Here is a 112,908-nt window from a genome sequence, read left to right on the forward strand (position 1 = left end):
TGGCTGAAAGCCACTTTGGGCGACTTCTGCTAGCTCGAATGCTCTTCATGCGCTCAAAGGACAATTTGCGCGCGCGTTGCATGGAGACCAGAAGTGAGCAAGATCACCCTACGCAAGGCCCGGGACGGCGACATTCCAGCGCTAAAGCAGGTGCTGCAGGAGACGTTCGAAGGCACCTGGATGCCGCATATCAGTGCGGCTTCGGCGCAGCGTTATGTCGAGACGGATATCGGCGGACGCTATGTCGACGAGTACTGGCGCGACCTCGCAATTGCCGAGGTCGACGGCGAGGTCGCCGGGCTCATCCATTGGCGCGACGATTTCATCGAGGCCGTGCATGTGAAGGCTGATCGCCAGGGCCAGGGCGTCGGCCGCGCCTTGCTTTCCCATGCCGAGCAGCAAATAGCGGCCGCCGGTTTCGAGCAGGCGCGACTCGAGACCGACACCTTCAACATGCCGGCGCAACGCGTCTATCGCGCGACCGGCTATGTCGAGAAAGACCGCTATCCCGATGACGAATGGGACAGCGGCTTCACCACCGTGCTGTTCGTCAAGCCACTCGAAGTCGTGACTGGTTAGACCCCGGCCTCCGCCGGGAACGCGCTTGCCACAAACTGCGCCCGGCGGACAAAACTTTGCCCCGCGCCGCCCCTCAATCACCTCGCTCCTGCCTTCAAACTGCCGTCACGTAGCTCGTATAAGGATGGCCTGTGGCGGGTGAAAAGGAAGGAGGCGAACCGATATGCAGCACGAACGCGAAATCGACGCCCTGCTCTCATCCGGCGAGACCGGATCGATCATCGATCGGCTGATGGCGTTGCCGAGACCAACCGACGACGTGAAAACCCAATGGGACCGCGCCGTCAGCAACCGTTTTGAAATCCGTCTGGCGCGACAGATGCGCTCGCAGTTGGACAAGAATGCCGCTTAACCCCGGCGAAGCCTGACCGGCGCTTCGCCGAAAGCCCTCGAAAATGCCCTGGAAAACGCCGCGGCGGACGAGAATCCCGTCCGCCCGGCGATATCCGCCATGGCCACCCGCGTGTCGACCACCAGCCGGCGCGCCGCGCCCAGGCGCAGTCTCAAATAATAGGCGCCCGGCGTCTCGCCGATCGACTTGCGAAAGATGCTTTCCAGGGTGCGCGCCGTCACGCCGGCGCGCTTGGCTATGGCTTCTATGGTCAGCGGCTGGTCGACATGCGCTTCCATCAGCCGGATGGCTTGCGCCAGGCGTGGATCGTAGCCATCGAGCCGGCCAAGCGAAACCAGCGGCTGCGCATCGGTCGCCACGCGCGACTGATCATAGATGAATGCGCTTGCCACATCGAGCGCCACGGCCATGCCGAGCCGGGTGCGGATGAGGTGCAACATCAGGTCCAGGGTCGGCGACGCACCGCCCGTGGTGAAGACCGGCCCGTCGACGATGTATCGATCGGGGCGTACATCGACGCCCGGAAAGGCCGACGAGAAATCCTCCATGTCCTCCCAGTGGGTGGTGGCGCTGCGCCCTTCCAGCAGGCCGGCGCGCGCAACCAGCCAGGTGCCGGCCTCGACGCCGCCGCAGGCTCGGGCCGAGCGCGCCGCGCGGCGCAGCCCGGCGAGCAGCGCCGACGTGGCATAGTTTTGGGTGCCGAAGCCCGCGACCACGATCAGGACATCGGTTGGTTCCGCGGCATCGAATCGGCCGCTGACCGCCACCGGCAGGCCGCATGTCGTGACCGGCGCCTCGCCGGTCACCGAAACCAGCTTGAAGTCGAACAGGGTTTCGCCGGCGATGCGGTTGGCGGCGCGCAGCGGATCGACGGTGCACGCCACGCACATGATGGATGCTCCGGAAAACACCAGCAGCGTCACCTTGAGCGGCGAGTGCTCAACGCGAAAGATTGTCGGCTTTTCGTTTTTAGTCATACCTCCTTCGTAAAGTGCAAAACAGTCCCTCGCAAGTCGCGCAATGCTGTGCTCTGTTTCCGACTGGGAGGAGAGTTCTATGCCGCTCGCGATGAACCGTGAGGTCTTCATTACCTGTGCCGTCACCGGTTCCGGCGGCACGCAGGACCGCTCGTCGCATGTGCCGCGCTCGCCCAAGCAGATCGCCGATTCGGCGATCGATGCCGCCAAGGCCGGCGCCGCCATTGTCCACTGCCATGTCCGCGATCCCGAGACCGGCAAGCCGAGGCGTGACGTCCATCTCTACCGCGAAGTGACCGAGCGCATCCGCGACGCCAATGTCGACGTGGTGCTGAACCTCACCGCCGGCATGGGCGGCGACATGGTGTTCGGTTCGACGGAGGCGCCGCTGCCGCTCAACGAAAAAGGCACCGACATGGGCGGCGCGACCAACCGCATGGAACATGTGCGCCAATGCCTGCCGGAGATCTGCACGCTTGATTGCGGCACGATGAATTTCAACGAGGCCGATTACGTCATGACCAACACGCCCGGCATGCTGCGCGCCATGGGCGGCATGATGACGGCGCTGGGCGTCAAGCCCGAGATCGAGGCCTTCGATACCGGCCATTTATGGTTCGCCAAGCAGTTGGTCGAGGAAAAGGTGCTCAACGCCGACGCGCTGGTGCAGCTCTGCATGGGCGTGCCGTGGGGTGCGCCCGACGATCTCAACACCTTCATGGCGATGGTCAACAATGTGCCGTCGACCTGGAACTGGTCGGCTTTCGCCATCGGCCGCAACCAGATGGCCTACGCAGCCGCGGCGGTGCTGGCCGGCGGCAATGTGCGCGTTGGGCTGGAAGACAATCTGTGGCTCGACAAAGGTGTTTTGGCGGCCAACGCCCAGCTGGTCGAACGCGCCGCAAACATCGTAACCAATCTCGGCGCCCGGATCCTCGGGCCGGACGAAGTGCGCAAGAAGCTCAACCTGACCAAGCGGGCGCCAATCGCAGCCGCGGCGTAAAGCGGAGGCTGACCATGACGATCGTAAAATTCACCGCGATGAAGGACGGCGACAGGCAAGACTACGAGTTCCTGACCGCCCATGAAATCGACTATGCCGCCAAGACCGGCGAGCGCTTGCTCGACGCGCTGGTGCAGCTCGACGAAGGCCTGTCCGGCTACAAGATTACAAGGCTGGGCCACTCCCTGCAGGCCGCGACGCGAGCCTGGCGCGACGGCGCCGATACCGACTGGATCGCCTGCGCGCTGCTGCACGACATCGGCGACATCTATGCACCTTACAATCACGACGAATATGCCGCGTCGATCCTGAAGCCCTTCGTGCGCGAGCAATGCACCTGGGTGGTGGAGAAGCACGGCGACTTCCAGCGGCTCTACTACGCGCATCATCTGGGCGGCAACCGCCACGCCCGCGACCGCTTTGCCGGCCACGCCTATTTCGACGATTGCGACCAGTTCTGCGAACGCTGGGACCAGTCGAGCTTCGACCCCGACTACGAGACGATGCCGGTCGAGTTCTTCCGGCCCTTCGTGCTCGAAGTCTTCGCCCGCAAGGCCTACGATCCGGCGGTGATCCGCGCCGGCGAGCGCGTGGCCCTCATCGATCCCGAAACAGCCAAGACAAGAACCGGAGCCTGACCATGAGCATCATCAACAAGGCGGCCGCCATTGGCGGCGGTGTCATCGGCGCCGGCTGGGTGGCGCGGCTGCTGTTGAACGGCATCGATGTGTCGATCTTCGATCCCGATCCGGAAGCGTCGCGCAAGGTCTCGGAAGTGATGAAGGGCGCGCGCCGCGCCTATAAGCAGATGCTGCCCGGCGGCCTGCCCAAGGAAGGCAAGCTGACCTTCGCCAAGACCATCGCCGAAGCGGTGGCCGATGCCGACTTCATCCAGGAAAGCGTGCCGGAGCGGCTCGACCTCAAGCACAGGGTGCTGGCCGAGATCGACGCGCATGCGCCGGCCAACGCCATCGTCGGTTCGTCGACCTCCGGCATCAAGCCGACCGACATGCAGGTGGCGATGAAGAAGCATCCCGAGCGGCTGGTGGTCGGCCATCCGTTCAACCCGGTTTATCTGTTGCCGCTGGTCGAGATCGTCGGCGGCGAGCAGACTTTTCCCGAGGCCATCGAAGTCGCCAAGGAGCTCTATGCCTCGATCGGCATGAAGCCGGTGGTGGTGCGCAAGGAGATCGAAGCATTCGTCGGCGACCGTCTGCTCGAAGCCGCCTGGCGCGAGGCGCTGTGGCTGGTCAAGGACGGCATCTGCACCGTCGAGGAACTCGACGACATCATGCGCTACTCCTTCGGCCTGCGCTGGGCGCAGATGGGCATGTTCCAGGTCTATCGCGTCGCCGGCGGCGAAGCCGGCATGCGCCATTTCATGGCGCAGTTCGGGCCGTGCCTGAAATGGCCGTGGACCAAGCTGATGGACGTGCCGGAGTTCAACGACGAGCTGGTCGACCTGATCGCAACGCAGTCGGACGAGCAGGCGCATGGCCTGTCGATCCGCGAGCTGGAGCGGATCCGCGACGACAATCTGGTCGCGATCATGGATGCGCTGTCGAAACAGAACAAGGGCAAGGGCTGGGGCGCCGGCGCGCTGCATAAGGACTACACCAAGCAGCTCGCCAAGCTGGCGGCGAAGCCGGCCGCCAAGGCTGCGGACAAGGCAAAAGCTGTCAAGTCGGCGAAGAAAGCGGCCAAGCCGGCAAAGGCCGAGAAGCCGGTCAAGGCAGTCAAGATCGAGAAGCCGAAGAAAAAGAGCGGCAAGAAGAAGGGCTGAGGCCATGGATTTCGGTCTTTCGGAAGAACAAAAGCTCATCGTCGAGACGACGCGCGCCTTCGTCGAGAACGAGCTTTATCCGCATGAGCGCGAGGTGGAGCGCACCGGCGTGCTGCGCCGCGAGCTGATCGAGGAATTGAAAGCCAAAGCGATCGAAGCCGGCCTCTACGCGGCCAACATGCCGGCCGATGTCGGCGGCGCGGGCCTGGATACGGTGACCTGGCTGCTCTACGAAAAGGAACTCGGCCGCGCCAATTACGCGCTGCACTGGACCTGCGTGGCGCGGCCTTCCAACATCCTGCTTGCCGGCACGCCGGAGCAGCGCGAAAAGTATCTTTTCCCCTGCATTCGTGGCGAGAAGTGGGACTGCCTGGCAATGACCGAGCCCGGCGCGGGCTCGGATCTGCGTGGCATGAAGGCAACCGCCGTGCAGGATGGCGACGACTGGGTGCTTAACGGCACCAAGCACTTCATCTCGCATGCCGATCTTGCCGATTTCGCGATTTGTTTCATGGCTTCGGGCGAGGAAGAAACGTCGCGCGGCAAGCGCAAGAAGATCACCGCCTTCTTCGTCGACAAGGGCACCAAGGGTTTTTCGGTGCGCGACGGCTACCGCAACGTCTCGCATCGCGGCTACACCAACGCGATCCTCGAGTTCGACGATTGCCGGCTGCCGGCTTCCCAGGTTCTGGGCGAAGTGCACAAGGGCTTTGAGGTCGCCAACTCCTGGCTGGGCGCCACGCGCCTGCAGGTTGGCGCCACTTGCCTCGGCCGTGCCGAGCGCGCGCTCGGCCACGCCATTGAATATTCAGCGCAGCGCCAGCAGTTCGGCCAGCAGATCGGCAAGTTCCAGGGCGTGTCGTTCAAGCTCGCCGACATGGCGACGGAATTGAAGGCGGCGGACCTGATGGTGTTCGAAGCCGGCTGGAAGTACGATCAGGGCACCGTCACGGATCAGGACATGGCGATGGCCAAGCTGAAGGCCACCGAAATGCTGGCTTTCGTCGCCGACGAAGCGATCCAGATCCATGGCGGCATGGGGCTGATGGACGACCTGCCGCTGGAGCGCATCTGGCGCGACGCCCGCGTCGAGCGCATCTGGGAAGGCACGTCGGAAATTCAGCGCCACATCATTTCGCGGGCGCTGCTGCGCCCGTTCGGGGCCTAATCCATGTCGCCCAAAAGCGCAAAGCGGTTTTGGGGAAACGACATGCATCAAAACAAGAAAAGACGGGACTATGCATAAGCTTGAACGTCTCCTGCGCCCGCAATCGATCGCCGTGTTCGGCGGCGCGCAGGCCGCCGCCGTTGTTGCGCAATCGATCAAGATGGGCTTTGCCGGCGAAATATGGCCGGTGCATCCGACCAAGGAAGAAGTGGCCGGCCGCAAGGCCTACCGATCCGTCGCCGAGCTTCCCGGAGCGCCGGACGCCGCCTTTGTCGGCGTCAACCGCCATCTCACCATCGAGGTGGTCAAGGCGCTGGCCGAGCGCGGCGCCGGCGGCGCCGTCTGCTTTGCCGCCGGCTTCCTGGAGACCGAGGCCTATGACGAGGACGGCGAGCGGCTGCAGGCAGAACTGGTTGCCGCAGCCGGCCAGATGCCGATCATCGGACCGAATTGCTATGGCCTGATCAACTATGCCGACGGCGCGCTGCTATGGCCCGACCAGCATGGCGGCATCCGGCTTGATGAAGGCGGCAAGGGCGTCGCCATCATCACCCAGTCGTCCAACATCGCCATCAACATGACGATGCAGAAGCGCGGCCTGCCGATCGCCTTCCTGATGACGGCCGGCAACCAGGCGCAGACCGGCCTGTCGGAGATGGCGCTTGGCCTGATCGAAGATGACCGCGTCACCTCACTCGGCCTGCACATCGAGGCCTTCGATTCGGTAGCCGGCTTCGAGAAGCTAGCCGCACGAGCACGCGAACTGAAGAAACCGATCATCGCCATGAAGGTCGGCCGCTCGGAACAGGCAAGGCAGGCGACCGTGTCGCACACCGCTTCGCTGGCCGGTTCGGATGCCGCCTCCGGCGCCTTCCTGCGGAGGCTCGGCATTGCGCGCGTCGATTCAATTCCTGCCTTTATCGAAGCGCTGAAGCTGCTGCATGTCACCGGACCGCTGCCCGGTTACCGGCTGTCGTCGATGAGCTGTTCGGGCGGCGAAGCCTCCGTGATGGCCGACAGCGCAGAAGGGCGCTGGGTCAATTTCCCGGAGCTCACCAGCAAGCATCGCGCCCATGTCAAGTCGACGCTTGGGCCGCTTGTCGCGGTCGCCAACCCGCTCGACTACCACACCTTCATCTGGAACAACGAGCCGGCGATGACCGCCACCTTCACCGCCATGGTGTCGGGCGGCTTCGACCTCAACATGCTGGTGCTCGATTTCCCGCGCCCCGACCGCTGCTCGGTCACCGACTGGTGGGCGACGCTGCGCGCCTTCGAGGCGGCGCTGAAGACCAACAAGGCGCATGGCGCGATTGTCTCCTCGCTGCCGGAAAACCTGCCGGAGGAATACACCGCCGAGCTGATGGCGCGCGGCATGGTGCCCTTGTTCGGCATTTCCGAGGCCATGGATGCCGCAGGCGCAGCAGCCTTCATCGGCTGGGCCTGGGCCGAGCCGCAGGCGCAGCCGATCGACACGACGGCTGCCGGCGCGGCCGGAGGCGACCGTACTACCCCTGACGAGGCCGAAGCCAAAGCGCGCCTGATCAAGGCCGGCCTGCCGGTGCCGAAGGCCGAGCGCGCCGCCAATGCGGTCGAGGCGGTGATCTCGTCGATGGCGCTCGGCTTCCCGGTGGCGCTGAAGGCGCTGGGTGTCACCCATAAGTCCGAGGTCGGCGCTGTCAGGCTCAACCTCAAGGACGCGGAATCCGTCAGCACCGCGGCGCATGATCTCCTGCCGCTCGGCACCGGCCTCTATGTCGAGCGCATGGTGCGCGACGGCGTCGCCGAGCTGATCGTCGGCTTCACCCGCGATCCGATGTTCGGCGCGGTGATGACGCTCGGCACCGGCGGCGTGCTGGTCGAATTGCTGCGCGACAGCGTCACGTTGATGCTGCCGGCGACCCGCGACGATATCGAGGCGGCGCTGCGCGGCCTCAAGCTCTATCCCCTCTTGGAAGGTTATCGCGGCCGGCCCAAGGCTGACGTAAAGGCAGCCATCGAGGCGATCGCCGGCATTGCCGACTTCGTGCAGAAGAACGCCGGCGACATCGAGGAACTCGACATCAATCCGCTGATCGTCTGCGCCGAGGGCAAGGGCGCCTGGATCGCGGACGCCCTTTTGGTGCTTGGAGAAAAGAAGAATGGCTGACGTCATCACCACCCGCCGCGAGGGCACGATCCTCGAAGTCACGCTCGACCGGCCGAAGGCCAATGCCATCGACCTGAAAACGTCGCAGCTGATGGGCGAGACCTTCAAGGCGTTTCGCGACGATCCGGAATTGCGCGTCGCCATCGTCAAGACCGCCGGCGACAAGTTCTTCTGCGCCGGCTGGGACCTCAAGGCGGCTGCCGGCGGCGACGCGGTTGACGGCGACTATGGCGTCGGTGGCTTTGCCGGTCTGCAGGAATTGCGCGACCTCAACAAGCCGGTGATCGCCTGCGTCAACGGCATGGCGGTGGGCGGCGGCTTCGAACTGGCGCTGTCTTGCGACCTCATCTTCGCTGCCGATCATTCCTCCTTCGCACTGCCCGAAATCCGCGCCGGCACGCTGGCCGATGCCGCGACGATCAAGCTGCCGAAGCGCATCCCTTATCATGTTGCCATGGACCTTCTGCTCACCGGCCGCTGGATGGATGTCGCCGAGGCGCATCGCTGGGGCCTGGTCAATGAGGTGCTGCCCAAGGAGAAGCTCGAGGATCGCGTCTGGGAGATTGCCCGGCTTTTGGCCAGCGGCCCGCCGCTGGTGTTCGCGGCCATCAAGGAGACGGCGCGGGTTGCGGAATCGCTGACCTTCCAGGACGCGATGAACCGCGTGACGCGGCGGCAGCTGGCGACGGTGGATGCGCTCTACGGATCGGAAGACAATATGGAGGGGTTCCGGGCGTTTGCCGAGAAGCGCGATCCCGTGTGGAAGGGGCGATAACGTCGGAGATGACGGCGCCAGGCCCCCCTCTCTGCCCTGCCGGGCATCTCCCCCTCAAGGGGGGAGATTGGCAGCTTTGGCGCCGGCGCTCCCCTGGCAACGTTGGCGATTGGCGAAAGCATCGGCGACATCTGATCTCCCCCCTTGAGGGGGAGATGTCCGGCAGGACAGAGAGGGGGGCCTGGGCTCGACCTTTCGAGTCGGTGCAGCCAGCATGACCGACTACAAAACCCTGATCGACGCTGAGACCTGGGCCTTCATCGAGAAGACCAATTCCTATTACCCGCCCGACACGATCGACTCCACGATCGAGCAACAGCGCGCGATCTACGACCGGATGTGCCGCGAATTCTTTGCCGGCTATCCGGACGGCGTGGCGGCCGAAACGACGACTATCGCCGGCAGCATCCCAATCCGCATCTATCGCAACGCCACGCCGAACAAAGCCGCGACCGTGCTCTACATCCATGGCGGCGGCTTCATTCTCGGCGGGCTGGACAGCCACGACGATGTCTGCGCCGAGCTTTGCGCCCGCACCGGCTTTGACGTGGTCTCGGTCGATTACCGGCTGGCGCCGGAGCATCTGCATCCGGCGGCCTTCGACGATGCGCTCGCCGCCTTCGAATGGGCGGCCGGGACTTACGACTGCCCGGTCGTGCTGTGCGGCGACAGCGCCGGCGGCAACCTTTGCGCGGCTGTCGCCCACGCCACCCGCGGCCATGCCAAAAAACCGATCGGCCAGGTGCTGATCTATCCCGGCCTTGGCGGCGACCGTTCCAAGGGCTCGTATCTCAGGCACGCTGACGCGCCGATGCTGACAGTGCGCGACCTCGAGTTCTACAAGCATATCCGCACCGGCGGCGTCGACCGTACGGGCGACGTCAAGCTCTACCCACTGGCCGATGCCGATTTCACCAATCTGCCGCCGACAGTGCTGATCACCGCGCAATGCGATCCGCTGTCTTCCGACGGCGAGGCCTATCGCGACCGCGTCCTTGCCGCCGGCGGCCGCGCTTATTGGTTCGAAGAGCCTGGCCTTGTGCACGGCTATCTGAGAGCGCGACACACGGTCGGCCGGGCGCGCGCCAGCTTCAGCCGGATCGTCGAGGCGGTTTCGGTGCTGGGCAAGGGCGACTGGATCTGGTGATTGTTTGCCGGCGGACGTGTCGGCCTGAGTAGCCTCCCGGGAGACGCTTCTCGCGGTTCTTCCCCAGAACTCCGTGATGCGAAAACCCGTGCAGTTCGCCGCCTCTGTGAAACGGCGAACAGTTCCAGCCATCGTTTTGCATGAACCTTTGCGCTCCAGCCCGCGACTGATGGCCAGGCGCCGCAATGGTGCGGCCCCGGAAAGGCAAAAGCCCCATGACCAGAAACCCAGAGGCTCCACGGTCTCCGGGAACAACGGGGGCCCAGCGCGATCATCGCCTTCGGGAGAGGATCGATGCGCTGGGCTTTCCGCTCGTTCCGTTGACCCTGCCCAGGAGCAGGCGTATCGTTAGGCCGAGGAAAGCAGACAATTCGATCGGGGAAGAACGTGCCGGAAAGCCGCGCCCTGCCCTGATTGGCGCGGCGAGCTGGGACGTTCCTTCCGCAGACTTCGGGGGGAGTTCAATGTCTTGCTCGTTCGTGCCCTCGCGCGCACGCCGTTTGCGTCGCGTCATCAAGGCCACCAGCGGAATCCTGGCCCTGGCATTGACCGCCGGCCTGTGGCTCGGCAGCGCCGCCCAGGCGCAGGAGACCCAGATCATCTATCCCGGATCGATGGCGGTGACCGGCTTCCCCGGCACCATCATCCCCGATTTCGAGTCTGCTGATTCCGGAAAGGGGGGCCTGCCTCCCGGGGTCGATCCGGTCGACGAGACATTCATCGACACCTCGCGCGCCACGTTGCGCGTTTTCGACGTTTCGCATCTCGGCGGCCCGGCCTCTGGCCAGCTCGTCTTCACGCCGCCGCCCTTCGAGGTGACGGCCGGCCAGATCGGCGAGGTGTTCGGCCTCACCTATGACGACGGCGTGCGCGACGGCGTGCCGTCGGGCATTCCCAACCTCTACGCGGCGGCGACCTCGCTGCACGGCGTCGAGATCGTCACGCCGGACGCCGACAGCGACGGGCGTCCGGAGCGGCAGCGTCGCGGCACCGCGGGGGCCAGCTTCATGGACGGCCAGTTCGGCACCGAGGATGGCGGCGGTCCGGGCACGATCTGGAAGATCGACGGCATTACGGGCGCGGTCTCCAAATTCGCCGATATCGACACCAACAGCGGACCCGGCATCGGCAACCTCGCCTTCGATCCGATCCACCGCCAGTTCTTCGCTTCCGATCTCGACACCGGCCTGATCCATCGCATCGACGCCACCGGCAAGTTGATCGACACATTCGACCATGGCGTTGCCGGGCGTCCGGCGCATAGCCTGGCCCCGGTCGCCGACGACGGGGCGGTCATGGACATCCAGGGCGCCGCCTTCGACACGGAAGACCCCGAGACCTGGGGCTACACGCAGGATGAACGCCGCGTCTGGGCGGTCTCCTATCACGGCGGCCGGCTCTATTATTCGGTCGGTGAAAAATCCGAGATCTGGTCGGTCGGCATAGCGCGCGACGGCAGTTTCGCCGGCGATCCGCGCTGGGAGCTGACGGTCAAGGCCGACAAGGACTACGCCGTCACCGATATCGCGTTCGACAACAAGGGCTTCATGTATCTCGCCCAGCGCGGCCCGGTCGAAAACCGCTACGATTACAGCCGCTTCGCCGATTCCGGCAAGGGCGAGCTGATCCGCTACTGGCAGGAGGACCCGGACGATCCGGCAACCGAATCGACCTGGGTCGAGGTGCCTCAGGAATACGCGGTCGGCTTCCCGCAGGGCAACCGGCAATCGGCCGGCGGCGTCGACCTGCAATATGGCTATGATTCCGACGGCAATCTCGACACCAGCGTCTGTACCGACACCGTCGTCAACACCGGCGACAAACTGCGCGACAATCCCGAGCTTGCCGAGCGCCTCGCCGCCGGCGGGCCGCTTGCCGTGCACGGCGTGCAGTTGACGCCGAGCGCGCTGGTCAAGCCGGCAAACGTTCCGCCCTTCGGCTCATGGTTCGTCGACTTCGACGGCTATTTCGAGGACCCGGAGGTCGAAGGCCATGTCGGCGACGTAAGGGTCTGGCGCCCCTGCGAAGGCCGCGCCGGCTATTATGAGGAAATCGAGGGCGGCGGTTACCTGCCTCCGTTCTATCCGCCGGACTTCCCACCGCCCGGCAATCTGCCACCCTGCGTGGACGTCGAGGACGTGCACTATTACTGCACGCCGCGCGGACTGCGGGCCGATCTCACTCTCCATGACCATGCCGGCTTTGGCGGCGATTCGATCAAGGCGCAGTCCAGGACGCCCGGCGTCGGGGTGACAACCCCCATGTCGCACGTGCCGGGCAAGCCCTACACGGTCGACATCACCGGCCATAATCCTGGCGACACCGTCAATGTCGGGCTCTGCTTCTACCGCAAGACCGACCAGGACAAGGGTGGCTACTACCCTTGCTGCAAGGTGACACTGCCGCTCAGAACCCCAGCAATCAGCTGCGAACGTTGAGGGAGGGACAGATGAACAATCTCAGCCGTTCCCGCCTCGCTTCGAGCAATCCGAAAACCGTCATGGAGACGATCATGAAACCCCTGTCATATGCCAGGCGCGGTGCGCGCTGGCTGATGGCGGCCGGTATCGCGGTCGCCATGATGCCGGCCTTGCCGGCACTTGCGGAAGACACAGCGCCGGCCAAGATCACCACTATTGCCGGCGCCGAGCCCAGGCTCGACCTGGACAATCCGCGCGTCATCAATCCCGAACCTGGCCGCATCGTGCCCTTCTTCACCAAGACGGGCGGCCAGCGCAGCTGCGACTATGTTTCCTACACGCTGACCTTCGGCCTGCGCGGCAATGAGCAGGCCTTCGGCAATCCGGCCTTCGCCGCTGCGCTCAAGAACGCCAAGATCGAGTTCAAGGACCAGCTTGCGCACGGTCTGAAGATCGTCAGCGTGCATGTGACCGGCGACGGCACCGACGGCTCCGGCGGACCGCTGCCGGCGGCCGTGATCAGCAGCTCGGCCAATCCGGACGACACGGCGACGGTTTCCGATTTCCGGATCTCCGCCTCCGACCTCGACGGTTCCGGCGCACCGAACGAACGCACCATCACCTTCCAGATCCTGGCCAAGATCGACCAGGCGGCGTTTCCCGCGCCAGCCAATGTCGACAACCAGGGCCTGATCAAGGTGACGGCCGGAACCGGCACGGGGACCATCATCCCCTCGCAGGACCCAAGCAAGCCGGATGACGGCAATCTGCTTACCGGTGCGAAGACGACGGTCCATATCGACGTCACCAAATGCGACCGGCCGCCACCACCTCCCGGCAAGGAATGCTTCAAGGTCGAGCGCGGCACGGTCGATTGCGTGCCCGGCGGCGGCGCCTTCATCTACCATATGCCGGTCGGCCCGGAGATGGGCGGCAAATGGGTGCAGGTGTCGACGACGACCCCCGGCATCAGCATCGTTCCCGACATGCAGAAAGTGCCGGTCGGCGGCGGCGTGCTGAACTGGAAGATCATCGGCGCCTCGCCCGGCGAGACCATCCACCTCATCGTCACCGGCATCGAGACCTATGCCGGACCGAAGGAAGGCTGGGGGCTTTGCTGCACGCAGGTCATCGACATCGTCGTCCCGCGTGACCTGAGGTGCCCACCCAAGGACAAGGAACCGGACCTCAAAGTCGAGAAGCATGCCGACGTGCCGCGTTGCACGATGGCCGGCGGCTGCGACTTCACCATCACGGTCAGCAATGTCGGCGACGCGCCCTATAACGGCAAGATCGTGCTCGACGAGGTGACGCTGCCGGCTGGTTCGGTGCTGACCTCGGGGCCGAACGCGCCCTGGGCCTGCGCTCCTGCAACGACGCCGATGACGTGCACCTATCCGGTGACCACGCTCAACCCCGGCGCCTCCGTCAACCTCAAGCTCGGCTTCAAGCCGGCCGGCGGCTGGCAAGGCAGCGTGCTGCGCAACTGCGCGACTTATGATTACGACGCCAGCGGCAAGCCGCTGTTCGGCAGCCAGTACAACGACCGCGGCTGCGCTTCGATCCCGATCTGCCGCCGTGGCGATCGCGACCCGCAGTGCAGCCCGCCGGTCGAAAAGAAGGTCGACCTGATCCTGAAGAAGCGCGCCCGCATTCCGGTCTGCACGGCCGACGGCGTCTGCTATTTCGTGATCGACATCATCAACAACGGCAGCAATACCTATAACGGCCCGTTGACGGTGAGCGACAGCTACCCCGGCGGCGCGCCGACCTCCTCGACCTTCGGGCCGAGCCCGCCCTGGACCTGCGGCCCGAACGGCCCCGGACAGTTCCGCTGCGACAACGCCGGCATCTCACTGCCCGCGGGTGCCACGACATCGATCGTCGTCAAGACGGTGATGCCGGCGAACTACCGGCCGGATACGGTGGAGAACTGCGCCGAGGTGAAGGCCATTCCCGGTGAGGTCGACCTCGACAACAACAAGTCCTGCGCGACCGAACGCATCCGCCATCCGAATGGTGGGCAGCCCGGCCTGCGCATCACCAAGGTGTGCGGCGGAGAACAACTCGTTCGCGCCGGAATGACCGCCTGCCGCATAACGGTCACCAATGCCGGCACCGCTGCTCCCAGCGGACCGGTGCGGGTCAACGATGCCGCAACGCTGGTGTCCGGCGGCGGTCCGGTGCAGGTCCAGACCGTGACCCCGGATGGTGCGGACTGGAGTTGCGGTCCGGTGCCGGCCAACTCGCTGTCCTGCCAGATTCCCGGCGCCGTGATGACGCCCGGAACCAGCCGGCACTTCGACGTGACGGTCAGCGACCGAGGGGCGTTCGAGAACTGCGCGCGCGGCTCTTACGGGCCGGCCCCGGGCGACGACATCGTCTACCCGATCAATCAGGCCTGCGCGAAGGGCGGCGGCGGCTCGAACATCCGTGTCGAGAAGACCGGCGATGCCGAGTGCCAGCCAGGTCAACCCTGCTCGTTCGAGATCACCATCACGAACGATGGCCAAAACCCCTTCTCCGGTCCGGTCCGCATCGGCGATGCGATCGGCGTGGAAGGGCTTGGCCGGCTGGAGGGCGTTCAGATCACCTCGATCGACCCGCCCTTCGGCTGCTCGCCGGAACCGGCAAGCCTGCCGGCCTCCTGCATCGCCAACCTGACGCTGGGGGCCGGCGAAAGCCATAGCCACCACGTCACCGTGATCCTTCCCGAGGATGGGCGTCTCGCCGATCTGCAGGGTTCGGTCAACGGCCAGAATTGCGTTGGCGTGCTCCCACCGGACACGCCGGTGCAGGGCGGCGGCGAGGTGCTGTCGCGTGATCTGACCACCGCCCAGGGCGACCGCGGCAAGGCCTATGCTTGCCACCCCTTCACCATCAGGCATGAGGTGAAGAAACAGTGCTCGAATGGGCTGGTGCTCAACTCGGCCGGCCGCTGCGCCTGCCCGGTCGGCACTACCTTCCGCGACGGCCAATGTTCGGGTGGCGGCACCAAACTGTTGCCGCTGCCGCCACCGCCGCGCTGCGTCCTGCTGCAAGGCCAGATCCGGACCGAGGACGGACGTTGCGTCTGCCCGCGCGGCACCGAGCTGGCGAACGGCAAATGCGTGCAGGGTGACCAGCCGGAAGAGCCGCAGTGCACGCTGCGCCCTGGACAGTACCGCGACCGGGACGGCAATTGCGTCTGCCGCCGCGGCGAGCTGGTGGATGGCATCTGCCAGGTCATCCAGCAGACCTGTTCAGTGCGCGGCGCGGTGCCGACATCGGGCGGCAACGGCTGCTATTGCCCGGACGGCACGCATCTTGACCGCATGGCGAAGGCCTGCGTGCCGGACAGGCAGCCGCCTGGACAGTGCCGTATCCGGGGTCAGTTCCGCGACGGCAACGGCGACTGCGTCTGCCCGAGCGGGATGGAGGTGCGGGACGGCGCCTGCCGGCCGATCCTGAGCAAGCAGTGCCCGATCCGTGGCCAGGTGCGCGATGCCAATGGCAATTGCGCCTGTCCGGACGGCCTGGAGGTACGCGGCAGGGCCTGCCAGCGGCCGAAGCCGACCCAGGAGCAGTGCACGATCCGCGGCCAGACCCACAACAAACGGGGCGACTGCGTCTGCCCGCGTGGAACCGAGGTTCGCGACGGCGCCTGTCGCAAGCCACGGCAGGAATGCGCTCCTGGCTCGCGCTACATAGACGGACAGTGCCAGCCTATGTTCATCAAGCAGCGCTGCCCGGTGGGCACAGTCGGACGGTTCCCGGATTGCACGCCGACACGTCGGCGGCCGGGTATCGAGATCAACCCCGGCATATTGCTCAACCCGAACCTGCTGCGTCAGCTGCCGCAGCGGGAGCCACGCCAGCCACGGCGCCTGCTGCAGGACCCGAACGGCGACAACATCCAGAACTTCAAGCCGTAATTTCTCGGTCGACTGAAGACGACACCCCGCCGGAGCAATCCGGCGGGTTTTCTTTTCCACATCGAAGATGGTCGGTCAGGCAAGGGCACCAAGGCGCCATCGAAAACATGCTTCCCCTTGACTGGATCATGGTCTAGGCAATCGCCCTGACAGGCGCGGCAACACGCGCAGGACCGCTGGGAGATTGCAGCATGAGCAAGAAAACCCTGATCGCGCCGTCAGTGCTGGCATCGGATTTCTCGAAGTTGGGTGACGAAGTCGAAGCCGTTGCGGCCGCAGGCGCCGACTGGATCCATCTCGACGTGATGGACGGCCATTTCGTCCCCAACATCACCTTCGGCCCGCCGGTGATCAAGGCGATCCGCAGCCGCACCAAGGCCTTCTTCGATTGCCATTTGATGATTGCGCCGGCCGACCCCTATCTCGCGGCCTTCGCCGAAGCCGGTTGCGACGGCATGACCGTGCATGCCGAGGCCGGCCCGCATCTCGACCGCTCGCTGCAGACCATCAAGAGCCTCGGCAAGCGGGCTGGTGTCGCGCTTAATCCGGCGACGCCGGAATCGGCGATCGAGTATGTGCTCGACCGGCTCGACCTGATCTTGATCATGACCGTCAATCCGGGCTTCGGCGGGCAGGCCTTCATCCCGGCCATCGTCGACAAGGTGAAGCGCGTGAAAGCGCTGATCGGCGATCGGCCAATCCGCATCGAGATCGACGGCGGCGTTTCGCCGGAGACGGCGCCGCTGGTGACCGCGGCCGGCGCCAGTGTGCTGGTGGCGGGTGCCGCGGTGTTCAAAGGCGATAGTGTCGAAGCCTATCGGGCAAACATCGAAGCGATCCGCTCGGCGGCAGACAGGGCTGTCAGTTAAATGCCCCTGGTTCCACTCTCGCGGGGCGACTGTACGCACCTGTTGTTGAACCATTGTTCAATATATCGACTTGTCGATAAATCTCATCTTTTCCTGACCGCGCTTTACTTCGATCGATAATGGGACCACTCGTCTCGTCTTAAAGTCGAATATCGTCATCTTCCGCTTGAGGCAGAAAAGCCCAACGGTATGATACGTGCGCGGGATATTGCTTCGCGACAGAGCCCTGACGAGGCAAGAGCGGGGACAGGAGCCAGTTTGACATACGGGACCGGCGATCCGGACGAAGGCAAGGGTGCCAAGAGCACGCTGGCCAGCTCAGTGTACCATCAACTCCGCGATGACCTTCTGCGGGGAGCCTTGGAAAGCGAAAGCAAGCTTCGCGTCGAATGGGTCGTCGCCCGTTATGGAGCCGGCGCGTCGCCTGTCCGTGAGGCGCTCAACCGCCTGGCCGCCGAAGGCCTGCTCGGACGCCACGACCAGCGCGGCTTCTTCCTGATGCCGGTGAGCGCGGCCGAGCTCGAAGAGCTGACGCACACGCGCTGCTGGCTGGAGGAACGCGCGCTGCGCGAATCCATCGCCCATCGCACCGCCGAATGGGAAGAGCAGCTGGTGCTCGCCTTGCATCGCCTGGCGCGGGCAGACCGGCGCCTGCCAGACGATCCGGCGACCAACAATCCGGAATGGGAAAAGCTGCACCGCGCCTTCCACCGCGCCTTGATCTCGGCCTGCCGGTCGCATTGGCTGATCGGCTTTTGCGACCAGCTTTCCGACCAGGCCTCGCGATACCGGCTGATCTCGCAGCGCGGCCCCGGAACCGAGCGCGATGACATCGGAGAGCATCGAACGATTGCCGAGCGCACGCTGGACGGCGATGCCGACGGCGCTGTCGGAGCCTTGCTCAATCACTACCGCATGACGGCGGCGCTCTGCATGGAGCGCTTCAACCAGGGCTATGCGCCGTTGGCCGCAGGCAAGGCTCGGCGCGTCCGCAAATAGAGCAATTCCAGGAAAAGCGTGAAGCGGTTTTCCGTCCGGAATAGCGTCAGAAGCGCGAGCTAAAGCGGTTCGCCGTTTCCGTGAAACGGTGAACGCTATAGCTGTCGTCCAACGGCAAATCTGTTATTTGCTCTGGCAAATATGACGAGCCGACCAAGGCTTCGTCGATATGCCAGGAACGACCATGACCAACCACTTGTTCGACACCTTCCGCAACCGCATGCCGGCGCCCGGCCGTTTGTTGATGGAGACGGATGACGGGCATTCGATCTCTTATGGCGACATGCTGGCGAGATCGGCGCAGCTCGCGCATGCGCTGCTGCAGATGGGCGTCCAGCCCGGCGATCGCGTCGCCGTGCAGGTCGAGAAAAGCCCCGAAGCGGTGTTGCTCTATCTCGCCTGCGTGCGCGCCGGCGCCGTCTTCCTGCCGCTCAACACCGCCTACACGCTGGCCGAATTGGCGTATTTCCTCGGTGACGCGAAGCCGCGGCTGGTCGTCTGCGATCCGGCACGGGCAACGGAGATCGAGGCGCTGGCACAAACGACAGGCGCTGCCACCGCAACGCTCGGCAGCAGCGGCCAGGGCTCGCTGATGGAACAAGCGTCGCGCTTGCCGTCGGATTTCCACGATGTCGCACGCGGCCCGGACGACCTCTGCGCCATCCTCTATACCTCCGGCACGACCGGACGTTCCAAGGGGGCGATGCTCAGCCACGAGAACCTCGCTTCCAACGCGCGGGTGCTTGCCGATTGCTGGCGCTTCACCGCCGACGACGTGCTGATCCACGCGCTGCCGGTCTTCCACACGCATGGCCTGTTCGTCGCCACCAACGTCGCCCTCATCGCAGGCGCCAGAATGCTGTTCGAACGCAAGTTCGACCCGGCTCGTCTTGTTTCGCTGCTGCCGCGCGCCACGGTTTTGATGGGCGTGCCGACCTTCTATGTGCGGCTGCTGCAGCAGGATGGCTTGAACGAGCAGGCCGCCAGCTCCATGCGGCTGTTCATTTCAGGCTCGGCCCCGCTGCTGGCCGAGACACACAAGGCCTGGCGCGAGCGCACGGGTCACGCCATCCTCGAGCGCTACGGCATGACCGAAACCAATATGAACACGTCCAACCCTTATGACGGCGAGCGGCGCGCCGGCACGGTCGGCTTTCCGTTGCCGGGTGTCTCGCTGCGCGTCACCGATCCTGAAACAGGCGATCAAGTCCCGCAAGGCGGGATCGGCATGATCGAGGTCAAAGGGCCGAATGTCTTTGCCGGCTATTGGCGCATGCCCGAGAAAACGAAAGCCGAGTTCAGAAAGGACGGCTTCTTCATCACCGGCGACCTCGGCCTGATCGATGCCGACTTCTATGTCCACATCGTCGGGCGCGGCAAGGACCTGATCATCTCGGGCGGCTACAACGTCTATCCGAAGGAGATCGAAAGCGAAATCGACGCGCTGGACGGCGTCGCTGAGAGCGCGGTGATCGGCATAGCGCATCCGGACTTCGGCGAGGGCGTCACCGCGGTCGTGGTGCGCAAGCCGGGATCTGCGATCAGCGCCGCCGACATCGCCCTGGCCATCGCTGAACGGCTGGCGAAGTACAAGCATCCGAAGCAGGTGATCTTCGTCGACGACCTGCCGCGCAACACGATGGGCAAAGTGCAGAAGAATGTTCTGCGCGACGCGTATAAGGGTATTTATGACAAAGCCGGCTAACAACACTGCGTCGTCATCCTAGGGCGAAGCAAGGAGCGAAGCGACGCGGCGCAGACCCTAGGATCCATGCCGTGACGCTAAGGCGTTGCAGCGGTTACAGAATTCTGCACCGTTGCGCTCTACGGCAGCAGTCACGGCATGGATCCTCCGGTCAAGCCCGAGGATGACGAAAGCGCGAGGGGCCTAGGCAGCAAAAACCTTCTCACCCCCGATCCAAACGCCGCTGACGTCCAGCTCGTCCGTCAGCCCAACGATGTCGGCCGCTGTGCCGTTGGCGAAGCGGCCCAGCCGATGCGCCTGGCCGATCGCTTGCGCCGGATAGAGCGAGGCCATGCGCAAAGCTTCGGCGAGTTCCAGGCCGACGACGCGATGGACGAAGCGCACCGCCGAGATCATGTCCAGATCGGCGCCGGCCAGCGTGCCGTCGGCAAGCCTGAGGCTGCCATCCTTGCGATAGACGGTGCGGCCGTTGAGCGTGAAGGACGTCATGTCGGTGCCGATCGTCGCCATGGCGTCGGTGACCAGCACGATCTTGCCCGGGCCTTGCTTGGCGCGCAGCGCCAATATCATGGTGGCCGGGTGGACGTGGATGCCGTCGGCGATGATGCCGGCCGACAGACTGCCGACATCGATTGCCGTGCCGGCAAGGCCAGGCTCGCGATTGCCGATCTGGCTCATGGCGTTGAACAGATGCGTGACCACCGTGGCGCCGGCCACGGCAAACGCGTTGGCCGTCTCGTAGCCGGTGTCGGAATGGCCGAGGCTGACGATGACGCCGGCCTTGGCCAAAGCCGTGACACGGGATACGTCAACCGATTCCGGCGCAATCGTAGTCAGCAACACCGGCAGATCCCGGCGCAGTCCGATAAGCGCCGCCTGATCGGCATCGGTCATCGGCCGAATAAGCGCCGGATCATGCGCACCCTTGCGGGCAATGGAGAGATGCGGCCCCTCCAGATGCAGACCCAGGAAACCCGCCACTTTTTCCCGGGCTGCCTCCGTGCCGGCTGTTATGGCGGCAGTGGTGATCGCCGGCGTATCGGTGATCAGCGTTACCAGCAGCGCCGTGGTGCCGAAGGGCGCGTGGGCGCGGCAGATGGTTTCGATCGAGGCGACATCGGGATGGTCGTTGAGCATGACGCCGCCGCCGCCATTGACCTGGATGTCGACGAAGCCCGGCGCCAGCAGGCCGCCGCCGGTGTCGACGGGCGTCACGCCGGATGGAAGCGCACCGGCGGGCAGGATGGCCTCGACGACATCGCCGTTGACGACGAGGGCGGCATTGTCATGCCAGTCGTCGCCGTCGAAGATACGGGCGCCGGTGAGTGCGAAACGGTCGCTCATACGGTTTCCGTCACCTTGCGCAGGTTGCGCGGGGTGTCCGGATCGAGACCGCGATGACGGGCGAAGGCCTCGACGAAGCCGTAGAAGGACACGATCAGCGGCAGCGGATCGGTCAGCGGATGTCCAGTGGCGACATGCGGCAGAAGCCTGGCCGCCTTTGCCCTGTCCGACGTGATGAAAGCGGCCGCGCCCTTGGCCGCGACGCTGTCGGCGGCCTCGGCAACGGACGGCTCGGATGCATCGCGGGCAGCAAGCGCCAGAACCGGGAAACCCGGCCCGACCAGGGCCAGCGGCCCGTGCATGACCTCGGCGGCGCTGTAGGCCTCGGCATGCATGGCGCAGGTTTCCTTGAATTTCAGCGCCGCCTCGCTGGCGATCGCGAAGGACGGACCACGACCGAGGATGAACAGCGATTGCGGGTTCTCGAGCGCGGCGGCCAGCGCCATCCAGTCGCAGGCGATCGCTTTCTCGAAATGCTCGGGGAGCCGGGCGAGCGCGGCCAGCAACGCCTGATCGCCGGTGCTGTGCGCCATCAGCGCCAGACCGGCGACGGCCGAATTGACGAAGGTCTTGGTGGCCGCGACGCTGCGCTCCGGCCCGGCGAGGATATCGATGGCGTAATCCGAAGCGCGCGCCAGCGGCGAGTCGGCCGTGTTGGTGATGGCAACAGTCAGCGCGCCGCCGGCCCGTGCCGTCTCTGCCATGGCAACGATGTCGGGGCTTTTGCCGGATTGCGAGATCGCAAGGCAGGCGGAGCCACGCAATCTCAGCTTGGCGCCGTAGATCGAGGCGATCGACGGACCGACCGAAGCGACGGCAAGACCTGCCGTCAGCTCGACCGCGTATTTCATGAACGTCGCGGCGTGGTCGGAGGAGCCGCGCGCCACGGTGACGACGAAATGCGGGTCGCGCTCGCGCAGGCCGCGGCCGGCCTCGGCAAGGACGGCTGACGACCCGTCGAGCAGACGGGCGGCGGCCTCGGGGATCTCGTCGATCTCGCGCCGCATATGAGTGGTGTTGGCGTTCATGGCCGGCTCTCCTCTCCCGGCCCGGTCAGCCGGAGTTCCGCGACGAAATCATAGGCGTCGCCCCTGTAGACCGAGCGGGTGAATTCGATCACCTTGCCGCTCGCAAGATAGGAAATGCGCTCGATATGCAGACCGGCAACCCCGGGCGGTACTTCCAGAAGGCGAGCATCGGAGTCGCCGAGATTGGTGGCGGAGATGCGCTGCACGGCGCGGACCGGGCGATTGCCGGTCAACCCCAGCGTCGCATAGAGCGATGAGCCGATCGCCTCGGGATCGGGCAGCACGCTGGCTGAAATTGCCGCGCGCTCGATCGCCAGCGGCGTGTCGTTGGCCACGCGCAGGCGCGAAACGCGGGCCACGAGCTCGGTCGAGGACAGGCCGAGCACCATCATCTCGTCGGGCGATGGCGCAAACAGGCCGCGGTCGAGCCAGACGGAGCGCACGCTCATGCCGCGGCGCGCCATGTCTTCGGTGAAGGAGGTGAGCCGGGACAATGATTGCTCGACGCGCTCCATGCGCGGCGCCACGAAGGTGCCTGAACCATGGCGCTGGACAAGAAGGCCGCCCTTGACGAGATCCTGCACCGCCTTGCGCACAGTGACGCGCGAGATATCGGCCTTGCTGGCGATGTCACGTTCCGACGGCAGCGCGTCGCCGGGGCCGATCAGGCCGCGATTGACCGCTTCCTCGATGCTTTTTCGCAGTTGCAGGTAAAGCGGCGCACCGCTCTGCGAAGATTCCTTCAACATGGCGAAGATCTGGTCGGCGGCGCTCATCGCGGCGCCTCCGGCAACATGGCGAAGACCTGGTCGCCGGCGCTCATCGCGGCGCCTCCGGCAACATGGCGAAGATCTGGTCGCCGGCGCTCATCGGACAGCCTCCGAACCAGGCGCGAAGATGCGCACGGCCATCTGCACGGCGCCGCCGAGCGCATCGTCGAGCGGGGCTTTCAGCAGCGCCTGATAGCGCGCCGACAAGCGTGGCGCGTAGAGCGGCGCCAGGCCGCCGAGCAGGCAGAGCGGGGCATCGTCGGCCAGATCGAGGGCGTCGAGCGAGGCCTCGACGTCGGCGACCGCCTTGTCGAGGATCCAGTTGGCGACGAGGTCGCCCTTTTGCGCATGATCAAAGACTTTTGGCGCGAAGCCGCCGAAGTCGCCGGGCTTGGCGTTGGTGGTGAACTCGACCACGTCCTCCGGATTGTTGCGGAAGACGGCAAGCATGGCATCCGTCAGCGGCGAGCCGGCACGAATGCCATCGTAAGCAAGCAGTGTCTGTTCTAAAAGGTCGCGGCCGATGCGGGCGCCGCTGCCCTGGTCGCCGACCTGGAAGCCCCAGCCGCCAATGGCGCGCGACTTCCCCTCTTTGCGCGCCATATAGGCGGTGCCGGTGCCCAGAATGGCCATGGCGCCATCGCCCGAGCCGACCGCGCCTTCGAGCGCGATCTCGGCATCGGTTTCGACGCGGCTTTTGCTGAACGGCAGGATCGCCTCGAGCTGCTGGCGGTAGGTGCCGACATTGGCGCCGGCGAGGCCGAGAATGGCGGGCGTGCGTGGGATAAGCTCGGAATCCTCGCCGGCGGCGACGAAGGCCTGCCTTGCCGCCTCGACGATGTTGGCGCGGGCGCCGGTGAGATCGGTGCGGATGTTGGCGGCGCCGCTCCTGGCGCGGCCGACGACGGCGCCGTCGACGGTCGCAAGGGCCGCCCTGCAGCTGGTGCCGCCGCCATCGATGCCAAGCACGAAATTCACGCGATTTCTCCTCGCGGCGGATAATACCAATAAAATACCAATAGCCAAGCGTTAATTTCCGTTTCAAAAAGATTGAGGCGTATTTTATTGAAAATCCATGACATTTTGCCGGCAAGGCACCTGCGACACTCGAAAAGTGTTAATGGATGTGGACAAGTGGTATTTTTTTGGTATTGTTCCCGCAATTGGAGGGCAATGGATGGCCGAGACGCGCACAGAAGCGCTTCACCAGAACGCCGAGGGGCTGGATGTCCAGACCCCGGATGCCATCCTTTCATTCCTCGCAAACGCGCAGATCGAGGCCGCCAAGGCCGTGCACGGCGCCATCCCGGCGATTGCCGCGGCCGCCGAACTTATCGCCAGGCAACTGAGGGCCGGCGGCAGGCTGGCTTATGCGGCCGCCGGCAGTTCCGGCTTGATGGCGGTGGCCGATGCGCTGGAGTTGCCCGGCACATTCGGCATCGCGCGTGACCGCATCGCCATCCTGATCGCCGGCGGCGACGAGGCTTTCCGCACTTTGGCCGGCGGGCCGGAGGACGATACCGAAGAAGCTTCCGCTGCTGTTGTCGCGGCTAATATAGGCAAGGGCGACTGCCTGATTGCCATTTCCGCCAGCGGCTCGACCCCTTACGCTGTCCAGGCATTGAACGACGCACGGAGCCGAGGTGCTGCGACCATCGCGGTCGCCAACAACCGCGGCGCGCCGCTGTTCAAGCTGGCCGATGTCGCGATCCTGCTCGAAACCCCGCCGGAATTGATCGCCGGCTCGACGCGCATGGGCGCCGGCACGGCGCAGAAGATCGCGCTCAACATGCTCTCGACGCTTGCCGCCATCCATCTTGGCCATGTCCATGACGGCTACATGGTCAATCTCGCCGCCGACAACATCAAGCTGCGCGACCGCGCCGTGCGCATGGTCGCCGCCATCAGCGGCAAGAGCCGCGAAGACGCCGCCCGCCTGCTCGAAGAGAGTGGCGGCGTTGTCAAAACCGCCATTCTGCTCGCCGCCGGCGCCGCCAACGCCGATACGGCCGAGAAGATACTGGAAGGAACCGGCCAGAAGCTTCGGCCGGCACTTTCCGCGCTGGGGCATGATCCCGAAAAGTGGAACCCGCTTTTCGGAAAAGATCATGCCCGAACAAGGAAGTAGGGCCTGTTTCATCCCGATTTCATCGGGGTGAAACGGGCTTGCGAGGGGAGCAAGGGGCAATAGCTCCTGTTCTCATCAAAACCGAACCTGAAAAAGGTCAACAGGGAGACTGAACATGACGACCAAACTACTGACGGCACTGCTGCTCGGCACAAGCATCCTCGGCACCACGGGAATCGCGCTGGCCGATGACGTTACGCTGAACATCGAGAGCTGGCGCGGCGACGATCTTGCGATCTGGAAGGACAAGCTGATCCCGGCCTTCGAAGCCAAGAACCCCGGCATCAAGGTGGTGTTCGCGCCTTCGGCCCCGACCGAGTATGACGCGGCCCTCGGCGCCAAGCTCGCCGCCGGCTCGGCGGGCGACCTGATCACCTGCCGCCCGTTCGACAAGTCGCTCGAACTGTTCAAGAAGGGCAACCTTGCCGACCTGACCTCGCTGCCCGGCATGGAGAATTTCTCGCCGGTGGCCAAGTCCGCCTGGCAGACCGACGACGGCAAGTCGAGCTTCTGCGTGCCGATGGCCTCGGTCATCCATGGCTTCATCTACAACAAGGACGCCTTCGACAAGCTCGGCATCAAGGTGCCGACGACCCGCGACGAGTTCTTCGCCGCGCTCGACAAGATCAAGGCCGACGGCACCTACATCCCGATGGCGATGGGCACCAAGGACCTCTGGGAAGCCGCGACCATGGGCTACCAGAACATCGGCCCGAACTACTGGAAGGGCGAGGAGGGCCGCGCCGCTCTGATCAAGGGCGACCAGAAGCTGACCGACAAGGACTGGGTCGCTCCCTATGAAGAACTGGCCAAGTGGAAGCCTTACCTCGGCGACGGCTTCGAGGCGCAGACCTATCCGGACAGCCAGAACCTGTTCACGCTCGGCCGCGCCGCCATCTACCCGGCCGGCTCGTGGGAAATCGGCCTGTTCAACACCCAGGCGCAGTTCAAGATGGGCGCCTTCCCGCCGCCGGTCGAGAAGGCCGGCGACACCTGCTACATCTCCGACCATACCGATATCGGCATGGGCCTGAATGCGGCGTCGAAGAATGCCGACGCGGCCAAGACCTTCCTGTCCTGGGTCGCCTCGCCTGACTTCGCCACCATCTATGCCAACGCGCTGCCGGGCTTCTTCAGCCTGAACTCCGCGCCGGTGAAGATGGCGGATCCGCTGGCGCAGGAATTCGTCTCCTGGCGCGGCAAGTGCAAGTCGACGATCCGCTCGACCTACCAGATCCTGTCGCGCGGCACGCCGAACCTGGAAAACGAGACCTGGGTTGAATCGGCCAACGTGATCAACGGCACCGACACCCCCGAAGCTGCCGCCAAGAAGCTGCAGACCGGTCTCGACGGCTGGTACAAGCCGGCGAAGTAAGACCTCGACAACAGGCCGGCCGGGCGCTTGCCCGGCCGGTACACTGCCCGTTTTGAGATAACGATTGTCGGCGCAGCCTCTCGGTCCTACCCTTATTTGGCGGGGAAGACGAAGCCGGACAATCGCAGGCCTTGTCCTCACCTGGCGGGGACAATCAAGCCGTGCATCGAGGCGTCAGCTAGCATCATTTGACCTGGAACCGAGAGACGGCGGGGACCGAACTCATGGCCGCAGAAATACGACCGAAAAGACCGTTTCGCTGGCATATCGGCGTCTTCCTGGCGCCGGCTGTGCTGGTCTACACGGCCATCATGATCCTGCCGCTCGCCGGCACGCTGCAGCTTTCGCTGTTCCGCAATGTGAGTGAATCGCAGGTCTTCGTCGGGCTTGGCAATTTCCGCACGCTGTTCGGCGACCCCAACTGGTCGGTGGGTTTCTGGAACGCGCTGAGGAACAATGTCTGGTTCTTCATCATCCACATGCTGGTGCAGAACCCGATCGGCGTGCTTCTGGCGGCATTGCTCTCGAGCCCGAGGCTGCGGTTCGCAGTGTTCTACCGTACGGCGATCTTCGTGCCGACGATCCTGTCCTTCGTCATTGTAGGCTTCGCCTGGAAGCTGATCCTGTCGCCGCTGTGGGGCGTGGCGCCGCATCTCATGGACTTCGTCGGCTTGAAGAGCCTGTTCACGCCATGGCTCGGCAAGGAACAGTATGCGCTGACCGCGCTCAGTCTGGTCTCGGTATGGCAGTTCGTCGGCATCCCGATGATGCTGATCTATGCCGCATTGCTGTCGATCCCCGAAGAAGTCATAGAGGCCGCCGAATGCGACGGCATCACCGGCATGGCGCAATTCTGGAAGATCAAGCTGCCGCTGATCCTGCCGTCGATCGGCATCATCTCGATCCTGACCTTCGTCGGCAATTTCAACGCCTTCGATCTGATCTACACGGCGCAAGGCGCGCTCGCCGGGCCGAATTATTCGACCGACATCCTCGGCACCTTCCTCTACCGCGCCTTCTTCGGCTTCCAGCTGCAGGTCGGCGATCCCAATATGGGCGCGGCGATCGCCACGATGATGTTCCTGATCATCCTCGGCGGCGTCTGCGTCTACCTGTTCCTCGTGCAGACGCGCCTGCGTCGCTACCAGTTCTGAGGCGCGCCATGAGCACTGCGACCCGCTCCCTTCCCCGCACCATCGGCGCCCACGCGATCCTGTTGACCTACACGGCGATCGCGCTGTTTCCAGTGATCCTGGTGATCATGAACTCTTTCAAATCCCGCGCCGGCATCTTCGGCGCACCGCTGACGCCGCCGACGCCAAAAACCTTCGACCTGATCGGCTACACAACGGTGATCGGCCAGGGCGACTTCATCCATTATTTCCAGAACAGCTTCGTCGTCACCGTCGGATCGCTGTTCTTCGTGCTGCTGTTCGGCGCCATGGCGGCGTTTGCGCTTTCGGAATATCGCTTTCGCGGCAACACGCTGGTGGGGCTTTATCTGGCGCTCGGCATCATGATCCCGATCCGCCTCGCTACTGTCGCCATCCTGCAGCTGATGGTGGCGAGCGGGCTGGTCAACACGCTGACGTCGCTGATCCTGGTCTACACCGCGCAAGGCCTGCCGCTGGCGATCTTCATCCTGTCGGAATTCATGAAGCAGGTGTCCGACGATCTGAAGAATGCCGGCCGCATCGACGGGCTGTCGGAATACACGATCTTCTTCCGGCTGGTGCTGCCGCTGGTGCGGCCCTCGATGGCGACGGTCGCCGTCTTCACCATGATCCCGATCTGGAACGATCTGTGGTTCCCGCTGATCCTGGCGCCGTCGGAACAGACCAAGACGGTGACGCTCGGCGCGCAGCTCTTCCTCGGTCAGTTCGTCACCAACTGGAACGCGATCCTGGCGGCACTTTCACTGGCGATCCTGCCGGTGCTGATCCTCTATGTCATCTTCTCACGGCAGCTGATCCGCGGCATCACGTCGGGAGCCGTCAAGTGAGCGACGGTCGCGATATTTTCGTCGAGGCCATTGTCGAGACGGCAAACCGCCATGGATTCCGGGGCGTTCGCACCACGAATTTCTACCGGGAATGGCCGGAGACGATCTGCGTTTTGAATCTTCAGAAGTCTTCCTGGGGTCCGCAATTCTACATCAACGCCGCTGTCTGGTTTAAGCGGCTTGGGCCGGAGCGCCGACCGAAGGAATACAATTGCCACATACGTTGGCGCGTCAATTCCCAGATGGGCGATGCACAGTCGAAGGCATTCACCCAGGCGCTGGACCTTGAGTACGCGCTGCCCGACGACAAAAGGCAGTCGCTCGTTAGGGATGGCGTCGACACTTACGGCTTCTGTCTCCTGGCGCGGTGCGACAGCGAGCTGACTGCTTTGCAGGTCGCCGATGAATGCGAGCCGCACGTTTTGGTCGCTCTCGCAGCCCGCAGTCAAGAAAAGGCAGATTGAAATGGCTCAACCGCTTCGCGTTGTCGTCGCCGGCCTCGGTAATATGGGCCGCAGCCATGCGCTCGCCTATCACAACAATGCCGGCTTCGAGATCGCGGCGCTGATCAACCGCTCCGACGTGCCACTGCCGGGCGGTCTTGCCGACCATGAGATCCGGCGCTCGTTCGAAGACGCATTGCGCGACGAGAAGCCGGATGTCGCCGCGATCGCCACCTATTCCGACAGCCATGCCGACTATGCGGTGCGGGCGTTCGAGGCCGGCTGCCATGTCTTCGTCGAGAAGCCGCTGGCAACCACGGTGGCGGACGCGCAACGTGTCGTCGACGCCGCCAAGGCCAACGGCAAGAAGCTGGTGATCGGCTATATTTTGCGCCACCACCCGTCCTGGATGCGGTTGATCGCCGAAGCACGCAAGCTAGGCGGGCCCTATGTCTTCCGCATGAACCTCAACCAGCAGTCCTCCGGCCACACCTGGGGGACGCACAAGCAGCTGATGCAGACGACATCGCCGATCGTCGACTGCGGCGTGCATTACCTCGACGTGATGCTGCAGATCACCGATGCCAAGCCGGTCGAAGTGCGGGGCATGGGGGTGCGGCTGACCGACGAGATCGCGCCCACCATGTACAATTACGGCCATCTGCAGGTGCTGTTCGAGGACGGCTCGGTCGGCTGGTACGAGGCCGGCTGGGGGCCGATGATTTCGGAGACTGCCTTCTTCGTGAAGGACGTGATCTCGCCCAAGGGCTGCGTGTCGATCGTGATGAAAGAGGGCGTGAAGTCCGACGACATCGACACCCACACCAAGACCTCGACCATCCGCCTGCACAGTGCGGCCACCGGACCGGACGGCAAATTCGCTGGGACAGACGAGCTGCTGTCGATGGAAGGCGAACCCGGCCATCAGGAACTCTGCGATGCCGAGCAGGCTTTCCTGCTCAAGGCCATCCGCGAGGATATCGACCTCACCCGCCACATGGACGATGCCGTGAAATCGCTCGCCGTCTGCCTTGCCGCAGACGAGAGCGTGCGCAGCGGCAACGCCGTGAAACTCTAGAACAGGAACGACGCCGTGGGCTCGCTGAAGATCGAGAATGTGAAGAAGGCCTTCGGGCCGGTCGAGGTGCTGAAGGGCATCGACCTGGACGTGACCGACGGCGAATTCGTCGTCTTCGTCGGCCCCTCCGGTTGCGGAAAGTCGACGCTGCTCAGGGTCATCGCCGGCCTGGAGGATTCGACCTCCGGCCGCGTGCTGATCGACGGCGCGGACGTCTCGATCACGCCACCCGCCAAGCGCGGTATCGCCATGGTGTTCCAGACCTATGCGCTCTACCCGCATCTGACGGTCAAGAACAACATGGCGCTGGGTCTGAAGCAGGCAAGCACGCCGGCCGCCGAGATCGAGCGCCGCATCGGCATCGCGTCCGCCATGCTGTCGCTGGAGCCATATTTGGAGAGACGTCCGGCCGAACTGTCGGGTGGCCAGCGCCAGCGCGTCGCCATCGGCCGCGCCGTGGTGCGCGAGCCGAAGCTGTTCCTGTTCGACGAGCCGCTGTCGAACCTCGACGCCGCTTTGCGTGTCAACACAAGGCTGGAGATCGCGCAGCTGCACCGCCGGCTCAAGGCAACCATGATCTATGTCACCCACGACCAGGTCGAGGCGATGACGCTGGCCGACAAGATCGTCGTGCTCAATGCCGGTCGGATCGAGCAGATCGGCGGACCGATGGAACTCTACAATTCGCCGGCAAACGAGTTCGTCGCCGGCTTCATCGGCTCTCCGAAGATGAATTTTGTGGACGGCGCCAGGCTTGGCGAGACGGCCAAGACCATCGGCGTGCGGCCGGAGCACCTGACGGTCGATCCGGAATCCGGCGCCTGGAAAGGCACGGTTGTGCATGCCGAGCATCTCGGCGCCGACACCAACCTCTATCTCGACTGCGAGAAGGCCGGGCTGATCACGGTGCGGATTTTCGGGGTATACGATGCCGAGCCCGGCGCGACGCTTTATGCGACGCCGGAACCAGGAAAGACCTATCGGTTTGGAGCGGACGGGAAGGTGTTGAAGTAAGCGCCAACGCTTCCCTTCCCCCCTTGTGGGGGAAGGTGGATTGCCGCGAAGCGGCAAGACGGATGAGGGGTGTTCCAGCGGAGTGAGACGTTGGCGTTCCCTGGAACACCCCTCATCCGTCGCCTTCGGCGACACCTTCTCCCACAAGGGGAGAAGGGGAAACCTGTGGCGCCTACACGTCGGCCTTGAACGTCTGCTTCTGCTGGCCGAGGCCTTCGATGCCCAGTTCGACGACATCGCCGGCCTTCAAAAACACCGGCGGCTTCATGCCAAGGCCAACGCCGGGCGGCGTGCCTGTCGAAATAATGTCGCCCGGATGCAGCGACATGAACTGGCTGAGATAGGAGACCAGATATTTGACGCCGTAGACCATGGTCTTGGTCGAACCGTTCTGCATGGTCTTGCCGTTGACGGTCAGCCACATTTTGAGGTTCTGCGGATCGGCCACTTCGTCCTTGGTCACCAGCCACGGGCCGGTCGGGCCGAAGGTGTCGCAGGACTTGCCCTTGGTCCACTGACCCTGGCGTTCGGCCTGGAAAGCGCGCTCGGAAACGTCGTGCGCGACGCAATAGCCGGCAACATAATCCAGCGCGTCGTCCTCGCTGACATATTTCGCCGTCTTGCCGATGACCACGGCGAGCTCGACCTCCCAGTCGGTCTTTTCAGAGCCGCGCGGGATCAGCACGTCGTCATCCGGCCCGACGATCGCCGAGCTTGCCTTCATGAAGATGATCGGCTCCGGCGGCACGGTGGCGCCGGTCTCGGCGGCGTGGTCGGAATAGTTGAGGCCGATGCAGATGAATTTTCCAGTGCCGGCGACGCAGGCGCCCATGCGCGGCCTGCCCGAAACCGCCGGCAGCGATTTCGGATCGAGTTTGGCGATCATCTCCAGCGAGGCCGGATGAAGCGTCGTGCCGGCGATATCGGCAACATAAGCCGAGAGATCACGGATCGTCCCATCCGCATCGAGCAGGCCGGGTTTTTCGCTGCCTGCTTCGCCATAGCGCAACAATTTCATCTTTTCTCTCCACCTTGCGGCCAGCGGCCGTTTTCAAAAATTCCCGTCAAAACCAGCGGACCGTAGTCGCCGGCCCCACCGGCGGCAAGCGCGCCATCTGTTCGAGCCGGCTAACGCTTCGATCCACCAACGCGGGGACCGGGTCTTGTCTTCCCGTTCAGCCGTCTATCCTGTTCGGTTCTCCGTCAGATCGACCAACCGCCATCAATGTTGTAGGCCTGCCCGGACGTATAGGTGGCGCCGGCCAGATAGACGGCGAGATCGGCGATCTCTTCCGGCGTGCCGAGCCGGCCCATGGGCTGGCGGGCGATAAAGGCCGCGCGGGCCGCTTCATAGTCGCCTTGCGCATGCATGCGATCCTGCAGCGACGGACTTTCGACGGTGCCCGGACAAATGGCGTTGCAGCGAATGCCCTTGGCGACATAGTCGGCGGCGACCGCCTTGGTCAGGCCGATCACCGCCGCCTTGCTCAGGCCGTAAGCGAAGCGGTTCGGCACGCCCTTCTGCGAGCTTGCCAGCGAGGCCATGTTGATGATCGAGCCGTCGCCCCGCTCGAGCATGCCGGGCAGCACTGCGCGGATGGTGCGGATCATGGCGCGGACATTGAGGTTCAAAGCGAAATCGAGGTCCTCGTCCTTCATCTCCAGGATGGAGCCGGAATGGACGAAGCCGGCGCAATTGAACAGCACATCGACGCGACCGATTTCGGTGAAAGCCGTGGCGACGGCAGCATCCTTCAACACGTCGAGCTTGCGGGTCTTGATGCCCGATGTCTTGCCGAGCTCGGCCAGGAGCTGCTCGTTGATGTCGGTGGCATGAACGATAGCGCCTGCCTTGGCGAAGGCCAGCGCGCTCGCCCGTCCGATGCCTTGCGCCGCTGCCGTGATGACGGCCACCTTGCCTGCCAGATCCGCCACGCTTGTCTCCTCGCCTGGAGCGGTTCACCGTTTCGTGGAAACGGAAAACCGCTCTACCTCTTTCTTTTGATGCAATTCCGGACGGAAAACCGCTCACACTTTCCTGGAATTGCTCTTATCCATCCGCTCTATCGGTGGCCGGCAGCAGCGTCGTGTGCCAGACGGCCAGGCCTGCCGATTTCACAGATAAAGATGTTTTTTCTCGTTAAAGAGCAAGCGCGCGAGCGTCAAGCCCGAACGCGATCACCTTCGCGCCAGCAGCTTTAATGCATGCAGCCCGCGCTTTTTTTGGGAGGCGATCAGTCGCCGTAGGGCACCCAGACGTTCTTGACCTCGATGGCGCGACGCAGGATCCCCTCGCCGGCAGCACCGTCCGAGGCCCAGTCTAGGCTGCGACCATTGCCGGTCCAAACGCGCTTCAGGTTGCCGATGGAGTCGGCCTCCGCCTTGGCGCAGGTCTCCGCGTCGGCGAACACCCAGAGCCCGTCGACGTCGTCATGCTTGGCCAGCACCCCGGCAAGTTCCGCTGTTCGGCCGGTGACGATGTTGATGGCGCCCGCCGGAACGTCGGAATATTCGATCACCTGGTAGAGGTCGGTGGCGAGCAGGGGATGACGCTCCGACGGAATGGCCACGACCGTATTGCCCATGGCCAGAGCGGGTGCGACCAGCGAGATGACGTTGAGCAGCGGCTGGTTGTCCGGCGCGACGATGCCGACGACGCCGACCGGCTCGTGCAGCGCAAGCGTGACGGCGCGGGCCGGCGGTTGGTGCACGCGACCCTCGAACTTGTCGGCAAGGCCGGCATAGAGGAAGAGGCGCTCGATCGACAGCTCTACTTCTTCCCGCGCCGCCTTGGCGTTGGCGCCGGTCAGTTCGGTCAGCCGGGCGGCGAACTCACTTGCCCGACCGGAAAGGTTCTCGGCCAGGTAATAGAGCACCTGGCCGCGATTATAGGCCGTCGCCTCCGGCCAGGCCTTGCAGGCGCGCGCGGCGGAAACCGCATCGCGGATGTCCTTGCGGTTGCCGAGGCCGACTTCGCCGGCAAGCTTGCCCTTGGCGGTGACGACGCCAAGCGAATAGTTGCCATCCGGGCGAACCTGTTTGCCGCCGATGAACAGCTTTGCCGTGCGGTCGATGGCCGCGCCGTCGGCCTGCTCGACCGGTTGGGCTGAACCAGCCGCGGCAGGCTTGACGACCGGACCCACGGGAAGCTTCACCGCCAGATATTCGAACATGCCTTCGCGGCCGCCCTCGCGGCCATAACCGCTTTCGCGGTAGCCGCCGAAGCCGCAGGCGGCATCGAACATGTTGGTGCCGTTGATCCACACCACGCCGGCCTTCAGCTGCGGCGCGACATGCAGCGAGAGGTTGACATTCTCGCTCCACACGGAAGCGGCAAGGCCATAGCGCGTGTTGTTGGCGAGCTCGATCGCTTCCTCGGTGTTGCGGAAGGTCATGGTGGCGAGCACCGGCCCGAATACCTCTTCCTGCGCCAGGATATTAGCCGGCGAAACGGATGTGGCGAGCGTCGGCAGATGGTAATAGCCGGAGGACGGCAAAGTGGCGTCCGGTTGCCAGCAGACGGCGCCCTGTTTGGCACCTTCCGCGATCAGGCCCTTGACGCGATCGAGCTGGGTACGGTCGACCAGCGGGCCGATATCGGTGTTCTTGTCGAGCGGGCTGCCGACGCGCAGCCGGCTCATCCTGACCTTGACCTTGGCGATCAGGGCCTCGGCGATGCCTTCCTGGACCAGCAGGCGCGATCCGGCGCAGCAGACCTGGCCCTGGTTGAACCAGATGCCGTCGACCAGACCCTCGACAGCGCTGTCGAGATCGGCATCCTCGAAGACGATGAAGGCCGACTTGCCGCCGAGCTCCAGCGACAGTTTCTTGCCCGATCCGGCGGTGGCCTTGCGGATGATCTTGCCGACTTCCGACGAGCCGGTAAAAGCAATCTTCTGGACGCCCGGATGGTTGACGATTGCGGCACCCGCTTCAGGCCCACCCTGGACGATGTTGACGACACCCTTGGGTACGCCGGCGCGCTCGCAGATTTCAGCAAACAAGATGGCGGTGAGCGGGGTGAATTCGGCCGGCTTCAGCACTACCGTGCAACCGGCGGCCAGAGCCGGTGCGATCTTCCAGGCCAGCATCAGCAGCGGAAAATTCCACGGGATGACCTGGCCGATGACACCGACCGGCTTGTGATCGGGAAAATCCTTATCAAGCGTCTGCGCCCAGCCGGCATGGTGGATGAAATGGCGGATCGCCAAAGGGACGTCGATGTCGCGGCTTTCGCGGATCGGCTTGCCGTTGTCGATCGATTCCAGCACCGCGAACAGGCGCTGATGACGCTGCATGGCACGGCCGATGGCGTAGAGCACTTTTGCGCGCGCATAGCCGGAACTGGCGCTCCACTTCGGCAGCGCCTTGGCGGCGGCGGCGACCGCCGAATCGATGTCGGCGGCGCCCGCGTCGGACACTTTAGCCAGCAGCTTGCCGGAAGACGGTTCGCTGGTCTCGAAAGTCTTGCCGCTTGCCGCTGCCTTCCAGGCGCCATCGATGAACAGCGCCTTGCCGAAATCGCGCGCGGCGAGCCAGGCATCCGCCTCGCCGCGGGCTTCCGGCGCCGGTCCGTATTCCATGGCATGATAGCGTTCGAGGATGTTCATGGGGTACTCGCTTGCAGGAAGATTCTAGCACTGCGGCCGTGGGGCTCGTCCCGAGGATCTGCTGACCAACGAGAATGTGGTTCGATCATAAATGAGAGGCTGGTAGATCCTGGAGACAAGCCCGAGGATGACGGCCGCAGAGCATGACGCGCTTGAGTGGATAAGACAGCGGGGGCGCGAAGGAACTCCACGTTCAAGGTCTCACTCGCCTACGCCATCGCGTGGCGGTGGTTGGCCGAATAGTGACCGGTTAAATGATGCTCGAGCTGGCGCTCGATGTCGGTGAGCAGACTGGAGGCGCCGAAGCGGAACAGGTTTGGTTCCAGCCAGGGCCGGCCAAGCTCTTCCTTCATCAGCACCAGCCAGTCGAGCGAGACTTTTGCCGTCGAAATGCCGCCGGCCGGCTTGAAGCCGATGAGGTAGCCGGTCTCCTCGAAATAGGCGCGGATGGCGCGCACCATTGCGAGGCCGACGGGAAGCGTGGCGTTGACGCTTTCCTTGCCGGTCGAGGTTTTGATGAAATCGGCGCCGGCCATCATCGCCACCATGGAGGCCAGCATGACGTTGCGCAGCGTGGCGAGGTCGCCGGTGCCGAGGATGACCTTGAGATGCGCATCGCCGCAGGCGGCGCGCATGGCGACGATCTCGTTGAACAGCTCGCGCCATTTGGCGCCGTAGACAAGACCGCGCGGAATGACGACGTCGATCTCGTCGGCGCCGTCCTTTACCGAGGCTTCGATCTCCTGCAGGCGGGTCGAGAGCGGCGCAAGTCCATGCGGAAAGGCGGTTGAGACGGCGGCGACATGAATGCCGGTGCCGCGCACCGCATCGACCGCCGTGGCGACGAAGGGATGGTAGACGCAGACGGCCGCCGGGCGGATGGTCTCGCCCGATATACCCAGACCCTCGATAATATCGCGACGCAGGGGGTTGATCGCCTTGGCGCAGAGCCGGCGCACGCGCTCGTCGGTATCGTTGGAGTTGAGCGTGGTGAGGTCCATGCAGGCGATGGCCCGCAGCAGCCAAGCGGCCTGGTTGTCGGCCTTGATCGAGCGCCGCTTGGTCAGCGTCGCGACGCGGCGCTCCAGCGCCGAGCGGTTGACGCTGCGCACCGATTCCAGGAAACCGAGATCGAGCTTCATGCCGGGGTTGCGGGCAATGCCATGCTCGCTCAGCACAGGCGTGTTGGCGGCGGCGCGCGCCGGCAGCGGCATCACCTTGGACGCACCGGCACCTGCGCCGGCCTCGCGGATCGTGCTCATCTCCTGCCCTTTCATTCAGCGACGTGCGCTTTATGTCTTCATGCGTGTCGCGAGGCGACGCGCATAAAGATAGCCCGCCAAGCGACGCTTCACGAGTCTTTCAAAGGGTCTTAGCGGAAAAAGGCCGCCGAAGCAGCAGATTTTTGACCGTATGGTCAAACCATCATGCTGAGTGGGCGCTCCCCGCGTTGGGAATTGGCCGAAACGCCCATCCCTTCGTCATACTCGGGCTTGACCCGAGTATCCATGCCGTGACCTCTGCTGCAGAGTGCAACGGTGCGGAATTCTGTAACCGTCGCAACGCCTTAGCCTAACGGCATGGATTCTAGGGTCTGCGCGCGTCGCTCCGCTCCTTGCTCCGCCCTAGAATGACGAAGCGCGAATGTCGTCGCTAATCTCAGACGCCTACAAGAGAGTTGACGGGCCGCGACCCGCCTCAGCCGACGAAGGCGCGCTCGACGACGAAGCTGGCCGGATGGCTGAGCGAACCCTCCTGGAAGCCGAGGCTCTCGGCGAGCTCCTTGACGTCCTTCAGCATATGCATCGAGCCGCAGATCATGATGCGGTCGGTCTCCGGATTGAGCTTGTCGATGCCGAGGTCGGCGTAGAACTTGCCGGAGCCGATCAGCGCGGTGATGCGGCCCATGCGCGCCGATTCCTCGCGGGTCGTCGAATTGTAGAGCGTGACGCGGCCGCCGGTCAGCTCGCCGATCAGCGGATCGCTCTCGAGCGCCGCCACCAGCTCCTGGCCATAGATGAGCTCGGCATTGTCACGACAGGTGTGGGTGAGGATGACCTGGTCGAACTTCTCATAGGTATCGGGATCGCGCAGCAGGCTGGCAAAGGGCGCGATGCCGGTGCCGGTCGAGATCATGACCACACGCTTGGCCGGCGTCAGCGCGTCGAGCACCAGCGTGCCGGTCGACTTCTGACGCATGATGACCGTGTCGCCGACCTGGATCTTCTGCAGCTCGGAGGTGAGCGGACCGTCCGGCACCTTGATCGAGAAGAATTCGAGTTCTTCGTCCCAGGCGGGACTCGCAACCGAATAGGCGCGAAAAACCGGCTTTTCGGCATTGGGCAGGCCGATCATGACGAACTCGCCGGAGCGGAAGCGCAGCGACTGCGGGCGGGTGATGCGGAACGAGAACAGCCGGTCGGTGTAATGCTTCACCGACACCACGGTCTCGGCATAGACATTGGCCGGGATCGGGAACTGCAGCGGCTTCGAGCCGGCAGCGTTCAATGCGGATATCGTGTTCATCAAACCCAACTTTCCGGCCCAGACGAGACACGCTGGCGCCAAACTCTCTCCTGCGCGCCCGGACGATCAGGTCCCGGCGTGCTCTTCACACACTGCCAAGCAGTAGGCTCTTGTGTCGGAAACTTATTAGTATACAAATGATATTCAGGTCAAGATCACAGCGTAAAACGCCTTTCCAATCCAAGGCATATCCTTAGTCCTGGCATTTCGGGTTTCGGCAATGAATGAGAAATTTTCGGCGTCGGCGGGCAGTGTCGTGGCTGGCATCGATGTGGGCGGAACCTTTACCGACCTGCTCCTGATCGACGGCAGAGCCGGTGGCAAGGTGCATATCGCCAAGACACCGACGACGGTCGAAAATCAGGCTTTCGGCGTGGTCTCGGCGCTTGGCGCGACCGGCTTTCCGATCGACGGCATCGACCTCATCGTGCATGGCACGACGACCACCACCAACGCCGTTCTGGAACGGCGTCTCGCCAGGACCGGCATGATCACCACGCGCGGTTTCCGCGACGTGATCGAGCTTGGACGACGCTCCCGGCCGCAGCCCTATGGCATGACGGGCAGCTTCGTGCCGATCATCCCGCGCGATCTCAGGCTGGAAGTGTCGGAGCGGGTCGAGGCGTCGGGTGCCGTCCGCATTCCGCTCGACGAGGCCGAGATGCGCGATGCGGTGAAGGCGCTGCTTGCCGCCGGCTGCGAGTCGCTGGTCATCCATTTCCTGCACTCCTATGCCAATCCGGCGCATGAGCGGCGCGCGGCCGAGATCGCCGCCGAGCTCTGGCCGAACGGCCACATCACATCAGGACATGCGCTGCTGTCGGAGGCGCGCGAGTTCGAGCGTGGCGTAACAGCCGCGGTCAACGCCTCGGTGCAACCGATCCTCGAGCGCTATGTCGAGCGGCTGCGCAAGGAACTCGCGGCACAAGGCTACGCGCGCGACTTCCTGATCATGAATGGCAATGGCGGCATGATCTCGGCCCCTTTCGTCACGCTGGAATCGGCAAAGACCGTGATGTCAGGCCCGGCCTCCGGCGTGATCGCCGCCGCCTACACCGGAAAGCGCGCCGGCTTCGGCAACCTCGTCACCTACGACATGGGTGGCACCTCGACCGACGTGGCGCTGATCCGCGACGCCGAGCCCGCGGTGTCGAACGAGATCGAGATCGAATATGCGATGCCGATCCACGTGCCGATGGTGGCGGTGCACACCGTCGGCGCCGGCGGCGGCTCGATCGCGCGCGTCGATGCGGCCGGGCTGATCCAGATCGGCCCGGAAAGCGCCGGCGCCAATCCCGGCCCGATCTGCTACGGGCGCGGCGGCACGGAGCCGACCATCACCGACGCCAATCTGGTGCTCGGTCGCCTGGCGCCGAAGAAGTTGCTCGCCGTCGACAATCCCGTCACCGTCGAGCGCGTCACCGGAATCTTCGAGGACAAGATCGGCAAGCGCACCGGCCTCTCGGGTGTCGAAGCGGCGGGCGCCGTGCTCAGGCTTGGCAATATGAAGATGGCCGGCGCCATCCGCATGGTCTCGGTGTCGCGCGGCCACGACCCGCGCGATTTCGCGCTGTTTGCCTTCGGCGGCGCCGGGCCGCTACATGCGACAGCGCTGGCGCGCGAGCTCGGCCTGCCGCGCGTCCTGGTGCCGGCGCGCCCCGGCATCACCAATGCGCTCGGCTGCGTCGTCGCGGATCTGCGGCACGACTTCGTCAACACAATCAACCAGCCGGTGGGTGGGCTCGACGAAAGCCTTATCCACTCGGTTCTGGAACGACACCGAAACGAAGGCGAGGCACTGATCGCCAAGGAAGCGGTGAAGCCGGAGGAAATCCGCGTCACCCATTCCGCCGACATGCAGTTCGTCGGCCAGACGCACATCATCAACGTGCCGCTGCCGTCGTCATCGGTGACGCGGGCGACGCTGCAGCAATTGTTCGAGAAAGCCTATTTCGCGCGCTTCAAGGTCGAGCTGCCGGAGATCCGCGCCAACCTCGTCAACCTCATCACCTCGGTCACCGGGGTGCGGCCGCAGATCGACCTGTCGCGGCTGATCGATCCGGCAGGGCGCGCGGCCACGCTTGATGAAGCGCGGCGCGAGATCCGGCCGGTCTGGTATGCCGGCCGCTGGCACGACACGCCGGTCTACGCACGCGAAAAACTGCCGCTCGACGCGGTCATCGACGGGCCGGCGATCCTGGAGCAGATGGACGCCACCACCGTGCTCGAACCCGGCGACCGCGCGCGTTCGGACGCCGACGGCAACATCATCATCGATATCGGCGAGGCCTGAGATGCAAAAGCTCGACGCCATCACGCTTTCGGTCCTCCAGGCGGCTTTGCAGCAGGTCTGCGACGAGATGGACCTCACATTTTCCCGCGCGGCCTTCTCGCCGGTGATTGCCGAGGCCAACGACCGCTCGGACGGCATCTATTCGGCCGTCGACGGCTCGCTGATCGCGCAGGGCAGCCAGGGCCTGCCGGTGTTCGTCGGCGTCATGCAATATTCGACCAGAACGGTGATCGAGATGATCGCCGACGGCCGCTGCCTCGCTCCGGAACCGGGCGACATCTACATCGTCAACGACCCCTATCTCGGTGGCACGCATCTGATGGATGTGCGCTTCGCCATGCCGGTCTACCGCGGCGGCAAGATCTTCTGCTGGCTGTCCAACACCGGACATTGGCCGGATATCGGCGGCTCGGTGCCGGGGGGGTTTTCCGCCTCAGCCACGGCTGTCGAGCAGGAGGGCCTGCGACTGCCGCCGGTCAAGCTGTTCAAGAAGGGCGTGCTCGATCCGGAGATCTACGCCATCATCTGCTCGAACATCCGTGTCGCCGATCAGCGCATCGGCGACATCCGCGCGCAGGCGGCCGCCTTGCTGATCGGCCAGGACAGGCTCAATCAAATCCTGGATCGTTACGGTGACGAAACTGTCGTCGAGGCCATCGCTGAACTGCGCCGCCGCGCCGCCCACCAGATGCGCGCCTCGATCGCCGCGATAGCGGACGGCATCTACCGCTCGCAGGCCTTCGTCGATTCCGACGGGGTTGTGAACGAGCCGCTGACCATCAATCTCGCCGTCGAAAAGCAAGGCGACACGCTGACCTTCGATTTCACAGGTTCGTCAAAACCTTGCGCCGGGCCGATGAACAGCGTGCTGGCGACGACGCTGTCGTCGGTCTACCTGGCCATGCGCCATATTTTTCCGGAGGTGCCGATCAGCGCCGGCGCCTTCGAGCCGCTGAATGTCAAACGGCCGGAAGGCACGTTCCTCGACGCCAAATACCCGCGTCCGGTCTCGGGCTGCGCGGCGGAAGTCTCGCAGCGTATCGCGGAAGCCGTGTTCGCCGCCATGGTGCAGGCATTGCCCGAGAAGGTGACGGCGGCGCCCGCCGGCTCGAGCGGCAATTTCGCGCTGGGCGGTAACGATCCGGCGCGCGGTCGCGACTATGTCATGTACCAGATTTCGGGTGGCGGCTATGGCGGCAATTCAGGCCATGACGGCCTCAGCAATGGCTGCTCGACCATCGGCATTTCGAAATCGCCGCCGGTCGAGATCATGGAGCAGGCCTTTCCCGTCCTCTACCGGCATTACGCGCTGCGCGAAGGCTCTGGTGGCGCCGGAAAACATCGCGGTGGCTTTGGGCTCGCCTATGAGGTGGAGATATTGCGAGGGGACGCCCGCGCGTCCTTCGTTATGGACCATGGTCGCTTCGGGCCGCAAGGCGCGCTTGGCGGCAAGGATGGCGCGGTCAACACGGTGACCGTGTTCCGCGGCGGCGAGGCCCATGTGCCGCCGCATCTTTCCAAGGAACAGGACATCGCGCTCAAGGCCGGCGACCGCGTGCGCGTCGGCACGCCGGGCGGCGGCGGCTATGGCGACCCGCGCGAACGCGACCCGAGGCAGGTGGCCGAGGATGTCAGGCTTGGCTATTATACGGCCGAGCAGGCCAAGGAGATGTTCGGGGTCGACCCGGCTAACTAATCAGGCAAGCTTCGCCAGCAGCCGCAGGAATGTCGCGGCTTCCTTGGCGGTCAGCGGCGCCAGCGTTTCCTCGGTGATGGCGCGCGCCAGCGGGATCAGTCGCTCGATGGCCTGACGGCCTTCCGGCGTCAGATTGACCAGCAGCCGCCGTTTATCGACTTCGTGCTTGGTGAGATCGACCAGGCCGCGCGCCTTCAGACGATCGATGACGCCCTTCACCGTGGCCGCATCCATGGCGATCAGCGTGCCAAGTTGGTTCTGCGAGGTTTCGCCGATATCGTAGAGCTTGGCCAGGGCAGCAAACTGCGGCGGCGTCAGATCGCCGATGTGGGCGGCGAAGATCGAGACATGGCGCTGATGCGCCTTGCGCAACACGAAGCCGACCTGGTTCTGCAAGCGGTAATCATGATCGTCCGACTCGTCGGCCTCGACGAGCTTGAGCAGGTTGTCCTCGCCGCTCATCGCAAGCCGTCCCATGCCTTGATGTCTCCCGCCGCGAGCCCGCCCATGCGGTCGTGGATCCGCGGACCGCAGCTCATGGCCAGGCAGAACAGGATTTCGTCGGGGCGCGGCCCGTCGCTGATGCCGACCTCCATGGCGTCGAAATGGCTGCGCACATAGGCGGCGTTGGTGTGGCCGAGCGGCACGTCGAGCCGCGAACCGAAGGCGCCGACCTTGGTTGCCGACGGCACGATCGCCTTGGCGTCGCCGAGCCGCTCGCGCATCGCGTAGCCGCCCGGCACATGCCAGAGCGCGCCGTGCTCGAGTTCGCCGGACGAGCCGATGATGGTGCCCTTGCCATAAGCGTCGATCAGTTTGACGTCGCCGCCCAACGCGGCAATGAGCTTATCCGTGAGCAGCAGGCCAAGCGGCTTCAGATCGTCCATGGCGCTCTGCAGCTCTTCCACGTAGCGGCCGGCGAAGGGGTTCTTGACCAGCGCGACGGCGGCGGCGCGGCAACGCGGCGCGGCGGCAACCGGCCCGCCATCATGGAAAATCTCTTCGGTCAAAACAGCGATCTTGCGGATCGGAAACTCAGGCATGGGCAAATTCCTCCTGTATATGCTTGTTGGGCGCGGCAAGCGCTATCGCGCCACTGATGCGGGCTTCGCCCGCCAGAAACAGCGCCGAGGCGGCAATCAGGCCGCGCCGGCGAAAATCTTCGGCGACGACAAGGCCATTGTCCAGCGCCCGGGCCGCCTCGACCCGCGAAAGCGGGCCGACGCTTTGCGTCACCAGCTGCGCGCCGAGATCGCTATCGGGCGCCAAGTCGCGTGCCGAAACGCGCGTGATGGCAGGGTGTCCAGTCAGGTCGACGGCGTTGGCAATCAGCGTTGCCGCCGCGTCGGCCTCGGCGCCGGTGCGCGCAAGGACGGTGACGGCGTCGGCGATGCCCAACGAAAACGACCGGCCGCGCCAGCCGCTGGTGGCAACGCCACGCACGCCGTCCTTGGCGCGTATGGTGACGCGGTCGGCCATGCCATTGCCGGTGCCGGCGATTGCCACGGTCATCGACTGGCTTTCGCCGAGATGCAGGGCGCAGTCGCCGCCATTGTTGACATAGGCGCGATCTAGCCGGCGACCGGCGAGCATTGCGCTAAGAATTTCGTCGGCTACCGAACCGGCGACCGCGGCCATCGGCGTTATGAAGCATTCCGCCAGCGGCATGACGGCTGCTTCCATCCGGCGCGCGGTTGGACCTGCGAAATCGCGTGGCGCCAGGAAGAACGCCGGCAGACGCAATTCGGGAAGCTCTTTGACCAGCTCCATCAGGATGGTCTGAAAGCGGTCAACCGCCTGCGCGTAAGCGGCGCGGCGTTCATCCGCCTCGCCAAAGGCTTCGACGATCAGGTCGATCGGCCCATGGTTGAGATGGAGCCGTCTGCCGTCGGCCAGCCAATGCGCCTGCGGGCCTTGCATCATCCGGCCCCGTTCGCCGCGGCACGCCGCAGCTGCGCCAGCGGTGGCCAGGGATTTTGAACCACAGCCCCTGAGCCACGGCGCGGATTGAGATATTCGCCGCCTTTGGCGACGATGTCGTCGACGCTGCGTATCTCGGCCTCGTAGCCGCCCAACCTGACATAATCGTCGCGGCGCATGGTGAATTCGATCGGCGCCACCAGAGCCGGGGTCGGCACATAGCCGAAAGCGCCTTCCGGCACGCGGGTGACATCGACCATCAGCGTGATGCCACCACCCGGCCAGACATAGACCGGCGCGCCGCCGACCGTCACATAGGTTTTCAGACCCTGTACCGAGCGGGTGAGGTTGACCGGGTTTTCGGTGACCCCGGCGCGCAGCGAGCCGCCGGCGCCACCGATGAACAACACGGTGCACAGCGCCGGCTCGCAATTATCCTCGATCAGGCCGACGGACTTCTGCAGCCGCTCCGGGAACGGCCTTTCGACCGGCTTCAAATCGTCATCAAGTTCGTAGTAGGCGAACTGCTCGCCGGTGGTCGAAACCATCAGCAGCGACAGGCCAGGACGCGCGCCCTTCTTGGCGTTCCAGTCGCCGAGGATCGACAGCGGATCGGAAATCGAGGTGCCGCCCCAGCCGAGGCCGGGCTCCGACACCTTGAAGTAGCGGCCAGGCGTCGAACGGCGGCCGATGATTTTTATGCCCGTATCTTCCCAGCCCAGCACCTTGCCGGCCTGATGCTCGGAGATGACGCCGGTGATGTGGTCGTCGACCACAACCACCTCGTCGACCAGCCCGCGCCATTGCGTGGCGAACATGCCGATGGTGGCCGAGCCGCAGCCGACGCGCATGCGATGCTCGATTTTGCCGTCGATGACCGGCGCCTTGCCGGCCTCGACGATGATTGTCGCGCCACCGTCGATGGTGAGCTCGACCGGCTTGCGGTTGCAGAGGTTGAGCAGCGCATCGCAGGTCGCGCGGCCTTCGGCCTTCGAGCCACCCGTGAGGTGATGAACGCCGCCGAGCGACAGCATTTGCGAGCCGTATTCCCCGGTGGTAACGTGGCCGATCGCCTCGCCGCCGGCGCGCACGATCGCCGTCTCGTCGCCGATATGACGGTCGGTGTCGATCTTCACCTTGACGCCACAGTAAGAGAAGATGCCCTCGGTGACGACGGTGACGAGATCGACGCCTTCGACCTCCTGGCTGACGATGAACGGTGCCGGCTTATAATCCGGATAGGTGGTGCCGGCGCCGATCGCGGTGACGAAGCGGCGGCCGGTGTTGACCAGCTCGCCGTTCCAGGCCTCGCCCTCGGCAACGAACGGCACCACAGCAGCACCAGTCTCAGCTGCATGGTCGAGGATGGTCAGCGGATCCATGCGCACGATGCGGCCGCCGACATTGCCGTAGCGGTCGCAGGCGCCGGTGCGGCCGTCGGCGATGTAGCACATGACCGGGCAGGCATCGCAGCGGATCTTTTCCGCTATCTGCTTTTCGCCGGGATCATGGGTTTCGAAACGTTCGGCAAGCTCGCTCATCGGCGCGCCTCCTTGTCGTGAATCGCCGCCAGGATACGGCTCGGCGTCGCCGGCACCTTGGTGACCAGCACGCCGGTGGCGTGGCGGATGGCGTTGAGGATCGCCGGCGCGGTCGGGATCAGCACATGCTCGCCCAGGCCCTTGGCGCCGAACGGCCCTTCCGGGTCCGGGACCTCGACCAATATGTGCTCGATCGGCGGCACGTCGCCAATGGTCGGGATGAGATAATCGTGCAAATTCTCGGTGCGGCCGGGGATGTATTCCTCCATCAGCGCCATGCCGATGCCTTGCGCGATGCCGCCCTCGATCTGGCCCTCGACCAGCACCGGGTTGATCGCCTTGCCGACATCATGCGCGGCTGTGATTTTCAGCAGCTTCACCGTGCCGAGCTTCAGATCGACCTCCAGCTCGGCAATCTGCGCGCCGTAACCATAGAGGGCATAGGGCTTGCCCTGGCCCTTGGCGTCGAGCGGCAGGGTCGGCGGGTCGTACGTCTCTTCCGCAACAAAGACCAGCCCGTCGGCATCGGCCTTCAACGTCGACAGATCGATGCGCCTTGCCGCGTCGCCTTCGCGGATGGAAAGGCTGGCGCCATCAAGCGCGATCGTCGCTTCGCCCGAAACGTTGGCGAAGCGCAGGATCTTTTCGCGCAAGGCGCGGCCGGCTTTCTCGGCCGCCTTGCCGGTGACAAACGTCTGGCGCGACGCCGATGTTTTGCCGGCGTCCGGCGTGAGGGCGGTGTCGGCGCTCTTCAGCCGGAACCGTTCCAGCGGCAGGCCGAGCGCGTCGGCGCAGATCTGGGTGATGACGGTGTTCGAGCCCTGGCCGATATCGACCGCGCCCTGATGCAGGATGACCTCGCCCGACGCCGAGATGCCGACCCTGATGGTCGAGGGATTGGGCAGCGAGGTGTTGCCGCAGCCATACCAGCAGGAGGCGACGCCGACGCCGCGCTTGCTTGCCGTGCTGGTCGCGTTGAAGGCTTCGGCCTCGGCACAAGCGCGCGCCCAATGCGGTTGCAGCTGCTCCAGGCATTCGCCGATGCCGACGCCCGACTCCAGACGCTGCCCGGTCACCGTCTCGCAGCCATCGCGCAGGCAGTTCTTCAGGCGGAAATCGAGCCGGTCCATGCCGAGCTTGCCGGCAAGCTCGTCATAGAGCGTTTCCTGCATGATGGTGGCCTGTGGCACGCCGAAGCCGCGGAAAGCGCCGGCGATCGGGCCATTGGTGTGGATGGCGTAGCCGGTCGCGCGGTAGTTCGGCGTCGCATAAGGACCGGAGGCATGCACCGGCACGCGGTTGGCCACGGTCGGACCCCAGCTCGCATAGGCGCCGGTGTTGAAATCGCCTTCGAAGACCATGCCGGTGACGCGGCCGTCGGCATCGGCGCCGATGGTCGCCTTCATCTCGGCCGGATGGCGTTTGGTGGTCGACATCATCGATTCATTGCGCGTGTAGGCAAGGGCCGCCGGCCGGCCCGTCTTCATCGCCACCAGCCCAATGAGCGGCTGCAGCGAGACGTCGAGCTTGGAGCCGAAGCCGCCGCCGGTGGCGGTCGGCACGATGCGGACTTTCTCGACGGCAAGGCCGAGCACCTTGGCCGTGTCGTCGCGGTCCATATAGGGCGCCTGGGTGCAGGCGACGACGACCAGCGTATCGCCATCCATGTAAGCGTAGCCGGCTTCCGGCTCGATATAGGCATGCTCGACAAAGGAGGTTTCTATAACGCCGGACGCGGTGGCCGCCGCGCTGGCGAGCGCTGCGTCGGGATCGCCACGTTCGACATAGCCGGAGGTGAGCAGGTTCGCCGGGCGGTGCGGATGGATAAGTGCCGCACCTTCGGCCTTCGCCTCGCGCGGCTGCAGCAGGTGCGGCCGCTCGGTCCAGACGATTGGAAAATCCGTCAGGTCGAGATCGAGGATCGCCTCGCGCTCGCCGGCCACCAGCGCCACGGCCTCGCCACGCAGGCGGGCAAAGCCTTCGGCCAAGGCCGGCTGGTCGGCAAAGGGACCGATGACGCCAAAGCAGTTCTTGCCGGGGATATCGGCGGCGGTGAAGACACCGGTAATGCCGGGATTCGCCCTCGTCCAGGCATCGAGATCGCCGAAACTGAAGCCGGCGTGATAGTGCGGCGAGCGGATCACCAGCACCGACAGCGCATCGGCCGGAAAGGAATCGCCGCCGAATTTCTCGTCGCCGGTGACCTTCGGCACGCCATCGAGCCGGATCGGCGAAGCGCCGACGGCGTGGCCGGATTCGGGCAGGCGAAGGTCGACGCCGTTCATATGCTTCGAGGCGTGCATCACCGCCGAAACGATCTTCCTGTAGCCGGTGCAGCGGCAGAGCACGCCGCCAAGCGCATCCTGTGTCTCGGCTTCGCTGGGCGTCGGGTTGTGCTCCAGAAGCGCGGTGGCCGCCACGAGCAGGCCGGGCGTGCAGATGCCGCATTGGGCAGCGCCATGCTCCAGGAAGGAAGCTTGCAGAGCCGAAAGCCTGCCATTGGAGAGGCCTTCGACCGTGATGACCGAAGCGCCCGACACCGAAGCGGCCGGCACCAGGCACGCGCAGACCGGATCGCCGTCGACCAGCACCGTGCAGGCGCCGCAATCGCCGGCATCGCAACCGACTTTGGTGCCAGTCAGCCGCAACTCGTCGCGTAAAACCTGCGACAGCCGCCTGACCGGCGGCACGCAGACGCTGACGCCGGCGCCATTGACCTCGAAAGCGATGTCGGCGCGTTGCATGCTCATGCAGCCACCTTGCCTTCATTCGGATCAACGATAGCGCGCACGGCGCGGGCGACGATCTCGCGCGCCGCGTCCAGCCGGTATTCGGCGCTGCCGCGCACATCGGCGATCGGCGCCAGTTCCTCGATCGGCGCGGACAGCACCGCATCACCAAGTTCCGCCGATGCAGGCAGCCCACGCAACGCCGCCTCGACACCGGCAAGGCGACGAGCGACGGCGGAGCAGGCGCCGACGGCGATTGCCGCATCGGCGACCGCGCCGTCCTCGATCACGAGCCGCACTGCTGCCATAGCGATGGAGATAACCAGATAGCGCCGCGCGCCGAGCTTGACGAAGGACGACACGCCCGTGGCGGCACGCTTCGGTACGCGGATCGCCGTAACCATCTCATCCGGTTGCAGCGCCGTTCGGCGATTGCCGAGTATGAATTCGCCAAGTGGCAAATGACGGGTCGTCTGCGCGGATCGCAACTCGACTTCGGCGTCGAGCACCAGCAGCGCCGGCACGCCATCGGCGGCAGGCGAAGCGTTGCAGAGATTGCCGGCAACGGAGGCGACATTCTGGATCTGGACCGAGCCGACTTCGCGCGCGGCGGCCTTCAGCGCATCGAATGCCGCCGGCAGCGGCTGGCGGACAATGTCGGTCCAGGTGGTGCGGGCGCCGATGTGCCAATGCTCGTCGGTCTCGGCGATGCCGCGCAACGCGGCCAGACCGTTGATGTCGAGGATATTGTCGCGGAAAGGTTTCACGCCCTGCGCCGGATAGAAATCCGTGCCGCCGGCAAGGATGCGCCAGCGGTCCTCGCCAAGAAGGCCAAGCGCCTCGTCGACATTGGTGGGTTTCGCGTAACGGATCACGCTTTGCCTTCCAAAATTGGGCCTTCCCCGAATTGGCCCGCCCAAAGCGCCGTGCCTTGGGTCTTCCGCCGGCATCGAGACCGGTCAAATTCATTCGTATGCAAATGATATCAGGCCGACCGGAATTGTCAAAGCAAGAGTTGGCGGCGCGGCCTCACTGGAACGGAGCTGAACGCATTTGTTATGCCGCCGGAGGTTGACGCCGCCAGCCATCTGGTCAAGGTTCTGCCGCCGGTCGCGCGAGCGGCATTCTTTGGAGCCCAGACCGAGAGAGGGAGGCCCATGGCCGACGAAGCGCTCATCGTGATCGACCTGCAGAACGATTTCTGCCCCGGCGGCGCATTGGCGGTTGCTGGCGGCGACGAGATCGTGCCGTTGGTCAATGACCTGATCCGCCGCACCGAACATGTGATCCTGACGCAAGATTGGCACCCGGCCGGCCATTCGAGCTTCGCTTCCAGCCATCCCGGCAAGCAGGCGTTCGAGACCATCGAGATGCCGTATGGGCCGCAGACACTGTGGCCCGATCACTGCATCCAGGGCAGCCTTGGCTCCGACTTCCATTCCGGGCTCGCCTGGACCAAGGCCGAACTGGTGATCCGCAAGGGGTTCCGCACCGCGATCGATAGCTACTCGGCCTTCTTCGAGAACGACCATGCGACGCCGACCGGCCTTGGCGGCTATCTCAAGGAACGCGGCATCGACACGATCACGCTGGTCGGGCTCGCCACCGATTTCTGCGTCGCTTTCTCGGCGCTCGATGCCATGAAGCAGGGTTTCAAGACCACAGTGCGGCTCGACGCCTGCCGCGGCATCGATCTCAACGGGTCGGTCGAAGCGATGCTGAAGCGCATGCGCGAAGCCGGCGTGAGCCTCGAAGATCATTCGGCGGACTGATCGGGCTGTGGGGAAGAACCCCCTCACCCGGATTGCCAACCGAATTGCGAAAGGCAATTCGGGGCAATCCGACCTCTCCCCGAGGGGAGAGGAGGCAGCCGGCGCCGGCGCCAATCTCTTCTCCCCTCTGGGGAGAAGGTGGCCGCGAAGCGGCCGGATGAGGGGTTTTTTCTGTTTCGCACCACTTGCCATAGCGCTGCTGCTTCCAGCACAGGCGTTCGCCGCCGAGCTCCACGAACTCCCCGGCGCTGCGATGCCGCTCTGGTGGGCGCTGCCGTTCGCCGGCCTGCTGTTGTCGATCGCGACCGGGCCGCTGCTCTTCCCCCATCTCTGGGAACATCACTATGGCAAGATCGCCGCCGGCTGGGCGGCGCTGGTTGTGGTTCCGCTGGCGGCCGCCTTCGGGCTTCCGGCGGCCAGCGAAGCGGTGCTGCACACACTGCTGACCGAATATATGTCCTTCATCATCCTGCTCTTCGCGCTCTACACGATTTCCGGCGGCATCCTGCTTGCCGGCAACATCCACGGCACGCCGCTCACCAATGCCGGGCTGCTGTTGACCGGCGCGATGCTGGCCTCGGTCATCGGCACGACGGGCGCCTCGATGATCCTGATCAGGCCTATGCTGCGCGCCAACGACAACCGGCCGTTCAACGCCCATGTGGTGATCTTCTTCATCTTCCTGGTGTCCAACATCGGCGGCTCGCTGACGCCGCTCGGCGACCCGCCTTTGTTCGTCGGCTTCCTGCGCGGCGTCGACTTCTTCTGGACGACCGTCCACATCCTGCCCGACACGCTGTTCGTCGGTGGCCTGGTACTGGCGGTCTTCCTGGCGATCGACATTTTTCTGCACCGGCGCGAGAACGGCGCGCCCAAGATCAAGGACCCGACGCCGGATTCGAAAGTGCGCCTCCGCGGCCTGCCCAATTTGCCGCTGCTCGCCGGTGTGATCGGCGCGATCCTGCTTTCGGCAAGCTGGAAGCCGGGCATCAGCATTCCGATCTTCGGCGTCGGCCTCGAACTGCAGAATCTCGTGCGCGACGCGATCATCCTGATCCTCGCCTTCGTCTCGCTCGCCGTATCCCGCAAGGAATACCGCGCCGCGAACGGCTTCAGCTGGGGGCCGATCGCCGAAGTGGCGAAACTCTTTGCCGGCATCTTCATCTGCATCGTGCCGGTGGTCGCCATCCTGCGCGCCGGGCTTGGCGGCGCGTTGGCGCCGCTGGTGTCGCTGGTGACTTCGGCCAATGGCCAGCCGAACGATCTCGCCTATTTCTGGCTGACCGGGGCTTTATCATCCTTCCTCGACAATGCGCCGACCTATCTGGTGTTCTTCGAGCTTGCCGGCGGCGATGCGAAGCATCTGATGATGGAAGCCGCCTCGACGCTCGCCGCGATCTCGGCCGGAGCGGTGTTCATGGGCGCCAACACCTATATCGGCAACGCGCCGAACTTCATGGTCTATGCCATCGCCCGCCATGGCGGCGTGAAGATGCCCGGCTTCTTCGGCTATATGGCGTGGTCGGGTCTGGTGCTGATCCCGACTTTCCTGATCGCCGGGTTTTTGTTTTTCTAGCCGACGCCGACATAGCGCCTAACGGCCGACGGATCGGCGCGTAGCTGCTCGACTTCGACCGTCTCGCGGTTGCGGCCGTTCTCGATGAAGGAGACGCGGTCGGCGACCGAGAGCACGGCGTCGACGCGCTGCTCGACCAGGATCGTCGAGACGCCGAGGTCGCGCAGCTTGGCCACTGTCTCGCGGATCCTGGCGATCATCGACGGCATCAGCCCCTCGGTTGGCTCGTCGAGCAGAAGCACTTGCGGCTCGAGGCAAAGCGCGCGCGCCATCGCCAGCATCTGCTGCTCGCCGCCGGAGAGCGTGCCGGAGCGCTGCTTCAACCGCTCGCGCAGCAACGGGAAGAGGTCGAGCACGTTCTCCCGTGTCTGCCTGCCCTTGCCGCGCGCCATCAGGCCGATCTCGATGTTTTCGGCAACCGTCATCTCGGCGAACAATCGCCTTCCTTGCGGCACATAGGCGATTCCGACCTTCGGCACGTCATGCGCGGCAAGCCCGGTCAGTTCCTTGCCGTCCAGCTTGATCGAACCGGCCGCCGCCGGCACCAGGCCCATGATGGCCTTGAGCGTCGTCGTCTTGCCGGCGCCGTTGCGGCCGAACAGACACAACACCTCGCCTTTGTTCAGCACGAGGTCGAGGCCGTAGAGCACCTGGACCTCGCCATAGAAGCAATCCAGTCCCGCAATCGTCAGCAGCTCAGCCATGGGTCGCTCCGAGATAAGCGTCCTGGACTTGCGTATTGGCGCGGATCTGCTCGGGCGTGCCTTCGGCGAGGATCTTTCCGCCATTGAAGACGGTGATGCGGTCGGCGAGCTGCATGACCACGGGCATGTTGTGCTCGATGAGCAGCACCGTGGCATCCTTGGCGATCTCGTTCACCAGCGCGATGAAATTGTCGATCTCGCTGTCGGCCAGGCCCTGCGTCGGCTCGTCGAGGATCAGCAAACGCGGCTTCAGCGCCAGGCCCATCGCGACTTCGAGCAGCCGCTGATGGCCGTAGGACAATTGCCCGGCAAGCGTGCCGGCGCGGTCGGCAAGGCCGGTGCGTTCCAGCGCTTCCATGACGCCGTTTTTCACCTGCCCTTTCGAGCGGCGGTCGGTCAGCGTGCGCTGCACCGGCAGCGCCACATTGTCGAAGGCCGTGAGGTTGGCGAAGACGCTGGTGATCTGGAAGGTATAGGCGACACCGAGGCGAACCCTTTTGTAGGCCGGCATACCGGTGATGTCGGCGCCGTCGAAGACCACCATGCCGGAGGACGGCTGGATGCGGCCAGAGAGCAGGCTGACGAAGGTCGTCTTGCCGGCGCCGTTGGGTCCGATGATAGCGCGGATCTCGCCCGGCATCAGCGCGAAGTCGACGCCGTCGACAGCGCGCAGGCCGCCGAAGAAGCGGGACAGGCCCTTGGTGGTGAGCAGCGGCATCATGGCAGCCACCCCAGCCAGCGCTGGCGGATGCTGCCCAGGATGCCCTTCGGGAAGAACAGCACCAGAAGGATGAGCGCCACGCCGACGATCAGCAGATAGGCGGAAGTGAAGCCGCTGGTGATGTCGGTGACATAATACATGAACAGCGTGCCTAGGAGCGGCCCAAGCGCTGTCGCGGCGCCACCGAGCAAGACCCAGAGCAAGGGCAGGATCGAATATTGCACCGTCGCGAAGCTCGAGCCGACATAGCCGAACAACAGCGCATAGGCCGCGCCTGAGGCCGCGCAGATGGCGCCCGAGGCAACGACCGCAACGAGCTTGTTGGCTGTTGTGTCGTAGCCCAGCATCTTGGCGCGCTCCTCGTTCTCGCGGATCGCCACCAGAACGCGGCCGAAGCGGGAGCGGACGATGGCCAAGGTGGCAAGCAACGCGACCGAAAACAGCGCCAGCGCGCTCATGTAGCGCACGGTCGGATTGGTGAGGTCGACGGAAGTGCCGCCGATCGAGATCACCCGTGAAGCCTGCTGGATGACCAGGCCCTGGTCGCCGCCGGTCCAGGCGGCGAAATAGAGGATGAGCAGATAGAGGACCTGCGCGAACATCATGGTGACGATCATGAACGCCACGCCGGAGGTGCGCAGCGCCAGCAGGCCAATGACCAGCGCCAGCATCGCGCCGCAGGCGACCCCGGCGACAAAGGCTTCCGGCACGCCCCAGCCGAGATGGTAGACGGTCAAGCCCGCGCCATAGAGGCCGGCGGAAAAGAACATCGCGTGGCCGAGGCTGAGCAGGCCGACATAGCCGAAGAGCAGATTGTAGCCCATGGCGAAGACGGCCAGCGGCATGATGCGGGCGAAGAGGCCCTGATGGTAGTCCGGCAGGGCGAAATTGAGCACGAACAGAAGCGCTATGACGCCGATATGCAGGGCGTAGATTTTTGCCGGCGAAGCATCCTTCATCGCTGGGCCGTCCCGAACAGCCCTTGCGGGCGGAACACCAGCACCATGGCGACAACCAGCGTTGCGATGATCTTGGCCAGCGTCGGCGAGAAGAACATCGAGACGATGCCGTCGGAAAGGCCGATCAGAATGGCGGCGACCACCGTGCCGCGCAGTGAGCCGAGGCCGCCGATGATGACGACGATGAAGGACAGGAGCAGCGGATCCTGCCCCATCAGATAATGCGCCTGACTGATCGGCACGATCAGCACCGCGGCGATCGCCGCCAGCATGGCGCCGACGGCGAAGACGCCGGCATAGACGCGCTCGACCGGAATGCCGAAGGCCTGCGCCGTCTCGCGGTCATACTGGGTGGCGCGCATGATCAGGCCGATCTTCGTGCGGGTCAGCACCAGCCAGGTGATCACGAGCAGAACGAGCGAGGCCGCAACGATCGAGAGCTTGTAGCCGGAATAGCCGAACCACGGCAAAAGGATGCGGTAGCTGAACGGCGGCTCGACGGGTCTCGCCTCCGGGCCGTAGAAAGTCAGCGCCAGCTGCTGGATGATGTAGAGCATGCCGATGGTAGCGACGATGGTGCCTTCGGGATTGTAGTTCAGCCGGCGCAGCACCAGCCGTTCAGCGACGAGCGCGATGGCGCCGACGATCAGCGGCGCCAGCACGAGTGCTGCCAGGAAGCCAAGCGTGGGATGGCCCGGTATCGCGGTCGAGATCGCCCAGGCCAACACCGCGCCCAGCATGAAGAACTCGCCATGCGCGACGTTGACGACGCGCATGACGCCGAACACCAGCGACAGGCCAAGCGCCGTCAGCGCCAGAACGGCTGAGGTGACGAGACCTTCGAGAGCGGCGAGGAGGAGATGGGGGCCGAAGTGCATGAGGCTACCCGGTTAGGGAGACGCGAGGCGCCCCCCTCTGCCCTGCAGGACAGAGAGGGGGGCCTGGGCGCTCACGCTTGCTGGAAAAGCAACGCCTACAGCGCCTGCGTCGTGTAGTCCCCTTCGGCCTCGTAGAGCCCGTCCTCGATCTTGGTCTTGTGCACGACCTTCAGCTTGCCGCCCTCGACCTTGGAGATGTTCTGGATGCCGAAACACTGGTGGATCTTGCCGTTGAAGGTTTTCGCTCCCTGCGGATGCTCCGGCCCTTCGGCGAATTCCTTCAACGCCTCGGTCGCCTCGACCAGCTTGGCGCGGTCCTCGGGTCCCTTGTAGCCGGCGTCTTCCATCGCCTTCTTGACGACGTAGAGCGTTTCCCAGCAGCCGAACATATGCGCGGCGGTGGAGACGTCCTTGGGGTCGCCGACGGCCGCACCATTGTCGTCGATGCCGACGGCGGCGCGATAGGCTTTCTGCGCGGCGGAGTCGTCAGGCTGGGCATAACGCGGCGAGCCTTCCCAGAAATGGCTGCCGTCGAGAAATTCGAGACCGGGGCTGTTGATGTCGACGGCCTCGAGCGAATCGATGAAGCCGAACAGCTGCGGCCGGTTGGAGCCATAGAACTCGCCGAGTTCCTTGACAAAGGTGAGCACCGCCGGGCCGACCATGACGTGATAGATCACCTCGGTCTCGGCCGGGATCTGCGGGAAGTATTTGGTGAAGGAGCTTTCCGTCGGCGGGATGGCGATCTGGGCGATGACGTCGGCGCCTTGCGCCTTCAGCGCCGGCGGCAGGTAGTCGCGATGGTCGTAGCCGAAGGCGAAGTCGGGGAAGATCTGCGTCACCTTCTTGCCGGCATTGGCCGCGATCCACGGCGCCATCGACTGGATCTGGCTCTTCACGTCGGTGATGCCGGGCTGGAAGACGTAGCGGTTGAGCTTGGTGGAGGCGACGTGATGGCCTTCGCTGACGACGAAATAGGGGATCTTGTTTTCACCGGCCGCCGGCGCCGAGCCGATCACCACATGCGAGAACAAAGTGCCGAAGACGATGTCGGTCTTGTGCTGCTTGGCGAATTTGGCGACCACCTCGGCGCCGCGCGCCGGATCGGTGCTGTCATCCTCGATGACCAGCTCGACCTGGCGGCCGCTGATGCCGCCGGCATCGTTGATCGCCTTGATAGCGGCGGCACTCGTCTTTTCGTACCAGCGGCCATAGGCGGCGCCGATGCCGGTGCGGTGCGACTGGAAGCCGATCTTGATCGGCGCCGAGCTCTGCGCCTGGCTGTAGCGCACGAAGCCTGGCGCCAGCGCCAGGCCAGCGCCGGCAGCGATGCCCTTCAGCGCGGTGCGGCGCGAAAGCGTCGTCTTCGAGAGATCGAAAAATCCGTTCTTGTCGGCCATGTCCGTTCCCCTGTTTTTTAAAGTCTTGACCAGCGATAAGGCGGCTAAACCATCCTCTTGCGGAGGACGGGAAAATTGCATGTGTACAAACTAAATCACCAAAGCCCTGGCCTGGCAAGCGAGCTTCCCCAAGGAGCCCAAGGACATCGCCTTGTCTCATCCGGCGGTCGGCGTTGCAAGCAACCACAGGCCGAAGATCGTATAGGCGATCATCAAAAGAGTGAGCGGCAGCTGGCTGAGCGCCGCGCGTGAAGGCTGGCCGTATGATCGCCAGGCAAAACCATGCGCGACAAGCACCGCCAGCACATGGCCGGCGATGATCACGCCAGCCTGCAGATTCCACAGCCACCAGGCCGACTGGGCGCCGGCGACGACGCCCGCTTCGACCATCATGTTTGCGGTGCCGAACACGTTCCAGCCGAGCGCGAACGGGTCGGAGAGCGCGACCAGCGCGTACTGGCCGTCGACCAGCAGCGCGGTTACGTAGTGCGCGATATGGTAGGCGAGCGCGATCGGCACGATCGACCATACGAGCAGGCCTGCTGTGTCCGCGAATGAACGGGCATTGCCGGCAAGACGCCCGCCGAGAAAGACGGCCAGCGCGAACACCGCTGCCAACAAAATGAAGGTCAGCACGAGGCCGAAGCTGCCGATGCCGATCAGCGCGGTGCGACCGGGGAACTCCAGCGGATTGACGCCGAACAGGCCGAGCCAGAAGAAGGTCTTCGACAGGCCGTCGAAGGATACGGACGACAGCGCCAATAGAAGAAAAGCCATGCCGCTCAATGGCAATGGTTCGGCGGCAAGCAGCCCGACGCCCGGCCATGCGAGCGAGAGGCGGCCTTGCTCGCGCTGGAATGGCGCGAAGCGTGCGACTATCGAGAAGAAGACGCTCAGGAACTCGCCGCGCCGGCTCCAGGTCTCATAGCCGAAGGCCAGCATGGCGAAGAAGGTGACCAGCCAATAGAGGCCGGCGGCGCATGCTAAGCGTGCTGGATCGTCGGGCGCCGGGTCGATCAGCTCGAACCAGGCGAAGGCGAAGAACAGCACGAAGGCAAGCCAGAAGCCGAGCCATGGGGGTAGGCGCGATGGCTGTGTTTCGTCGCCTCGGAGCCCGACGATCCGGGCCGCGACACGGTACGGGCCGTACCACGGGTTGAGCCATGCCCACAGGTTGCCAAAGACGCCTTGAAGCAGCGTGAAGCCGGCCCAGAGCAGCGTCCAGATCACCAGTGGCAGCGGGTTGGAGAGTGGATCGCGGCTGCCGAAGAGGCCGGCGGCAATGAGGATTGCGAAACCGGCAAAGGAAATGAGACTGATGATTGTGCGTGAGCCGTCGCCGAATGAGAACAGCGGAAGGCGCTTGCGCCAGAAGCGGTCGAAGGCGACGGGTGGCACCAGCGCCAGCACGAGGAAGCTGATGGCTACGGCCAGTGCGCCGCCGGCGATGTAATAGCCGGTTGGGAGGAGGAGGACGTGGCCACGGTCGGAGGCGTGGGCGAAGGCGGGGGTGGGAAGGAGGGCAAGGAAAGCGAGAGGGAAGGCTAACCTGTGGCGACGGCGTTCTACGGCCCCCCTCTCTGTCCTGCCGGACATCTCCCCCTCAAGGGGGGAGATTGGCTGTTTCGGCGCCGGTTCTTTCTTAGCAACGTCGAAGATTGGCGAAAGCGGAGACGAAAGCTTAATCTCCCCCCTTGAGGGGGAGATGTCCGGCAGGACAGAGAGGGGGGCGAAGGAACTCGGCCTATCCAGCCTTGCTCTATTTCTTGACGATGCAGGACATGTCTGGGCCACGAAGAACGACCCTCACACCTTCACCAACTGCTCCACACGTCCCTTCTCGCCGAAAATCCTGAGATACCGCCTTATCTCTTTCGCATCCCCGGTCGCCTTGGCGGGATTGTCCGACAGCTTCACCGCCGGCCGGCCATTGGCTTCCGTGACCTTGCAGACCAGCGATATCGCGTCGAGGCTGTCGGTCTCAGTCGGGGCGCAGCCTTCGAAATCGTTGGTGAGGTTGGTGCCCCAGCCGAAGGACATGCGCACCTTGCCGCGGAAATGCCGGTAGGTTTCCTCGATGGTCTCGACCTCGAGCCCATCGGAGAAGATCAGCAGTTTCTGCTTGGGGTCCTTCCCCCTCTGGCGCCACCACTCGATGATCCGCTCACCGCCCTCGATCGGCGGCGCGCTGTCGGGGCGGAAACCGGTCCAGTCGGCGACCCAGTCCGGCGCGTCGCGCAGGAAGGAATCGGTGCCGAAGGCATCGGGCAGCACGATCAGCAGGTTGCCGCCATAATAGCGCTGCCAGTCCTGCAGCACCTTGTAGGGCGCCTCGCGCAGCTCTTCCTCGGAGTTGGCCAACGCGGCGAACACCATCGGCAATTCATGCGCGTTGGTGCCCAGGGCCTCGAGGTCGTTGTCCATGGCCAGAAGCACGTTGGAAGTGCCGGTGAAGGCCTCGCCGATGCCTTCCTTCAGCGCCTCCACGCACCAGCGCTGCCACAGGAAGGAATGGCGGCGACGGGTGCCGAAATCGGAGATACGGATGCCGGGCAGCGCCTTCAGCCGCTCGGTCTTGGCCCACATCTTGGCCTTGGCGCGGGCATAGAGCACATCGAGCGCGAACGGCCCGTAGGAGCGCATGGCGGCGCGCGAGCGGAGCTCGTTGATGATGGCAAGCGCCGGGATCTCCCACAGCGTGGTGTACATCCAGGGACCGGGGAAAGAGAGCTCGTACTGGCCGTCGCGCTTGGAAAGCTCGTATGGCGGCAGCCTGAAACCTTCCAGCCAGGCGAGGAACTCCGGCTCGAAGATCTGCTTGCGGCCGTAGAAATTATTGCCGCCCAGCCAGATCATTTCCTTCTTGGAAAAGCGCAGCGTGCGGGCATGGTCGAGCTGCTCGCGCAGTTCGACCTCGTCGATGTCGTCGGCGAGGCGCACCGAGGTCGTGCGGTTGATCAGCGAAAAGGTGGCGTCGACCTTGGGGTACATGCCCCAGATCATCTGCAGCATCAAAAGCTTGTAGAAGTCGGTGTCGAGCAGGCTGCGCACGATCGGGTCGAGCTTCCAGGTGTGGTTGTAGACGCGCCGCGCTATATCGGTTCTTGCCATGCCTGCTGCCGCCTTCGCTGCTCGCCTTCAAGGCGCTTCGCACAGGGGCGCGCCTCGAGTGTTGGATTTAGCCAATCGCGTCTTAGCATCGAATTCCTGGATGCGCTGCCCGCTTTGCAAGCTGGCCCGACAAAAACGCCGGCAGGCAAGGCCAGCCTCAGGACGCGGTCCTGGCGCCTATGACCTTGAGCGCCGGGCGTTTCCTGCGGCTCAGCGCGCGGCCGGCCACCGGCGCGTCGGCGCGCCTGTCGGCCTCTTCCTTCTCGGCAAACAGCCAATCGATGAACAGCTGCACGATCGGCGCCGAGCGCATCTCGTTGCGGCAGACGACATAAAAATCGTCGACCGCCGGCACCGACAGGCTGAACGGCGCCACCAGCAGTCCCCTGGCGAGCAGCGTGCTGGCGGTGACGGAATCGCCAAGCGCCACGCCGTGGCCGTGTACCGCGGCTTCGATTGCGGTGCGCGCGTCGCCGAGATGGTGGCGGCGGCCGCGTTCGAGATCCAGCCCGTCGGCGGCGGCCAGCCAGGTATGCCATTCGCGCCCGTCATCGCCATGCAGGAAGACGTGATCGGCGAGGTCGCGCACGCTGCGGATCGGCCGGTTGTTGATCAGCGTCGGGCTGACCACCGGGAACAGCTCGAGGCCCGACCATTTGCGCATCCAGCAATCGCTCCAGCTGCCATCGCCATAGAGCACGCAGACATCGACCTGCGGCGAGCGGATGTCCCTGATATCGTTGGACGGGATCAGCGTCAGCCGGATGTCGGGATATTGCGCCATGAAGCTGCCGAGCCGCGGCGTCATCCAGAGCAGCAACAGCGCCGGCACGCAGGACACCGACAACGCGCCCGCACTCGCCGGCCTGGTCATGCGCTGGGTGGCGGCGGCGATGCCGTCGAAGGCCGTCGACACCGCCGGCAGCAGCTCGGCGCCATGCGGGGTGAGCTTGACCCGCTGCCCAGTGCGTTCGAACAGCCTGACGCCGAGCGATTGCTCCAATGCCTTGATCTGATGGCTGATGGCGCCATGCGTGACATTGAGCTCACCCGCCGCCTTGGTCAGCGAGGCGTGGCGCGCCGTGGCCTCGAAGGCGCGCAACGGGTTCAGGGGTGGCAGGCGCTTAGCCATGGACAGCTCGCTAGTTTGTGAGATTTTCTCACAATCCAGACTGTAACAATATCAATTGATTTTTCAAAGCCGCTGCCCGACACTTTTGCCCGGAACAGCTTTCAAGAGACGTGAAATCCGCGCGGACAGCGGGCAACGATCCAGCCGCAGATGGCTGGCGTGGCAATTGTCCATGCGGGCAGCAAGCAGAGGAGGACCGGACATGGGTTACGATCGCGGCAAGCTCGAAGCGTTGCGCCGCAAATATGGCGAGAGCCATGGTGGCGAGATGTTCGACCCGAAATTCCGCAAGGTCGCCGACAAGATCTTCAACAAGTCGGGCACCAGGCTGGCGCCCTATTCCGGCATCCCGACCTTCCTCGCCGCGCCCTATCGTGAAATATCGGCCGACAATCCGGATTTCGGCGATCTTCAGGTGGCGATGATCGGCGTGCCGATGGACCTCGGCGTCACCAACCGCCCCGGCTCGCGCTTCGGGCCACGCGCGTTGCGCACCATCGAGCGCATCGGCCCTTACAATCATGTGCTGGAATGCGCGCCGACGCATGAGCTTCGCGTCGCCGATATCGGCGATACGCCATTCCGCAGCCGCTACCGGCTGGAGATCAGCCATGAGGACATCGAGCGCCGCACCAACCAGATCGTCGATGCCGGCGTGCTGCCGCTCTCGGTCGGCGGCGACCACTCGATCAGCCATCCGATCCTGAAGGCGGTCGGCAAGAAGGCGCCGGTCGGCATGATCCATATCGACGCGCATTGCGACACCAGCGGCCTGTTCGACATGACCAAGTTCCACCATGGCGGACCGTTCCGCAACGCGGTGCTGGACGGCGTGCTCGACCCGACCCGCACCATCCAGATCGGCATTCGCGGCTCGGCCGAATATCTGTGGGAGTTCACCTACGAGTCCGGCATGACGGTCGTGCATGCCGAAGAGGTGACCGGGCTCGGCATTCCGGCAATCATCGAGAAGGCGCGCAAGATCGTCGGCGACGGCCCGACCTACATCTCCTTCGACGTCGACAGCATCGATCCGGCCTTCGCGCCGGGCACCGGCACGCCTGAAGTCGGCGGGCTGACGACGCGCGAGGTGCTCGAGCTGCTGCGTGGCCTGAAAGGCCTCAACATCGTCGGCGGCGATGTCGTCGAGGTGGCGCCGCAATATGACGCCACCACCAACACCGCCCATGTCGGCGCCCAGGTCCTGTTCGAGATCCTGAGCCTGATGGTGTTCAGCCCGGCAATCAAGAAGGGCTGACGCTAGACCTAATGCGGCCGCCGCGCTGGAGCCGGCGGCCGTATGCAAACAAACAAGCTTCCAGCAGGGGAACCACAATGTTACTTCGCAACACAATCAAATCCGCAGTCGCGGCAGCCATGATGCTCGGCGCCACCTGTCTTGCCACGCAGGCGAAGGCCGACGCCATCGACGACATCACCAAGGCCGGCGCTATCAATGTCGGCATCTTCTCGGACTTCCCGCCCTTCTCCTCGGCCAGCGCCGACATGAGCATCAAGGGCTATGACATCGACGTGGCGCAGGCGATTGCCGATTCGCTCAAGGTCAAGCTCAACCTGGTCAGCGTCACCGGACAGAACCGCATCCCGTATCTCACCGACAAGCGCGTCGATATTTTGATGAGCGTCGGCTATTCCAAGGAGCGCGAGCAGGTCATCGACTTCGCCGCCGCTTATGCGCCTTACTACATCGCCGTCATCGGGCCGAAGGCAATGGCGGTCAAAGGCAAGGAAGACCTTGCCGACAAGTCCATCGCCGTCAATCGCGGCACGCTGGAGGATACATCGCTGACCGCGGCGGCGCCGGCATCCGCCGACATCAAGCGCTTCGACAACTACAATTCCGTCATCCAGGCCTTTATCTCCGGCCAGACGCAGCTGATGGTGGTCGGCAACGACGTCGGCGCGCAAGTGCTGGCCAAGCAGGACGCGCTGCAGCCGGAGCAGAAATTCCAGCTCTTGACCTCGCCTTCGCATATCGGCCTCAACAAGAATGAGGACCGGCTGAAGAAGGCGGTGAACGACGCGGTCGCCAAGATGCTGGCCGACGGCAAGCTCGACGAGAGCTCCAAGGCGTGGCTGAAGACGCCTCTCAATCCCGACAACCTCAAGGATTGAGTTCCCGTGGCCTTTGGCTGGCTTGCAGGCGCCCTGGGCGACATCGCGCGCGGCGCGGCCACGACGGTCCTGTTGATCGTCGTGACCACGCTGTTGGGCACGCTGCTCAGCATCCTCGGTGCCGCCGGCCGGCGCAACGGCCCGGTGTTCCTGAAGCGGGCGATCGCGGTCTATGTCGAGGTGATGCGCAACACGCCGTTCCTGGTGCAGTTGTTCTTCATCTTCTTCGGCCTGCCCAGCCTCGGCATCCGGCTCGACCCGATCCTCGCCGCCATGCTGGCGATGACGCTCAACATGGCGGCCTACACCATCGAGATCGTCGGCGCCGGGCTCGACGCCGTGCCGGGTGGGCAGACGGAAGCCGCCCTGGCGCTTGGGCTCAGGCCCCGGCAGGTGTTCATTAAGATCGTGCTGCCGCAGGCGCTCAAGATTATCTATCCGGCGCTGACCAGCCAGATCGTCATCATGATGCTGGAATCAGCCGTGGTGTCACAGATCGCGGTGCGCGAATTGACCTACGAGGCCGACATGCTGCAGGCGCGCACCTTCCGTTCCTTCGAGACCTATTTTGTCGTGACCCTGGTCTATCTCGGCCTGTCGATGGCGCTGCGCCGGCTGCTGGTCACAGGTGGACGCCGTGTTCTTGGGGCGGGCGTGTCATGATCGAATTCACCTTCTGGGACATCGTCCGCAACCTGTTGCTCGCCGCCCGCTGGACGGTGCTGTTGTCGCTGGCGGCTTTCATCGGCGGCGCGCTGGTCGGGCTGATCGTGCTGTTCTTCCGCATCGCCAAGGCCAAGTGGAGCCGGCGTATCGCCTCGGGCTACATCGCGCTGTTCCAGGGCACGCCGCTTTTGATGCAGCTGTTCCTGATGTTCTTCGGCCTGCCGATGCTGGGCCTGCGCATCGAGCCGTGGACTGCCGCCGTGCTCGGCCTCACCTTCTTTGCCAGCGCCTATCTGGCCGAGATCTGGCGCGGCGGCGTCGACGCTCTGCCGCGCGGACAGTGGGATGCCGGCGCCAGCCTCGGGCTGCATTATCTGCAGGAGCTGAGGCTGATCATCCTGCCGCAGGCGTTCTCGATCACGCGCGCACCGACGGTGGGTTTCCTGGTGCAGTTGATCAAGTCGACGGCGCTGACCTCGATCATCGGCTTCGAGGAACTGGTCAGGACCTCCAACGCCATCAACAACGCGACGTTCGAGCCGTTCAAAGTCTACGGGCTGGTGGCGCTGATCTTCTTCGTCATGTGCTTTCCGCTGACGCAATATGCGCGCACGCTCGAGAAGCGGACCGCAGCACACTGAAGCCGAGCGCGAGGGCTGACCGCATCGACGGCGACCACAAGCTGCTGCGGCATGCAACGCGCTGATGCCATCAAGCAGTTGCTGTTGGTCGCCGACCCGAAATCAGTGGTGCGTCAACCGGGCGACCTCAATGAACCTCGCGCCCGGGGGCCCCGGCGAAATTGGCAGTGCCGCCGCCCGGCGCAATGCAAATTCCACCCGCGGCCCCGGTCAGACGCAACTCAGGAAAACCAGAAGTCGGATTCCAACCGCTTCATCGATCCGTATGCGGCCGCCAAAGGACATTGAGAGGACGTTGAGGGGACGCTGGCCCTCTATCAATCCCCACGCCGTCGGGCCGACCCAGAGGGGGAGCGAGAAATGTCACTGGTCAATACACTCTCCTATCATTGCACGTCCGAGGCTGTTGCCAGCGACGGCATCTCTATCGCTTACGAGGACCTGGGTCGCGGCGAGCCGCTCGTACTGCTGCATGGCGTGACCGAAAACAGCGAGTGCTGGCACGAGGCGGGCTACGTCGACAAGCTGCTGCGGCGCGGGCGCCGGCTGATCCTCATCGATTGCCGCGGCCATGGCCGGAGCGGAAAGCCTCACGATCCGATGGCCTATTCCGGCCTCAGGCGGGCGGCAGATGTCGTTGCCGTGCTCGACCATGCCGGTGTCCAGCATGCTGCGCTGATGGGACATTCAATGGGCGGCGTGGTGGCGTTGGCCGCGGCTCTCTATCATCCGGACCGCGTCAACGCGCTGATCGTCAATGGCGCGCATCCGTTCGCGGAGGATCTCACCTCCCTCCGAGTGGCGCTGAAGAATGACTTCGAAACTTGGCTCGCCTTCTTGACGCAACTGGCCCCCGACCTTTCGCAGGCCGCAAGCCGGCGGATCCGGGCCAACGATCTCACCGCTGTTCAAGCAAGCCTTGCCAAGGACAGGTTAGATTTCTCGGCGGCCTTCGCGGGGCTGGGGATACCGGTGCTGGCAATCAGCGGCATGCTCGATTCCCGTTGCGAGCCCGTCAGGAATTTCGCGGAACTGGCGGGCGGCGAGTTTCTGCCACTCGCGGGTAAGAACCATGTCACCGCCTTCCTCGATGTCGACACCGTGGCGCCGGTGGTCGACGCCTTTCTGGACCGTGTCGGTGCTCAGAACACAAGGCAAGGAGGCTGAGCTGTGTTCCAGTCCTGTCTTTCTTGGTGCGGACGCCGCACTGCGCCCTACGTCATCACCATGCTCGGCGGGTCATGGCGGATTGGGAAATTCCTTCGATGGCCAAGATCACGATGCGGCCATGACGATTAATCCTGGCCGGCGCGTCACGCGCAGGCTGCCCACAACCAAATCAAAGGACACAGACGTGATTTTGACATCCATCACCCGGGACTTCGGGCTCGCGACGCCAATCGTCAATGCAGGCATGGCGATGATCGCCCGACCCGCTCTTGCGGCCGCTGTCTGCGAAGCCGGCGGGCTTGGCACGATCGGCTGCGACATCAACCCGCCCCACATCCTGCGCGAGCTCATCGGCAAGACCAGGTCACTGACGAAGCGGCCCTTCGGCGTCGACCTGATCGGCGACTTCGTCACCGACGAACACATATCCGTGCTCATCGAGGAACAGGTGTCGCTCGCAATCTTCTTTTGGACGTTGCCGACCTCGGAACATGTCGGAAGGCTGAAGCACGCCGGTATCAAGGTCTGGATGCAGATCGGCCGAGTCGCCGAAGCTGAGCAAGCGGTCAATCTCGGCGCCGAAGCTCTCATCGTCCAGGGTGCCGAGGCCGGCGGCCACAATCGGGCGGAGGGGTCCACTATGACGCTCTTCCCCCGCATTCGCCGACGCTTCCCCCGCCTGCCGCTGCTTGCCGCAGGTGGCATAGTGGATGGCACGACCATGGCCGCCGCGCTTGTTCTCGGGGCTGATGCCGTCTGGTGCGGCAGCCGTTTCCTCGCTTCGCAAGAGGCCGAAGCGCACGATGCCTACAAGGACCGCGTGCTAGCTGCTGATGTTGGCGATACGGCGCTCTTGTCCATTTACGGGCCCGAGTGGCCCGATCAGATCATGCGAGCCATCGTCAATGACGGCGCACGTGCGGCGCTGGGGCGGGAAGCCGAAGCCACCAGGGATGCAGAAGGCCAGTTCATCGGCACTACCGTCCTCAACGGCCAGACGATCCCGGTGCCGCGCTACAGCGCTATCCTGCCGACGACGGATTTCAACGGCGACATAGAGCAGGCATGCCTGACGGCCGGACAAAGCGCCGGCAACATCGACGAAGTCCTGCCTGCGGGTGAGATAGTCCGGCGAATGACGGCTGAGGCAAAGTCAGTGCTCCGCCGTCTTACCAGCATAGCGGAGGCCGCCTAGCGCGAGGCCTTCACAGATCCATTTGCAACCGATCATCCCTGCAGAGTGCGCGCCTTGGTGAGCGATCAGCTGCGTCGTGCAAACGCGCTGATGCTATCAAGCAGCGGCTGTTGGTCGCCGACCCAGAACCAGTGGTCACTACCGGCGACCTCAATGAACTTCGCGCCCGGGATGTTGGCCGCAAGGAAGCGCCCGGCTTCGATGCGAACGGCACGGTCGCCGAAGCGATGCAGAACAATCGTCCGGGCCGAGACTTTTGCAAGGAAATGACGAACATCGGTATCACGCAGCGCTTCCAGCAGGCCAGCGACCCCACCAGGACTTGAGGCCGCCCTGAGCAACCCAGCCCACCAGGTCTGCGCCTGGCGGTCTGCGGCCAGGCTCGGGGCGAAAGTTTCGATTTCCGCCGGGCCACCCCAGCTGGCGAGCAGCCGTTGCTTCCATAGATCGTATTGCGCGACAGTCAGGGCAAAAGGATAGTCGGGCGCCCGGCTGCCTTTCGCAAGGGAACCCCAGAGAACAAGTCCGATCAGGCGATCGGAGTGGTTTACGGCAAAGCGGACACAACCCGGCCCACCTTCCGAGGCGCCGATGAGCAAGGCCTTACGGCTACCGGCCGCGTTCATGACCGCCAGAATATCCTGCGCCGTTGCTTCGACGGTCGGGCGGGCGCCGACACGGTCGGAAAGTCCCATGCCTCGCCGGTCGAAAAGGATCAGGCGGCCGAGACGCGAAACCGCAGTGATCCAGGCGCGGCAACTCCTGTCTTCCCAGACCCGCTCGACATGCGAAATGAACCCCGGAACAAGCACGATGTCCATCGGGCCGTTGCCGACGATCTGGTAGGCGATATGGATGCCGTCCACTTCGACATAGCGCGTTCTGGGTACATCAAGCGTGGTATCGTGAGTTGGCTCACGCAGCAGGGCAAGAGTGGTGGGGTCCGGCGTGATGCCGAGTTCGTCCCGCAGCAGCCGGACACAGGATTCGGCTTGGCGCTCGGCTGCCGCCCTGTCCCCGGCCGCCAGATGGGCACGGATCAGGTGACGGTGCGCACTTTCGCTCAAAGGGTCCAGTCCCGTCAGCCGCGTAGCATGCACGACCGCGCTGCGAGGCTCGCCGGAAGCGATCTTCGCTTCGACCAGCCGCTCGAGGGCCTGCACCAGCCGGCTGCGTAAGGCCTCGCGCCTGAAGAAGACCCATTCCTCGAATTCCGGACAATCCGGGACTGAGAAACCAGCGAGATAGCCGCTCTTATGCATATCGGCTGCCTCGTCGAGAGGACCGGCATTGCAGGCATGCTCGAAAACCTTGGAGTCGACCTCGACGGAGAGCGCTGGGTACAGGCTGAGGGACGTTCCGCTGGCGGCGATAACCTCGCGGCCGAACGCGATGCGGATTTTATACAGCGTGCGCCGCAGGCGCGCCCGTGCGGCTTCCTCGTCGGCTTCGGGCCACAGAAGCGTGGCTGCGACCTCGCGCGCCACAGGCCCCCTGGCCTCGGCGAGGTAGATGAAGAGCGCTGCTGCCTTGCGCAAGGCAAGTTCCACGCGCCGCCCGTTCAGACGGAACTCGGGAAAACCCAGAAGCCGGAGTTCCAACCGCTCCATCGATCCGTATGCGGCCGCCCAAGGACATTGAGAGGACGTTGAGGGGACGCCGGCCTTCTATCGATCCCCACGACGTCAGGCCGATTGGGCCCGGTAGGAGACTCCCTTGGAGCGAGAAATGTCAGTGGTCAATACTCTCCCTCACCATTGTCCCGGTCACGGCGGGCGGCGCTTGGCACCGGCTGTCGGTGCTTTCCCGGGTTTAGTCGGCTCTGCGAACACCGGGCGGGGAGGCTGAGACATGTGCCAATCCTGCCTCTCCTGGTACGCGCGCTGCATTGCTCCCTACCTCGTCCACGCCGGCTGTTCGGCCAACGCGTTCGCGCACATGCGAAGGCGAATGATCCCGCGGGCAGAGGGCATTGTTGTCGAAGTCGGCTTCGGGTCTGGCCTGAACCTTCCCTATTACGATCCGGCCAGGGTCGAGCGGCTGATCGGTGTCGATCCCGACGGCACAATGCTCGGCTTGGCCGGACCCAGGACCCGTTCCCTGCCGTTCGATGTCGAATGCCTCCGGGCCAGCGGCGAAAGCCTGCCGTTGGCCGATGCCTTCGCTGACACGGTCGTCGTGACCTATGCCTTCTGCACCATTCCGGACCCCGACGTGGCGCTGACCGAAATCCGGCGCATCCTGAGGCCTACGGGTCGGCTGATCTTCATCGAGCACGGTCAGGCCGAGGGGCCGCGCTGCCGCAGGTGGCAGGTGCGACTGAACGGGTTGTGGGGACGGCTCGCCGGCGGCTGCCACCTCACCCGCAGCCCGCTCGCCTTGATCCGGGGAGCGGGGTTCCGTATCATCGAAGAGGAGCGCGCACGGTTCCCGCTGCCCTTCTGGCAATTGGGGAGCCACCACGCCGGCGTCGCGGTACCTCAGACGGTTTGACGCCCTTCATCAGCTAAGCCTGCGACGCAAACGTCAGGAATGAGGCGCGAAGCAGCCATTCGTGATCTGGCGGCCGCCAGGCGTCGGCGGCCGTTCTGCCTCAATGCCCGAAAGCGAACGGCGGCGCCAGTCGGTCGCGGCGGAGCCAACGCCCCAGCAGCAGCACCGCCACCACGGCGAGGCCCGAGGCCAGGCCGATCCAGATGCCGACGCCGTTGGCGCGACGTCAGACCGGCAGCCCGCTTTGCTTTCTCAGACTCTTGTCGAATGCAGATTCGGGAACGAAACGGCGCAATATGCTGACCCGGCGCGCCATTTTTCCAGCGGCATAGCGCCTCCTGGGGGCGGACGCGGTCGCGGCCTCCAAGACAGTCCTGGCTACGACCTCGGGAGCATCACCTGTTTCAACTGCTTTCCGCAGGACCCCGTTCATACTGCCACGCGCAGCGTCATAGATGTCGAGCAGCCGGTCCGGCCTTATGAGATTCTCTTCGAATGACGTCCGGGTATAGGCGGGTTCGACCAGCACAACCCGGATTCCCAATGCACGCAGTTCGTGGTCAAGCGATTCAGAGTAGCCTTCAATGGCATGCTTGGTAGACGCATAGAGCGCGGAATAGGGAGCCGGAATTAGGCCCATCAGCGAACTGAGGTTGACTATCCTGCCCGTTCCTTGCCGGCGCATTGTCGGCAACACCGCGCTCGTGACGCGGAGAACGCCGAAGACGTTTACGTCGAACAGCGCCTGAGCCTGTGCCGTCGAGGATTCCTCCGCGCCGCCGAGTAGGCCGACACCGGCATTGTTGACGAGCAGGTCGATGCGCCCAGCCTCGGTCAACACCCTCTCGACCATTCTTGCGACGGACTCATCGTCGGTCACATCGCAGGCCAGCATCGTAATGCCGTCGGAGCTTTCAGAGCCTCCACGACGGCTGGTCCCGAATACCCGGAAGCCCGCGCTCCGCAAGGCTATGGCCGTCGCGCGGCCGATACCGGAAGATGCTCCTGTCACCAAGGCGACGCCGGGATTGGTCTTGCTCATGTCTATCATTACTTTCTTTGTGTTGGATCGGACGCGAAGAAGCTAAGGCCCGGAACGAAGGCGCATCAGCTATGGGTGCCTCTGGCGCTCGCGTCAGTCGCCGCGGCGGCCCAGCACCTGAACAAGGCACTGGCATTCACTCCGCCGAAGCCAAAGCCGTTGCAGATCGCGTAATCCATCGCCATCGGCCGGGCTCGGTTTGCGACGAAATCGATGCCGTCGCCGACCGGATCGGGAGCGCTCAAATTGAGTGTCGGCGGCGCCACCTGGTCCCTGAGCGCCAGGATGGTGAAGATCGCCGCAAGGCCGCCGGCGGCTCCAAGCAGATGCCCGGTCGCCGACTTCGTGCCGCTGACGGCGATAGAGAAATCCGCGCCGAACACGCTTTTGATCGCCGCCATTTCTCCGAGATCGCCGACCGGCGTGGAGGTCGCGTGTGCGTTGAGATGGCCGACCTCACACGGCGAAATACCTGCCTGGGCAATTGCGATCTCCATGGCCCGACGCGCGCCATCGCCGTCCTCGGGACCAGACGTGACGTGATGGGCATCCGCCGTCGTACCGTAACCGACGAGCTCGGCGAGCGGCTTGGCGCCGCGCGCGAGCGCGTGGTTCAATTCCTCGATGACCAGGACGCCGGCGCCTTCGCCCATGACGAAACCATCCCGCGATATGTCGAATGGACGAGAGGCCTCTTCAGGGCGGTGGTTGAAGGAGGTCGATAGCGAGCGCGCCGCTGCAAAACCGCCGAGACTGACGACATTCATGCATGCTTCGGTGCCTCCGCACACGGCAATGTCGGCTTCATTGGCGCGGATGAGGCGGGCCGCATCACCGATCGCCTGAATGCCGGCCGCGCATGCCGTCACTGGCGCGCCGAGCGCACCTTTGAAGCCGTGACGGATCGAGACATGGCCCGCCGCGAGGTTCACCAGGAAGGACGGCACCGTGAACGGCGAAAGACGGCGCACGCCGCGCTGGTCAACCGTTCGCACGGCCTCGGTGATAGCGGGAAAGCCTCCGACGCCCGAAGCGATGATCGTCGCGGTGCGCAGGCGATCTGTCTCGGACACGGGCGCCCATCCCGCCTGCGCAAGCGCCTCATCCGCCGCCGCCAGCGCGAACAGAATGAAGCGGTCTACGCGGCGCTGGTCCTTCGGCGCCAGGATGGCGTTCGGATCGAACCCTGCCTCGGCGTCTTCCTCCACGGACGGCACCACGCCGCCAATCTTCGCCGGCAGGTCGCCCACCATGTCGTCCGGAAGCTTCCGAAGCCCCGAGCGGCCGGCCAAGAGGCGCGACCAGGACGCTTCGACGTTGGCGGCGAGCGGTGTGACCGCGCCCATGCCTGTTACAACTATACGTCGCATCTGTTCTCCTAACAATCCGGCGCCATGCCCCTCGGCGACCGGAATCTGTGCTCTCAAACCAGCATCGACTGCTGGGCGAAGATCCCCGCCATCGCGCCGTGTGATGACGCCAGGGTGACCGAGGGGGGCGCGAGGGGGTTGGCGAGGTCGCCGGCGGCGTAGATGCCGGGCATGCTGGTTTCGCGGCGCTCGTCGACCTTGAGGATGATGCCAAGGGGCGTATTGACCGTGGCGAGGCCCAGTGATTCATGCAGGCTTGCGGACGGCTTGTTGCGCGGATGCGCGAACAGGATGTCTACTGCGACATCGGGGGCGGTATCGAGCTTGACGGTGGCATTATGGTCCCCGTGACGGGCGATTTCGGTGATCCTGCCGTCGACGACAGGTACCTGGCGGCGCGCCAGATCGGTTCGGATATCGGATGGAATGTCGTGACCATCGGCGAAGACCGTCAAATTGTCGGTCCAATCGTGGAACAGCCTGACCTGATTGTGCGACTGCGGGCCGGACCAGACGAGGCCCCAATGCTGGCCGGCGAATTCAAAGCCGTCGCAGTAGGGGCAGGGCACGATGGACGTGCCCCAGCTTTCGGCAAAGCCCGGAACATCAGGCATCTGGTCGGCGACGCCATAGCTCAGGATAAGGCGGCGCGCCCCAAGGCTTTCGCCATCGCCGGTGAGGACGGAGAAATCGTCGATGGCGCCGGAGATGTTGTCGGCGCGGGCATTGACCAGTCTGATCGTGGGATAGCGCGCCAGCTGCTGCCGCGCCTCCGCCAGGATTTCCAGCGGCGGCTTGTGATCGTGGCCGAGAAGGCCATGCGAGTGGCCGGCGAAGCGATTGCGCGGCAAGCCGGTATCGAGAACGGTGACCTTGCGGCGGGCACGGCCGAGCTGCAGGGCGGCGGCGAGACCGGCAAAGCTGCCGCCGATGATGATGACGTCATCCATGGTGATGGGCTCCGTGTTGCGGATGGAGGGGGTTGGGCTGGGCCTGGCGCGCAATATCGTCCAGCGATACGCGCTCGAGACGGGCAGCGGGCAGGGCTTCGGCATCGGCGAGAAGCCGCCCCCGACTGTGTTGACCGACCGGGCCGCAGGACCCGGCTGGAGAAACCACCGTCATCGGAGCTGTCCTTTTTGGGCAGCACCGGCAGACGACCCCATCACGCTCTTGGCGGCCGCTTGCAGGAACTGCTTCGACAGCTCCTCGTCGTTGACCGCTCGCGCGAGAACGACCGCGCCGATCATGGTCGATAAAATGGCCATGGCCTTGCCGCTAGGCGCATCGCCGCCGGCCTCGCCAACCCACGGACCCAGCATCTCGAGGTAGTCCCTGATCCCGGCTTCGAATGAGGCCTTCACCTCGATGCCCTGCCTTGCGGCATCGGAGCCGAGCGCAACCACCGGGCAGCCGTCCATCCTCTCTTCGCGGTGCCCCGTGCTGAGATAGAAGTCGATCAATGCGCCAAGCGGGTCCTCGGGGCTCGCCGCGACTGCGGCCGACCACCGGTTCGCGCAGCTTTCCAATGCCCGCCTGGACGCCTGCGCCACCAAGTCGTCCTTGGATGCGAACTGTTTGTAAAACGCGCCTTGGGTCAGCCCGGCGCCTTCCATCAGATCCTTGACGCCGATGCCATCGAATCCACGCTCGCGGAAAAGTCGGCTTGCCACATCGATCACGGTTTGCCGGTTCTGCTCTGCCTGACTGCGACTAACCCGCATCGTCGATGTCCTTTTTTAGATTTCGTTCGTAATCAATAACAAATATAGAGTACGAATGCAATCTATTTTGGCGTGAGGCGATGGGCATGAAAAAGGCAACTTGTTATCGGGCTGGGCAGCATCCTGGCCGCAGGGTTAGGGGTGGCCGTGTTCGTCACGCTTCCCATTCGACGCAGGAAGCTTCCGCCGCAGCCGACCCGAGGCATGAACCATCGATCGTCGGACTGGTGATGGCAGCGGCCGCGCGGTGTTGGCCGCCGCTTTTGCGTTCAATGCCCGAAGGACAGCGCCGGGCCGATGCGGTCGCGCCTTAGCCAGCGCGCCAAGAGCAGCGCCGCCACCACGGCGAGGCCCGAGGCCAGGCCGATCCAGATGCCGACGCCGTGCAAGCCGAAATGGAAGGCAAGCAGCACGCCGAGCGGCAGGCCGACGCCCCAATAGCCGATCGCGGCATAGATCATCGGCACCTTGGTGTCGTGCAGGCCGCGCAGCATGCCGGCGGCAACGGCCTGGGCGCCGTCGAAGACCTGGAAGATTGCCGCGAACACCAGGAACGAAACGGCAAGCGCGATCACCCTGGCGTTGGCCGGATCGGTCATATCGATGAAGGCGCTGATCAAAAGATGCGGCAACAGCACCATGACCAGGCCCATCAGCGCCATGAACGAGACGCCGATGACAAAGGCCGTCCAGCCGGCGCGCGACACCCCCTCGGGGTTGCCGGCGCCATGCGCCAGGCCGACGCGCACGGTCACCGCCTGGTTGAGGCCGAGCGGCACCATGAAGGAGATCGAGGCGATCTGGATGGCGATGGCGTGCGCGGCCAGCGAATCCGCGTCGATCAGGCCCATCAACAGTGCTGCCGCATTGAAGATCGTCACCTCGAAAGCGAGAATGCCGGCGATCGGCAGGCCGAGCCGCAAGAGGCCACGGAAGCGTGGCCAATCAGCGCGCCAGAAGCGGCCGAACAGGTGATAGCGGCGGAACTTCTGCTCCAGCATCACCACGGCCGCCAGGCCGATGAACATCAGCGTGCTGGACAAGGTCGTGGCGAGGCCGGAGCCGGCGATGCCCATCGCGCGGATACCGAGATTGCCGAACATGAACACCCAGTTGAAGAAGACGTTGCAGGCGACAGCCACGAAAACGATGACCAGCGCCCAGCCTGGACGCTCCAGCGCCGAGATGAACGAGCGCAGCACGATGTAGCCGTAGAAGGGCAGCACCGCCCATTCGAGCCAGCGCAAATAGATGCCGGCGTGGTGTGCCAGCGTCGGTTCCTGGCCCATCGCCAATAGAATAGCCTCGCCGTGCCAGAGCACGACCCCGATCGGGATCGAGATCAGGATCGCCAGCCACAGGCCCTGGCGCACCGTGCGGCGCAGGTCGCGCACCGAATGGCGACGGCGGCCGAGCTCGGTCGCCATCATCGGCGAGGTGGCCAGCATCAGGCCAAGGCCGAAGATCAGCGGCATGAAATAGAGATTGGCCCCAAGCGCGCCGCTGGCCAGCGTATCGGCTCCGAGACGGCCCATCATCATGACGTCGGTGGCCGTCATCGCGGTCTGGCCAAGATTGGTGAGCACCATTGGCCAGGCGAGCGCAATCGTCGCCCTGATTTCCTGACGCCAAAGGTTTTCCGGCGCAAGGGCGCCGGTTTCGATCGCAGACATTGATCCGTTCTTTCAGAACACGGCGCGTCGGCACGGAGCCGGAAGCCGCACATCAACAGCGCGAAATGGCGCGGTTTGCGTCGCCTTGTGAACGAAACGCGACATGTTGGCAAGGGAGGAGGCACCGCCAGCAATTGAGCCAGCGGTCCGGGCGACGGCCAATGCCTCGTTCACTTGCCGGAACTAGCCTGCTACGGATTGCGCATATGGGAACAGCCGGCGAAGCTTGCCGGGAGGAACGAATGCCGTTCAGGCGCAGGAAGAACACGGCCGCGATCCCGCGCACAGCGCCCGCTTTCGAGCACATCGTGACCGAGGCGAGCGACAGTTTCCTGTGGCGGCTGGACGACTATCCCTGGGAACGCAATGTCTGGAATTTCCATCCGGAATACGAGATCCATCTGCTCCGGAAATCGTCCGGCGTCGTCCTGGTCGGCGACCATATCGGCGAGTTCGGGCCGGGTTATCTCACCATTGTCGGCGGCGGGCTGCCGCATGACTGGGTGACGGCGGTGCAGCCGGGCGAACTGATCGAGGGCCGCGATATCGTGCTGCAATTCGATGCGGAGCGGTTGCGCGGCTCGGCCGGCCTTTTGCCGGAGCTGCGCGAGCTGGAGCCGTTCCTCGAGCGATCGTTGCGCGGCGTGGCCTTCCATGGCCAGACCGCGATCGACGGCGCCGCGCTGATGGAGCGGATGGGCACGGTGACCGGCCTCAGCCGGTTCCGCCTGTTCCTCGAACTGGTCGACCTGCTGGCCAAGACCGAGGAATACGAGCTTTTGTCGTCGCCGGACTTCTCGCCGATGCTCGACGCCGCGTCGCTCGACATCATCCAGCGCACGCTGACCTATCTGTTCCAGCATTTCGCCGAGGACCTGAAGCTGCCGGAGTTGGCCGAACGCGCCGGCATGAGCGAAAGCAGTTTCTCGCGCTTCTTCCAGAAGAACACCGGCAACTCGTTCAGCGACCATGTCGCCAAGCTGAGACTCTGGCAGGCCTGCAAGCTGCTGGCCGACACCGATACCCCGATCACCGACATCTGCTTCCAGGTCGGCTACATGAACATCTCCAATTTCAACCGGGCTTTCCTGCGCAAGCACAAGATGACACCGTCATCCTATCGCAAGCTGTCGCGGCAACGGCTGGCGCTGCGGGCCTGATCAGGAGCCAAAACACATCCGCCCACCAGAACTGATATTCGTGTGACGGGCGGACTCTGCGGACGGTATATTTTGCGCCGCACAATGCATAAAAGTACAGGTTTATCGCAAAGGGCCTTCTAGCGCGGCCTTTAGCAACTCCTCATTTTGGCGATGGGTGGCTTGTCGCTCGGGCGATGGCGAGGATCGCGCAATCCGAGGGCTTCCGCTTCCTGCGACTGTTCCTGGAGGAGAAAATCAATGCAACCAATTCGGCTCGCTGCGGGCTTGAGCGCAGCTTTCATGCTTACCACCACCCTCTCGACCATGGCGCTGGCGGCGCCGGTCTGCACGGCGCTGGTCAAGGTGCTGGCGCAGCCGCGCGACGGCCTGACGCTACTGGAGGATTCCAAGGCGGAGTTCGAGAAACTTGCCGGCGCCAGCTTTAAGATCGACTACCTCAACGAGAACGACCGCCGCGCCAAGTCGCGCGCCGATGCCTCCACCGTCGGCAATTACAACGTCTATTATGTCGATGAGGCCAATGTCGCGCTGTTCGCGTCGTCGGGCTGGATCGTGCCGCTGACCGATTATTATCCGGCTGACTATGATTACGCCGATTTCGATCCAGGCCGCCAGAAGGTCGCCACCTATGACGGCAAGGTGTGGTTCGCGCCGCTGACCGGCGGCGGCGACCTGATGGTCTACCGCAAGGATGTGCTGGAGGCCGCCGGCATCCAGCCGCCGAAGACGCTGGACGAGCTCATTGCCGACGTGCCGAAGCTGACCGACGCCGACAAGGGCATGTATGGCATTGCGCTGCGCGGCGCGCGCGGCTCGGGCGCCAATGTCTGGCGCTGGATGCCGTTCTTCAAGGCCTATGGCGGCAAGTGGTTCGACGGCGACAAGCCGGCTTTCAACTCGGACGCGGCGGTGAAGGCTACCGAGACATATCTCAAGTTGTTCAAGGATTCGGCGCCCGGCACGCAGACCGGCAGCTGGGATGAATCGACCGGCGCCTTCCTCTCGGGCCAGGTCGCGATCCTGGTCGAGTCGACGCCGCTGTCGGGCATGGCGGTCGATCCCAAGACCTCGCAGGTGGTCGGCAAGATCGGCTTCCTGCCGCCGCCCTCGCCGTTGCCCGGCGGCGGCTACGGCCATGGCCTCGCCATCGCGGCCAAAGCCAATGCCGACGACGCTTCGAAGAAATGCGCCGGCCTGTTCATCGCCTGGGCGACCTCGAAGGAAAACGAGAAGCGCCGGCTCGACGCGCATCAGTTCGGCGAGCTGAACCGCACCAGCGTGCTCTCCAGCAAGGAATTCGCCGACATCTACGGCGCCGACCTCGGCCAGGCGTTGGCAGAGACCGGCAAGGTCACTGCGGTGAACTTCTGGCAGGACCCGCGCTGGCCGGATCTCGGCGACCGCTGGGGCATCATCCTCGAGGAGCTGATCAGCGGCACCCGCACCGACGTCAAGGGCAGCCTCAACGAGCTCGAGGCTTACGCCAACGAGCTGGTGAAGAAGAAGTAATCCTCCCGCCCGTGGCGCGTGGTTCGCAGCATTCGGCTGGATGCCGGGACCTGCGCGTCACGGGTTTTCCTTGCCGCTCTTGAAAGGCATAGACCGAGGATAGGCAATGCGCCAACGCTCTTCCCTGCCCGTGACGTTTCTCGTTCCGACGCTCGCCGTTCTCCTGGTGCTGTCGATGGTGCCGACGCTCTACGCCATCGTCATCGCCCTGCAGAACCGCGAGCTGAGCTCGGCAAACTATTCCTGGGTCTGGTTCTCGAACTTCGCCGATCTGTTCTCCGACCGCCGTTTCCTCAACGCCGTCTGGGTGTCGGTGAAATGGGAGATCGTCACCGTCGTGGCGACCATGGTGGTGGCAGTCGGGCTCGGCGTGCTGATGTTCGAGGTCGCCAGCCCACGCCTGCGCAACGTCTACTGTCTGCTGTTCATCATCCCGGTGCTTCTGCCGCGCGTGTCCGCGGCCTTCGTGTGGAAGTTCGCCTACCATCCGCTCTATGGCATCGCCACCTACCCGTACCGGCTCGTCACCGGCGGACTGATCTTCGATCCGCTGTCGAAACCTTCGACGGCGCTGTTTGCCGTCGCTTCGGTCGATGTCTGGCAATGGGGTCTGTTCTTCGCTGTCATCGTGCTGAAGCTGCTCGAAACCTTGCCGCCGCAGCCGATCGAAGCGGCTCGGCTCGATCACGCCAAGCGCTGGCAGATCCATGCCTATGTCACCTTGCCGATGCTCAAGGCGCCGCTGATCAGCCTGATGTTCGTCAAGATGATCGAGTCGCTGCGCTCCTTCGACCTGATCTATGTGATGACGCGCGGCGGTCCGGGCGTGGCGACCGAAACACTCGACATGTATGCCTTCTCGCAGGGTTTCATCGAATCCGGCAAGGTCTCCTACGCCTCGGCCATGGCGGTGCTGATGATGATCGCCACCGTCATCACCTTCACCATGCTGTGGAAGCGAGTGCAGGCATGAGGCCCGGCAGACTGATCGCCAAGACCATCTTGGCGCTGGCCGGATTCCTGGCCGTGTTCCCGCTTGTCTGGACGGCGCTCAACGCGCTGAAGAACAATGTCGACATCATCACGCGCGTGCCGAAGGTGATCTTCACGCCGACACTCGCCAACATCAGCTACATCCTCGGCCGCGACAGCGTGCTCACCGGCCTTTACAATTCGGTCGTCGCCTGCGGCTCGGCGGTGCTGATCGGCATCGCGCTCGGCCTGCCGGCTGCCTACGCCGTGGCGCGTTACCCCAATCGCTTTGCCGGCGACATCCAGTTCTTCGTCCTGTCGCTGCGCTTCCTGCCGCCGGTGGCGGTCGCCATTCCGCTGATGGTGATCTGGCTGCAGATCGGTCTCTACGACACTTTGCCGGCGTTGATCGTCACTTATTCGCTGCTCACCATCTCGGTGATCATGTGGCTGGCGATCCCAGCCTTCCAGGGCGTGCCGAAGGAGATCGAGGAAGCCGCTTTCGTCGATGGCTACGGCGCCTATTCCGTGTTCTGGCGGATTGCGCTGCCTGTCGCGGCGCGCTCGCTGATCGGCGCTGTCGCCTTCAGCTTCGTGCTGGTCTGGAACGAGTTCCTGATCGCGCTGATGCTGTCGAGTTCCAACGCCAAGACCTTGCCGATCGTCGCCTCCGAACTCTCGCAGCAAGGCATGAACGTGCCGTGGGGCATCCTCAATGCCTCGGTGGTGCTCTTGTCACTGCCGCCGCTGCTTTTCCTCGGTGTCTTGAGCGGCTTCCTGAATTCCGTTTTCCGGCAAAAGAAGACTTGATGTGAGGAATACCCCGATGCGGGCACTGGTGCTTGAAGAAAAAGGCAAACTGTCGCTGCGCGAGATCGCGCTGCCGCTGGATGTCGGTGCGGACGACGTCAAGATCGCCATCCACACGGTCGGCGTCTGCGGCAGCGACGTGCACTATTACACGCATGGCGCCATCGGCAGCTATGTCGTGCGGGCGCCGATGGTGCTCGGCCACGAAGCCGCGGGAACGGTCGTCGAGGTCGGCGCCAATGTCGAGGCATTCAAGGTCGGCGACCGCGTCTGCATGGAACCCGGCGTGCCGAACCTTGCGTCGCGCGCGACGAAGCTCGGCATCTACAATGTCGATCCGGACGTCCGCTTCTGGGCAACGCCGCCGGTGCATGGGGTGCTCGCGCCCTACGCCGTTCACCCCGCGGCCTTCACCTACAAGCTGCCGGACAACGTCTCCTTCGCCGAGGGCGCGATGGTCGAGCCCTTCGCCATCGGCATGCAGGCGGCAACGCGTGCCCGGATCGTTCCAGGCGATGTCGCCGTCGTCGTCGGCTGCGGCCCGATCGGCATCATGATCGCCTTGGCCGCGCTGGCGGGCGGCTGCTCCAAAGTGCTGATCTCCGACTTTTCGGCCCCGAAGCTGGCAATCGCCGCGCAATATGCCGGGATCGAGCCGGTCAATATCGGCGAGCAATCGCTGGCCGACGCCGTCGCGGCGGCGACCGACAATTGGGGGGCCGACATCGTTTTTGAGGCGAGCGGCAGCCCGAAGGCTTTTGCCGACCTGTTCGGCGTGGTGCGGCCGGGTGGCGCGGTGGTGCTGGTCGGGCTGCCGGTCGAGCCGGTCAGCCTCGACGTGCCGGCGGCGATCGCCAAGGAAGCGCGCATCGAAACCGTGTTCCGCTACGCCAACATCTTCGACCGGGCGCTGCAACTGATCGCGTCCGGCAAGGTCGATCTCAAGCCACTGATCACCGGCACCTATGATTTTTCCGACAGCATCAAGGCGTTCGAACGGGCGGCCGCCGGCAACCCGCAGGACGTCAAGCTGCAAATCCTGGTCACTGGCGAGAAGGGATAAGAGATGTCCGCGATCGTCTGCTCCCATGTCGACAAGGCCTATGGCGCCACGACCGTCATCCGCGACCTCAACCTGACGATCGAGGAGCACGAATTCGTCGTCTTCCTCGGCCCGTCCGGCTGCGGCAAGTCGACCTTGCTCAGGATGCTGGCCGGGCTGGAGGAGATCAGCGGCGGCGAGGTCTCGATCGGCGGCAAGGTGGTCAACGATCTCGAACCCGGCGACCGCGGCATCGCCATGGTGTTCCAGAACTACGCGCTCTATCCGCATATGACGATCTTCGACAACATCGCCTTCGGGTTGAAGCGGCAGAAGGTGCCGGCGGCCGAGATCAAGAAGCGCGTCGAGGCGGTCGCCAGGACGCTTGGCCTCGACCCTTATCTCGGCCGCAAGCCGACGGAGCTTTCCGGCGGCCAGCAGCAGCGTGTGGCGATCGCTCGCGCCATGATCAAGACGCCGAAAGTGTTCCTGTTCGACGAGCCGCTGTCCAACCTCGACGCCAAGCTGCGCAACCACATGCGCATCGAGATCGCCAGGCTGCATCAGTCGCTGAAGACGACCACCGTCTATGTCACGCATGATCAGTTGGAGGCGATGACGTTGGCGGATCGCATCGTGCTCCTGAAGGACGGCGTCATCGCCCAGATCGGCTCGCCGGCGGAAATCTATCGTCGACCCGGAAATCTGTTCGTGGCCGGCTTCATCGGCACGCCGAACATGAATTTCATCGAGGTGACGGTCACCCACGCCCGAGACAGTTGGATGCTAACGGGTGCTGGCACCGTGCTTTCGATGGACGGCTCGGATTTCCATCTCCACGATGGCGACCGCGCCGTCCTCGGCATCCGGCCCCCAGACCTGAAAACGGCCGGCGCCGGCGCCGCCAACATACTGCAAGGCACCGCCGACCTTATCGAATTCCACGGCAATGACGCGCTGGTGACATTTGGCTCCGGCGGCAAGGAGGTCAGCGCCCTGGTGCCGGCCCGCGAGTGCCCGGCGCTGCGCGCGCCTGTCCGCTACACCTTCGATGAGGAAAGCATCCACCTCTTCGACGCAACGACCGGCCTGTCGCTGCGCAAGCCATAGACTAACTGATCGCGTCAAGCATCCGCCGCTGGCGGTGCATTTCGAGGAAAATGCGGTAGTCGCGGTCGAAGCGAGCGCCGGCGGCCTTGTTGGGCGCGCGCGTCTTGCCGCCTTGCTGCATGGCAACGCAAGCCGCGTTGAGGTCGGGATAAAGCCCTGCGGCGGTGGCCGCCACCATGCCGGTGCCGAGCAGCACCGCTTCGTCGGCCAGCGGCTCGACCACGGTGCAGCCGGTGGCGTCGGCGTAGAGTTCCATCAATAGCGGGTTCTTGGTGTGGCCGCCGGTGACATGCAGCGTATCGATCAGATAGCCGTTCTCGTTCAGCGCATCGAGCACATGGCGCACGCCGAGCGCGATGCCGACGGCGGTGCGCCAGTAGAGCTTGCAAAGACTGTCGAAGGAGGCGTCCAGCGTCAGGCCGCTGATGACGCCGACGGCATGCGGATCGGCGAGCGGCGAGCGGTTGCCGTGGAAATCCGGCAACACATGCAGCCGGGCCGCCAGCGCATCGCCGTCCTCGGCGCGCAATTCGGCGACACGGCCTGCGATCTTCATATGCATGGCCGCATCCGGCTCGCCGCCGGCGCCGTGCAAGCGGATGATGTGGTCGAGCAAGGCGCCGGTGGCCGACTGGCCGCCTTCCGCAAGCCAGAGCTTCGGCAACGCCGCGCCGTAATATGGGCCCCAGACGCCGGCGAAGGGTTGCGGATCGGGCGACATCGCCATGACGCAGGACGAGGTGCCGGCAATCAGCGCCAGGTGCCGGCTGATATCCTGCTGGTCGCCGGCAAAGCCGCCGAGAACGCCGAGCGCGCCGGCATAGGCGTCGATAACGCCGGCGCCGACCCGGCATTTTTCGGTCAAACCGAGATCGGCGGCCGCCTCGGCCGTCAACGGACCGATATCGGCCCCGACCGCGCTGGCCTTCTCGGGCAGATTGCCGTGCGCGAACAGGTCGTCCAGGCCAACGAGGTCGAAGAAATCGCGACGCCAGCTCGTTTCTTCATGCGCGAGATAGGTCCATTTCGCCGTCAGCGTGCATTGCGAGCGGGCGAGCGAGCCTGATGCCTTCCAGGTCAGGAAATCGGCGAGATCGAATAGATAGCCGGCTTCATTCCACGTCTTCGGCAGGTTCCGCTTCAGCCACATCAGCTTCGGCGTCGCCATTTCCGGCGACATGACGCCGCCGATATAGTCGAGCACGACATGGCCGCTTGCCGTGCATTCATCGGCTTCGGCGATGGCGCGATGGTCGAGCCAGACGACGGTGTCCCAGCGCTTCTCGCCGGTGACGGAGGCGCTGAGCTGGTCGCCGTTCCTGTCGCGAACGACGAGCGAACAGGTGGCGTCGAAGGAGATGCCGGCAATACTGTCGGCGGCGACGCCGGATTTTTGCAGGGCGCCGCGCACGGCCTTGCACACGGCCGACCAGATATCTTCCGAATCGTGCTCGGCGTGATCGGGCTTGGGCTGGTGCATGGCGATCGGGTGATCGGCCCGGCCGAGCAGGTTGCCGGCAGAGTCGAGAATGCCCGCGCGAGCGCTCCCGGTGCCGACATCGACCGCGCAAACGAAACTCTTCGTCAAGATGCTTTTTCTCTCGCTCCCAGGCCTGCAATCAGATCGGGCAATTGCAGCATGTCAGCGAATATAAAGTCCGGTTCGGTCGACGCAAGCCGCGCTTTCAAGCCGGGATTGCCGGCATGCGAACCGCCGGTGAAGGCAAAGACGCGCATGCCCGCGGCACGCGCCGCGGCAACGCCGGCGGGGCTGTCCTCGATGACCAGGCAATCGCGCGGATGCGCGCGCATCGAGGCGGCGGCGTGCAGGAAAAGATCCGGCGCCGGCTTGCCGCGCCGAACCATGGTGGCGCTGAACAGATGCGGCTCCAGAAAGGCGAGCAGGCCGGTGACGTCGAGGGCGTAGCGGATGCGCTCCAGCGTTCCGGACGAGGCGACACAAACGGGCAGGCCGAGCTTCGGCAAGGTTTCCGCGATGCCCGGGATCGGCTTCAGTTCCTCGCGGAACTTGCGCATCAAGTCGACGCGCATGGCGGTCAGATGCTGGTCGCTGATCTCTATGCCGAAATCGCGGCCGAGGATCTCGCGCACGCTTTTCATGCTCTTGCCGAGAAAATGCTCGTAGGCGGCGTCCTCGCTGACGGCGCCGCCGGCGCGCTCGATCATGCCGAGCAGCGCCGATACCGAGAGTGCTTCGCTGTCGACCAGAACGCCGTCGCAGTCGAAGATGACCAGTTGCGGCGTCATGGCTGTTGCTTCCGGTGCTTTCAGAGCTTGCCGGCGAGATAACGCGTCAATGTTTCGCGCGCGCCATTCGCCCACAGCACCTTCAGCGCATGGCCAAAAGCTTCCCCAAAAACGGCTGAGCGGCCGACATCGCCATAGATGTCTTCCATGGCAAGCCAGGCCTTCGGATCGTCCTTCGCTGCCTTCGCGGTCGCCTGCATGCGGTCCCAGCTCGGATCGTTCGGCTCGATGACGGCGCCGCTGTCGGTGGCGCCGAAGCAGTAGCGGCACCAGAGCGCCGATTCCAGCGCCAGTCCGGCGACGCTTTTGCCCGCCTTCAGCCGGTCGGCGATCGTCGGGATGATGAATTTCGGCTGGCGGTTGGAGCCGTCGAGGCAAAGCCGGCGGATGGTGTCGCCGATCTTTGGGTTGGAAAAGCGGCGTTCGATGAGCTGATAGTAGTCCTCGAGGTCGGTATTCGGCACCGGCGGCACGGTCGGGATGATCTCGTCATGCTCGAGCTTGGCGAGAAAATCACGCACCAGCGGCTCCTGCATCGCCTCATGGACGAAATGGATGTCCATCAGCCCGGCCGGATAGGCGATTGTGGCGTGGCCGCCGTTGAGGATGCGGATCTTCATCAGCTCGTAAGGCGAGACATCCTTGACGAACTGCACGCCGACCTTTTCCAGCGCCGGGCGGCCGGCGGTGAAATGATCCTCCAGCACCCATTGCTTGAACGGCTCGCAGAACACCGGCCAAGCGTCTTCCAGGCCGAAATCGTCGGCGAGAATCTTGCGCTCGCGGTCGGTGGTGGCCGGCGTGATGCGGTCGACCATGCCATTCGGGAACGCGACATGATCGCCGACCCAGTTGGCGAGATCCTCGTCGATCAGCCGGGCGAGGCCGATGACGCCATCGGACGTGACATGGCCGTTGTGGGGGATGTTGTCGCAGGACATGACCGTGAACGGCACGATGCCGTCGGCGCGACGGCGCAACAGGCCGGCAAGGATGATGCCGAAAACGGTCTTCGGCGCCGCGCCCGGCCGTGCATCGGCGACGATGTCGGGATGGGCCGGATTGAACTTGCCCGAGGCCGGATCGATGAAATAGCCGCCTTCGGTGATGGTCAGCGATACGATCTTGATCGCCGGATCGGCGAGCTGTTCGATGATCGCCTGCGTATCGCCGGGCATCAGGAAATCGATCATGGCGCCAGTGACGCGGGCGCTCATATGGCCCTGGTCCTGCTCGACGACAGTGGTCAGCCAATCCTGTTCCTGCAGCTTGGCGCGGCCGATCTTTTCACCTTCGAACACACCGGCGCCGATCAGTGCCCAGTCGTGGCCTTCGCCGGTTCCAAACAGGTCATCCAGATAGATGGCCTGGTGCGAACGATGGAAATTGCCGACGCCGAAATGGACGATACCCGCCTTGAGCGAGGCGCGGTCATACTTTGGACCGGAGACCTTCGAAGGAAGCCTGGCGAGGTTCGAGGAAGAGAGTTTCACGGTCATCTCATATACCCTTTGGCCGACCTGCAGCCCGACTGTTTTGCCTCCTTGGGTGAGCGAGGATGAGGGACAGCATCCGGTGTTCCAGCGTGCTGTCCCTCACCTGCCCCGCGGCGTCTTCTCCGGAGGAAAGAGAGAAGCGCCTTCCCCCTCAACTGATCGTCTTCAGCTCGTCTCGATACCGTGCGCCGATCCGGTGATCGGCGCCGATTTGCCTTTCAACGTCACTGCGCCAGAGCCTTGCCGTCGGCGCCGAAGCGATGCAGCTTGGTCTTGTCCGGCGTCAGATAGACGACATCGCCATGCTTCACGGCAACCTCGCCGTCGGCGCGGACATTGATCGTGCCGATGCCGTCGGCTTGGGCGTGCAGGAAGGTGTCGGAGCCTAGATGCTCGGCAACACCGACCGTCGCTTTCCAATCGCCGGAGGTGGTCGAGATGTTGATGTGCTCGGGCCGGATGCCGATGGTCTTGGCGCCGTATTTGTCGGCCGGCGCGCCTTCGATAAGGTTCATCTTGGGCGAGCCGATGAAGCCGGCGACGAACAGGTTCTTCGGCGTCTTGTAGAGCTCCATCGGCGAGCCGACCTGCTCGATGTTGCCGGCATTGAGCACGACAATCTTGTCGGCCATCGTCATGGCTTCGACCTGGTCGTGGGTGACGTAGATCATCGTCGTCTTCAGCTGATGGTGCAGCTCGCTGATTTCGAGCCGCATGGTGCCGCGAAGCGCGGCATCGAGGTTGGACAGCGGCTCGTCGAACAGGAAGGCGGTCGGCTGGCGCACGATGGCACGGCCGATGGCGACGCGCTGACGTTGGCCGCCGGAAAGCTGGCCGGGACGGCGTTCGAGGTAGTTGGTGAGGTTGAGCACCCGCGCCGCGTCCGCCACTTTCTTGTCGATGGTCGCCTTGTCTTCGCCAGCCATCTTCAGCGGGAAGCCGATGTTCTTGGCCACCGTCATATGCGGGTAGAGCGCGTAGGACTGGAACACCATGGCAAGCTTGCGCTTGGCCGGCGCCTCGCCGGTGACGTCGCGACCATCGATGTTGATGGTGCCGCCGCTGGTGTCCTCCAACCCGGCGATCAGGCGCAACAGCGTGGACTTGCCGCAACCGGAGGGGCCGACGAAGACGACGAACTCGCCATTCTCGATCACCAGATCAAGGCCGGGGATGATCGACGTCGATCCGAAGGACTTGGAGACGTTCTTGAGCGTGATATTTCCCATGGTTTCCTCCCGGGGATTTCGTCGGCCGTTTGCGGTCTTCTACTTCACGGCGCCAAAGGTCAGGCCGCGCACCAGTTGCTTCTGGCTGAACCAGCCCATGATCAGGATCGGCGCGATGGCCAGTGTCGAGGCCGCTGAAAGCTTGGCCCAGAACAGGCCTTGCGGGCTGGAGAAGGAACTGATGAAGGCGGTGAGGGGTGCGGCGTTGGTGGTGGTGAGCCGGATCGTCCAGAACGCTTCGTTCCAGGCCAGGATGATGTTCAACAGCATGGTCGAGGCGATGCCCGGCACTGCCATGGGTGTCAGCACATAGATGATCTCGTTCCACAGCGACGCGCCATCCATGCGTGCCGCTTCCAGGATCTCGCCGGGGATTTCGCGGAAGTAGGTGTAGAGCATCCACACCACGATCGGCAGGTTGATCAGCATCAGCATGACCATCAGGCCGATGCGGCTGTCGAGCAGTCCGAGATTGCGGAAGATCAGGTAGATCGGGAACAGCACGGCGACCGCCGGCATCATCTTGGTGGACAGCATCCACATCAGGATGTCCTTGGTCCGCTTGGTCGGCGAGAAGGCCATCGACCATGCCGCCGGAATGGCGACGAGCAGGGCCAGGATGGTCGAGCCGACCGAGAGCAGCACCGAGTTCAGGAAGAACTTGAAGTAGCCGCTCTGCGCCTGGACCTCCGAATAGCTCTCGAAGGTTCCCGATGGGATCAAATTGAAGCCCTGGATCGCCTCCTGTTCCGACTTGAACGAGGTGATGATCGTGTAAAGGATCGGAAAGAAGATCAGCAGGGCGACGATCCAGGCCGCGGCCGTGGCAATGGTCTTGTGCTGGGTGGTGACTGCGCGTGCCATCTTGTCCTCCCTTACTTGTCCAGGTTCTTGCCGACGGCGCGCATGGCGAAGAAGGCAACGATGTTGGCGAGAATGACGGCGATGACACCGCCAGCGGATGCCTGGCCGATTTTGAACTCCAGCAGCGCCTTCTGGTAGACGAGGAAGGGCAGGTTGGTGGAGGCATAGCCCGGGCCGCCATTGGTGGTGACCAGGATCTCGGCATAGACCGAGAGCAGGAAGATGGTCTGGATCAGGATGACGACGGTGATGGCGCGCGACATATGCGGCAGCGTCAAATACCAGAAGCGGCTGAGGAAGCCGGCGCCGTCCATCTCGGCCGCCTCCTTCTGCTCGCCGTCGAGCGACTGCAGCGAGGTCAGCAGGATCAGCGTTGCGAAGGGCAGCCACTGCCAGGCCACGATGATGATGATTGCCGTGAGCGGATATTGCCCGAACCAGTCGATCGGTTGCAGGCCGAAGAAGCGCGCAATATCGGCAAAGACGCCGTATTGCGGGTGCATGATCATGTTCTTCCAGACCAATGCGGCGACCGGTGGCATGACGAAGAACGGTGAGATCACCAGGATGCGCACGATGCCCTGGCCCCACATCGGCTGGTCGATGAGCATCGCCAGAAGGATGCCGCCGACCACGGTGATGACCAGCACGCTGACGACGATGGTAAGCGTGTTGAGGATCGACTGCAGGAAGGCCGGGTTGGAATAGAACAGCGCGTAGTTGGAGAAGCCGACGAAGCCGTCGCGCATCGGGTTCAGCGGATTGTACTGCTGGAACGAGAACCACAGCGTGAAGGCCAGCGGCACGATCATCCAGACAAACAGCAGCACCACGGATGGGGCCATCATGAAACGGGCAAGCGAACGGGTTTGCTGAGTAGCCATGACGGTCACCCTCCCAAGGTCAGCCAGGTTTTGCAGAACTGTGCCAGAATTTTCCCGATTTTGAAAAGTGGCCGCCCGAACTGGGTTTCGGGCGGCCCCTTGCCGGTCATGATACGCGACCGGCTTTCGGCACCGGGAGGAGCCTTACTTGATATAGCCGCCTTCGGTCATTGCCGCGGTGGCTGCGTCCTGGGCCTGCTTGAGCGCGTCGTCGACGCTCGACTGGCCGGCAAGTGCGGCCGAGAAGAGCTGGCCGACGGTGGTGCCGAGGCCCTGGAATTCAGGGATGGCGACGAACTGCACGCCGACATACGGCACCGGCTTGACGGTCGGATGCGTCGGGTCGGCGGCGTTGATGGAGTCCAGCGTCATCTTGGCGAAGGGCGCCGCCTTCTGGTAGTCGGCATTGGCGTAGAGCGAGGAGCGCGTGCCAGGAGGCACGTTGGCCCAGCCTTCCTTCGCAGCGACCAGCTCGGCATAGTGCTTGCTGGTTGCCCAGGCGACGAACTTCTCCGCCGCGTCAGCCTTCTGCGTGCCGGCCGGAATGGCCAGAGACCAGGCCCACAGCCAGTTGCCGCGCTTGCCGAGGCCGTTGTCCGGCGCCAGCGCATAACCGACCTTGTCGGCGACGGTCGAGTTCTTCGGGTCGGAGACGAAGGAAGCGGCGACGGTGGCGTCGATCCACATGCCGCACTTGCCCTGCTGGAACAGGGCCAGGTTCTCGTTGAAGCCGTTGGACGAGGAGCCCTCCGGGCCATCGGCCTTCATCAGGTCGACATAGAACTGCAGCGTCTTCTTCCATTCGGGCTGATCGAACTGCGGCTTCCAGTTCTCGTCGAACCAGCGGGCGCCGAAGGAGTTCGACATGGCGGTCAGGAAGGCCATGTTCTCGCCCCAGCCGGCCTTGCCGCGCAGGCAGACGCCATTCACGCCATTGGCGCGGTCGGTCATCTTGTCGGCGGCCTGCTTGATGAAGTCCCAGGTCGGGGCATCGGGCATCTTGAGGCCGGCCTTGTCCATCAGGTCCTTGCGGTACATGACGAAGGAGCTCTCGCCATAGAAGGGCGCGGCATAGAGCTTGCCGTCGACCGAGAGGCCGCCGGCGATGGCCGGAATGATGTCCTTGGCGTCGTAGTCGTCGCCGAGCTTGTCGAGCGGCAGGAGCCAGCTCTGCTTGGCCCAGATCGGAACCTCGTAGGTGCCGATGGTCATGACGTCGTACTGGCCGCCCTTGGTGGCGATGTCGGTGGTGACGCGCTCGCGCAACACGTTCTCTTCGAGCGTGACCCAGTTGAGCTGGATATCGGGATTGGCCTTGGTGAAGTCGTCCGTCAGCTTCTGCATGCGGACCATGTCGCCATTGTTGACGGTGGCGATGGTGATGGATTCGGCATGTGCGGCGAAAGCGAGAGCGCTGGCCGACAACAAGCCCAAAGTGAGCGTGCGCAGTTTCATGAATTCCTCCCATAAACCAAAGTGAGCATTTGCCTTGGCTATGGGCAATTACTCACTTGATATGAATTATGTCAAGGCGGAATCGATGCTGCAATGCAGCACGACCGGACGATAAAGGCATTGGCCGGCAGGCGTCCGGCACAGGGGTAAGTGGAAACGAACAGGAGTGCGGGCTTAGCCCACCGGCTCAAGGAACATGTCGGTGAAAAGCGACCGCGCGAATCCGCCGGCGGCTTCATCCGTGCGGTGGATATCCGCCAATGCGAAACGCAAAGACCTGTCCGTCGCGAAGCTGCCTGCCCACGCTCGACGTCTCCGTCACCCTGATCCAGTTGGGCTCGTCCTTGCGCAGGGTGACTTCACGGTTGACGGCCAGCGCGGCAGCCTGGAAGGCGGTGAACGCGCGGATGACATGGGTCGCCCGGACGGTGTCGTTTTCCATTTCCTCGACACGATAGGCTTTCATCGACCAGGCCACCTCGCGGATCAATCCTGATTCCCCGGTCGATTGATCCAAGGCGACTTGAGTAGCGGCAAGCGCGCGGCCGGCGCGGACGATGATGTCGACAGTGTTTTTCCAGGCCATGGTTAACCGGAGCATCGCCCCTTGAGCGCCAGCCGCCAGGAACTGCCGCGAGCCTGACGCCTACCGGCAGGCGATCTCGGCCAGGATCCAGTCGCGAAAAGCGCGTATCTTGGGCACATTACGGCGCGCCGTTGGATAGACCAGCCAATAAGCATGGCCATCGTCGCCGACGAAGTCGAAGGGTTGGATGAGGCGGCCGTCGGCCAGTTCGTTCTTGAACAGCGCCCTGGTGAGGATTGCCACGCCGTGGCCGGCGATCGCGGCATTCGCCTCATAGGCCTGTGCGCCCATGCTTGAGCCCGGCCGCCTGGCAAGATCGTGCGCGTCCACGCCGGTGGCCTCGAACCACTGGGTCCACCAGATGTCGCCGGGGTCGAGGATCGGCAGGCGCAGAAGGTCCGCCGGTTCCTTGAGGCCACCGATGCTTGCCGCGAGCTTCGGGCTCAGCATCGGCGTGAAATCGGCGTCGAGCAATTTGTGCGCCTCCAGCCCCGGCCACTTGCCGCCGCCGGAGCGGATCGCGAGATCGACATCTTCGCGGGCGAAGTCGGTCAGGCGGCTCGACGTGTCGAGCCGGACGGCAAGGGCCGGATGGGCGAGCTGGAACGCGCCCAGATGCTGCGCCAACCAATTCGATGCGAAGGTCAGCACCGTGGTGACGCATAGCAGCCCGTCGGCGCCGCCACGCGCCGCGGCATAGGCCTGGCCCAGAATGGCGAAGGCTTCGCTGACGGCGGGCGCCAGGCGCTGTCCGGGCTCGGTCAATTCGATCTGCCGTGGACGGCGCAGGAACAATGGCGCGCCGATGCGCTCCTCGAGCAGCTTGATCTGGTAGCTGGCGGCCGCCTGGGTCATGCCGAGCTCTTGCGCCGCCTTGGTGAAGGAAAGATGCCGGGCCACGGCCTCGAACACCTTGATCGCCTGCAGCGGCGGCAGCTGCGCGAGCTGCGGGGGGTTCAGATCAGGCATAAGGCCTCCTTATGGGTCATGATCGAGGTTTGATTGGAAGCACGAACCAGCCAACCCGATATTTGGGGTCGACGATCAATCCAATTCAAGCAGGTGGACGATCATGACCACAGTACAGGAAAAGCTCGTTTCCAACGCGACGCCCAGCTGGCTTTCCCTGCTGGTGCGTGAGTTCTCGCGTCTTACCGGTCGCAGACGCAACCATGTCGACGTCCGCTACCTGTCGGAACACCTGCAGCGCGACATGGGTTTTCTCGACGGCAACGATCCGCGCGGGCCCCGTCGATAGGCGGATGTTGTTTTCGGTGCGTTCGGCGGATAGCTTGAGCCTGGAAGCTCGGAGATCATGCGCCTGCAAGCAAGGCTTCCGCCGTCCGCTCGTCGGTAATGAGGCCGTTGACCAGCCGGCGGTTGACCGCCGCCAGAATGCCCGGCAGCTTGCGCTCGCCCATGGCCAGAGCAATGACCAGCGATCTTTCGCGCGACGGCAGTGAGGCGGACGACACACGGTCATTGGTGATGCCTTCGATCATGCGGCCTTCGCGATCGAACACCCAGCCGACGATCTCGGCGATGCCGCCTGCTTTCTGCAGCGCCTTCAACTCGCTTTCGGAAATGAAGCCGTCCTCATAAAGTGGCGCCTTCGGGCCGAGGTCGCCGATGCCGACGAAGGTGACGTCGGCTTCCGCCGCCAGCGCCAGCGTCGGCTGGATCATCGGCTGGTTGAGCAGCATCTCGCGCTCTTCCGGAGAAGACGCGATGACCGGCAACGGCATCGGGAAGGAGCGCGCCTTGACGCGATCGGCCATGGTGAAGATGACGTTGTAGAAGGCGGCGGAGCCGTCGGGCGAGATGTTGCCGGTCAAGGACACTACCTTGTGCTGCGGGCATTCCATCGGCGGCAATTGCTCGATGGCGGCTTTCAGCGTGCGCCCGGTGCCGATCGCCATGACGATGGGCGCTTCCGAGCGCAGCCGGCGCTCGATCTCGGCCGCGGCCGCCTCGGCAATCCCGATCGTCGTCGAGGACGACGTCGGATCGCTCGGCACGACTTCGACCAGGTCGAGCGCGAAACGCGATTTCAGCCGAGACCCAAGATCGAGGCAATTGGCGATCGGATGATCGACGCGCACCTTGATCAGGCCTTCGGACATGGCGAGCGACACCAGCCGCTGCGCCGTCTGCCTGGAAATGCCTAGCTTCGCCGCGATCTGGTCCTGCGTGTTGCCGGCAACATAATAGAGCCAGCCGGCGCGCGCGGCGTCGTCCAACCTGGTGCTGCCGGTTTCCTGTCGCGAACTCAACGTCCTGCCTCCCAGCCCGTGCCATGTCGGCAAGGGCGCTATAGCTTACAAGGAATATGCAGATGCGCAATTGTCTGTCAAAAGAGCAATTGCTTGCTCGCATCATACGCTGCCGCAAGATCGTTCGGACCTTGCTCCGGCCATTTGCGGCGGGACGGTTTATCTCGACGACGAAACGCATTAAGTGATCGGGCAAAGGAGCCTCGCATGACGCCGAAAGCGGTTTTCTGGGACATGGATGGAACGCTGGTCGACAGCGAGCCATTGCATGCGGCAGCACTTGCGGCGGCCTTGCGCAGCGTCGGCATTGCCCCGCCGCACGACCTGCATGAGCGGGTACTGGGTATCGCCGCATGGCCGGTCTACGAGATGCTGCGCGACCAGTTCGGTCTGTCACTGCCGTTCGACGACTGGATCGTGCGCAAATACGATCACTATCTGCCGATGGCCGAGACGCTGAAGCCGCGCCCCGGCGCGATCGAGGTGTTCAACGAATTGCGGGCGCTCGGCGTCGAACAAGCCGTGGTGTCGAATTCCGACCGGCTGATTGTCGACGCCAATCTGACCGCCGTAGGCCTCACTTATCCAGGCATGCTAACGGTCAGCCGCAACGATGTGATCGACGGCAAGCCGCTTCCCGAGCCCTTCCTGCGCGCCGCCTATCTGGCCGGAGTCGAGCCGGCAGACGCATTTGCCGTCGACGACAGCCTCACGGGCGCCATGGCCGGGCTGGCGGCCGGCATGAAGACGATCTTCTGGCCAGAAGCGCCGATGGCAGGACCGCCTGGCGCGATCGTGATCAACAGCGCTGAGGAATTGCGGGCGCAATTGGGACTCTGAGCTGGCCCTACCGACGTCGGCGCTGCCCCTCATCCGCCCTTCAGCATGGCGCATGTATTGCCCAATCTCGCGCTGATCGACCCCCACTCCGTCTCGGCTTCGCCGAGCCACCTCTCCCCCGATCGACGGGGTAGAGGAAAGGCGCCAAGCTTTTTGCCGTCAACGCTCGTCCAGCAACGCTCCCTTCCTTTCCCTCCGGAGGGGGGAAAGGTGGCGCTGCGAAGCAGCGACGGATTGGGGGAACGCCTGGCAATCAAGCTTTGAGCCGATCCGTTACGCTAGCCACAGAAGACGTGTGCGTAGCGTAAACGGCGAGAAGGATGGCCGCTCAATTCCGATACACCGGCTCTTCCTCGTCGAGAATGGCCTTGAGTTCGGCCAGGTGGCGGTCGGCCTGGCCGGGGTAATCGTCCATTTCGCGCGCGGTCTTCTCGGCGATCTCGTCGGAAAGCGTGCGCAGCGGCCGTCCGGTCCATAGCGCCTTGATGTAGGTCTCGGCGGCGCGCTCGAAATAGAACATGCGGTTGAAGGCATCGGCGACGGTGTCGCCGATGACCATGACGCCGTGATTGCCCATCACCATCACCTTGACCTTGGGATCGGTGAGCAGTTGCGAGCAGCGCTCGCCCTCTTCCTCGAAGGCCAGCCCGCCATAATGGGCGTCGACGACATGGCGGTTGAAGAACATGGCCGAGTTCTGATCGACCGGCGGCAGTGTCGAGTCGGCCAGCGAGGCGAGCACCGTGGCGTGGATCGAATGAACATGCATGGCGCAGCGCGCATGCGGCACATTGCGGTGGATGGCGCCGTGCAGACCCCAGGCCGTCGGATCGGGCGCGTTGGGACCGGTGAGCGTTTCGGGATCGTTGGCGTCGATCAGCAGCAGATCGCTCACCTTGATGCGCGAGAAATGCACCTGGTTCGGGTTCATCAGAAACTTCGTGCCGTCCTCGTTGACCGACAGCGAGAAGTGATTGGCGACCGCCTCATGCATGTTGAGCCGCGCCGTCCAGCGGAACGCCGCGGCGAGATCGACCCGCTCCTCGTAATAAGGCAGGTTGGTCAATTGTTCTTTCTGCAGACGGGCAAGGCTCATCGAAAATCCTCCGGTTTGCCAAACAATGCCGTGCGCAAGGCCGACCAGCAACCGCAAACTGGTATGTCAGGCGATCAGGCCGCCGGGCGAGCCGATTGCAGCCCACCATGCTCGACAATAAAATCGATGACTTCCTGCAGGCCCTTGCCGCGCGACAGGTCTGTGAAGCCGAAGGGACGCTTGCCGCGCATGCGGCCGGCATCCGATTCCATGACGTCGAGGTTCACGTTCACATAGGGCGCCAGGTCGCTCTTGTTGATGATGAGGAAATCCGAGCGGGTGATGGCCGGGCCGCCCTTGCGCGGAATCTCCTCGCCCTGACAGACCGAGATGACATAGAGCGTCAGATCGGCGAGATCCGGCGAGAAGGTGGCGGCGAGATTGTCGCCGCCAGATTCGATGAAGATGATGTCGAGATCGGGGAACTTTTTGTTCAGCTCGGCAATCGCCCGCAAATTGATCGAGGCGTCCTCGCGAATGGCCGTGTGCGGGCAGCCGCCGGTCTCGACCCCGACGATGCGTTCTTCGGGCAATGCTTGCAGCCGCGCGAGCATCATGGCGTCTTCCTTGGTGTAGATGTCGTTGGTGACGACGGCGATCGAGAAGTCGTCACGCAGCGCCTTGCAGAGCTTTTCGGTGAGCGTCGTCTTGCCGGAACCGACGGGACCGCCGATGCCGATGCGAAGGGGACCGTTGGCTTGGGTCATGCCGGAAACTCCGTGATTGCGAGGATTGCGAAGCCCGCCCCGATCAGCAGACAGAGCGGCGAATAAAGGCGCTGGTCGAGCCGGGCGAAAGGCTGTTCGGGGGCAAGTTTGCGCCACCAAGACGTGAAGCCGGCAATGCCGCGCCCGAGAAAGACGAGACCGATCATCAACGCCGTTGCGGCCAGCCCTTCCCTTGGAAAGGGCGTGGCGAACACGCCTGCAAGCGCCAGTGGCCAGAGCGTCGCGAGCGCCAGGCAAGCAGCGACCGCGAAGCTCGCAACGGCCGAGGGCATCTCGTCGACACCGCGAAAGCCAACGACGGCGTGGGCGCAGGACGCCTGATCCGTGCCCGGCCAGATTCCGCCAAGGCCCCAATAGACATGCAGCGAGGTGATTATGAGCAGGACGAATGAAAGGGCATAAGCAAGCAAGGTCATGACCGAAACAGGCGTGAGTATTGGGTTTCGTGCCGCATCGCCATTATGTCGGACATGAAAGCCGAGCCGCCGAGATCGTCAAGGCTGGAGGTGGCAGCCCGAGCGGCCGTCGACAACGCAAGCCGTTCAAAGCCGGCTAACAACGCCGTGGCGTCGACCTGGCCAACGACACCCAGTCTGATCGCCGCCTGCACGAGATTGGAGAAGAAAGCCTGCAGGAAGGCGGACAACGCGTCCTGAAGTGCAATGCGATGGCTGCCCGCCACAGCGCCGATGGCAACGCAATAGGGGCAATCGGCAGGCAATTGTTCAAGCACCAGGGACGGCCAGGCGGACGCCGCCTTGAGGAACGCCGCGCCTTGCAGCATCGTCTCCATATGGCGCTCCTGCGAGCCGGCCAGCGCTTCGGCCAAAGTGGCGACCTCCGTGAGGTCACCGCCGTCCCGCGCGCGGCGCCAGCTTTCGGCGAACAGCACGGCGTCGTTCCAGCCTGAGCCTATCTCGACCAGCGTCTCCAGCCATTCGGCGAGATCCCGGCGGTTGCCGATCAGCTCGTCATGGACGGCGCGCTCGAGGCCATGGCTGTAGGAGAAGCCGCCGATCGGGAAGGCCGGCGACAGCCAGGCCATCAACCGCAACAGGGAGACGTTGGAAGGCTGCTCAGTCATGGTGATGGCCATGGTCATGGTGATCATGATCGTGATGGTCGTGGCCATGATGATCGTGATCGTGGTGGTCATGCGCATGATCGTGGCCATGCCCGGAATAGGCGCCGCGCACCGGACTGAAGGGCTCGGACACCTCAACCACCGTGGCGCCGAGACCTTCGAGCATCGCCTTGATGACGTGATCGCGCAGGATGAGGATGCGGTTCGGCTCGATCGCCGCCGCGAGATGACGGTTGCCGATGTGCCAGGCAAGCTCCGTCAAATGCACGGCGTCGCGGGCGCGGATGTCGTAAACCTCCTCGGGTGCGGCGACGATCTCGAGCTGGCGGCCGTCCTCCAACACCAGCCGGTCGCCATTGCCGAGCGCCACCGGTTCGGGCAGGTCGACCAGCACCTTGTCGCCGGCTGCCGTCTCGATGGCGCGGCGGCGCAGATGCCGCTCGTCATGGGCGAGCACCGCCCTGTCATAGGGCGCCGCCGAGACAGCTTCGCCGGCTGCAAGCACCGAGACGGCGCGCGGGAACTTGGTGAAATCGGTGTTGATGTTGAGTTTCATCCCATTGCTCCGCCATTGGCCTGCGCCCGCGCGCGAGCGGGACGTGATAACACGCGGTCGAAATAGGCGTCGACGCGTTCGGATTCGATCGGGAAGCGGCCGGCGCGCGCCCAGCCGCCCATGTCGCCAAGCAGCACGTCGACGGCCGAGAACCGATCGCCCAACGCAAAGGGCTTGTCGCCAAGCCGGCGATCCAGCGCCTTCACCTCGGCGACGAAATCGTAAGCCGCGGCCGGACCGACATCGACCCTGACGTCCTTCGGCAGCAGGAAACGGTGGCGCAGCTTGTTCCACAGCGGTGCTTCGAACTCGCTCTGAGCGAAATGCATCCAGGAATCCATTTCGGCGCGGCCGGCGAGGCCGAGATTGGCGCCCATGCCTTTGTCGGCGTGCTTGTCGGCGAGATAGACGCAGATCGCCGCGGAATCGGTAATCGTCAGGTCGTCGTCGATCAGGATCGGCACCTTGCCCGATGGATTCAGCGCATAGGCTTCCGGCGAGCGCAATTTGACCTCGACGAATTCATAGGGCTGCCCGAGTTCCTCCAGCATCCACAGCACGCGGCTGACCCGGGATCCGCGCGATCCGACAGCCTTGTACATGGTTGGACCCTGCCTTTCCCTGGACTCTAGACCATCCGCCACAGTCATACGATGGTGTCGAAGAGCCGCAGGATGAACGATATCTGGTAGATCAGCGCCGCCGCGACGAAGGCGACGTGGAAGCGGCGGTCGCGCACCAGGATTGCGGCAATGCAGAACGCGACGAAAACCGGTGTGCGGAACAGATATTCGTTGCCGAAACGGGCGAAATGCTCCGGACCTTTGAGCAGCGTGTCGACGACGTCGAGCAGATAGGTCGCCGCCAGCAGGCCGAAGAACCAGGCGCGGCGTGAGTAGAAATAGTCCTCGTAGCTGGTGTAATCGAGCATCGAATCCGGGAACAGCAACGCGCACAGCAGGAACAGCGTGATGGCGTAGAAAATGATGAACAGGTATTTGCCGAAGGTCCAGGTCTGGATGGCATAGAGCCCGAACTCCCACCACCAGAAATGCACCATCATCAACAGCACCGAGCCGACCCAGGCCAGATGCACTGCGTAAAGCCGGTACTGGCCAGGATGCTGGACGATGCGGGCGACGCCGGAGAGCAGCCGCGTGACACCAAGGCCGATCACCATGCCCATGACGATTCGGATATGTGGGAAGATATCGTGCGGAGAGGCTATTTCGGTGGCCATGGGCAACTAGCAGGTCTCTCGACGCAATGAAGTCAGCGGCGGACCGATTCAAAGTGATGTTTCATTCACGGATAAGCTTGTCCGAGGACCAAGGGATGCCTGGGAAAAAATCGTGATCGAGAATTTGGTTGATCGTGTACGGGCAATCCACGGGAAAATCCCGTTCTCTCAGACCGGTCTCATCAACCGCCTTCAGCCTCGCTATTTTAAACTCCTGACCGAGTTGTTTTTGCGGATAACCTTTCAGGCTAGGACTCTCGTCGAGGAGATTTTCGATGCGAAATCGCTGTTCGTGGATCGTCGCCAGCCATCCGGTTTTGCGTTTCTCGGGCTGGAATTCCCATTTGAGCAAATGTTGAAGCAACGTGCCCAACCTGTTCGCAATTTCCCTTTTGTCACTCCGCCCCAAACTCTCGATCTCCTCGGCAAGGTTCTCGCGGTCGAGGTCGGAGAGACGACCTTCGCGCAGCAGCGCGCCCTGCTCGGCGCACCACTGAGCATAATCGGCCTCATAAGGTGTAGGCTTATGCCGGCGCTGTATCTGGATCTTGTTCATCACCACATAATGCGCCGTTTTCGACCACAAGCCAATCGCGGGCCTGCCAACCTTCGGTCCAGCATCAAAACAGAAAATACCTCTGCGCCATCGGCAGCACCGTCGCCGGCTCGCAGGTCAGGAGTTCGCCGTCGGCGCGCACCTCATAGGTCTCGGGATCGACCTCGACATGCGGTGTGGCGTCATTGAGCACCATGGAATGCTTGCCGATGCCGCCGCGGGTGTTTTCGACCGCGACCATCGCCTTGTCCACACCAAGCCTCGCCTGCAGGCCGGCATCGAAGGCGGCCCTGGAGACGAAGGTCACCGACGAATTGGTCAGCGCCTTGCCGTAGGCGCCGAACATCGGCCGGTAGTGCATCGGCTGCGGCGTCGGGATCGAGGCGTTGGGGTCGCCCATGGGTGCTGCCGCGATCATGCCGCCGACCAGCACCATTTCGGGTTTCACGCCGAAGAAAGCCGGGTTCCACAGCACCAGATCGGCGCGCTTGCCGACGGTGATCGAACCGATCTCCTTCGACAGGCCATGCGCGATGGCCGGATTGATCGTGTATTTGGCGATGTAGCGGCGGACCCGGAAATTGTCGTTGTCGCCGGTTTCGTGCGGCAGCGACCCGCGCTGGCGCTTCATCTTGTCGGCCGTCTGCCAGGTGCGGATCGCCACTTCGCCGACACGGCCCATGGCCTGGCTGTCCGATGAGATGATCGAGAAGGCGCCGAGGTCGTGCAGGATATCCTCCGCCGCGATCGTCTCCTTGCGGATGCGGCTTTCGGCAAACGCGATGTCCTCGGGGATCGACGGCGACAGATGGTGGCAGACCATCAGCATGTCGAGATGCTCTGCCAGCGTGTTCACGGTGTAAGGCCGGGTCGGATTGGTCGAAGACGGGATGACGTTGGGCAGGCCGCAGACCCTGATGATGTCGGGCGCATGGCCGCCACCGGCGCCTTCGGTGTGGAAGGCATGGATGGTGCGGCCCTTGATCGCCGCGACGGTGTTTTCGACAAAGCCGGATTCGTTCAGCGTATCGGTGTGGATCATCACCTGGACGTCGTAAGCGTCGGCGACCGACAGGCAGCAGTCGATGGCCGCCGGCGTCGTACCCCAGTCCTCATGCAGCTTCAGCGAACAGGCGCCGGCCAGCACCATTTCCTCAAGCGCCGCCGGCTGCGAGGCATTGCCCTTGCCCGACAGGCCGATGTTCATCGGGAAAGCGTCGAAGGACTGGATCATGCGCGCGATGTGCCAGGGGCCGGGCGTGCAGGTGGTGGCCAAGGTGCCGTGCGCCGGACCGGTGCCGCCGCCAAGCATGGTGGTGACGCCGCTCATCAGCGCTTCCTCGATCTGTTGCGGGCAGATGAAATGGATGTGCGCGTCAAAACCGCCGGCCGTCAGGATCTTGCCTTCACCGGCAATGATTTCCGTGCCCGGGCCGATGATGATGGTGACGCCGCTTTGCGTGTCCGGATTGCCGGCCTTGCCGATCGCGGCGATGCGGCCGTCCTTGAGGCCGATATCGGCCTTGATGATGCCGGCCAGCGCATCGACGACCAGCGCGTTGGTGATGACGGTATCGACCGCGCCGCCTGCCCGCGCCACCTGGCTCTGGCCCATGCCGTCGCGGATGACCTTGCCGCCGCCGAACTTCACTTCCTCGCCGTGAACGGTAAAATCCTTCTCGACCTCGATGAAAAGTTCGGTGTCGGCCAGGCGCACCTTGTCGCCGACCGTCGGGCCATACATCTGCGCATAGGCGGCGCGGGTTATTCTGCCCATCAGCGACTGCTCCTGAAAGTGAGATTGGTTAAGCGTGGGGCGCACATTGTCGCCATCCAATGGTCACGCAATGACCCGCCCAGCGACACCTTGCGTTCCCATTTGGACGTTCCCCTCGGGCGGTTCACGCGGGCGGGGCCATTCCAGGACGACGATTTGCCAAACTGATGGCCAAACTGATGGAAGGAATATCCATGCGCAAAACGATAATTTTCACTGCGGCCGCCACGCTGATGATGGCTGGCGCCGCCAGTGCCCAGCAATCCACGCCGACGCCGAGCCCGTCTCCGGCCGCACCCGCCGCTCCGAAGGCTCAGGCGGTGCCGGCGATCCAGAGCGTCAGCATTGTCGACATCACCGAATTGCCCAAGGATACGCAGACACAGGTCAACCAGATCGTGGCGCAGCGCGGCGACGCCGGCCTGCAGACGCTGCGTCAATCGATCGAGGCTACGCCCAAAGTGAAGTCCGCACTGCAGGCCAAGGGAATGAGTTCGGCACAGGTCATCGCCGCCAGCCTGCAGCCCAGCGGGGCGCTGACGCTGATCACCAAGAAGGCGAGCTGATTTCGCGCGGTGGCGGGCCCGACGCGGGTCCGCCGGCGCCATATGCAAGGGAACTTCTGCCTGAGACGAGTCGTTTGGTCTTTTTCGCCCCGCCCGAAGCCCAATCAGGAGCGAGCGACGATGGGATTCTCGCATCAGACCAGAATGTTGCCTGTCGCGGCCGCGGTCACGCTGTTCGTCACGGCCGCTGACACCGCGTTCGCGGCGCAACCCTTGGACAGCAATCCTGCCGCCGCGATCGTCGATTCCGCCGTCCGTCAGGAAGAGGCCCTCTCCAGCGCGGAGGCCGGCAAAGTCATCCGCGCCATCGACAGCACGCGCGACAACATCGGCGCGGTTCGCAAGACGACCAAGCTCGACACGGTCGACATCATTTTTCTCACCGATGCGGCGCGCAGCGAGGGCGGGCCGCCGCCTGCGATCGAAAACAAAGTGAAGCAGCACAAGGATGACGTCGCCGAGCTGCGCCAGGAGATCGAGGCAAATGCGTTGCTGTTCAACGCGATCGATTCGCGGCGCGTGCTGGCCGAGGATGTGCTTGCCGTCGACTTCGCCAATCCCGGCAAGATCGTCATCTACGCCGCCGCCAAGCCCCCGAAATGATGGCCGCCGAAGTGATCTGAGCGCGGCGGCGGACCTCACAGCTTGCCCATCACCTTTTGCTGGAACCCGTAGACCTCGCGTTTTCCCCCGAGCGGCACCAGCGTGACATCGCGCTCCTGCCCGGGCTCGAAGCGCATGGCGGTGCCGGCGGCGATGTCGAGCCGCATGCCGCAGGCGCGCTCGCGGTCGAATCTCAAGCCCTCATTGGTCTCGAAGAAATGATAGTGGCTGCCAACCTGGACCGGCCGGTCGCCGCTGTTGGCGACCTTGAGCGTCACCGTCGGCAGGCCCTCGTTGAGCTCGATATCGCCCTTTGCGGGAATGATTTCGCCCGGAATCATCGCAACCCTCACAAAACGCCGAAGGCGAGGCCGACACCGACCGCCGCGCAGGCGGCACCGGCAGCGCGCACCAGGCCGCGGAAGCGCAGGCCCAGGCCGAGGGCGGCGGCGATGCCGATGCCGTGAAGCAGAGCCGTGGCGACGGCAAAACCCGCCATATAATCCAGGCCACCGGCATTCTCGGGCACTTCCGTGCCATGCGCGTGGCCGTGGAACAGCGCGAACAGGCCGATGATCGCCACACCGACCGAGACCGGCAGGTCGATCGCCAACGCCACCAGCAGGCCAAGCGCGACGACCGAGGCAAGGATGCCCGGCTCGACGAAAGGCACCGGCACATGCAGCATGCCGAGCGCGCCGCCGACCAGCATGACGCCGACGAAGGCCAGCGGCCATGCCCAGATCGCCTTGCCGCCCTTCAGCGCCGCCCACAAGCCGACGGCAATCATCACCGTCATATGGTCGAGGCCAGACAGCGGATGCGCAAAACCGGCGGCGAAGGACGAAGTCGTGCCGACGCCGACATGGGCATAAGCGGGCATCGCCGCGGCCAACAGCAAGATGGTGGCGAGCGTGGTGCGTTTCGTCGAAGCTGAGATCATGTCTGGCTACCTCTGATTGCTTGTTCAAGCGGCTTTGCGTGGGCCGCAGCCTTCGGCCTTGAGCACGCGTTTGGTCGATGGCGGATACTTCGCCAGCTTGGATTCCGGCCGGATCGGGCGCGGCGTGAAATTGCCGCCGCAGTTCGGACAGACGCCGCCAAGCACATGCTCGGCGCAGGCTGCGCAAAACGTGCATTCGAAGGTGCAGATCAGCGCATCGCTCGCTTCCGGCGGCAGGTCCTTGTCGCAGCATTCGCAATTGGGCCTGAGATCCAGCATCCGTCTCTCCTCACTTTACGGCGCCTCACCTGATCGGCTCATGCACGGTCACCAGCTTGGTGCCGTCCGGAAAAGTCGCCTCGACCTGAACATCGTGGATCATCTCGGCGATGCCGTCCATGACCTGCGCGCGGGTGATGACATGCGCTCCGGCCTCCATCAGTTCGGCGACCGGGCGGCCGTCGCGCGCGCCTTCGACGACGAAGTCGGTGATCAAGGCGATCGCCTCCGGGTGGTTGAGCTTGACGCCACGCTCCAGCCGCTTGCGCGCCACCATCGCCGCCATGGCGATGAGCAGCTTGTCTTTTTCGCGCGGAGTCAGGTTCATTCAAGTCTTCCCGGTCTTCGAGGTCACAATGACCATAATTTGGGCAGGCCCGCCCGCCCGTTGAGCAACTCAACGAGTGGAACCAGCCGTTTGCGGAGCTGGTAGCCGTCCCCGGCGTAAAGCCTCGCAAGAAGCTTGCCAGATCGACCGACGCTCCAGTGGCTGGCGCCGCCTCGATCGCCGATAATGTCACGAGCGGGTTCCAGCAGGCGCTCCGCGTTCGGCGCAACGAGCAGCAACGTTGCAACAGCCGTCGCCCCGCCAGCCACTGCCATTCGCTCCAGCCTGGCGGCGATGTCCTGCCCGATGCGGAAATCCTCGGCGTGGATCAGGGCGCCGCCCTGGCGGACCCGCCAGCGGTCATGGAAGCTGCCGCCGATGGTCCGCTCACCCATCGCCAGCCGGCCGAACAGCGTGGCTTCGAGAATCAGCCCCTCGGCGCCCTCGGCGAGCTCGACATCCAACCTGCGGACGAAGGCGGCCTGGTTGAAGACGATGGTTTCCTGCGGCAACCAGGCGATGCGGCCGCCGGCGCCGACGCGCAGGCTCACCTTCGCCTCCGCATGGTCGGCGGCGGCGCGATAGACCTTCTCGCAGGCTTGCGTGGTGATGGAGACGCAAGCGCCTTCGCCGGCCCCGATCGCCCAGCCGAGCCGGTCGCCGCCGGTCAGGCCGCCGGCGGTGTTGATCAGGACGGCCTCGAGCGGATCGCCCTGCACCAAAGGCATGCGGATCTTGGCCGAACCATCCTGGTAAAGACGTTGCAGCCTGGTCCGGCCACCACTCATGCCGCACAAAAGCCTGCCTTGCCCGGCAACACGTTGCGCGTGAGGGGCGGGGTCGGATGCCAGGGCATTGTCGATCTTGTCCACGGCGCCAAGGTTAAGCACCCGGGCGGCTTTGTCGATATAGCTTGTTGCTTGACATCGTTTCGGTTTCTATAGAGGGAAACCACCCTGGAGCGTCGCGCGGTGCCTTGCGTGGTAAGAGGCAAACGCTTTCGTTCAATCCGGGGATCAAAAAGGGGCGCTCATCAGTTGGCGTCGGGAAACGACAGGGAAGGAACCGAATGGCTGACCAGCTGACGACCGAGATCATCGAGAAGATCAAAGCCCACGCCGAGACTGGCGGTGAGGAAATCACCACCAGCACCGATCTCAGCACGCTTGGCATCCATTCGCTGGAGCTGACGGAGATTATCTTCGACCTCGAGGAAAAGTATGGCATCGAGATCGAAATGAACACCGTCGACGCCTGGAGCAACCTCAAGAACGTCGGCGACATGGTCGAGGCGGTTCGCGCACTGATCGCGAAAAAAGCCTGACTGTATGCAAAAGCGCGTCGTTATCACCGGTATTGGCGGGATTTGCGGGCTCGGCAACGATGTGGCCGCGATCTGGGATGCGATGCGCGCCGGCCGCTCCGCGATCGGCGTGATCAGCAATTCGCCGCTGCACGACCTGAAGGTCAAGGTCGGCTGCGAAATCAAAGCTTTGCCCGAGCACGGCATCGATCGCAAGCAGGTGGTGTCGATGGACCGTTACAGCCTGCTGGCGGTGATCGCGGCGCGGGAAGCCATGCAGCAGTCCGGATTGACGGCGCACGCCGACAATACCTATCGGATGGGCGGCGTTGTCGGTGTCGGCGTCGCTGGTTTCGAAACAATCGAGGAGAACTATCGCGCGATCCTGCTCGAGGGGCGCAACCGCGCCGGCATCTTCACCGTGCCTAAGGTGATGCCGGGGGCCGCCGCCGGCCAGGTCAGCATGGCGCTCGGCCTGCGTGGCCCGGTGTTTGGCGTCACCTCGGCCTGTTCCTCGTCCAACCATGCAATCGCCTCGGCGGTCGATCAGATCAGGCTTGGCCGCGCCGACGTCATGGTTGCCGGCGGCACCGATGCGCCGCTGGTTTGGGGCGTGCTCAAGGGCTGGGAGGCGCTGCGGGTGCTGGCGCCCGACACCTGCCGGCCGTTTTCAGCCGATCGCCAGGGCCTGGTTCTGGGCGAAGGAGCCGGCATGGCGGTGCTCGAAAGCTACGAGCACGCCGTGGCGCGCGGCGCCACCATCCTTGCCGAGATCGCCGGCGCCGGGCTCTCCGCCGACGCCTCGGACATCGTCGCGCCAACCGTCGAGGGGCCGGAAGCGGCAATGCGCTTCTGCCTGGCCGATGCCGGACTTAACGCGGAAGATGTCGACTATCTCAACGCGCACGGCACCGGCACCAAGGCCAACGACCAGATCGAGACCACCGCGATCAAGCGCGTCTTCGGCGAGCATGCGCGGACGCTTTCGATCTCCTCGACCAAGTCGATGCATGCGCATTGCCTCGGCGCTTCCGGCGGGCTGGAAATGATCGCCTGCGTGATGGCGATCCGCGACGGCGTCGTGCCGCCGACGGCCAATTATCGCGAGCCCGACCCCGAATGCGACCTCGACGTGACGCCGAATACGCCGCGCGAGCGCAAGGTGCGGGCGGCCTTGAGCAACAGCTTTGCCTTTGGCGGCACCAATGCCGTGCTGGCTTTCAAGGCAATCTGACGAAGCGCGGCTAATCTGGATCAAGCAAAGCCGATCCGCATCAAGCAGCTTGATGTTATCAAGCGAAGCTTTGGTTGACTGTACGTGCACGACCGGGTGCCTATCGGCGCATTGATCGCGGCGAAGGCCGATTGTAGTTGTTGTTTCCCGCCACAAGAGCCGCTGCCCAGCGCCAATCCATTCAGGAGACTCACCATGACCGACCTGTCAGCCTTCCTGATCAACCAGCGCTGGCCGGCCAAGCAACCCGACCGCCTGCAGCTCTATTCGGCCACGACGCCAAACGGCGTCAAAGCCTCGATCGCGCTGGAGGAGATCGGCCTGCCCTATGAGCCGCATTACGTCGATATCGGCAAGAACGAGAGCTGGACGCCGGAATTCCTGTCGCTCAACCCGAACGGCAAGATACCTGCCATCATCGATCCGGACGGCCCCGGCGGCAAGCCGATCGGCCTGTTCGAATCCGGCGCCATCCTGCTCTATCTAGCGGAAAAGACCGGCAAGCTGATGCCTGCCGATCCGGCGCGCCGCTACGAGACGATCCAGTGGGTGTTCTTCCAGATGGCGGCGATCGGCCCGATGTTCGGACAGGTCGGCTTCTTCCATAAATTCGCCGGACGCGAGATCGCCGACAAGCGGCCGCTGGAGCGTTACCGCGACGAATCGCGGCGGCTGATCGGCGTCTTGGAAACGCGGCTCACGGGGCGGCAATGGATCATGGATGACGACTACACCATCGCCGACGTCTCGATGCTCGGCTGGGTGCGCAACCTGATCGGCTTCTACGAGGCGCGGGAACTGGTAGGGTTCGACGATTTCCCAACGGTAGCGGCATGGCTGGAGCGCGGCCTGGCGCGGCCGGCCGTGCAGCGCGGCCTCACCATCCCGGCAAAGGCCTGAAAACAGGACGCTGAAGCCGGCTCTACTTCGCCTTGGCTTTCGCGCGCCTGCCAAACACCGAAGCGGCAAGCCGCGCCGTCGCGACCACCGCGCCGGTGGCGACACTGGCCACGGTGCGGATCGGGCCGGATTTGCTCGTGGCGGGTTTCGGCGGCTTTTTAGCTTTGGCCGGAGCCTTGTGCGTCGCGCCGACCACCACTTTCCTCGGTGCTGCCTTGCCGAAGGTCGGCTTGGCGTCCTTCGCGTCGGCCAGTGCTGTGTCCGCGCCGGCTGTTACCTGCCTGGGCTGCTTGGCTCTGCTCCTGGCGGGCGCGGGTTTTCTGGTCTTGGTTGCCATTTGACGGCTCCCTTACGCCTGACAAAAAGGGGATACCGGCATAACGGCCTGAAAGTCTTAAGGTTCCGACCCGGAAATACTGAAAATTGAGCGGGTTAACCAATGACGAGGTTATCAACCGATGACCAGATCGGCTGGCCGGCGTCGCGCCAGCACACGCTCGATGTTGGGCATGTCATTGGAGGCTATCCAGGCGCGGGCGTCGTCGTCGGACTTGCCATGGCCACGCCAGCGCTCCATCAGGCGGCGTTCCAACTCATTGCGCGACACATCGATGAAGATGGTGAAATCGAACAGTGGCGCCAGCCGCGCCCAGGGCTCCTCGTCAAGCAGAAGGTAGTTGCCTTCGACCAGGATGAACTTGGTGTCGGCGGAAACGACCTCGGCTGCGGCGCGCGACAGTTCGACGGTGCGGTCGAACACCGGAATGGCGATGTCGGGCTCGCCGGAGCGGATGCGTTTCAGAAGCGTCTCGAAGCCGGCGAAATCGAAGGTTTCGGGCGCGCCCTTGCGCGCGCGCAGGCCGCGGCGGTTGAGGATGATATCGTCATAGTGGAAGCCGTCCATCGGCACGACTTCCGAAGCGCCTTCCGGCAAAAGCTCATGCAGGTTCCCCGACAACGTCGATTTACCCGAGCCCGGCGGCCCGGCGATGGCGACAATGAAGCGCTTGGCCTTGCCGGCGCGCTTGAAGATGGCGGCTGTGATATGGGCGATCTCGGACATCGGCGCCTTTCCGGTCGTGATTTCAGACCGCATCTTGGCGGGTATAGAAGGAAATTTCAAACCTGGATTCCCTGGTGCCGATGTTTCACGGCTGTTGGCAGGACGCATCTCTTTGAGTTTAGCCGAGACACCTGAAGCGTCGTCATCCACGGGCGGAGCAAGGAGCGAAGCGACGCGCGCAGACCCGGGGACCCATGCCGGGGTTTACGAGCGCAGAAATTCTGCACCGTCGCGCTCTTTGGCGACGGTAACGGAATGGATCCTCGGGTCTGCGCTCCGCTTCGCGTCGCTCCGCCCGTGGATGACGAGGGCGGCGATTTCAGGCCGGGACCGAGCGCCCGATGCGCAGGAACTCGCCATCGAAGGGCACGTCCTTGGCTGTGCCGTCGGCGGCAAGGACGCGCATCGCATCGCGCGCGGTTTCGATGCCTGCCGGCGCTTCGGCTTCGGCGGACGCAAGCGCGCCGATGACATGACGGAAGGAGGTCGACCGCCCCTCGGCAAGCGCAAAGGCCGTCGCCACGCCTTCGTGCTTCAGCCAGTTGTCGCCAAGCGAGGCGGCGTGGCCCATCGCGGCGCGGCCATCCTCGATGCCCAGCACACCGAGATGGCGGCCGCTCCAGGGCGCGTAGTCGCGACCGCCATTCGAGAGCCACAGCATGGTCACCGGTAGTTCGGCGGGGTTCTTCAGCACCAGCACAAGGTCCTGCTCGGCGCGGCGGGCAATGGCCGTCCAGCCCGGACCGCCGTGGTCGGCTTCGACCAGGGTGATGAAATCCTCGCGCTTGTCCTCCATGCGATAGTCCGTGAGGTCGGTGGTGCCGCCGGCGGCAAGCGGCAGATGGGTAAGATCGGTGGCGCGGGCCGGATAAGCAAACCGGAAGCGGCCGCGCGCCGGATCGGGCTCCAGCGGCGTCGGCGGCGTCACCGCGATGCGCTTGGGCGAGAACGCAAGCCGGCCCCCTTCGCGCATCGAGGTCATCGGATGATGGGCAACCGAGATGGCGCCGGAGCCGCCGGAAAAGATGTGCTCCTGGTAGAGGAACGGGTGGCCGTCGCGCAGGGTGAAGATCTTGTCGACGGCGGCGCCCATGACCTTACGGCGCAGCCGGAAGACGGCGCGCCAGCCGCCGGGGATCGCGCCGTTCTCGACGACGTCCCATTGGCTGTTCGCCGTCCAGCCATGCAGGGGTGCTGCCTCGACGTCGCTGGACGAAAACGGCGCGCACAGGAAATCGCCTGAAAGGCGCACCGTGCCTTCGGGGATGTCCTGCGGCAGGCTCTCGCGCGGCGAACCGACCCAGGGCGCGCGATGCAGCGGCTTCAGGGTTCGGCCATCGGCCTCGACCTGCATGTCGGCGATGTGGCCGACCGCGAGGTCAAGCGAAACCGAGATGCCTTTTGCGCCGAGCGTGACCATGTCCATGAATGCCTCCCCGAATCTTCTTCGGGCGCAAGCAAAGCCTGTCCGGTGACGGATAAGCAAGCGGGTGGACAGGCATTTTGCATCAGACGGGGCGGGAGCGCTCGGCGCAGGGATTTTCGACGTTGGCGCCGCCCCTCATTGCCCTGCCGGGCATTTCTCCCCGTAGAACGGGGAGAAAGAAGCTCACTACTGCCTTTTGTACTCCCGGATCGGCGACTTGGTGCCGTCGGTGTACGTCACCTGCACGGCCATCGACGTCACGTCGTCCTTGACCTTGAAATAGGGCTGGTAGTTGCCGGGGATGGCGTAGGGATCCTTGGCGTCGCAGGGCGGCATTTTTATCTCTTTGTCGAGCGTCGTGCCGTTCAGGCTGTAATGCACCGCCTTGATTGCGCAGCGGTAGGACAGCATCTGGGTGAAATATACCAGGCCATGATTGCCGCCCGAATCGAAGGCGATCCACGACGTCCAGAACTGATCGAGAATCTGCTTATTCTCCTGCTGGAGCGCACTGGCCGGGTCGAAGCGGATGTCGAACGGACCGGTCTCGCGGCCCCTGATGTCGAGATATTTGATCGCGATGGTGGTGGCCGCGGTGTTGTCGGGCAGCTCGAAACTGGGGTTCGGCATCGGCTTGCCGGTGCGCTGGTCGTTCATCGCCATCGCCCCGGTGTCGGTGAACGGGCCGGTCTCGCCGAGACGCCAGGAGATCGCCGTCGCCGGCTCGGGCAGCGAAATCGTCATCGACCAGCCGGCGTTGGAGCGCATCGGCGTCAGCGTCGGAACGAAGCGCGAGGGATCGAGCACGTCGCCCAGCGCGGTCAGCCGGCTGCGGCTGCGGTCGAGCCAATCGGCCAGTTGCGTCTGGTCGACGAAATATTGGAGCAGCCCGCCATCCTTCTCATAGGAAACGAATTTGGCCAGCGCCTGGGCTTCGCTGCGCTTATCGGCCAATGTCTGGCTGCCCAGCCGGTCCTCCGAGAACTCCTGCGCCAGGAGAAAGTAAGCCGGCGCGTAATCGGGGTTGGCCGCAATGAAGGCGTTGAGCTTGTCGAGACGCTGGGTGTCGTCGAATTGCAGGAGATGGACGAGCTTGATCGACGGCGCCTTGGCCTTGTCGGCCAACTGGCCGAACACTTCGCGGGTGCCGGCCTTGCCGTCCTGGACCCGAAGCAGCGTGGCAAAGCGGGTATAGGGGTCGATGGCGTCGACATCGAAGCCGGCAAAGGCGAGATAGGCGCGGCGGGCGTTGAGCATGTCGCCGGCGAGCTCGTAGACGCGAGCGTTGTGATAGAATTCGTCGGGCCGCTTGGGATCACCGATCGCGCCGCCCTGCGCCGAGAGCTGGGCGAAACCCTTGGCTATCGTGTCGATCGAGACGGCGATCTGCTCGGTCGTCGCCTGCAGTTTTTCCGCCTGGGCCTGCTGCTGCTTCTGCCCGGCGGCCAAAGTATCGGTGGTCTGCTTGACCGCTTCGACGCTCTTTTGCGTCTCAGCGCCCTGCGCGGTCTGTTGCTGCTGGGTGGAAGCGATCTGATCGGCGGTCTTGGCCACCGTGTCGGTGGTTTGCTTGACCGCTTCGACCGTGTTCTGGGTCTGAGCGCCCTGCGCGGTCTGTTGCTGCTGGGTGGAAGCGATCTCCTGCGTCGTCTTGGCCACCGTGTCGGTGGACTTGGCGATCGTGTCGGTCGACTTCTTGACCTCCTCGACCGTCTGCTGCGTCTGCGTGACCGTCTGCTCGATCTTGGCTACTTTTTGCGAGACGATGCCCATCGACTGCTGCACCTCACTGATCGCCGGCACGAGCGCGGCGATCACACCGTTCTGCGAGTTCGTCTGCTGTTGGATGCCATAGACACCGCCGGCGATCGCCGCCGCACTTGTGGCGAAGATCAGTGCCGGCATCGCTTTTGCGGCCAGCACCAGCCGCAGCGCCATGGCGATGGCGATGATCAAGGCCGCGACCGCGGCGCCGAGCGCGATGTAGGCGGCAAAGGGTCCGAGCGGATTGAGCACGTCGCCAACCGCGCCGGCGACGAAAGCGAAGCTCGCCGCCCATTTGCCGGTACGGCTGAGCGATGCCCGCAGCAGCGAACTGGTACCCGAGGCGATTTCCGACATGCCGATTCCCCCAAACCGATGCGGCGCATCATAGCTGCAAGGGGGCGAGGATGGCAAAGCGGGGCGGGCGGCTAGCCGCAGACGGGCCCTCACCCAGCCTCCGCTTCGCTCGGCTGACCTCTCCCCGGCGGGGAGAGGAGGCTGTCGGCGCCGGCGCCGGTTTCTTCTCCCCTCGGAGAGAAGGTGGCCGCGTAGCGGCCGGATGAGGGGGCGGCGCCAACCTGCGAAAGCTGGGCAAATGCCTTGCTGCCCCCGTTAACCAGTTGGACGCAGCGGATGCGTTACGTTAGCTTTCCTGCATCTCACCAACAGCCTTAGAACAATCTTGCCCTATCCACGCCCCTTCCCCCTCCTTCAGAAACTGATCGCCGTGCTGGCATTTCTGGCGCTGGTGACCGGCTGCACGACCGCGGCGCCGCCGGAAAGCGTGCTCGCCGTGCCGGCGCAGCCGCAGAAATATGCGGCGATCGTGGTCGATGCCTCGACCGGCAAGACCTTGTTCGAGGCGAATTCGAGGTCGCCGCGCTATCCGGCGTCGCTGACCAAGATGATGACGCTCTACATGCTGTTCGAGGCGATGGAGAGCGGGCGGGTGACCAAGGAGACGCGCATCCCCGTCTCCGACCACGCCGCCTCGCAGCCGCCGACGAAGCTGCGCTTCCGGCGCGGCGAAACGATCGACGTCGATTCCGCCATCCGCGCCATGGTGGTGAAATCGGCCAATGACGTGGCGGTGGCGGTGGGCGAATATCTGGGCGGCGGCTCGGAGGACCAGTTCGCCGCCATGATGACCGCCAAGGCGCGCTCGCTCGGCATGACCAGCACCAGTTTCCGCAACGCCTGCGGCCTGCCCGACGATGCGCAGATGACCACCGCGCGCGACATGGCGGTGCTGGGACAGGCGCTGGAGCACCGCTTCCCACAGCATTTCCACTATTTCTCAGAAAGCGACTTCATGTTCCGCGGCAGGCTGGTGCGCGGCCATAACGACATGCTGGGCCGGGTGCGCGGCGTCGACGGCATCAAGACCGGCTACATAAGGGCTTCCGGCTACAACATCGTCACTTCCTACAATGCCGACGGCCGGCATCTGATCGTGGTGGTGATGGGCGCCGACAGCGCGCGCCAGCGCAACGACCATGTCGAGGCGCTGATCCAGCGCAGCGTGGCGCCGACAGCCGCCGACGCCGCCCAGCCCAGGCTGATGTATGCCGGGCAGCAGCCGGCGTCGCCGCCGCCTGGCCTGTCGCCAGCGGATACGGCTTTGCCAGGGTTGCCGCCTCCCGCTCAGACGGCGTCCGGCTCAACGGCGTCCGGTTCATCGCTGCCGGGCCTGCCGCCGCCGGGTGCGCCGGCGTCCGATCTGCCATCGCCGGATCTGGCCTCGCCCAATTCCTCGCTGCTGCTGCCACAACAATAGAGGGACGGGGCGAACGCAAAAAGTCCGAGACGTCGGCGGGACAGCGCCCCTCTCTGTCCTGCCGGACATCTCCCCCACGAGGGGGGAGATTGGCAGCCTCGGCGTCGCGCCTTTCCTGCAGCGTTGGCGATTGGCGAAGGCCGTGGCGACATCTGATCTCCCCCCTCGTGGGGGAGATGTCCGGCAGGACAGAGGGGGGCGCGAAGGATCGCTACCGATCTAGTCCTGCGCCAACAGATCCCTACCGAACCACCAGCACCGGGATTTCCGTCAGCGATACCACTTCGGCCGTCTGGCTGCCGAGCACCAGCCGGCCCAGGCCGCGGCGGCCGTGCGAGGCCATGACGATGAGGTCCGAGCCTTCCGAGCGGGCAACGTCGAGGATGGCCTCGGCGGGCGTGCGGTTTTCGATATGCAGGCTCTTGGCGCTGATGCCCGCCGCATCGGCCTCGGCCTTGCATTTGTCGAGCACCTCGCGGGCATA

The 112,908-nt window shown here is 64.2% G+C and carries 104 protein-coding genes and 1 pseudogene (1 of these 105 running past the window's edge); 46 read left to right on the forward strand and 59 right to left on the reverse strand.

Annotated features, from left to right (window positions below):
- Positions 1–93: 93 nt before the first annotated feature.
- Positions 94–579: an N-acetyltransferase family protein gene (locus AB6802_RS02595; protein WP_371008435.1), complete on the forward strand. Its 486-nt coding sequence runs from the start codon at positions 94–96 to the stop codon at positions 577–579.
- A gap of 163 nt (positions 580–742) precedes the next feature.
- Complete coding sequence (locus AB6802_RS02600) at positions 743–931, forward strand: hypothetical protein (RefSeq protein ID WP_371008436.1); 189 nt, start codon at positions 743–745, stop codon at positions 929–931.
- Here the strand turns inward: AB6802_RS02600 and AB6802_RS02605 are convergent.
- On the reverse strand, positions 928–1,908 hold the full coding sequence (locus AB6802_RS02605; protein WP_371008437.1) for a GlxA family transcriptional regulator: 981 nt from the start codon (positions 1,906–1,908) through the stop codon (positions 928–930). The two genes, AB6802_RS02600 and AB6802_RS02605, sit on opposite strands and share 4 nt — an antisense overlap.
- A 79-nt stretch (positions 1,909–1,987) precedes the next feature.
- Between AB6802_RS02605 and AB6802_RS02610 the strand changes: the two genes are divergently transcribed.
- The 12 genes from AB6802_RS02610 (at position 1,988) to AB6802_RS02665 (ending at position 19,840) form a co-directional block, all read left to right on the forward strand.
- The gene (locus tag AB6802_RS02610) at positions 1,988–2,911 is read left to right on the forward strand and encodes a 3-keto-5-aminohexanoate cleavage protein (RefSeq protein WP_371008438.1); all 924 of its coding nucleotides are present in this window, start codon (positions 1,988–1,990) and stop codon (positions 2,909–2,911) included.
- Between the two features lie 14 nt (positions 2,912–2,925).
- Complete coding sequence (locus AB6802_RS02615) at positions 2,926–3,549, forward strand: HD domain-containing protein (protein WP_371008439.1); 624 nt, start codon at positions 2,926–2,928, stop codon at positions 3,547–3,549.
- Between the two features lie 2 nt (positions 3,550–3,551).
- Entirely contained in the window at positions 3,552–4,694 is a 1,143-nt protein-coding gene (locus AB6802_RS02620) for a carnitine 3-dehydrogenase (protein WP_371008440.1), read from the forward strand.
- A 4-nt stretch (positions 4,695–4,698) separates the two neighbouring features.
- On the forward strand, positions 4,699–5,862 hold the full coding sequence (locus AB6802_RS02625) for an acyl-CoA dehydrogenase family protein (RefSeq protein ID WP_371008441.1): 1,164 nt from the start codon (positions 4,699–4,701) through the stop codon (positions 5,860–5,862).
- Positions 5,863–5,932: 70 nt separating this feature from the next.
- Positions 5,933–8,011: an acetate--CoA ligase family protein gene (locus AB6802_RS02630; protein WP_371008442.1), complete on the forward strand. Its 2,079-nt coding sequence runs from the start codon at positions 5,933–5,935 to the stop codon at positions 8,009–8,011.
- The gene (locus AB6802_RS02635; protein ID WP_371008443.1) at positions 8,004–8,786 is read left to right on the forward strand and encodes a carnitinyl-CoA dehydratase; all 783 of its coding nucleotides are present in this window, start codon (positions 8,004–8,006) and stop codon (positions 8,784–8,786) included. Before AB6802_RS02630 ends, AB6802_RS02635 begins: the two co-directional genes overlap by 8 nt.
- Before the next feature lie 214 nt (positions 8,787–9,000).
- The gene (locus AB6802_RS02640; protein ID WP_371008444.1) at positions 9,001–9,933 is read left to right on the forward strand and encodes an alpha/beta hydrolase; all 933 of its coding nucleotides are present in this window, start codon (positions 9,001–9,003) and stop codon (positions 9,931–9,933) included.
- 185 nt (positions 9,934–10,118) lie between these two features.
- Positions 10,119–12,371 carry a YncE family protein gene (locus tag AB6802_RS02645; RefSeq protein ID WP_371008445.1) on the forward strand — a complete coding sequence of 751 codons (2,253 nt, stop codon included), beginning with the start codon at positions 10,119–10,121 and terminating at the stop codon, positions 12,369–12,371.
- Between the two features lie 11 nt (positions 12,372–12,382).
- Entirely contained in the window at positions 12,383–16,267 is a 3,885-nt protein-coding gene (locus tag AB6802_RS02650; protein ID WP_371008446.1) for a hypothetical protein, read from the forward strand.
- A 191-nt stretch (positions 16,268–16,458) separates the two neighbouring features.
- Entirely contained in the window at positions 16,459–17,136 is a 678-nt protein-coding gene (rpe, locus tag AB6802_RS02655; RefSeq protein WP_371008447.1) for a ribulose-phosphate 3-epimerase, read from the forward strand.
- Positions 17,137–17,394: 258 nt separating this feature from the next.
- On the forward strand, positions 17,395–18,135 hold the full coding sequence (locus AB6802_RS02660; RefSeq protein ID WP_371008448.1) for a GntR family transcriptional regulator: 741 nt from the start codon (positions 17,395–17,397) through the stop codon (positions 18,133–18,135).
- A 184-nt stretch (positions 18,136–18,319) separates the two neighbouring features.
- Complete coding sequence (locus AB6802_RS02665) at positions 18,320–19,840, forward strand: malonyl-CoA synthase (RefSeq protein ID WP_371008449.1); 1,521 nt, start codon at positions 18,320–18,322, stop codon at positions 19,838–19,840.
- Between the two features lie 183 nt (positions 19,841–20,023).
- On the opposite strand, the gene nagA is transcribed toward AB6802_RS02665, so the two are convergent.
- The 4 genes from nagA to AB6802_RS02685 all read right to left on the reverse strand — a co-directional run bounded on the left by nagA (position 20,024) and on the right by AB6802_RS02685 (position 23,960).
- Positions 20,024–21,184, reverse strand: coding sequence for an N-acetylglucosamine-6-phosphate deacetylase (nagA, locus tag AB6802_RS02670; RefSeq protein WP_371008450.1), 1,161 nt, complete (start codon positions 21,182–21,184; stop codon positions 20,024–20,026).
- Complete coding sequence (locus tag AB6802_RS02675; RefSeq protein WP_371008451.1) at positions 21,181–22,212, reverse strand: SIS domain-containing protein; 1,032 nt, start codon at positions 22,210–22,212, stop codon at positions 21,181–21,183. The genes nagA and AB6802_RS02675 overlap by 4 nt, the downstream gene beginning before the upstream one ends.
- Positions 22,209–22,988: a GntR family transcriptional regulator gene (locus AB6802_RS02680; protein ID WP_371008452.1), complete on the reverse strand. Its 780-nt coding sequence runs from the start codon at positions 22,986–22,988 to the stop codon at positions 22,209–22,211. Before AB6802_RS02680 ends, AB6802_RS02675 begins: the two co-directional genes overlap by 4 nt.
- 90 nt (positions 22,989–23,078) lie before the next feature.
- Positions 23,079–23,960 carry a BadF/BadG/BcrA/BcrD ATPase family protein gene (locus tag AB6802_RS02685; RefSeq protein ID WP_371008453.1) on the reverse strand — a complete coding sequence of 294 codons (882 nt, stop codon included), beginning with the start codon at positions 23,958–23,960 and terminating at the stop codon, positions 23,079–23,081.
- Between the two features lie 199 nt (positions 23,961–24,159).
- Here AB6802_RS02685 and AB6802_RS02690 point away from each other — a divergent pair, with 199 nt between their 5' ends.
- The 7 genes from AB6802_RS02690 (at position 24,160) to AB6802_RS02720 (ending at position 31,022) form a co-directional block, all read left to right on the forward strand.
- Positions 24,160–25,110, forward strand: a complete 951-nt coding sequence (locus AB6802_RS02690) for an N-acetylmuramic acid 6-phosphate etherase (protein ID WP_371008454.1) — start codon at positions 24,160–24,162, stop codon at positions 25,108–25,110.
- A gap of 115 nt (positions 25,111–25,225) precedes the next feature.
- Complete coding sequence (locus tag AB6802_RS02695) at positions 25,226–26,485, forward strand: ABC transporter substrate-binding protein (RefSeq protein ID WP_371008455.1); 1,260 nt, start codon at positions 25,226–25,228, stop codon at positions 26,483–26,485.
- Positions 26,486–26,709: 224 nt separating this feature from the next.
- A complete protein-coding gene (locus AB6802_RS02700) occupies positions 26,710–27,639 on the forward strand; it encodes a carbohydrate ABC transporter permease (protein ID WP_371008456.1) in 930 nt (309 codons plus the stop codon).
- 8 nt (positions 27,640–27,647) lie between these two features.
- The gene (locus AB6802_RS02705) at positions 27,648–28,487 is read left to right on the forward strand and encodes a carbohydrate ABC transporter permease (RefSeq protein ID WP_371008457.1); all 840 of its coding nucleotides are present in this window, start codon (positions 27,648–27,650) and stop codon (positions 28,485–28,487) included.
- Positions 28,484–28,951, forward strand: coding sequence for a DUF4304 domain-containing protein (locus AB6802_RS02710; protein WP_371008458.1), 468 nt, complete (start codon positions 28,484–28,486; stop codon positions 28,949–28,951). Before AB6802_RS02705 ends, AB6802_RS02710 begins: the two co-directional genes overlap by 4 nt.
- 1 nt (position 28,952) lies before the next feature.
- A complete protein-coding gene (locus AB6802_RS02715) occupies positions 28,953–30,008 on the forward strand; it encodes a Gfo/Idh/MocA family protein (RefSeq protein ID WP_371008459.1) in 1,056 nt (351 codons plus the stop codon).
- A gap of 15 nt (positions 30,009–30,023) precedes the next feature.
- Positions 30,024–31,022: an ABC transporter ATP-binding protein gene (locus AB6802_RS02720; protein ID WP_371008460.1), complete on the forward strand. Its 999-nt coding sequence runs from the start codon at positions 30,024–30,026 to the stop codon at positions 31,020–31,022.
- Between the two features lie 172 nt (positions 31,023–31,194).
- Here the strand turns inward: AB6802_RS02720 and AB6802_RS02725 are convergent, their stop codons facing one another.
- The 5 genes from AB6802_RS02725 to AB6802_RS02745 form a co-directional block, all read right to left on the reverse strand.
- Positions 31,195–32,040, reverse strand: a complete 846-nt coding sequence (locus AB6802_RS02725) for a fumarylacetoacetate hydrolase family protein (protein ID WP_371008461.1) — start codon at positions 32,038–32,040, stop codon at positions 31,195–31,197.
- Between the two features lie 185 nt (positions 32,041–32,225).
- Positions 32,226–32,957, reverse strand: coding sequence for an SDR family oxidoreductase (locus AB6802_RS02730; protein WP_371008462.1), 732 nt, complete (start codon positions 32,955–32,957; stop codon positions 32,226–32,228).
- Between the two features lie 299 nt (positions 32,958–33,256).
- Positions 33,257–35,632, reverse strand: a complete 2,376-nt coding sequence (locus AB6802_RS02735; protein WP_371008463.1) for an aldehyde dehydrogenase family protein — start codon at positions 35,630–35,632, stop codon at positions 33,257–33,259.
- 209 nt (positions 35,633–35,841) lie between these two features.
- A complete protein-coding gene (gene deoC / locus AB6802_RS02740) occupies positions 35,842–36,894 on the reverse strand; it encodes a deoxyribose-phosphate aldolase (protein ID WP_371008464.1) in 1,053 nt (350 codons plus the stop codon).
- A 436-nt stretch (positions 36,895–37,330) separates the two neighbouring features.
- Positions 37,331–38,158, reverse strand: a complete 828-nt coding sequence (locus AB6802_RS02745; RefSeq protein WP_371008465.1) for a ferredoxin--NADP reductase — start codon at positions 38,156–38,158, stop codon at positions 37,331–37,333.
- Between the two features lie 220 nt (positions 38,159–38,378).
- On the opposite strand from AB6802_RS02745, the gene AB6802_RS02750 reads away from it, so the two are divergent.
- On the forward strand, positions 38,379–40,451 hold the full coding sequence (locus AB6802_RS02750; protein ID WP_371008466.1) for a hydantoinase/oxoprolinase family protein: 2,073 nt from the start codon (positions 38,379–38,381) through the stop codon (positions 40,449–40,451).
- Position 40,452: 1 nt separating this feature from the next.
- A complete protein-coding gene (locus AB6802_RS02755; RefSeq protein ID WP_371008467.1) occupies positions 40,453–42,147 on the forward strand; it encodes a hydantoinase B/oxoprolinase family protein in 1,695 nt (564 codons plus the stop codon).
- Here AB6802_RS02755 and AB6802_RS02760 read toward each other — a convergent pair whose 3' ends face one another.
- Genes AB6802_RS02760 through AB6802_RS02785 form a run of 6 tightly spaced genes read right to left on the reverse strand, consistent with a single transcriptional unit; the run spans position 42,148 to position 49,212 of the window.
- The gene (locus tag AB6802_RS02760; RefSeq protein WP_371008773.1) at positions 42,148–42,609 is read right to left on the reverse strand and encodes a MarR family winged helix-turn-helix transcriptional regulator; all 462 of its coding nucleotides are present in this window, start codon (positions 42,607–42,609) and stop codon (positions 42,148–42,150) included. It lies immediately after the preceding gene.
- Positions 42,606–43,190 (reverse strand): amino acid synthesis family protein, encoded by a 585-nt coding sequence (locus AB6802_RS02765; protein WP_371008468.1) that lies wholly within the window; start codon positions 43,188–43,190, stop codon positions 42,606–42,608. The genes AB6802_RS02760 and AB6802_RS02765 overlap by 4 nt, the downstream gene beginning before the upstream one ends.
- Positions 43,183–44,067, reverse strand: coding sequence for a UPF0280 family protein (locus AB6802_RS02770; RefSeq protein WP_371008469.1), 885 nt, complete (start codon positions 44,065–44,067; stop codon positions 43,183–43,185). The genes AB6802_RS02765 and AB6802_RS02770 overlap by 8 nt, the downstream gene beginning before the upstream one ends.
- Positions 44,067–45,608, reverse strand: coding sequence for a 6-hydroxynicotinate reductase (locus AB6802_RS02775; protein ID WP_371008471.1), 1,542 nt, complete (start codon positions 45,606–45,608; stop codon positions 44,067–44,069). Before AB6802_RS02775 ends, AB6802_RS02770 begins: the two co-directional genes overlap by 1 nt.
- Positions 45,605–48,358, reverse strand: a complete 2,754-nt coding sequence (locus AB6802_RS02780; RefSeq protein ID WP_371008472.1) for a molybdopterin-dependent oxidoreductase — start codon at positions 48,356–48,358, stop codon at positions 45,605–45,607. Before AB6802_RS02780 ends, AB6802_RS02775 begins: the two co-directional genes overlap by 4 nt.
- Positions 48,355–49,212 carry a xanthine dehydrogenase family protein subunit M gene (locus AB6802_RS02785; RefSeq protein ID WP_371008473.1) on the reverse strand — a complete coding sequence of 286 codons (858 nt, stop codon included), beginning with the start codon at positions 49,210–49,212 and terminating at the stop codon, positions 48,355–48,357. The genes AB6802_RS02780 and AB6802_RS02785 overlap by 4 nt, the downstream gene beginning before the upstream one ends.
- Positions 49,213–49,494: 282 nt before the next feature.
- Between AB6802_RS02785 and pncA the strand changes: the two genes are divergently transcribed.
- On the forward strand, positions 49,495–50,109 hold the full coding sequence (pncA, locus tag AB6802_RS02790) for a bifunctional nicotinamidase/pyrazinamidase (protein ID WP_371008475.1): 615 nt from the start codon (positions 49,495–49,497) through the stop codon (positions 50,107–50,109).
- Positions 50,110–50,266: 157 nt separating this feature from the next.
- The gene (locus AB6802_RS02795; protein WP_371008476.1) at positions 50,267–51,685 is read left to right on the forward strand and encodes a sodium:proton antiporter; all 1,419 of its coding nucleotides are present in this window, start codon (positions 50,267–50,269) and stop codon (positions 51,683–51,685) included.
- Here the strand turns inward: AB6802_RS02795 and AB6802_RS02800 are convergent.
- The 8 genes from AB6802_RS02800 to gcvA (AB6802_RS02835) form a co-directional block, all read right to left on the reverse strand.
- Positions 51,682–52,389 carry an ABC transporter ATP-binding protein gene (locus AB6802_RS02800; protein ID WP_371008477.1) on the reverse strand — a complete coding sequence of 236 codons (708 nt, stop codon included), beginning with the start codon at positions 52,387–52,389 and terminating at the stop codon, positions 51,682–51,684. The genes AB6802_RS02795 and AB6802_RS02800 overlap by 4 nt on opposite strands.
- Positions 52,382–53,110, reverse strand: coding sequence for an ABC transporter ATP-binding protein (locus AB6802_RS02805; protein ID WP_371008478.1), 729 nt, complete (start codon positions 53,108–53,110; stop codon positions 52,382–52,384). Before AB6802_RS02805 ends, AB6802_RS02800 begins: the two co-directional genes overlap by 8 nt.
- Positions 53,107–54,069 carry a branched-chain amino acid ABC transporter permease gene (locus AB6802_RS02810; protein ID WP_371008479.1) on the reverse strand — a complete coding sequence of 321 codons (963 nt, stop codon included), beginning with the start codon at positions 54,067–54,069 and terminating at the stop codon, positions 53,107–53,109. Before AB6802_RS02810 ends, AB6802_RS02805 begins: the two co-directional genes overlap by 4 nt.
- Positions 54,066–54,947, reverse strand: a complete 882-nt coding sequence (locus tag AB6802_RS02815) for a branched-chain amino acid ABC transporter permease (protein ID WP_371008480.1) — start codon at positions 54,945–54,947, stop codon at positions 54,066–54,068. Before AB6802_RS02815 ends, AB6802_RS02810 begins: the two co-directional genes overlap by 4 nt.
- 95 nt (positions 54,948–55,042) lie before the next feature.
- Positions 55,043–56,347, reverse strand: a complete 1,305-nt coding sequence (locus AB6802_RS02820; protein ID WP_371008481.1) for an ABC transporter substrate-binding protein — start codon at positions 56,345–56,347, stop codon at positions 55,043–55,045.
- 156 nt (positions 56,348–56,503) lie between these two features.
- The gene (locus AB6802_RS02825) at positions 56,504–57,943 is read right to left on the reverse strand and encodes a hypothetical protein (RefSeq protein ID WP_371008482.1); all 1,440 of its coding nucleotides are present in this window, start codon (positions 57,941–57,943) and stop codon (positions 56,504–56,506) included.
- A gap of 210 nt (positions 57,944–58,153) precedes the next feature.
- On the reverse strand, positions 58,154–59,458 hold the full coding sequence (gene pncB, locus AB6802_RS02830) for a nicotinate phosphoribosyltransferase (protein ID WP_371008483.1): 1,305 nt from the start codon (positions 59,456–59,458) through the stop codon (positions 58,154–58,156).
- Between the two features lie 157 nt (positions 59,459–59,615).
- The gene (gene gcvA, locus AB6802_RS02835) at positions 59,616–60,590 is read right to left on the reverse strand and encodes a transcriptional regulator GcvA (protein ID WP_371008484.1); all 975 of its coding nucleotides are present in this window, start codon (positions 60,588–60,590) and stop codon (positions 59,616–59,618) included.
- A 202-nt stretch (positions 60,591–60,792) separates the two neighbouring features.
- Between gcvA (AB6802_RS02835) and speB the strand changes: the two genes are divergently transcribed.
- The 6 genes from speB (at position 60,793) to AB6802_RS02865 (ending at position 66,398) form a co-directional block, all read left to right on the forward strand.
- Positions 60,793–61,848, forward strand: a complete 1,056-nt coding sequence (gene speB / locus AB6802_RS02840) for an agmatinase (RefSeq protein ID WP_371008485.1) — start codon at positions 60,793–60,795, stop codon at positions 61,846–61,848.
- Between the two features lie 77 nt (positions 61,849–61,925).
- Positions 61,926–62,726, forward strand: a complete 801-nt coding sequence (locus tag AB6802_RS02845; protein WP_371008486.1) for a transporter substrate-binding domain-containing protein — start codon at positions 61,926–61,928, stop codon at positions 62,724–62,726.
- Positions 62,727–62,732: 6 nt separating this feature from the next.
- A complete protein-coding gene (locus AB6802_RS02850; protein ID WP_371008487.1) occupies positions 62,733–63,389 on the forward strand; it encodes an amino acid ABC transporter permease in 657 nt (218 codons plus the stop codon).
- Positions 63,386–64,033: an amino acid ABC transporter permease gene (locus tag AB6802_RS02855; protein WP_371008488.1), complete on the forward strand. Its 648-nt coding sequence runs from the start codon at positions 63,386–63,388 to the stop codon at positions 64,031–64,033. The genes AB6802_RS02850 and AB6802_RS02855 overlap by 4 nt, the downstream gene beginning before the upstream one ends.
- Before the next feature lie 360 nt (positions 64,034–64,393).
- Positions 64,394–65,200, forward strand: a complete 807-nt coding sequence (locus AB6802_RS02860; protein ID WP_371008489.1) for an alpha/beta fold hydrolase — start codon at positions 64,394–64,396, stop codon at positions 65,198–65,200.
- Positions 65,201–65,387: 187 nt separating this feature from the next.
- Entirely contained in the window at positions 65,388–66,398 is a 1,011-nt protein-coding gene (locus AB6802_RS02865) for an NAD(P)H-dependent flavin oxidoreductase (protein ID WP_371008490.1), read from the forward strand.
- Between the two features lie 65 nt (positions 66,399–66,463).
- Here the strand turns inward: AB6802_RS02865 and AB6802_RS02870 are convergent, their stop codons facing one another.
- Complete coding sequence (locus AB6802_RS02870) at positions 66,464–68,008, reverse strand: alpha/beta fold hydrolase (RefSeq protein WP_371008491.1); 1,545 nt, start codon at positions 68,006–68,008, stop codon at positions 66,464–66,466.
- Between the two features lie 241 nt (positions 68,009–68,249).
- On the opposite strand from AB6802_RS02870, the gene AB6802_RS02875 reads away from it, so the two are divergent.
- A complete protein-coding gene (locus AB6802_RS02875; RefSeq protein WP_371008492.1) occupies positions 68,250–68,891 on the forward strand; it encodes a class I SAM-dependent methyltransferase in 642 nt (213 codons plus the stop codon).
- 226 nt (positions 68,892–69,117) lie between these two features.
- On the opposite strand, the gene AB6802_RS02880 is transcribed toward AB6802_RS02875, so the two are convergent.
- The 5 genes from AB6802_RS02880 to AB6802_RS02900 form a co-directional block, all read right to left on the reverse strand.
- Complete coding sequence (locus tag AB6802_RS02880; protein WP_371008493.1) at positions 69,118–69,933, reverse strand: oxidoreductase; 816 nt, start codon at positions 69,931–69,933, stop codon at positions 69,118–69,120.
- Positions 69,934–69,998: 65 nt separating this feature from the next.
- On the reverse strand, positions 69,999–71,303 hold the full coding sequence (gene fabF, locus AB6802_RS02885; RefSeq protein WP_371008494.1) for a beta-ketoacyl-ACP synthase II: 1,305 nt from the start codon (positions 71,301–71,303) through the stop codon (positions 69,999–70,001).
- Positions 71,304–71,356: 53 nt separating this feature from the next.
- On the reverse strand, positions 71,357–72,253 hold the full coding sequence (locus tag AB6802_RS02890; RefSeq protein ID WP_371008495.1) for an NAD(P)/FAD-dependent oxidoreductase: 897 nt from the start codon (positions 72,251–72,253) through the stop codon (positions 71,357–71,359).
- A 171-nt stretch (positions 72,254–72,424) separates the two neighbouring features.
- Positions 72,425–73,027, reverse strand: coding sequence for a TetR/AcrR family transcriptional regulator (locus AB6802_RS02895; RefSeq protein WP_371008496.1), 603 nt, complete (start codon positions 73,025–73,027; stop codon positions 72,425–72,427).
- A gap of 269 nt (positions 73,028–73,296) precedes the next feature.
- Positions 73,297–74,700 (reverse strand): MATE family efflux transporter, encoded by a 1,404-nt coding sequence (locus tag AB6802_RS02900; protein WP_371008497.1) that lies wholly within the window; start codon positions 74,698–74,700, stop codon positions 73,297–73,299.
- 242 nt (positions 74,701–74,942) lie between these two features.
- Between AB6802_RS02900 and AB6802_RS02905 the strand changes: the two genes are divergently transcribed.
- From AB6802_RS02905 to AB6802_RS02930, 6 genes are all read left to right on the forward strand, one after another.
- On the forward strand, positions 74,943–75,860 hold the full coding sequence (locus tag AB6802_RS02905; RefSeq protein ID WP_371008498.1) for an AraC family transcriptional regulator: 918 nt from the start codon (positions 74,943–74,945) through the stop codon (positions 75,858–75,860).
- Positions 75,861–76,100: 240 nt separating this feature from the next.
- On the forward strand, positions 76,101–77,372 hold the full coding sequence (locus AB6802_RS02910) for an ABC transporter substrate-binding protein (protein ID WP_371008499.1): 1,272 nt from the start codon (positions 76,101–76,103) through the stop codon (positions 77,370–77,372).
- A gap of 106 nt (positions 77,373–77,478) precedes the next feature.
- Complete coding sequence (locus AB6802_RS02915) at positions 77,479–78,345, forward strand: carbohydrate ABC transporter permease (RefSeq protein WP_371008500.1); 867 nt, start codon at positions 77,479–77,481, stop codon at positions 78,343–78,345.
- Positions 78,342–79,154, forward strand: coding sequence for a carbohydrate ABC transporter permease (locus tag AB6802_RS02920; protein WP_371008501.1), 813 nt, complete (start codon positions 78,342–78,344; stop codon positions 79,152–79,154). The genes AB6802_RS02915 and AB6802_RS02920 overlap by 4 nt, the downstream gene beginning before the upstream one ends.
- A gap of 16 nt (positions 79,155–79,170) precedes the next feature.
- A complete protein-coding gene (locus AB6802_RS02925; RefSeq protein ID WP_371008774.1) occupies positions 79,171–80,217 on the forward strand; it encodes an NAD(P)-dependent alcohol dehydrogenase in 1,047 nt (348 codons plus the stop codon).
- 3 nt (positions 80,218–80,220) lie between these two features.
- Positions 80,221–81,306, forward strand: coding sequence for an ABC transporter ATP-binding protein (locus AB6802_RS02930; protein WP_371008502.1), 1,086 nt, complete (start codon positions 80,221–80,223; stop codon positions 81,304–81,306).
- Position 81,307: 1 nt separating this feature from the next.
- Here the strand turns inward: AB6802_RS02930 and AB6802_RS02935 are convergent, their stop codons facing one another.
- The 9 genes from AB6802_RS02935 to gcvA (AB6802_RS02975) all read right to left on the reverse strand — a co-directional run bounded on the left by AB6802_RS02935 (position 81,308) and on the right by gcvA (AB6802_RS02975) (position 91,057).
- Positions 81,308–82,894, reverse strand: a complete 1,587-nt coding sequence (locus tag AB6802_RS02935) for an FGGY-family carbohydrate kinase (protein ID WP_371008503.1) — start codon at positions 82,892–82,894, stop codon at positions 81,308–81,310.
- Positions 82,891–83,574 carry an HAD family hydrolase gene (locus tag AB6802_RS02940; protein ID WP_371008504.1) on the reverse strand — a complete coding sequence of 228 codons (684 nt, stop codon included), beginning with the start codon at positions 83,572–83,574 and terminating at the stop codon, positions 82,891–82,893. Before AB6802_RS02940 ends, AB6802_RS02935 begins: the two co-directional genes overlap by 4 nt.
- Before the next feature lie 20 nt (positions 83,575–83,594).
- Positions 83,595–85,073: a mannitol dehydrogenase family protein gene (locus AB6802_RS02945; RefSeq protein WP_371008505.1), complete on the reverse strand. Its 1,479-nt coding sequence runs from the start codon at positions 85,071–85,073 to the stop codon at positions 83,595–83,597.
- Between the two features lie 221 nt (positions 85,074–85,294).
- The gene (locus tag AB6802_RS02950; protein ID WP_371008506.1) at positions 85,295–86,299 is read right to left on the reverse strand and encodes an ABC transporter ATP-binding protein; all 1,005 of its coding nucleotides are present in this window, start codon (positions 86,297–86,299) and stop codon (positions 85,295–85,297) included.
- 39 nt (positions 86,300–86,338) lie between these two features.
- The gene (locus AB6802_RS02955) at positions 86,339–87,163 is read right to left on the reverse strand and encodes a carbohydrate ABC transporter permease (protein WP_371008507.1); all 825 of its coding nucleotides are present in this window, start codon (positions 87,161–87,163) and stop codon (positions 86,339–86,341) included.
- Between the two features lie 11 nt (positions 87,164–87,174).
- Positions 87,175–88,047, reverse strand: coding sequence for a carbohydrate ABC transporter permease (locus AB6802_RS02960; RefSeq protein ID WP_371008508.1), 873 nt, complete (start codon positions 88,045–88,047; stop codon positions 87,175–87,177).
- A gap of 144 nt (positions 88,048–88,191) precedes the next feature.
- Entirely contained in the window at positions 88,192–89,502 is a 1,311-nt protein-coding gene (locus AB6802_RS02965; protein WP_371008509.1) for a sugar ABC transporter substrate-binding protein, read from the reverse strand.
- Positions 89,503–89,737: 235 nt separating this feature from the next.
- Entirely contained in the window at positions 89,738–90,088 is a 351-nt protein-coding gene (locus AB6802_RS02970; protein WP_371008510.1) for a hypothetical protein, read from the reverse strand.
- 60 nt (positions 90,089–90,148) lie between these two features.
- Positions 90,149–91,057, reverse strand: coding sequence for a transcriptional regulator GcvA (gcvA, locus tag AB6802_RS02975; RefSeq protein ID WP_371008511.1), 909 nt, complete (start codon positions 91,055–91,057; stop codon positions 90,149–90,151).
- Positions 91,058–91,160: 103 nt separating this feature from the next.
- Between gcvA (AB6802_RS02975) and AB6802_RS02980 the strand changes: the two genes are divergently transcribed.
- Complete coding sequence (locus AB6802_RS02980; RefSeq protein ID WP_371008512.1) at positions 91,161–91,346, forward strand: hypothetical protein; 186 nt, start codon at positions 91,161–91,163, stop codon at positions 91,344–91,346.
- A gap of 55 nt (positions 91,347–91,401) precedes the next feature.
- Here the strand turns inward: AB6802_RS02980 and AB6802_RS02985 are convergent, their stop codons facing one another.
- Positions 91,402–92,361, reverse strand: a complete 960-nt coding sequence (locus tag AB6802_RS02985; protein ID WP_371008513.1) for a sugar-binding transcriptional regulator — start codon at positions 92,359–92,361, stop codon at positions 91,402–91,404.
- 207 nt (positions 92,362–92,568) lie between these two features.
- On the opposite strand from AB6802_RS02985, the gene AB6802_RS02990 reads away from it, so the two are divergent.
- Complete coding sequence (locus AB6802_RS02990; protein ID WP_371008514.1) at positions 92,569–93,201, forward strand: HAD family hydrolase; 633 nt, start codon at positions 92,569–92,571, stop codon at positions 93,199–93,201.
- Between the two features lie 328 nt (positions 93,202–93,529).
- Here AB6802_RS02990 and AB6802_RS02995 read toward each other — a convergent pair whose 3' ends face one another.
- From AB6802_RS02995 to ureC, 9 genes are all read right to left on the reverse strand, one after another.
- Complete coding sequence (locus AB6802_RS02995) at positions 93,530–94,297, reverse strand: class II aldolase and adducin N-terminal domain-containing protein (RefSeq protein WP_371008515.1); 768 nt, start codon at positions 94,295–94,297, stop codon at positions 93,530–93,532.
- Between the two features lie 74 nt (positions 94,298–94,371).
- Complete coding sequence (ureG, locus tag AB6802_RS03000; protein WP_371008516.1) at positions 94,372–95,004, reverse strand: urease accessory protein UreG; 633 nt, start codon at positions 95,002–95,004, stop codon at positions 94,372–94,374.
- Positions 95,001–95,441: a DUF3995 domain-containing protein gene (locus tag AB6802_RS03005; protein WP_371008517.1), complete on the reverse strand. Its 441-nt coding sequence runs from the start codon at positions 95,439–95,441 to the stop codon at positions 95,001–95,003. The genes ureG and AB6802_RS03005 overlap by 4 nt, the downstream gene beginning before the upstream one ends.
- Entirely contained in the window at positions 95,438–96,109 is a 672-nt protein-coding gene (locus AB6802_RS03010) for an urease accessory protein UreF (protein ID WP_371008775.1), read from the reverse strand. Before AB6802_RS03010 ends, AB6802_RS03005 begins: the two co-directional genes overlap by 4 nt.
- Positions 96,102–96,665 carry an urease accessory protein UreE gene (ureE, locus tag AB6802_RS03015; RefSeq protein ID WP_371008518.1) on the reverse strand — a complete coding sequence of 188 codons (564 nt, stop codon included), beginning with the start codon at positions 96,663–96,665 and terminating at the stop codon, positions 96,102–96,104. Before ureE ends, AB6802_RS03010 begins: the two co-directional genes overlap by 8 nt.
- A complete protein-coding gene (locus AB6802_RS03020) occupies positions 96,662–97,267 on the reverse strand; it encodes a glutathione S-transferase family protein (protein ID WP_371008519.1) in 606 nt (201 codons plus the stop codon). Before AB6802_RS03020 ends, ureE begins: the two co-directional genes overlap by 4 nt.
- Before the next feature lie 44 nt (positions 97,268–97,311).
- Complete coding sequence (locus AB6802_RS03025; RefSeq protein WP_371008520.1) at positions 97,312–97,905, reverse strand: hypothetical protein; 594 nt, start codon at positions 97,903–97,905, stop codon at positions 97,312–97,314.
- A 61-nt stretch (positions 97,906–97,966) separates the two neighbouring features.
- The gene (locus AB6802_RS03030; RefSeq protein ID WP_371008521.1) at positions 97,967–98,461 is read right to left on the reverse strand and encodes a DUF29 domain-containing protein; all 495 of its coding nucleotides are present in this window, start codon (positions 98,459–98,461) and stop codon (positions 97,967–97,969) included.
- 64 nt (positions 98,462–98,525) lie between these two features.
- Positions 98,526–100,238, reverse strand: a complete 1,713-nt coding sequence (ureC, locus tag AB6802_RS03035) for an urease subunit alpha (RefSeq protein ID WP_371008522.1) — start codon at positions 100,236–100,238, stop codon at positions 98,526–98,528.
- A 194-nt stretch (positions 100,239–100,432) separates the two neighbouring features.
- On the opposite strand from ureC, the gene AB6802_RS03040 reads away from it, so the two are divergent.
- A complete protein-coding gene (locus AB6802_RS03040) occupies positions 100,433–100,804 on the forward strand; it encodes a hypothetical protein (RefSeq protein ID WP_371008523.1) in 372 nt (123 codons plus the stop codon).
- Between the two features lie 120 nt (positions 100,805–100,924).
- Positions 100,925–101,407: a hypothetical protein gene (locus AB6802_RS03045; RefSeq protein WP_371008776.1), complete on the forward strand. Its 483-nt coding sequence runs from the start codon at positions 100,925–100,927 to the stop codon at positions 101,405–101,407.
- A gap of 35 nt (positions 101,408–101,442) precedes the next feature.
- Here AB6802_RS03045 and AB6802_RS03050 read toward each other — a convergent pair whose 3' ends face one another.
- Genes AB6802_RS03050 through AB6802_RS03070 form a run of 5 tightly spaced genes read right to left on the reverse strand, consistent with a single transcriptional unit; the run spans position 101,443 to position 103,745 of the window.
- Entirely contained in the window at positions 101,443–101,748 is a 306-nt protein-coding gene (locus AB6802_RS03050) for an urease subunit beta (RefSeq protein ID WP_371008525.1), read from the reverse strand.
- A gap of 8 nt (positions 101,749–101,756) precedes the next feature.
- The gene (locus AB6802_RS03055; RefSeq protein ID WP_371008526.1) at positions 101,757–102,350 is read right to left on the reverse strand and encodes a HupE/UreJ family protein; all 594 of its coding nucleotides are present in this window, start codon (positions 102,348–102,350) and stop codon (positions 101,757–101,759) included.
- Positions 102,351–102,374: 24 nt separating this feature from the next.
- Positions 102,375–102,629 (reverse strand): DUF1272 domain-containing protein, encoded by a 255-nt coding sequence (locus tag AB6802_RS03060; protein WP_371008527.1) that lies wholly within the window; start codon positions 102,627–102,629, stop codon positions 102,375–102,377.
- A gap of 25 nt (positions 102,630–102,654) precedes the next feature.
- Entirely contained in the window at positions 102,655–102,957 is a 303-nt protein-coding gene (locus AB6802_RS03065; protein ID WP_112097128.1) for an urease subunit gamma, read from the reverse strand.
- Between the two features lie 23 nt (positions 102,958–102,980).
- Entirely contained in the window at positions 102,981–103,745 is a 765-nt protein-coding gene (locus AB6802_RS03070) for an urease accessory protein UreD (RefSeq protein WP_371008777.1), read from the reverse strand.
- Between the two features lie 281 nt (positions 103,746–104,026).
- Between AB6802_RS03070 and AB6802_RS03075 the strand changes: the two genes are divergently transcribed.
- From AB6802_RS03075 to AB6802_RS03085, 3 genes are all read left to right on the forward strand, one after another.
- The gene (locus tag AB6802_RS03075) at positions 104,027–104,281 is read left to right on the forward strand and encodes an acyl carrier protein (RefSeq protein WP_371008528.1); all 255 of its coding nucleotides are present in this window, start codon (positions 104,027–104,029) and stop codon (positions 104,279–104,281) included.
- Between the two features lie 4 nt (positions 104,282–104,285).
- Entirely contained in the window at positions 104,286–105,494 is a 1,209-nt protein-coding gene (locus tag AB6802_RS03080) for a beta-ketoacyl synthase (protein WP_371008529.1), read from the forward strand.
- A gap of 195 nt (positions 105,495–105,689) precedes the next feature.
- A complete protein-coding gene (locus tag AB6802_RS03085; protein ID WP_371008530.1) occupies positions 105,690–106,394 on the forward strand; it encodes a glutathione S-transferase family protein in 705 nt (234 codons plus the stop codon).
- 22 nt (positions 106,395–106,416) lie between these two features.
- On the opposite strand, the gene AB6802_RS03090 is transcribed toward AB6802_RS03085, so the two are convergent.
- From AB6802_RS03090 to AB6802_RS03105, 4 genes are all read right to left on the reverse strand, one after another.
- Entirely contained in the window at positions 106,417–106,731 is a 315-nt protein-coding gene (locus AB6802_RS03090; protein WP_371008531.1) for a hypothetical protein, read from the reverse strand.
- A 114-nt stretch (positions 106,732–106,845) separates the two neighbouring features.
- Positions 106,846–107,457, reverse strand: a complete 612-nt coding sequence (locus AB6802_RS03095) for a nucleoside triphosphate hydrolase (RefSeq protein ID WP_371008532.1) — start codon at positions 107,455–107,457, stop codon at positions 106,846–106,848.
- 319 nt (positions 107,458–107,776) lie between these two features.
- Entirely contained in the window at positions 107,777–108,883 is a 1,107-nt protein-coding gene (locus AB6802_RS03100) for a hypothetical protein (protein ID WP_371008533.1), read from the reverse strand.
- Positions 108,884–109,069: 186 nt separating this feature from the next.
- Positions 109,070–111,004 carry a methyl-accepting chemotaxis protein gene (locus tag AB6802_RS03105; protein ID WP_371008534.1) on the reverse strand — a complete coding sequence of 645 codons (1,935 nt, stop codon included), beginning with the start codon at positions 111,002–111,004 and terminating at the stop codon, positions 109,070–109,072.
- Positions 111,005–111,329: 325 nt separating this feature from the next.
- Between AB6802_RS03105 and AB6802_RS03110 the strand changes: the two are divergent.
- A pseudogene (locus AB6802_RS03110) lies at positions 111,330–112,226 on the forward strand (D-alanyl-D-alanine carboxypeptidase family protein); the annotation flags it as partial.
- Positions 112,227–112,665: 439 nt separating this feature from the next.
- On the opposite strand, the gene AB6802_RS03115 reads toward AB6802_RS03110, so the two are convergent.
- Positions 112,666–112,908: the 3' portion of a universal stress protein gene (locus AB6802_RS03115; RefSeq protein WP_371008535.1), read on the reverse strand. 207 nt of this gene lie beyond the right edge of the window; the window shows 243 of its 450 coding nt (coding positions 208–450); its start codon lies off the right edge, out of view — the gene reads right to left on this strand; its stop codon occupies positions 112,666–112,668.

This window comes from Mesorhizobium sp. RCC_202, from assembly GCF_041355295.1.
Classification (GTDB): domain Bacteria; phylum Pseudomonadota; class Alphaproteobacteria; order Rhizobiales; family Rhizobiaceae; genus Mesorhizobium.

Excerpts from the sequence above, each read along its gene's own strand:
- AB6802_RS02950 (WP_371008506.1), bottom strand. The coding sequence starts at position 86,299 with ATGGGAAATATCACGCTCAAGAACGTCTCCAAGTCCTTCGGATCGACG.
- AB6802_RS02705 (WP_371008457.1), top strand. The coding sequence starts at position 27,648 with ATGAGCACTGCGACCCGCTCCCTTCCCCGCACCATCGGCGCCCACGCG.
- AB6802_RS02735 (WP_371008463.1), bottom strand. The coding sequence starts at position 35,632 with ATGAACATCCTCGAACGCTATCATGCCATGGAATACGGACCGGCGCCG.
- ureG (WP_371008516.1), bottom strand. The coding sequence starts at position 95,004 with ATGACCCAAGCCAACGGTCCCCTTCGCATCGGCATCGGCGGTCCCGTC.
- AB6802_RS02650 (WP_371008446.1), top strand. The coding sequence starts at position 12,383 with ATGAACAATCTCAGCCGTTCCCGCCTCGCTTCGAGCAATCCGAAAACC.
- AB6802_RS02690 (WP_371008454.1), top strand. The coding sequence starts at position 24,160 with ATGGCCGAGACGCGCACAGAAGCGCTTCACCAGAACGCCGAGGGGCTG.
- AB6802_RS02930 (WP_371008502.1), top strand. The coding sequence starts at position 80,221 with ATGTCCGCGATCGTCTGCTCCCATGTCGACAAGGCCTATGGCGCCACG.
- AB6802_RS02845 (WP_371008486.1), top strand. The coding sequence starts at position 61,926 with ATGTTACTTCGCAACACAATCAAATCCGCAGTCGCGGCAGCCATGATG.
- AB6802_RS02675 (WP_371008451.1), bottom strand. The coding sequence starts at position 22,212 with ATGAACGCCAACACCACTCATATGCGGCGCGAGATCGACGAGATCCCC.
- AB6802_RS03090 (WP_371008531.1), bottom strand. The coding sequence starts at position 106,731 with ATGGCAACCAAGACCAGAAAACCCGCGCCCGCCAGGAGCAGAGCCAAG.
- AB6802_RS03100 (WP_371008533.1), bottom strand. The coding sequence starts at position 108,883 with ATGGACATGGTCACGCTCGGCGCAAAAGGCATCTCGGTTTCGCTTGAC.
- rpe (WP_371008447.1), top strand. The coding sequence starts at position 16,459 with ATGAGCAAGAAAACCCTGATCGCGCCGTCAGTGCTGGCATCGGATTTC.
- AB6802_RS02860 (WP_371008489.1), top strand. The coding sequence starts at position 64,394 with ATGTCACTGGTCAATACACTCTCCTATCATTGCACGTCCGAGGCTGTT.
- AB6802_RS02775 (WP_371008471.1), bottom strand. The coding sequence starts at position 45,608 with ATGAGCGAGCTTGCCGAACGTTTCGAAACCCATGATCCCGGCGAAAAG.
- AB6802_RS02910 (WP_371008499.1), top strand. The coding sequence starts at position 76,101 with ATGCAACCAATTCGGCTCGCTGCGGGCTTGAGCGCAGCTTTCATGCTT.
- AB6802_RS02695 (WP_371008455.1), top strand. The coding sequence starts at position 25,226 with ATGACGACCAAACTACTGACGGCACTGCTGCTCGGCACAAGCATCCTC.
- AB6802_RS03060 (WP_371008527.1), bottom strand. The coding sequence starts at position 102,629 with ATGCTGGATCTCAGGCCCAATTGCGAATGCTGCGACAAGGACCTGCCG.
- deoC (WP_371008464.1), bottom strand. The coding sequence starts at position 36,894 with ATGAGCACGATCCGCGAGGCCGGCGCAGGTGCCGGTGCGTCCAAGGTG.
- ureC (WP_371008522.1), bottom strand. The coding sequence starts at position 100,238 with ATGGGCAGAATAACCCGCGCCGCCTATGCGCAGATGTATGGCCCGACG.
- AB6802_RS02745 (WP_371008465.1), bottom strand. The coding sequence starts at position 38,158 with ATGAACACGATATCCGCATTGAACGCTGCCGGCTCGAAGCCGCTGCAG.
- fabF (WP_371008494.1), bottom strand. The coding sequence starts at position 71,303 with ATGCGACGTATAGTTGTAACAGGCATGGGCGCGGTCACACCGCTCGCC.
- AB6802_RS02805 (WP_371008478.1), bottom strand. The coding sequence starts at position 53,110 with ATGATGCCGCTGCTCACCACCAAGGGCCTGTCCCGCTTCTTCGGCGGC.
- gcvA (WP_371008484.1), bottom strand. The coding sequence starts at position 60,590 with ATGGCTAAGCGCCTGCCACCCCTGAACCCGTTGCGCGCCTTCGAGGCC.
- speB (WP_371008485.1), top strand. The coding sequence starts at position 60,793 with ATGGGTTACGATCGCGGCAAGCTCGAAGCGTTGCGCCGCAAATATGGC.
- AB6802_RS02880 (WP_371008493.1), bottom strand. The coding sequence starts at position 69,933 with ATGAGCAAGACCAATCCCGGCGTCGCCTTGGTGACAGGAGCATCTTCC.
- AB6802_RS02645 (WP_371008445.1), top strand. The coding sequence starts at position 10,119 with ATGGTGCGGCCCCGGAAAGGCAAAAGCCCCATGACCAGAAACCCAGAG.
- AB6802_RS02955 (WP_371008507.1), bottom strand. The coding sequence starts at position 87,163 with ATGGCACGCGCAGTCACCACCCAGCACAAGACCATTGCCACGGCCGCG.
- AB6802_RS02620 (WP_371008440.1), top strand. The coding sequence starts at position 3,552 with ATGAGCATCATCAACAAGGCGGCCGCCATTGGCGGCGGTGTCATCGGC.
- AB6802_RS02965 (WP_371008509.1), bottom strand. The coding sequence starts at position 89,502 with ATGAAACTGCGCACGCTCACTTTGGGCTTGTTGTCGGCCAGCGCTCTC.
- gcvA (WP_371008511.1), bottom strand. The coding sequence starts at position 91,057 with ATGCCTGATCTGAACCCCCCGCAGCTCGCGCAGCTGCCGCCGCTGCAG.
- AB6802_RS02980 (WP_371008512.1), top strand. The coding sequence starts at position 91,161 with ATGACCACAGTACAGGAAAAGCTCGTTTCCAACGCGACGCCCAGCTGG.
- AB6802_RS02900 (WP_371008497.1), bottom strand. The coding sequence starts at position 74,700 with ATGTCTGCGATCGAAACCGGCGCCCTTGCGCCGGAAAACCTTTGGCGT.
- AB6802_RS02940 (WP_371008504.1), bottom strand. The coding sequence starts at position 83,574 with ATGACGCCGCAACTGGTCATCTTCGACTGCGACGGCGTTCTGGTCGAC.
- AB6802_RS03030 (WP_371008521.1), bottom strand. The coding sequence starts at position 98,461 with ATGAACAAGATCCAGATACAGCGCCGGCATAAGCCTACACCTTATGAG.
- AB6802_RS03020 (WP_371008519.1), bottom strand. The coding sequence starts at position 97,267 with ATGTACAAGGCTGTCGGATCGCGCGGATCCCGGGTCAGCCGCGTGCTG.
- AB6802_RS02855 (WP_371008488.1), top strand. The coding sequence starts at position 63,386 with ATGATCGAATTCACCTTCTGGGACATCGTCCGCAACCTGTTGCTCGCC.
- AB6802_RS02680 (WP_371008452.1), bottom strand. The coding sequence starts at position 22,988 with ATGAGCGCCGCCGACCAGATCTTCGCCATGTTGAAGGAATCTTCGCAG.
- AB6802_RS02760 (WP_371008773.1), bottom strand. The coding sequence starts at position 42,609 with ATGAGCGGCGAGGACAACCTGCTCAAGCTCGTCGAGGCCGACGAGTCG.
- AB6802_RS03105 (WP_371008534.1), bottom strand. The coding sequence starts at position 111,004 with ATGTCGGAAATCGCCTCGGGTACCAGTTCGCTGCTGCGGGCATCGCTC.
- AB6802_RS02870 (WP_371008491.1), bottom strand. The coding sequence starts at position 68,008 with ATGGAGCGGTTGGAACTCCGGCTTCTGGGTTTTCCCGAGTTCCGTCTG.
- nagA (WP_371008450.1), bottom strand. The coding sequence starts at position 21,184 with ATGAGCGACCGTTTCGCACTCACCGGCGCCCGTATCTTCGACGGCGAC.
- AB6802_RS02610 (WP_371008438.1), top strand. The coding sequence starts at position 1,988 with ATGCCGCTCGCGATGAACCGTGAGGTCTTCATTACCTGTGCCGTCACC.
- AB6802_RS02970 (WP_371008510.1), bottom strand. The coding sequence starts at position 90,088 with ATGGCCTGGAAAAACACTGTCGACATCATCGTCCGCGCCGGCCGCGCG.
- AB6802_RS03065 (WP_112097128.1), bottom strand. The coding sequence starts at position 102,957 with ATGAACCTGACTCCGCGCGAAAAAGACAAGCTGCTCATCGCCATGGCG.
- AB6802_RS02905 (WP_371008498.1), top strand. The coding sequence starts at position 74,943 with ATGCCGTTCAGGCGCAGGAAGAACACGGCCGCGATCCCGCGCACAGCG.
- AB6802_RS02960 (WP_371008508.1), bottom strand. The coding sequence starts at position 88,047 with ATGGCTACTCAGCAAACCCGTTCGCTTGCCCGTTTCATGATGGCCCCA.
- AB6802_RS03095 (WP_371008532.1), bottom strand. The coding sequence starts at position 107,457 with ATGTCCGAGATCGCCCATATCACAGCCGCCATCTTCAAGCGCGCCGGC.
- AB6802_RS02600 (WP_371008436.1), top strand. The coding sequence starts at position 743 with ATGCAGCACGAACGCGAAATCGACGCCCTGCTCTCATCCGGCGAGACC.
- AB6802_RS02995 (WP_371008515.1), bottom strand. The coding sequence starts at position 94,297 with ATGAGCCTTGCCCGTCTGCAGAAAGAACAATTGACCAACCTGCCTTAT.
- pncB (WP_371008483.1), bottom strand. The coding sequence starts at position 59,458 with ATGGCAAGAACCGATATAGCGCGGCGCGTCTACAACCACACCTGGAAG.
- AB6802_RS02715 (WP_371008459.1), top strand. The coding sequence starts at position 28,953 with ATGGCTCAACCGCTTCGCGTTGTCGTCGCCGGCCTCGGTAATATGGGC.
- AB6802_RS02665 (WP_371008449.1), top strand. The coding sequence starts at position 18,320 with ATGACCAACCACTTGTTCGACACCTTCCGCAACCGCATGCCGGCGCCC.
- AB6802_RS02795 (WP_371008476.1), top strand. The coding sequence starts at position 50,267 with ATGAGGGGTTTTTTCTGTTTCGCACCACTTGCCATAGCGCTGCTGCTT.
- AB6802_RS03005 (WP_371008517.1), bottom strand. The coding sequence starts at position 95,441 with ATGACCTTGCTTGCTTATGCCCTTTCATTCGTCCTGCTCATAATCACC.
- AB6802_RS02725 (WP_371008461.1), bottom strand. The coding sequence starts at position 32,040 with ATGAAATTGTTGCGCTATGGCGAAGCAGGCAGCGAAAAACCCGGCCTG.
- AB6802_RS02780 (WP_371008472.1), bottom strand. The coding sequence starts at position 48,358 with ATGAGCATGCAACGCGCCGACATCGCTTTCGAGGTCAATGGCGCCGGC.
- AB6802_RS03010 (WP_371008775.1), bottom strand. The coding sequence starts at position 96,109 with ATGACTGAGCAGCCTTCCAACGTCTCCCTGTTGCGGTTGATGGCCTGG.
- AB6802_RS02625 (WP_371008441.1), top strand. The coding sequence starts at position 4,699 with ATGGATTTCGGTCTTTCGGAAGAACAAAAGCTCATCGTCGAGACGACG.
- AB6802_RS02990 (WP_371008514.1), top strand. The coding sequence starts at position 92,569 with ATGACGCCGAAAGCGGTTTTCTGGGACATGGATGGAACGCTGGTCGAC.
- AB6802_RS02945 (WP_371008505.1), bottom strand. The coding sequence starts at position 85,073 with ATGACCGTGAAACTCTCTTCCTCGAACCTCGCCAGGCTTCCTTCGAAG.
- AB6802_RS02635 (WP_371008443.1), top strand. The coding sequence starts at position 8,004 with ATGGCTGACGTCATCACCACCCGCCGCGAGGGCACGATCCTCGAAGTC.
- AB6802_RS02810 (WP_371008479.1), bottom strand. The coding sequence starts at position 54,069 with ATGAAGGATGCTTCGCCGGCAAAAATCTACGCCCTGCATATCGGCGTC.
- AB6802_RS03080 (WP_371008529.1), top strand. The coding sequence starts at position 104,286 with ATGCAAAAGCGCGTCGTTATCACCGGTATTGGCGGGATTTGCGGGCTC.
- AB6802_RS02630 (WP_371008442.1), top strand. The coding sequence starts at position 5,933 with ATGCATAAGCTTGAACGTCTCCTGCGCCCGCAATCGATCGCCGTGTTC.
- AB6802_RS02755 (WP_371008467.1), top strand. The coding sequence starts at position 40,453 with ATGCAAAAGCTCGACGCCATCACGCTTTCGGTCCTCCAGGCGGCTTTG.
- AB6802_RS03040 (WP_371008523.1), top strand. The coding sequence starts at position 100,433 with ATGCGCAAAACGATAATTTTCACTGCGGCCGCCACGCTGATGATGGCT.
- AB6802_RS02800 (WP_371008477.1), bottom strand. The coding sequence starts at position 52,389 with ATGGCTGAGCTGCTGACGATTGCGGGACTGGATTGCTTCTATGGCGAG.
- AB6802_RS02890 (WP_371008495.1), bottom strand. The coding sequence starts at position 72,253 with ATGGATGACGTCATCATCATCGGCGGCAGCTTTGCCGGTCTCGCCGCC.
- AB6802_RS02615 (WP_371008439.1), top strand. The coding sequence starts at position 2,926 with ATGACGATCGTAAAATTCACCGCGATGAAGGACGGCGACAGGCAAGAC.
- AB6802_RS03055 (WP_371008526.1), bottom strand. The coding sequence starts at position 102,350 with ATGATCTCAGCTTCGACGAAACGCACCACGCTCGCCACCATCTTGCTG.
- AB6802_RS02920 (WP_371008501.1), top strand. The coding sequence starts at position 78,342 with ATGAGGCCCGGCAGACTGATCGCCAAGACCATCTTGGCGCTGGCCGGA.
- AB6802_RS02875 (WP_371008492.1), top strand. The coding sequence starts at position 68,250 with ATGTGCCAATCCTGCCTCTCCTGGTACGCGCGCTGCATTGCTCCCTAC.
- AB6802_RS03070 (WP_371008777.1), bottom strand. The coding sequence starts at position 103,745 with ATGAGTGGTGGCCGGACCAGGCTGCAACGTCTTTACCAGGATGGTTCG.
- AB6802_RS02925 (WP_371008774.1), top strand. The coding sequence starts at position 79,171 with ATGCGGGCACTGGTGCTTGAAGAAAAAGGCAAACTGTCGCTGCGCGAG.
- AB6802_RS02815 (WP_371008480.1), bottom strand. The coding sequence starts at position 54,947 with ATGCACTTCGGCCCCCATCTCCTCCTCGCCGCTCTCGAAGGTCTCGTC.
- AB6802_RS03025 (WP_371008520.1), bottom strand. The coding sequence starts at position 97,905 with ATGGCCACCGAAATAGCCTCTCCGCACGATATCTTCCCACATATCCGA.
- AB6802_RS02825 (WP_371008482.1), bottom strand. The coding sequence starts at position 57,943 with ATGTCCGGCAGGACAGAGAGGGGGGCCGTAGAACGCCGTCGCCACAGG.
- AB6802_RS02605 (WP_371008437.1), bottom strand. The coding sequence starts at position 1,908 with ATGACTAAAAACGAAAAGCCGACAATCTTTCGCGTTGAGCACTCGCCG.
- AB6802_RS02895 (WP_371008496.1), bottom strand. The coding sequence starts at position 73,027 with ATGCGGGTTAGTCGCAGTCAGGCAGAGCAGAACCGGCAAACCGTGATC.
- AB6802_RS02915 (WP_371008500.1), top strand. The coding sequence starts at position 77,479 with ATGCGCCAACGCTCTTCCCTGCCCGTGACGTTTCTCGTTCCGACGCTC.
- AB6802_RS02765 (WP_371008468.1), bottom strand. The coding sequence starts at position 43,190 with ATGCCTGAGTTTCCGATCCGCAAGATCGCTGTTTTGACCGAAGAGATT.
- AB6802_RS03050 (WP_371008525.1), bottom strand. The coding sequence starts at position 101,748 with ATGATTCCGGGCGAAATCATTCCCGCAAAGGGCGATATCGAGCTCAAC.
- AB6802_RS03045 (WP_371008776.1), top strand. The coding sequence starts at position 100,925 with ATGGGATTCTCGCATCAGACCAGAATGTTGCCTGTCGCGGCCGCGGTC.
- AB6802_RS02820 (WP_371008481.1), bottom strand. The coding sequence starts at position 56,347 with ATGGCCGACAAGAACGGATTTTTCGATCTCTCGAAGACGACGCTTTCG.
- AB6802_RS02770 (WP_371008469.1), bottom strand. The coding sequence starts at position 44,067 with ATGCAAGGCCCGCAGGCGCATTGGCTGGCCGACGGCAGACGGCTCCAT.
- AB6802_RS02750 (WP_371008466.1), top strand. The coding sequence starts at position 38,379 with ATGAATGAGAAATTTTCGGCGTCGGCGGGCAGTGTCGTGGCTGGCATC.
- AB6802_RS02640 (WP_371008444.1), top strand. The coding sequence starts at position 9,001 with ATGACCGACTACAAAACCCTGATCGACGCTGAGACCTGGGCCTTCATC.
- AB6802_RS03085 (WP_371008530.1), top strand. The coding sequence starts at position 105,690 with ATGACCGACCTGTCAGCCTTCCTGATCAACCAGCGCTGGCCGGCCAAG.
- AB6802_RS03075 (WP_371008528.1), top strand. The coding sequence starts at position 104,027 with ATGGCTGACCAGCTGACGACCGAGATCATCGAGAAGATCAAAGCCCAC.
- pncA (WP_371008475.1), top strand. The coding sequence starts at position 49,495 with ATGGCCGACGAAGCGCTCATCGTGATCGACCTGCAGAACGATTTCTGC.
- AB6802_RS02700 (WP_371008456.1), top strand. The coding sequence starts at position 26,710 with ATGGCCGCAGAAATACGACCGAAAAGACCGTTTCGCTGGCATATCGGC.
- ureE (WP_371008518.1), bottom strand. The coding sequence starts at position 96,665 with ATGAAACTCAACATCAACACCGATTTCACCAAGTTCCCGCGCGCCGTC.